Below are 115,343 nucleotides of genomic sequence, written 5' to 3'. Positions count from 1 at the left end.
TTCTTCTCCAATCATGGCTAATGTAACTTATAATGGATCACAGATTTACATCGAATCAGTAAATGAAAATAATGATTCTGCTAGTATTCATTTCCTGAACCAACGAGAAAAAAGTCAAGAAGTACCTTTGAGTAGTTTAACAGAACACGAATATTGGAAAAAATAATTATAGTGAATATAAATATACTAAGCCTCCTTTAATAGGAGGCTATTAGTTTGGAGTTATATAAGATATAATTAATATTGATAATTATTTCTATTTACATAAGAGGGGGAATTTGTGTGCTAAATTCTATAATACTATTCATATTAGCAGGGATTGCAGAAATTGGTGGGGGATACTTGGTTTGGATTTGGCTAAGAGAAGGTAAGCCTTATGTTTATGGTATTGTTGGAGCTATTGTTTTAGTTATATACGGGGTAATACCAACCTTTCAAAAATTCCCAAGTTTCGGAAGAGTATATGCAGCTTACGGTGGAATATTTGTTTTTTTATCAATATTATGGGGATGGGGAATAGATAAAAAGACTCCAGATGTATTTGATTTTATAGGTGGAGTCGTATGCTTAGTGGGAGTAAGTATAATTCTTTGGGCTCCAAGACACTAAAATTCGTCTAGTTGCTACGCACTGACTCATGCCGCCAACTAGTCTTAACAGACTCCGTTGCTTAAAAATAGTTGCAAGTGCAGCTATTTAATCAGAATTATTGATAGGTTAATGATTATATAGTTTACTTAGAGACAAAAAAAGAGTGCGTATGCACTCTTTTTAGATTGATATATTATTTACCAAAGTATCTCTTTAATAAACCATTGAAAGCTGAACCGTGTCTAGCTTCATCTTTACACATTTCATGAACTGTATCATGGATTGCATCTAAGTTTAATTTCTTAGCCTTAGTAGCTAATTCTTTTTTACCCATACAAGCACCGTGCTCAGCATCTACTCTCATTTGTAAGTTCTTTTCAGTACTATCAGTCACAACTTCTCCTAATAACTCTGCAAATTTAGCAGCATGTTCAGCTTCTTCCCAAGCTATTCTCTTGTAAGCTTCAGCTACTTCTGGGAATCCTTCTCTATCAGCTTGACGGCTCATAGCAAGGTACATACCTACTTCTGTACATTCTCCTAAGAAGTTTTGACGAAGACCTTCTATTATTTCTGGATCTACATCTTTAGCTATTCCAACAAAATGCTCATCAGCCCAAGATAACTTTGTTTCGTCATGTTCTATGAATTGATCTTTAGGAGCTTTACATTGTGGACATACATCTGGTGCATTTTCCCCCTCGTGAGTATAACCGCATACTTTACATATAAATTTTTTCATAATTAAATACCTCCCCAATTAAATTAAATGTTTTCTAATTCATATATACCTAAGAAAAAAAATCCTAAACATGAAATTTAAAACATTTTACAAAAAAATTATATTATATATACAAAATTACTTCAATACTTGAGCCGAAATGAAGTATATATAGGAAAGTACTTTACAAAAGAGAAAAAATATCTTAAAATATTAGTTAGCATTAACTAACTAATTTTAAAAATGTAATTTTTTAGGAGGAATTGATGAAGCTACAAGTAAATTTGTTGGAAATGGAAGAATATATTCATAAGGTATATAAAAAGTATATAGAAAAAATTATGAGTAAACAGGAATTTTCAAGATTTAGTATAAATCATATGTATTATTTGGAATATATATATACACTTAATAATCCAACTTTTAGCCAATTAGCTCAGGCTTTAAATGTTACTAAGCCCTCTGTTACAGCTATGATAAAAAGGTTAACAGATCAAGGCTATGTAAAAAAGATGAACTCAGAACATGATAAAAGGGAATTTCATATATACTTAACGGATAGAGGAAAAGAAATTTTAAATGCAGAGCTTGAGGTTTACAAGCACTTCACTGAGAAAATAGCTAAGCATCTATCTGAAGATGAAATAGAATTATTCTCAAAATTAGTATCAAAAATTATATCAGGCATAAAAAAGGAAAACACTATGGAGGTTATAGAATGCAATTAGACAGTACTCATATAGCAAAGGCGTCTATTAAGATAGCTATAACAAGCTCAAGAGAAGATGAGCAGAGGGCAATAAGAGAATTAGAAAAAGAAGGCATAAAGGCAGCAGCAGTTGATATAGGAGGAAATTTAATACAGTCTATACCTAAGATTATAGAAAGAGCGCTTGTAGCATCGAGAAGAAGTGGAGTTATAAAAGAATGTCATGTACATGATGGAGCAGTAGCGGGAGCTGCTAGAGAAGCAATAATGCAGGTAGCTGCAAAGGCCAATGGAATGAATGTAGGAGGAAAAATAGGCATTACAAGGAACAAGGAGCATTTGAGCGTTTGTATATTTATGAGCATAGGACTTTTACATTTGAATGAGGTTGTAATTGGTTTATCACATAGATCAATACCAGATATATATTAGTTTAAAATAATGCCAAGGGATATCACATTCCTTGGTATAAAATTTGCAAAAATAGATATAGAAGGAGATTGTTAAAAATGAGTGATTTTATCAGTTTAGCATTGGCACTTATATTTGGAGTTTTACTTGGTAAGGCTATGAATAAAATGAATATGCCTGCAGTTGGAGGGTATATAATAGCAGGTCTTATAATTGGTGTATCAGGTCTTAATATTGTCAATGAACAGGTAATAGAGGAATTATCTTTTATAAGTGATGTCGCACTTGGAATAATAGCTTTTAATATTGGTAGTGAATTTAAGATAGAAGAGATGAAAAAATTAGGTAAGAATATATTTATAATAGCATTTTGTGAGGCCATGGGAGCATTTGTTCTTGTTACAGGAATAATGTTAGCACTTGGTCAAGATATACCAACTGCACTTATATTAGGATCAATATCATCAGCTACTGCACCAGCAGCTACTGTTATGGTTCTTAAAGAATATAATGCTAGGGGCCCTTTAACTAGTACATTGCTTGGAGTTGTTGCGGTTGATGATGCAATATCTCTTATGATATATGCAATTGCAGCATCTATTGCAAAAGTGTTTTTAAAGCATGAAGCTTTAACTGTATCAAAGGTAATTATACATCCTTTAACAGAAATAGTTTTATCTATAGGTGTAGGGGGATTAATTGGAATATTATTATGTTATTTACTTAAAAATGCTAAGAACGAATCTGAAGTTTTAACTTTTGTTATTGCAAGTATTGTTTTAACTGTAGGAGTAGCTCTTCAATTTGACTTATCTCCACTTCTTTGTGCTATGGCAAGTGGAATAATGGTAACAAATGTATCAAGTAAGGCAAATAGAGCATTTAACATACTTGAAAAATGGTCACCTCCAGTAACAGCAGCATTCTTTACATTAGCAGGTTCTAGACTTGATGTTTCCTTAATTCCTAAGATAGGTCTTTTAGGAGTTATGTATTTACTATTTAGAATAGTTGGAAAAGTAGGAGGAGCATCTGTTGGAGCAACAATTTCAAAGGCTCCAACTGTGGTTAAAAAATATATAGGCCTTGGACTTTTATCACAAGTAGGAGTTGCTATAGGTCTTGCAATAACTGTAGGTAGAGAGTTCCCTGGAACTTCACTTGGAGAAATTGTAATTACTATACTTATGGCTACAACTATAATTACAGAGATAATAGGACCTGTTGCAACTAAGATAGCAATTAAAAAAGCAGATGAAAGTTCCGTTTTAAGAGAAGTTAAAAAAAGTACAATCTAAACAAAAAAATAATCATAAAATTAGATTGACATTGTATACTAAATTTAATATAATAAACTTTAAAATTAGAAGAAAATGTAGACTAGGAAGTTCGTAGAAGATTAGTAGAAAAGTAGTTTGGTAGTATAGTAGATATGTAGAATGGTAGGTATGTAGGGTAGGTTTATTAACTTTGTTTAAAAACTCTCATACGAGAGTTTTTTGTTTTTGTATTAAAACAATATTACAATTTAAAATTTAGGAGGATGGTAGCATGGTAGGAAAAAAGAACTTTAAAATCGTTGTTTTACTTATCTTATTAGTTGTATCTTTAGTAGGATGCAAGTCAGTGGACACTTCAAAGGGTGACAAAATCAAAATTGGAATAACTCAAATAATAGAGCATCCAGCTCTTGATCTAGCGAGAGAAGGATTTATAGAAGCTCTTAAAGATAATGGATTTGAGGATGGGAATAACATAGAAATAGACTTTCAAAGTGCTCAAGGAGATATACCCACATCTCAAACTATAGCACAAAATTTTGTATCTCAAAATAAGGATATGATATTTGCAATAGCAACCCCATCAGCTCAAAGTGCATTCAATTCTACAAATGAAATCCCTATACTAATAACAGCAGTAACAGATCCTGTAGAGGCAGGAATAGTAAAATCTATTGAAAAAACACAGACAAATGTAACAGGAACTAGTGATATGACTCCTGTTGATAAGCAGTTTGAACTTATCAAAACTTTAGTTCCAAATGCTAAAAAAATAGGAGTTATATACAATACAAGTGAAATAAATTCTAAAATTCAAATCGATATGGCTAAGAAAGAGGCTAAAAAGAATGGATTTGATATAGAGGAAGTTGGAATAAGTAGTGTTAATGAAGTAGCTCAAGCCATGGATAAATTGACTCAAAGCGTGGATGTTGTATACACTCCAGCGGATAATTTAGTTGCATCATCAATGAGCTTAATAGCAAATAAATGCAATGAAAAAAATATACCTATAATAGGTGCAGAGGAATCACACGTAAAATTAGGTGCTTTAGCTACACAAGGAATAGACTACAAGCAGTTAGGATACGAAACAGGCCTTATGGCTATTGAAGTTTTAAATGGTAAAAAACCTCAAGATATGAGCATCGAATACATTAAAAATACTACTCTTGTTATAAATGAGAAAGTAGCAAAAGATCTAAATGTACAAATACCAAATGGCTTAAAATCAAAGGCACAGCTTATAGAGGGGGAAAATTAAATGGACTTAATTATAAGTATACTCGAGCAGGGCTTAATATTTTCTTTAATGGCCTTAGGAGTGTATATAACATACAAGATACTAGATTTTCCTGACTTGTCAGTAGATGGAACATTTGCTCTTGGAGCATCTGTTACAGCAGCTCTTTTGGTTAAAGATATAAACCCAGTTGTTGCAACGTCTATATCTATTATAGCTGGGTGCATAGCAGGAATTGCAACTGGAATACTTCATGTTAGATTTAAAATAACTAACTTACTATCAGGTATATTAGTTATGACAGCTTTATACTCTGTAAATCTTCGAATAATGGGAAAGTCAAATATCCCATTATTCAATCAAAACACAGTATTTAATATAAATATAGAAACTATATATATAATAGCTATAATAGCTTTTTTAGTGAAAATTCTGTTAGATCTTTTTCTTAGAACAAAACTTGGTTTTGCTTTAAAAGCGTGTGGAGATAATGAAAGACTTATAACATCTCTTGGCATAGATATAGGGAATATAAAAATAATAGGACTTATGGTATCAAATGGCTTAGTAGCATTTTCAGGATCACTACTTGCTCAATACCAAGGATTTTCAGATGTTACAATGGGAAGTGGCATTATAGTTATGGGTCTTGCATCAGTAATATTTGGAGAGGCAGTTTTAAAAAAATTCTCATTTATCAAAACTACTACAATGGCTGTTATAGGGTCTATTTTATATAAATTAAGCACGGCTCTTGCCTTAAAGATTGGGTTTAATCCAACAGATTTAAAATTGATAACAGCATTAATAGTAGTAGTTGCTATAGCTTCTAACAACGCTAGATTTAAACTAAATCTAAACTTTATAAAAAGAGGTGAGAGAAATGATTCAAATAAAGAACTTATCCAAAACATTCAATAAAAATACTATAAATGAAAAGCAAGTATTTGATAAATTATCACTTGATATAGAAGACGGTGATTTTATAACTATAATAGGAAGTAATGGAGCTGGAAAATCAACTCTTTTAAATATGATATCAGGAAGTTTAGATAAAGATAGTGGGATCATAAATGTAGATGATAAAGATATATCAGAGCTTAAAGAATACAAACGATCAAAATTTATAGCACGAGTATATCAGGATCCAAGCTTTGGAACATCTCCATCAATGACTATACTAGAAAATTTATCTATGGCTATGAATAAAGGAAATAAATTCGGATTATCAATGGGTATTTCAAAAAAGAATATAGATTATATTAGAAAAATATTGTCGGAATTATCATTAGGACTTGAAGATCAACTTAATACTAAGGTATCTCTTTTATCGGGAGGTCAAAGGCAGGCACTATCTCTTATAATGGCAACTATAAAAAATCCGGATATACTATTATTAGATGAACATACAGCAGCCCTTGATCCTAAAACTTCTCAAAGAATAATAGAGCTTACTGAGAGAATAGTAGAAAGAAAAAAAATTACAACTCTTATGATAACTCATAATCTAAATCATGCTATATCTATGGGAAATAGACTTTTGATGATGCATGGGGGAAAAGTAGTTTTAGATATTAAAGAAGATGAGAAGAAAGGTTTGAATATAGATAAGCTTTTATCATATTTTGAAAAAATACAATCTAGGGATGGGCTAAGTGATAGAGTGGTATTTTCTTAAAATATATCTACACAAAACATTATGAATTCTTTTATGTTAAACCATATATTGACATTAATTTGATTTTTAGATATAATCAAATTAGCTGTATCTAACTTATAAAAAGTGAAAAATGAAAAAACTTTATTCATGTAAAATAGAATAAATATAACTGATAAATCAAGATCGTTGTTTATAAAAGTAAACTTAACAACACGAACGTTTTTATTTTAAAAATACTAAAAGGCATCTATCACCAATAGATGTCTTTTTTTAGTAAATAAAGATAAAAAATAATTATAAATTATAAATGTAAGAAAGTGATCAAAAGTTTAAATTTTACAGCTAATAAAATAAAAAAGCATAGAAGGAGAGATAAAAATATGGATAAAAAAATAAAGATATATAACAAATTAAGTAGTTCTATTAATCAAAAAAACAATCCTTTTTTTATTTTAAAAAATCAATGTATTACTAACTGTAATAATTTAGCTTTAGATTTATTTAATAATTATCCTTTAGCTATAGCAATTATAGATAACAACCATAAAATAATAGACATTAATGAAAATTTCACTAAATTATTTCAGTATGATTTTAGTGAGATTAAGAATAAAAGAATTGAAGAAATTATATATAAGGAAGATATTTATGATAGTGATTCAGATAATATAATAAATCAAGGTCCAGTAATAAGAAAAAGAGTTAAAAGAAAGAGAAAGGACAATAAAATTATAGATGTAGATATAATAGCATATCCCATAATAATCTATGGAGATAAAATTGGAATATCTGTAATATACACCGACGTAACAAAGAAAATTAAATATGAAAAGCAATTAAAATTATTTGAAAAAGCATTAGAGAATAATACGGAAGGAATTGTTATTACTGATAAATACGGAAATATAGAATGGGTAAATAATGCATTTACTCAGATAACAGGCTATAAAAGTAGTGAAGTTATAGGTGAAAACCTTACAATATTAAAATCTGATAAATGTGAAAATGAGTGTTATAAAGAAATATTGGAATGTATACTAACTAAAGGTAAATGGACAGGTGAAATATTAAATAAAAATAAAAGTGGAAAAACTTATAATCAGTGGATAACTATATATTCTATTAAAGATGAAGATAATAAGACTACTCATTTTACAGGAATAATTAGGGACATAACTGATAAGAAGGAAAATGAAGAAAAAATTGAATATATGTCATTTAGAGACAGTATTACTGGTCTTTACAATAGAACTTTTTTTATAGATAAGCTAGATAGTGAAATATCAAAAAATACTAATAAAAATTTAGCAGTTCTATATTTAGATTTAGACGACTTTAAAAGGATAAATGATACCTTGGGCCATTCGGTTGGAGATAAGGTTTTAAAGGAATTTTCAATGAGAATTCAAAAATGTGTTAGAGATATAGATACAGTTGCTAGAATAGGTGGAGATGAATTTATTATACTAATGCCACAATTGGAAAATAAGATGATATATATAAATATAGCAAATTCTATTGTTAATTCTTTAAGGGAACCTATTATAGTAAATCAAAAAAAATTAGAAGTTTCAGCTAGTATAGGAATATCAGAGTACCCCAATAATGGAAAAGATGCTGAAACATTAATGAAAAATGCTGACATAGCAATGTATAAGGCAAAAGAAAATAAAAACGTTCATGAAAAACGCATCAGCTTATTTCACTCTAATATGAACAATCAAATAAAAGAAGATTTTGAATTATCTAATCATTTGAGATATGCTATAGAAAAAAATGAGTTATTACTATACTATCAACCGATAATAGATATTAGTACGCAAAAAATAATTGGAGCAGAAGCCTTACTTAGATGGAAACATCCTAAATTTGGATTCATATCTCCTGAAAAATTTATACCTATAGCTGAAAAAAATGGACTTATAGACAAAATTGGTACATGGGTACTTAAAAATGCGTATAGACAAAATAAAGAATGGCATGATAAAGGATATTATTTTCTAAAGATCTCAGTGAATATATCAGTAAATCAATTAAAACAAAAGAAATTTCCTCAATTAGTTTCTGATATTCTAAAGGAAATAAATCTTGATCCAAAGTATTTAGAATTAGAAATAACAGAAAGTATTTCTGCTCAAAATATATATAATATTGAAAAGATATTACATAATTTAGAAGAATTAGGGATAAGTCTTTCTATTGATGACTTTGGGACAGGTTATTCTTCTTTAGGGCAGCTGAAAAAATTACCTATTTCTAAATTGAAAATTGATAAAAGTTTTATTAATGATATTGATAATGAACATAAAAATACGGAAATACCTTTAGCAATTATTACAATGGCAAAAAGTTTAAATATAAAAGTTGTAGCAGAAGGTATTGAAACAAAAGAACAGTTAGAATTCTTAAAAGAGAATGAATGTGAATTTGGGCAAGGGTATTTGTTTAGTTGTCCTGTTGATAGCACTTCATTTGAAAAGATATTATCAATGGAAAATTCAAAACAAATTAGCAAGGTATTAATTTAAGGTTTATAATAAAAAAGATGCTTATTAAAATCTAATATTTTAACGAGCATCTTTTTTATTAAATTATATTACTTCTAGTAATTTTTAAAAGTTTCAGAATCAATTGTATCAGAGTCAGCGGGTATATCTATTTTAATAGAATCGCTATTTATATCACTTACAGTTGAGTTTAATTTAAACCCTAAATTGAACTTCCCTTGTTCATCAGAGTTAATGTCAAGATTCATATCAAGAGTTTCATCTGTAACATAATCATCTTTTACATTAATTGTTAAGTCATAATTAAATTTAAGAGTATCTTTTAACTTTATAAAATCAGCGTCTTTAGTTAAATCTTCATCTGAGTATTTTGAAGACATATCCATTATTAAATTTATATAATCATCTGAATCTATTTTTAAAGTATATGTTTTAGTATTTCCTGATTTAGATAGCTTAAAGTTATCGTCACCTAAAAGTTTTGGAACAATTTCATAAATCATTGAAGTACTTTCATAAGTTTTAGTATTTATATTTGTAGTAGGATTTTTGATTGATTCATAAAGAACGTCAATTGGTTTTGAATTATCAGATTTAATCATTTCTCTCATTTGACTAAAAGCTATCATATCTTCTTCAGACATATCAAATTTTACCCACTTATCGCCTATATTTAAAGCTTTTAAATTTTCAACTTTATTAAATAAATCTGATTGTATGTACATAGATTTTTCACTTAACAATAATTTTAGATTGATATCATCTAGATCTTTAAATCCTAAATCTTCATTTTTTAAGAATTCTTTTATCATTCCTTTAGCTTTTATATTCATGTCTATTAAGATATTATCATTATTTATGGAAGATGTAGAAGTAACATCGAATCCTCCTTGAATTGCGCCAAACATCATCAAAGCTGAATAGTTATCTATAGAGTTCATATTTGGAGTTGATTTAAAATCTATACTAAAGTTACATTTTGAAACTGCTGTATTAGGTTGCTTATATCCTGTGTTTAAAAATTCATAAAAAGCTGGTGTTTCAGATTTTAAAGTCTCATCTAAAGATTTAATTATCTCATTATAATCTATTATAACTACAGTTCTTTTAAATTCATCCCATCCAACCTTTGTATCAAATGCCTCTGATACAAATCTAACAGGTATTAAAGTTCTGCCGTTTATAATTTTTGGTGATTCATTTAATGTTACTTCTTTTACTTCACCGTCTTTTTCAATTTTAGCTGAATTATTATCAACTTGAAGAGTTGCTACAGTACCATCTTTCTTCGCTATAACAGTTCTAGTATCTGCTATATACTCGATAGATCCACCTAGTTTTTCTACTATATTTCTTGCTGGAAGAAGAGTAGTTCCATTGATGATTTGAGGAGCTACATCAAAAGTTAAAATTTCTCCATTTAATTGAACCTTTATGTCATTAGTTTCAGCAAAGCCTGTTAATGTCAAACTAAATATCAGAATAAAAGTTAAAAGTATACTAATTCTTTTTTTCATAATATCCTCCTTTATAATGTAATTAGCAATATATTATCAAAAAAAACAGAAAAAGTAAATAATTCGACGAATTAAAAATAATGGGTCACAAAGCCTAATATAATGTATCAAAAATAAAAGCCATGGCAAATACCACAGCTTCTTTTGTGTTGAGTTTATGTTTTTATATTAAACTTTAAATACTTTAACCGATTCTGACAACATATTTGACATATTACTCAATTCTTGTATTGATGAAGCAACTTCTTCTATACATGCAGTTTGCTCTTGAGAAGATGCACTAATTTGCTCTGTAGCGGCTGAGGATTCTTCTGCTACTGATGATATATTTTCTATTGAATTTAATACATTATCTTTATCTTTTTCAATATAGTTAATATCATCAGTTAATAATTTTATTTGTTTTGTAACATTATCTGCTGATATTTTAATTTCATTAAATACATCTTTAGTTTGTTTAAAATAATTATTTGTACTATTAACTATATTTTTAGAATTATTCATAACATTATTTGTATTGTCTATTACTTGTATTATCTTATCTATAATATTTTGTATTTCTTCAGTTGACTTTGAAGATTCATCTGCTAGTTTTCGTATCTCTTCAGCCACAACTGCAAATCCTTTACCATGTTCTCCGGCTCTGGCAGCTTCAATAGCAGCATTTAAAGCCAATAAGTTAGTTTGTTGCGATATTGATTTAATTGTTTCTATTATCATACCTATAGATTTTGATTTCTCTGCTAATTCTTCTATACTATTTCCAACTATCATTGTAGCTTGAGTAGTTTCCTTAAAACTATTATCAAGTTCTTCAATAGAGGTTATACCTAATTCATTTTTCTCTTTCATATTTGCAGTATAACTAACCGTTGATTTTAATTTTTCACCCATATTTTCTATTTTTTTAGCTAGATTATTAGTTATCTCTACACAGCTATTAGTTTCTACAGCCTGATCATTTGCACCAGAAGCAATTTCTTGAACTGTTTTTGAAATTTCTTCACTTGATACACTTACTTCTTCAGTAGATGATGCTATTGATTCAGATGTATTATCTAACTTTATAGATGTATCTTTAATGTTACTTATTAAAGTTCTAATGTTTTCAGCCATGGTATTGAAACTATTTGTTAATAAACCAATTTCACCTTTATCTTTAATATTAATATTATTAATGCTAAAATCGTAGTTGGCAATTTTGTTAGCTACTTGAGTTAAATTTATTAGTGGCTTTGATATACTTCTTGAAAATATAACTCCGAATATTATTGCTAATATTGATAATACTATAGCTATTATGAAAATAGTGGATTTAAATTCTTGAAACTCTTTATATTCATCAGCTACATTATAGTCTACGCCTACAAAGCCTACTATATTATCATTTATATCTTTCAAAGGATAATATGCAGATAAAAGTGCACCATACTGATCAACTAGTATTTTATTGTCTATATGCATTTTTCCTTGCATAACATCTTCAAAACCTGGATAATAAGTATCTTCTATTTCTCCAATTTCTGTTGCTTCTTCACTATCATAATCTGCACTTTCTATTACATAAACATATTCACCATTTTCATTTTTTCTCATTACATACAAATATTTTGCTCCAGCTATATTTCTAATATTATTAAGACTTTCTCCCATTTTATTAAAATATGGTTTATCCATATCTTCTGCCGTTTTTAAATCTTTAAGTTCTTTTATATCAATAGTTTTAGCAGCAACTTCTACAATTTTAGAAGCTTTTTTACCCACATTATTAACCAACATATCATAGCTTTTAAAATATATTATACTTGATAATGTAGAAACAATTAATAAAATACTTATTAAAAATGCCAAACAAATTTTAGTTTGTAATTTTTCTTTATATGGTATTTTCAGCATTATAGCGTTTCCCCCTTTTTTACAGTTCTCAAATCTCAATACTATATTTCTCCATCTTAATTTTGTTAGTTGCAATATATAAATACATTGAATTATATAGTTTTTTACAAAAAAAAACTAACTATAATTGTATCCAAAAGCTAAAAGTTATAAAACTCCATTTTCTTAAGGCTGGAGATAAGAACTTAACAGGTTATGGATTAGCTCAACTAAAAATTCAGTTGGAGTAAAAACTTCATCTGAATTAAGTTTCGCTTTAATATAGTTAGGTGGTTACGCCACTACATCAGTACGGTATAAGGCGTCCAAATTTAACCATACGTCACTTGTTCTAACAACAAATAAATTCAATTTATTTCATCTTCTGAAAATTAAATCAACTATTCCATAATATAATATCACAAAATTTTACATTATGTCACTAAGAGTTACAAGAAAATAAGAACTAGATTTAAATTCTAGTTCGTACTTTAATTTAAAATATTGAGTTTTTTATTACGAACTTTTTTTCATTTTAGTTGCTACATACTTCAACTATATAATTAAGTTTATCTATCTTAGTATAATTAATATACTTATTATATTTTTCAAATTCAATTTTAAGAAATTCGATATTTGAATAATACTCGTCTTCAATTTCATTTACTTGATCTCTTGATAGAGTTTTAAAAATCTCATTTTTACTCAATTCATTTTCAAACATCAGATCTCCGATAATTATTTTTCCGTCTGATTTAAGAACTCTTAACATTTCTTGAATTGCAATGATTTTTTCTTCATCATTTAAATGATGAAAGGCATAAGTTGATACAATTGAATCGAATATATTGTTTTCAAAAGGTATTTTTAGAAATTCGCCTAGTCTTAGTTTTAGCTCTGGAAATTTTTGTTTTGCTGTATTTAACATTTCTCTTGATTGGTCTATTCCTGTAATATCATAATTTTCATCTAAGAATACTTTAGATAGATTACCTGTTCCAACCCCTATTTCAAGAAATTTAGAACTGATTTTCAAATTCTTTGTACTTTTAACAAAAACTTCATGCAATACTTTATCGTAGTTTTTATATATTTGAAGGATTGTATTATCTTTTTTTACAAATTCATCATATGATTTAGACCAATCATCGAAATTCCATCTATCACTCCAATTGTTTTTTAGATTATTAATGTGATTGAGCTTTTTAACAGATTCTATTATGTAATCTGTATAATTATTTTTATCTGATTCGTATATAGAGTCCATTATATCTTCTAGAGATGTTTTGATTGTTCTTATTTTTTGCATTTCATCATTTATGATTTTCCATTGTTTATAAAAATGATTTATCATATTATCTTTAGAACATTTTTTCATTAAATTTTTAATATCTTCTATAGATATGTTTAAAGTTCTATATGTTAATATCAACTGCAATTTAGCCAAATCTTCTTCAGAGTAGATTCTGTAGTTATTATTAGTTCTAATTGGATGTATCAATCCTTTTTCTTCATAAAATCTTATCTTGTTACTTGATATATTTAAAGTGTTAGATATTTCTTTTATCGTATATTTTTTACACATATTATCACTCCTTATAATTAAAAGTATAAACCTTAGCCCTAGGTTAAGGTCAATAATGAATTAAGAAAATTAAAAATTTAATCGCGATCATTAAAAAGGAATTCGATATATTTTTATTGAAGTTATATATATCGAATTTAGTATATATTTGTGGTAATATTATTGAAACAAATATATTAGGGGGTGACTTCGAATGTTTAATGTAGGTATAATTACTGCGAGCGATAAGGGGTACATAGGAGAAAGAGAAGATGAAAGTGGAAAGCTAATAGAGGATATAGTTACTAAAAATGGATATACAGTTGGGAAGTATGTAATTCTTCCTGATAAAGAAGATGCTCTTTTTAATGAAATGGTACATATGAGTGATGATCTCAATGTAGACTTAATCCTTACGACTGGTGGAACTGGATTTAGCAAAAGAGATGTTACTCCAGAGGCTACACGTAAAGCTGTAGATAGATTAGCTCCTGGGATATCAGAGGCTATGAGATATTATAGTCTTTCAATAACTAAGAGAGCTATGTTATCAAGAGGGGTAAGTGGTATAAGAAATGAAACTCTTATAATAAATTTACCTGGAAGCCCTAAGGCTGTTAATGAATCTCTTGAATACATTATAGATAGTATTCATCATGGACTTGAAATACTTAAAGGAAAAACAGGTGAATGTGCTAGAAAATAGGTGGATAATATGAGCAAATTTAAAACCGCAGTAATACTAGCGGGTGGAAAAAGCTCTAGGATGAAATTTGACAAGCAGTTTTTGAAAATAAATGGTGTAAGGTTAATAGATTATTTAATAGATAAATTGAAGTTAGAGTTTGAAGAAATAATAATAGTAACTAATAAAAAAGAGTTTTACAAAAATTGTAAAGTTAAAATAGTAAGTGATGAAATCAAAGATAAAGGGCCTTTAGGGGGGATACATAGAGGTCTAAAAGAAGCTTCTAGTGAATATGTATATTTTATAGCTTGTGATATGCCTACTATAAATTTAGATTATATAAGATATATGAAAAGTATGATAAAAGATGCTGATGCATGTGTAACAAAATCTCAAAATCATATAGAGCCACTTAATTCTTTTTATAATAAAAGAATAGTCAAAGATATTGAAAAATATATTTATGAAGATAAAAGATCTTTGTTCTTATTTATAAGTAATATAAATACTATATATATTAAGGAAGATAAAGCGAGAGGCTTTAGCCCTAACTGGGACATGTTTAGAAATTTGAATACACAAGAAGATTTAACGACTGATAACAATTGGAGCCTATAAGTTAAAAATATCTTATAGGCTCTTTTTTAAAATAAAAGTTATAAGGGGGATATTGTATGGAGCAAAGAGTATTAACTGTATGTCCTTACTGTGGTGCAGGGTGCCAAATGTATCTTGTAGTTAAAGATGGGGAAATAGTAAGGGCTGAACCTGCAGATGGAAGAACAAATGAAGGAAACTTATGTCTTAAAGGACATTATGGATGGGATTTCTTAAGAGATCCTCAGTATCTTACAGCTAGAATTAAAAAACCTATGATTAGAAGAAATGGAGAATTAGAGGAAGTTGAGTGGGATGAGGCAATTGATTATGTAGCAACAAGACTTAATCAAATTAAAAAAGAATATGGTCCAGATTCTATAATGGGTACAGGCTGTGCAAGAGGACCTGGAAATGAAGCAAATTATATAATGCAAAAGTTTATGAGGGCAGCTATAGGTACTAATAATATAGATCACTGCGCACGAATCTGACATGCGCCATCAGTAGCCGGTCTGGCTTACAGTTTAGGTAGTGGAGCAATGACTAATTCAATAAATGAAATAGAAGATGCAAGCTTATTATTTATATTTGGATATAATGGAGCAGATTCACATCCGATTGTCGCAAGAAGAATAATAAAAGCTAAGGAAAAGGGAGCAAAGATAATAGTTACAGATCCTAGAATTACCGAATCAGCTAGAATTGCTGATATGTGGCTACCTATAAAGGGTGGAACTAATATGGCGCTTGTAAATGCATTTGGAAATGTTTTAATCAATGAGAATCTTTATGATAAAGAATATGTAAAAAATCATGTAGATGGATTTGAGGAGTACAAGGCTTTAGTTGAGAAATATACTCCAGAATACACTGAGAAAATAACAGGAGTTAAGGCAGACGATATAAGAAAGGCTATGAGAGAATACGCTAAGGCAAAGGATAGTATGATACTTTATGGTATGGGAGTATGTCAGTTCTCTCAAGCTGTTGATGTTGTTAAAGGACTTGCATCACTAGCACTTTTAACTGGAAACTTTGGCCGTGAAAATGTTGGTATAGGTCCTGTACGTGGTCAAAACAACGTTCAAGGGGCTTGTGATATGGGAGTTCTTCCGAATGTATATCCTGGATATCAAAAGGTAACTGATGATAAGGTTAGAGAAAAGTTTGAAAAAGCTTGGGGAGTTAAGCTTTCTAATAAGAATGGATATGCTTTAACAGAGGTACCTCATCTAGCTTTAAATGAAGATAAAATTAAAGCGTATTATATATTTGGAGAAGACCCAGTTCAAAGTGATCCTAATTCTTCTGAGGTTAGAGAAGCACTTGATAAGATAGATTTTGTTATAGTTCAAGATATATTTATGAATAAAACAGCTCTTCATGCAGATGTTATACTTCCTGCTACTTCGTGGGGAGAACATGAAGGGGTATATACTTGTGCTGATAGAGGGTTCCAAAAGTTTAATAAAGTTATAGAAGCTAAAGGAGATGTTAAGCCTGACTGGCAGATAATTTCCGAGATTGCAACTAAGATGGGGTATTCTATGAGTTATGAGAACACTAATGAAATTTGGGATGAGATGAGAAGTTTATGTCCAAGTTTTGCTGGTGCAAGTTATGAGAAGATTGAAAAGTTAGGCGGAGTTCAATGGCCTTGTCCAAGTGAAGATCATAATGGAACTAAGTATTTATACAAGGGAGATAAATTCTCAACACCTAGTGGAAAAGGGAATCTATTTGCAAGCCAGTGGAGAGCACCTAAAGAGCTTCCAGATGAAGAATATCCACTTAGTCTTTCAACTGTTAGAGAGGTTGGACATTACTCTGCTAGAACTATGTCTGGTAACTGTAGGGCATTAAAAGAGCTTGCGGATGAGCCAGGATATATTCAGATGAGTTTTGAAGATAGTGAAAAGTTAGGTATAGAGGACGATGAATTAGTAAGAGTAAGTTCAAGAAGAGGAAGCGTTATGACTAGAGCTTGTGTTACTGATAGAGTGAAAAAAGGTTCTACTTTTATGACTTATCAGTGGTGGATAGGTTCTTGTAATGAGCTTACTATAGATAGTTTAGATCCTGTTTCTAAAACTCCAGAATTTAAATACTGTGCAATAAAGGTTGAAAAAATACACGATCAAGAAAAAGCTGAGCAGTTTATAAAAGATGAGTACAATAGAATAAGAAAAAATATGAGGGTTGTAAAAATTTAAGTACGAGAGGGTAGTCAATATGATAAAACCGGATGAAGCAATTGATATAATAATTGAAAATACTTCGTTATCCGATATACAAACGAAGAACATATTAGATTGTATGGACTTTGTATTAGCAGAAGATATTTACTCAAGTGAGGATTTGCCTTCTTTTGATAAGTCTGCCATGGATGGATACGCTATTAAAATTAATGATGAAAAAGAGTTCGAAATAATAGGAACTATAAAGGCTGGAGACTATTACAATGATGAACTGCAAAGTGGTAAGACGTTAAAAATAATGACTGGGGCAGCATTTCCAAACGGTGCTGACTCGGTTATTCAAATAGAGAAGGTAGATGTAAAGGATAATAAATTAATAATACATGATGAAGTTGAGAAAGGTCTTAATGTAATAAAAAAGGGATCACAGATAAAATCAAATGATTTGGTTTTAAAGAAAGGAACTGTTATAAGACCATATGAAATAGGGTTATTGGCATCATTGGGATATGACAAGTTAAAAGTATACGGATCCCCAGATGTATCACTACTTATAACTGGAGATGAGCTTGTAGATATAAATGAGAAATTAGAAAATGGGAAAATAAGAAATAGTAATGGATACTCTCTTTTCGGATTAGTTAAGAGAAGTGGAGCAAATCCACTATCTATGAACATAGTAAAGGATAATAAAGATATATTAAAGCAAAGCATAATTGATGCATTTGAAAAGTCGGATATAGTTATAACATCAGGTGGCGCGTCTGTTGGAGATTACGACTTTGTAGAAGATGTATTAGAGGAGATAGGAGCAGATGTGAAGTTTAGAAAAATAAAGATAAAACCTGGAAAGCCATTAGTATTTGCAAAATACAATGAAAAGTTATTTTTTGGACTCCCAGGAAATCCTCTATCATCTATAAATGTATTTGAACAGTTCGTTCAAGCAGCTATATCTAAAATGATTGGGAAATCAACTGAGTATGATTATATAGATTTAATAGCTGGAGAAGATTTCAAAGACAAAAAAGGAAGAACTACATATTTTTATGTAAATATAAAAAAACATAAAGATAAATATTACGCATATAAATCTGGAGGACAGTCTTCTAATAGTTTAAAAACTATATCGAACTCAAATGGATTAATTGTAATACCTGAAAAAGTAGAAAATGTGAAAATGGGAGAATTTATAAAAGGAAGATTTTTAATTTAAAGACAATTGAAAGGTGGGGGGAGAATGAAAGAGAGTTTTAATACATTTGTTATAGCTGATCCAAGCAAATGTATAGGATGCAAAGCTTGTGAATTAGCTTGCTCTAGTGTGCATAATGAAGAAAATAATATAGGCTACACAGTAGGAACTATGACAACTCCTGTTATACCTAGATTATATCTTGTAAAGAATGAAAAGTTTTGTGCACCTATACAATGCAGACACTGTGAAGATGCACCTTGTGCAAATGCATGTCCTAACAAAGCTATAAAGCAAGAGGACAATACTATCTATGTAGATGAAAATTGCATAGGATGCAAGACTTGTCTTATGGCATGTCCAATAGGTGCCATAGAATTATTACCAGAGTACAAGAATGAAGATAAAGTAATTCAATTAGGACTAGAAGAAGAAAAAATGATAGCTTACAAATGCGATTTATGTAAGGGAAGAGATACAAAGGCTTGTATAGAAGCGTGTCCTCATGATGCATTAAAGCTTGTAAATATTAAAGAAGATAAAAAGAGCAAGAATATAAAGGCTGCACTAGGACTTATGAATCTTTAATTTAGGGGGGAAGAGGAGATGATAGTCAATATAGATAAAGAAATATGTACAGGATGTAGAAGATGTGCAAGTATATGTCCTGTTGATGCTATAGAAGGAAAACAAGGAGAAGCTCAAAGTATAAACGAGGATAAGTGTGTTATATGTGGGCAATGTGTACAAATATGTAGTGCTTATTTAAGCGAGTTTGAATCAGACACTACTCCTGTGGATAAAAAAATAAAGGAAAGAGGTATGCTTGAAACGGTTAAAGAACCTCTATTTGCAGCTTATAGTATGTGTGATGTAGAAAAGGTAAAAGATAGTTTAAGTAATGATAAACTTCATAAGGTTGTTCAGTGTGCGCCTGCAGTAAGAGTTGCTTTAGCAGAAGATTTTGGATTAGATTTAGGATCTTTAACAGATAAAAAACTTGCAGCAGTTCTTAGAAAAATGGGATTTGATAGAGTATATGATACTAATTTTTCAGCAGATCTGACTATAATGGAGGAAGGTACAGAACTTATTAAGAGGGTTACTGAGGGAAATGACCTTCCTATGTTCACATCATGCTGTCCAGCTTGGGTTAAATTTATGGAACAAGAATATCCAGAACTTTCAAACCATCTTTCAAGTTGCAAGTCTCCTCAGCAAATGGCTGGAGCTATATTTAAAACTTACGGAGCTGATATAGATAATGTAGAATCTAAAGACGTATTTAGTGTATCTGTAATGCCTTGTACATGTAAGAAATATGAATGTAATAGAGAAGAGATGAATAGCAGTGGATACAAGGATGTTGATGTAGTAATAACTACAAGAGAGCTAGCTTATTTAATAAAGGATATGGGAATTGATTTTAAGAATATAAAAGAAGAAAAATTCGATAACCCTCTAGGTGATTATACAGGAGCTGGAACAATATTTGGTACTACTGGTGGCGTTATGGAAGCTGCTATTAGAACTGGATATGAGCTTATTACTAAAGAAAGTATACCAAATATAGATATACACTCTGTAAGAGGAGAAAATGGAGTGACTAAATCTAGTATTGATGTAGGAAATATGAAATTAAATGTTGCAGTAGTATCAGGACTTGAAAATGTAATACCTATACTTGAAGATATAAAAAATAATAAATCAGATTTACACTTTATAGAGGTTATGACATGTCCAGAAGGGTGTATAAGTGGAGGTGGACAACCAAAGGTTATTTTAGATAAATATAAGAAAATGGCATATGATAATAGAAAAAAATCTATTTATACTCACGATGGGGAGTGTAAAGTAAGAAAATCTCATGAAAATAGTAGTATAAAAAAATTGTATGAGGAGTTTTTAAGTGAGCCACTTGGAGAAAAATCACATCATCTTCTACATACGGAATATGCATCGAGAAAGGAGAAATATTAATGAATACTTTTGTTATAGTAGATCCTAATAAGTGTATAGGGTGTAGAACATGTCAAATAGCTTGTGTTATTGCTCATTCTGATGAAGATATATTCAATCCAGAATGTAAAAATATATCGTTCAACCCAAGACTTAGTGTTGTAAAAACAGCTACGGTTAGTGCACCAATTCAATGTAGACACTGTGAAGATGCTCCATGTGCAAATGCATGTCCAAATGGTTCGATAGTAAACAAAGATGGAAGCATACAAATAAATGAAGAAACTTGTATAGGTTGTAAAACATGTCTAATGGCATGTCCATTAGGAGCTATTGAATTAGTTGATTATTATAAAGATGGAGAAAAGGTAGTTCAACCTAATTTAATAGACATGGATTCTAAAAAGTTGTGCTTTAAAGAGAGAATAATAGCTAATAAGTGTGACCTTTGTATAAATAGAGACAAAGGGCCAGCGTGTGTTGAAGTATGTCCTACTGACGCATTTAAGATAGTTAAGGATGAGGATATAAAACAATCTGTAAAGGATAAGAGAAAAAAGAGTGCATCTTTATTATAAAGTGAAACTTTAGATCAAAATAGGTAAGTACTTGAGAGAAAAATGATGCTTATTAAAATAACGCTGCTGTATTAAATATTTTAATAAAACTAAATATTGCGCCTTATTAAATATCCTAAAACTTCTGAACTCTCTTACGATCAGACAACGAAGTTTCTTGACGGATATTTAAACAGCGCAATCTAAGTTTTATAGAAAAATATTTAAATCATTCGCTAACATTTTAATAAGCATCATTTTTTAGTAATTTGATTAGAGCAAAATGAAATTCATCAAAACACATATTGTATATTAAACATCTTTATAAGTAAAAAATTTATATTGTTCTGTAATAAAGAATAGTATAAAAAGATGATATAATATTAATTAATAAGAGGGGAAGTCGTAATAGCGGGGGATTTTATATGATAGATTCGTACAATAGAAGAATAAATTATTTGAGAATTTCAGTTACTGATTTGTGTAATTTAAGATGTAGATATTGCATGCCAAATAAAGGTATAGATAAGATGAGTCACAGTGATGTATTAACACTTGAAGAGATTGAGACTATAGCAAAGGTTTTCGTAGAGTTGGGAGTAGATAAGATAAGAATAACTGGAGGAGAGCCCTTGGTTAGAAGAGGGATACTTGGTTTGATTGAGAATATAGGAAATCTTGAAGGAGTAAAAGATTTTGCTATAACTACTAACGCTATAATGCTTAAAAAATACGCAAAACAATTAAAAGATGCAGGGGTGAATAGAGTAAATATAAGCCTTGATACATTGGATGAAAAAAAATATGAGTATATAACTAGAGGTGGACAACTTAAAGACACTTTAGATGGAATTAAAGAGGCACAAGAAGTAGGATTAACTCCAATTAAATTAAATACAGTCTTGATCAGAGGATTTAATGATGATGAAATAGATGATTTAGTCAATCTTACTAATGATGGTATTGATGTAAGATTTATAGAGCTTATGCCAATTGGTGAAGCAAGGAATTGGGCTATTCATAATTTTATTTCTAATGAATATGTATTAGAAAAAGTTGAGAATCTAGAAGAGATAAAAAGAGATGATATAAACTCACCTGCAAACTACTATAAATTATCTGGTGCAAAAGGCAAGGTTGGACTTATAAATCCTATATCATGCAAATTTTGTTCTAACTGTAATAGAGTAAGGCTTACTAGTGATGGAAAGCTAAAACTATGTCTTCATTCTGAAGAGGAAATAGACTTAAAGACACCTATTAGAAATGGTGAAGATATAAAAACTTTAATAATAGATGCAATTTCTAAAAAGCCTAAAGAACATCACCTAGAGAATGGCGAATATATAACTAGAAATATGATAGCAATAGGAGGATAAGTATGGGGTTCACACATTTTAATGAGAGTGGAAGAGCTAAGATGGTAGATGTAGGGGGAAAGAATGATACAGAAAGAGTCGCAATAGCAACGGGAATAATACATATGAAAAAAGAAACTGTAGATAAAATAAAAGAGGGGCTTATTAAAAAAGGAGATGTTTTATCTGTTGCTCAAATAGGTGGTATTATGGGAGCTAAGAAAACATCTGATTTAATACCTATGTGCCACAATATATTTTTAACTGGAGCAAATATAGAGTTTAATGTATTAGATACAAGCATAGAAATACAAGCAATTGTTAAAACATATGGAAAAACAGGTGTTGAAATGGAGGCTTTAACTGCTGTATCTATGACTGCTTTAACTATTTATGATATGTGTAAAGCTATTGATAAGGATATGGTTATAGGGGATATAAAGCTTATCAAGAAAACTGGAGGAAAATCTGATTACACTAGAAAATAAATCATTTAATGGGGGAATTTTATTATGAATAAGTTTGGGAAAGTTATAGATATAAATATAAGTGAAAAAAAAGGTGTTGTAAAGCATCCGATACCAAAAGGGGAGTTTAGAGAAGATCATGGCCTTGTTGGAGATGCTCATGCAGGTAATTGGCATAGACAAGTAAGCTTACTATCTCAGGAGAGTATAGATAAGATGAAAGCATCTGGAGTAGAGGGACTTGAGAGTGGTAAGTTTGCAGAAAATATTACGACTGAAGGAATTGTACTTTATAAATTACCTGTTGGAACTAAGCTAAAGATTGGAGAGACTATTCAAGAGGTAACTCAAATCGGTAAGGAATGCCATGGCGGATGTGAAATAAGAAGATTAGTTGGAGATTGTGTAATGCCAAGAGAGGGAATATTTACGAAAATTATTAAGGGCGGAACTGTTAAATCAGGAGATATTATAGAAGTATTAATAAATGAGATCTAGTATATATACTAGATCTCATTTATTAATTTTTCAATTTCGCTTGAAAGCTTTTGTGATTATAAATTTTTGAATCCTTGCTTTTTAAGTGCATCGCTAACTTTTGGATAGTATACATGGTTATATACCCTTGATACTGTTTGAGACCAATTTCTAGAGTCTTCTCCATTAGTACGCTCTTTCATATAATTAGATACAGTCTCGTCATACTCTTTAACATTATCTATTAAATCATTATTATATTTTTCCTCATGATGTACAGCTTCTTTTGGGAATCTAGGTTTTAAATGAGAATTATCTTCTATATGACCTATAACGAGTCCGCATATAGGAAAAACATATGGGGGTAGTTCTAACAGTTCAATCAATTCATCTGGATTTTTTCTAACTCCTCCAATAGGAACAGTTCCAAGGCCAAGAGATTCTGCTGCTGTTATGGCATTTGACATGGCAATCCCAACATCAACAGCCCCAACTAATGTTGACTCTATATTATCTGTAATTACCATTTCTTGATTATTTAATTCTAAACCTAACTTAGCTCTATAAAAATCAGCGCAGAAAATAAGGAAAACAGGTGCTTGGTCTACCCATGCTTGATCTCCAACAAGATGGGCTATTTTCTTTTTCTTTTCTTCATCTTCTACACTAATAATACTCATTTGTTGTCCGTTAATAGAAGAAGGTGCAGCTTGTGCTGATTTAATAATTATATCTAAATATTCTTTTGATACAGAATCTTTTTTGTAACTTCTAATAGAACGATGATTAATTAAAGTTTCAATTACTTTATTCATTATAAACATCCCCTTAAAAATAGTTTACATATTAACTTATAATTTAATATACCCTGTATTGATTTTTAGAATCATAATTTTCATGTATAATATAAATAAATTTTGAGAAAAATAATATTGACAAATAATTAATGAAGTACTAATATAAAAATATACAAAATAAGTATACTTTAAAAGGTGATTACATGAAAATAACTCAAGAAGCAGATTATGCATTAAGAATAATATTGTTTCTTTGTCAAACATCATCTGAGCAGAGAATAGAGGCCAGAGTAATTTCAGAAACACAGAATATACCTTTGAGATTTTCTTTAAAAATTCTAAGAAAGCTTACAAAAAAGAATTTAGTTAAATCTTTTAGAGGTGTAAATGGTGGATATATGATAAACAAAAACTCTAAAGATATAACATTAAAAGAAGTAGTAGAGGCTATAGACGGTCCTATATATGTTAACAGATGTTTATATGATAAAGAATACTGTAATAGGAGAAAAACTAATAAATGCACAATTCATCAAGCTTTAGCTAATGTTCAAAAGGTTGTACATCAAGAATTACAAAAGGTAACTTTTGAAGATTTGTTAAAAGAGAAAGAGTAATCTTTCTTTAAATTAAAGTATACAAAAAAGGTATAGTTTTAGTTTAAAGTATACTAAATTAGTACACAATAAAGGGAGGAATAATAATGGGTATTTGTAAATCAGCAGATTGTAGATTAGAGGAATTTATTAAAACTAAAGAGGTTGAGACTTCATTTAATAGAGTAGAAAAGCAAAGTACTAAGTGTGGGTTTGGACAACAAGGTGTGTGTTGTAGGCTATGTTCAAATGGACCTTGTAGAATAACACCTAAATCACCAAGGGGGGTATGTGGTGCGACAGCGGATACTATAGTTGGAAGAAACTTTTTAAGAGCAGTTGCGTCAGGAGCTGCATGCTACTTACATATTGTTGAAACTACTGCTAGAAATTTAAAAGATATAGCTTTAAAGAAGGGAAATATAAAGGGCATAGATACTTTAAATGAACTTTCTGAGCTATTTGAGATAGATGGAAATGATGTATATGAAAAAGCAATAAAGGTTGCAGATAAGGTTTTAAATGATTTATATAAACCAAGATATGAAAAGATGGAATTAGTTGAGAAGATGGCATATAAAAATAGATTTGAAAACTGGCAAAAGCTAGACATAGTTCCTGGTGGAGCAAAATCAGAGGTATTTGATGCTATAGTTAAGAGTTCAACTAACTTAAATAGTGACCCAGTGGATATGTTACTTCATTCTTTAAACTTAGGGATATCAACAGGTCTTTATGGACTTACTTTAACAAATTTGTTAAATGATATCATGCTTGGAGAACCAGTTATAAGACAGGCTCCAGTTGGATTTAAGGTTGTAGATGAGGATTATATAAATATAATGATAACAGGTCACCAGCATTCAAATATATCCCATCTTCAAGATATACTTACAAGTGATGATGTAGTAAAAAAAGCAAAAGAAGTAGGGGCTAAAGGGTTTAAATTAGTTGGATGTACTTGTGTAGGTCAAGATTTACAATTAAGAGGAGAGCATTACCAAGATGTATTCTCAGGTCATGCTGGAAATAACTTTACAAGTGAAGCTTTATTATCAACTGGGGGAATAGACATAATAGTTTCTGAGTTTAACTGCACACTTCCTGGAATAGAACCTATAGCAGATGAATATAAGGTAAAAATGATATGTCTTGATGATGTTGCTAAAAAGGCTAATGCTGATTATATTGAATTTTCTATTGAAAAAGCTGAAGAAATATCTGAGCATATAATAAGTGAAGCTTTACTTAGTTATAAAAATAGAAGAGGAGATGTGGTTATAGATATACCAAAGGATCATGGACATGATGATGTTATAACTGGTGTAAGCGAAAAATCACTTAAGAAATTTTTAGGGGATAGCTGGAAGCCTTTAGTTGATTTAATAGCTAGCGGAAAGATAAAAGGAATTGCTGGGGTTGTAGGATGTTCAAACCTTACTGCTAAAGGGCATGATGTATTCACAGTTGAGCTTACTAAAGAACTTATAAAAAGAGATATATTAGTTTTATCAGCTGGATGTTCAAGTGGAGGACTTGAAAATGTTGGACTTATGTCTCCTAAGGCTGCATCTTTAGCAGGAGATAACTTAAGAGAAGTATGTGAAGGATTGGGAATACCTCCTGTTTTAAACTTTGGACCATGTCTTGCAATTGGAAGACTTGAAATTGTTGCAACTGATCTTGCTAATTACTTGGGAATAGATATACCTCAGTTACCATTAGTATTATCAGCTCCACAATGGTTAGAAGAACAAGCTTTAGCTGATGGGGCATTTGGACTTGCTCTTGGACTTCCACTTCACCTTGCTATACCTCCATTTGTAACTGGAAGTAAGGTTGTAACAGATGTTCTTACTAACCAACTTGAAGGGTTAACTGGAGGAAAATTAATACTTGAAGATGATGTTTTAAAAACTGCTGATAAGCTAGAAGATATTATAATAGATAGAAGAAATAAATTAGGTTTGTAATAAATACAAGGGGAGTGGTATGTTATGAACAGGATAATGGTAGATAAATCGTTGTGTGAAGGATGTCTAAACTGCGTACTTGCTTGTATGGTTAAAAAAGGTAATGCAGAAAATATATATGATTTAGATCTTGAAGATAATAAAAATGAAAGCATGAATCACATATCTTTAGATAAGGATAAGAATCCTACTCCTATATTTTGTAGACATTGTGAAGAACCAGAATGTGCTATAACTTGCATGAGTGGCGCTATGACTAAGAATAAAGAAACTGGTGTAGTTGAATATAATGAAGATAAGTGTGCATCGTGCTTTATGTGTATAATGTCATGTCCATACGGTGTATTAAAAGCTGATGACGATAAAAAAAAGGTAGTATTAAAGTGTGATATGTGCGGCGGAACCCCAGCTTGTGTGAATGAATGCCCAACTGGAGCTATATATGTGCAAGGAGGCGAAAAGTAATGAGATATTTAGTGCTTGGAGCCAGTGCAGCAAGTGTAAGCTGTGCTAAAACTCTTAGAGAATTAGATGAGAATGCTAAAATAACAGTTGTATCAAAGGATACTGATATTTATTCAAGATGTATGCTTCACCATATAATAAGTGATCATAAAACACTAGAAGAACTAAACTTTGCTGGAAAAGATTTTTTTAAAGAGTATGATATAAACTGGATAAGTGGTGTATATGTAGAGCAAATAGACACTATAAATAAAAAGGTATTAGTGGAAGATAATATAGAACTAGACTATGACAAATTATTTATAGGAACTGGGGCTTCATCATTTATTCCTCCTATTGAAAATTTGAGACAAGCAAATAATGTATATGGACTTAGAAATATAGGTGATGCATACAAGATAAAAGAAAAAATAAAAAATATAAAAAATGTAGCTGTGCTAGGAGCAGGTCTTGTAGGTATAGATGCAGTATCTGGAATGCTTGATAAAAATATAAATATATCATTAGTTGAAATGAATGATAGAATACTTCCACTTCAATTAGACTCTAAGGCTTCAAGTAGATATGAAGAGTTGTTTAAGCAAAAAGGAGTTAATATATATAAAGGAGTTAAAGCTACAAAAGTTAATTTAAAAGATAATAATGTAGCTGGTCTTTATTTAGATAACGGAGAAATTATAGACTGTGAAATGATAATAGTTGCAGCAGGGGTTAGACCTAATATATCTTTTATAAAGGATAATACTATAAATATTGATATGGGTATATGCATAAATTCAAAATGTGAAACAAATGTAGAGGATATATATTCAGGCGGAGATGTAACTGCAAGTACACCTATATGGCCAATAGCTGTAAAACAGGGAATTGTTGCAGCTTATAATATGGTCAGTAAGGATCGAGAAATAGAGAGTCTATTCAGCTTTAGAAATTCTATGAACTTCTTGGGCCTTGATACTGTATCTATTGGACTTGTTGATGCATTAGATAATACTTATAGTGTAGATATTATAGAGGACAAAGATATTTATAAGAAAATTATACATAAGGATGGAGTAATATATGGAGCACTACTTCAAGGAGATATATCTTATTGCGGAGTATTAAAGCATCTTATAAGTGAAAAAATTGATATATCAGGTATTGATAAGAATATATTTGAGATAGACTACTCTGACTTTTTTTATTTAAAAGAAAATGGGGAGTATGAATATAAAATATAATTAAGATAAAATAAAGGGAATTAAAATACTAATAACCTAAATTAATCTTAGGGGTATATGGTGGTAAAAAATAAATAGAAAAGCATTAAAGGAATATCTCAAAATCCTTTAATGCTTTTTTATTTATAGCAATGTACAACCCAACAAATCAAACCTCTAAAATAATATAACATTTTTTATTTTCATGCATATAAGTATATTGAGATTTGAAAATTATTTAAGGGGGAATTATTATATGAATGAAAATAAAAAAATAATTATTAAAGTTTTAAATGGAATTATGCAAAATCAGAATATTAATACAATTTTAACTGGTGGGAATGTACAACTCTTGGATGAAACAAACGGAGCTAGCATGAGTATTTTTGAAGTTATGGATTCTATCCAAAGGGATTTAATAAATTTAGATTATATGGATGAAGACAAAGAATTAATTATTAAAGCTTTAAATGGAATCATGCAAAATCAAAATATCAATATAACTTTGACTGGAAGCAATATACAATTCGTAGATAAAATAAATGGAATCAACATGGGTGTTTTTGAAATGATGGAATCTATACAGATGAGTTTGAAAGATTTAGTTTAAAATAAGAAAAATAAGGGCATATGTTTACTAGGCAGTAAAATACTTTTATTATGTAACTAATTAATAAATTAAGCATAAAAAGATTTTGTACGAAGATAATATATATGATGAATAATAAAAAGGAGGAAAAGAAATGATTAAAATTGGTTCACCTGCACCTGATTTTACATTACCAAGCACACATGATAAAGATATTTCATTAAAAGACTTAAGAGGAAAATATGTAGTTTTATTTTTCTATCCACTTGACTTTACACCTGTCTGAGGCACTGAAGTACCTGAGTTTAATCGTATGTTAAAGAAATTTGAAGGATTAAACTCTACTGTATTAGGTGTTAATACAGATAGTATACCTACTCATAAAGCTTGGGTTAAGAGTTTAGGAGGAATTGATTATCCACTCCTAGCAGATTATGATAAAAAATTAGCTAAAGAATATGGTGTGTTTTTAGATGAAGCTGGTGGAATTGCGTTAAGAGGTACATTCATAATAGATCCTGATGGTATTTTACAATACTATTCTATAAACAACACTTCAGTTGGAAGAAATGTTATGGAGTTCCTTAGAGTTCTTAAAGCATTACAGACTAAGGCTGCTTGCCCAGTAAACTGGGATGAAGGTCAAGATACGTTATAGTTAAATGTAAAAATCCATAATGATTAAATCATTATGGATTTTTTACTGTATAGGAAATTATATAGTTTCAAATATGTCGATAAAGTTGGTTGAATATCTATACCTGCAACTATTTTTAAGCAACGGATCCCAGAGGAATCGTTGGCGACATGAGTCAGTGCGTAGCGACTAGACGAATTTTTTTATATTTCCCGAGAAATAAACAAAATATAAAATTTTAAAGTCATATAATGTTGTATATCAGTGAATTATCTTAAAATACATAAGTTTTAATATGAAAAAAATCAACGGTATGAATATAGCTGGAAGCATATTTCCTACCTTTATTTTTTTTATATCCATTATATTAAGACCGATTGCTATAATAAGAACTCCTCCTATTGATGATATATCACTTACTACACTATCTACTAAAAACATTTTTACAGAAGATGCTGCAAGGGATATAAATCCTTCATATAAGAATACAGATATTGATGAAAATAAAACTCCTATTCCAAATGTTGATGCAAATATTATAGACAGTATTCCATCAACTATAGATTTAGCAAAAAGTGTTTGGTGGTTTCCATTTAAACCACTTTCTAGAGCACCTATGATTGCCATGGAACCTATACAAAATATAAGGGTAGCAGTTACGAAGCCTTTTGCAACACTTCCTTGGTTTTTAACTAATTTACTTTCTAAGAAATCTCCCAGCTTGTCCAAGTTATCTTCAATTTTCAGAAATTCTCCTAGAACGCTACCTATAGCTAAGCTTATTATAAGAAGAAGTATATTTTGAGCTTTTGTTGCTCCCATAATTCCTATTAAGAATATACATAATCCCATAGCGTCCATAAGGATTTTCTTATAATTCTCACTGATCCCTTTTTTAAATAAAAGTCCTATTAAACTTCCTATTAATACTGCTAACCCATTTGCTAAACTTCCCAACATGGAAAAAACCCTCCTAAGCATAAAAATATAGTTTAATTGTATAATTGTATGGAGTGTTATTCAAGTAAATATTATTTTTGTATAAAATACTTATAGAGTGCAGTGAGGGTGATATAGCTTTAAAATGAAAAATAAAACTATACTACAAAAAATATAATACATTGGGTTTTATTTGAGAACATCAAAAAAACATAGAAAAATAAACGCGAATATTGTATAATAAATATGTTTAAAATAGAAAAATTACATAATTTGTATTTGATTAAATAATATGGAATTAAGAAGGCGGGAGATGGATATTTATGAAATGGTATTTAAATTTAAGACTTAGAGGTTTATTATGAAATCTAAAAAATTAAGATATCTCTTTTTAATATGTACAGTAATTTTTATATTAATATGCTCTATAATTTATTACTTTCACAACAATCATAAAAAAGAGATTTTGTTAAAAACTGAAAAAAGCTTAATGAAAAGCTCTCAAAACTATTCTGTATTTATATTAAATACAATAAATCCAATAAAAACATTAATGGAAAACACAGGTATTTTGCTAGCTTCCTCAGATTTAGAAAATGCTGAAGAAGTTAGAAATATTTTTAGTAGAATGCATAATAATGTGCCGATTATATCAAAGGTGTATTTTGTAAAGGATGAAAATGGAGAAAAGTTTACTAGTTATGGAAAAGTTAAAACATTAACTGATTTAAGAAATCGATCCTGGTACAAAGAAGCAAGTTCTTCAGAAAAACCAATTGTTACACAAGTATATAGTGATCTAAATAATCAAAATCCAGTGATAACTATTGCATATGGAATAAAGAAAGATAATAAATTAAAAGGTGTTTTTTCAGTAGATATATTTTTAGAAGATTTATATAAAACATTTAAAATTACTACAAATACAGAAAACACCATAAACTATATTACAGATTGTTGTGGACATATTATTCTACACCCATCCGAAAAATTATTAGGTTTTTCTATGTGGGATCCTCAAAAGAATTATATAGATCAATTTTCAAGTCAACAAAATAAAACTCTAAAAAGCTATACGGAAATATGGAATGAAAATGAAATAAATATTTTGAAAAATATTTCAGGGCATCTCTACTATGATCTAAAAAAGCAAAAAATATATGGATATTTTTGCAAGATACCTGACTTGAATTGGATTGCTGTCAGCCGAATAAATTATCAAAAGATAGAAGAAGATGCGAACCTATATTTATTAGAAACTGCATTTGGGGGATTAATTATTTTTATATTCTTAATCATTTTTATTTATATTATCTTTACTAATATTTATAATAAGGATGATTTAACAAACAGTTATAACAAAAATAAACTTTTAGAAGTTTTACAAAAACAATCTGATGATGAAAAAATCCTTCTATTTATGGATATATATAATTTCTCATCAATCAATGCAATTCATGGAAGTGCTTTTGGAAATAAAGTTATAAAAAAATTAACGGATACATTAAATAATAGTTTAGGTCGTGATGGAATCTTAATTCACTCTAAGGCGGATGACTTTTTATTTTTATTTAGTTCACAAGACTGGGAAAATGCACTTTGTAAATCAAAACAATTAAATGATATATTAACTAATTTAGAAATAAAAATAAATAATTCAACTATAAATATTAATGTTTTTTTAGGTTTAACTAAAATAAATCCATCAGAGATAAAAGATTGGAACACAGCTATATTATTAATTGAAGATATTTTTAACAACTTAAAGAAAACAACAGAAAGTGGATTATTAACATTTTCAGACTTTAATGAACTGCTTAAAATAAAAGAACAAAAGGATACAAAAAAGGAAGAAATAATAAAAGCTATTGAAGAAGATAGAATCGTTCCATTTTTTCAGCCTATCTATAACATAAAAGAAAATAAAGTTGAAAAATATGAAGTTCTTATGAGAATTAAAAGTGGAGAAAATTATTTATCACCTTTTCCATATATTAAGATAGCAGAGGAAAATAATTTAATATCAAAATTAGATTTAATTGTAATAGAAAAAGCCATGAAATGCAAAAATAATATGGATAAAGAAGATAAAATAAAGCTTTCAGTTAATGCTTCAGGTAAAGATTTAAATGACTCAGAATTTCTACCTAAAGTTGTTCGTTTAGCAGATCAATATAAAATAAAGTACCAAAATATAATATTTGAAATAACAGAGACCCAAAACATAGATAATATAGATTCTCTAGTAAAAACTATATATTCATTTAAGCAATTAGGATTTACATTTTCTATAGATGACTTTGGAACGGGATTTTCTTCTATGCAGTACTTAAAACGTATACCAGCAAATTATTTAAAGATAGATGGATCTTTTATAAAAGACATAAACGAGAAAGAAGAAAGTTTATATATTGTAAAATCTATAGTACATATGGCAAAGGCATTTAAAATGGAAACTATTGCCGAGTTTGTAGAAAGTGAAGAAATACTAGATATAATAAGAGAACTAAATATAGATTATGCACAAGGCTATCATATAGGAAAGCCGAGTGATAAGTTTTAAATAAAAAGAGAGTTTCAATAATTTTATTGAAACTCTCTTTTTTGATGTTTATTATAAGTTTTGAAGGTTGATTTCTACTTTATTCTGCTTTTTTAACTCTTTTTGAGATTGTTTTTCAGCTTTTTTAGCCTTTTTAGTAGCTTGTCTTTCTTCTTTTAGTTGAGCTTTGTATGTATTCCAGTCTATTCCTTTAGATTCAGCATCAGCTTTAAGAGCTTCTATACGAGCCTTAAGTTCATCAACTGTTATACCTTGTTTTTCAGCTCTTTCAGCTCTTTTTTGAGCCTTAAGTTCATCAACTGTTATACCTTTAGCTTGGGCTTCTGCTTTGAGAGCCTCCATTTTTTCTACTAACTCATCTACAGAAATACCTCTTTTTTCAGCTCTCTCGGCTCTTTTTTGAGCTTTAAGTTCATTAACTGTTATACCTTTAGCTTGGGCTTCTGCCTTAAGAAATTCCATTTTTTCTATTAACTCGTCTACTGAAATACCTCTTTTTTCAGCCCTTTGAGCAAGTCTTTCTTGTCGAGTAGCTTCTTTATCAGCTGCATTAGGAATTTCATTTGCAAATGCCCCTAGAGAAGAACCCATTACCATACTCGCAACCAGACCACACATAACAAATTTTTTAATATTCATAATAAATACCTCCTTTTTGATTTAAATAAAGTATAAATCAAGAAGGAGGTATAAAAATGTAAAAAGTGTGGGAAAAGTGTGTAAAATATTTAAGATAAAGGTATTTTTATTGTAAATTCAGCTCCACCAATGTTTCTATTGTTAGCAGATATAGTTCCATTATGATTTTTTATTACTTCTTGAACTATAGACATACCGATTCCGCTACCTTCTTTTTCACCTTTATAGAATCTATTGAAGATTTTATTTAGATCATCTTTATTAAAGCCATTTCCGTTATCCCATATCTTAATTTCAAAATAATCATTCGTTTTTAAAGTATCTACCCCAATTGTATCTTTTGTGTATTTAAGACAATTAGATAAAAGATTTATTAGAGCTTGTATTAATTTATCCTTATCTATATTTAAATAAACATCTTCTTTTGGACTATACATTATATCTATATCTCCTAAGATAGCGATGCTCTCTACTTTTTCAATAGAACTTATTATAACATCATTAATATTATAAAAACTGTACTCAAAAGATATATCCATCATTTCGAGTTTAGATAAGAATATAATATCTTCAACATATTTTTTTACTCTATTACTTTCATCTATTATTATATTTAGAGCTTTTTTATTATCATCAAACATATTGTCTCTAACACCTTCAGCATATCCTTGTATAGACATTAAAGGTGTTTTTAACTCGTGAGATATATTCTGGAATAAATGTTTTTGATTAGTATCATAATCTTTTATACTACAGGCCATTTTATTTATAGAATTACTTAAGCTTTCTATTTCGTCTCCAGTATTTATAGAAATAGTGGAATCAAAATTTCTATTTGAAATTTCCTTTGCTAAATTGGTTAATTTAACTATAGGATTTGTGATCTTCTTTGAAGCAAAAAATATAACAGCTATACATATGCAGGTTGATAATAGCATAGAAAGGAATAGTATTTTTGATATACCTTTTATTATCGTAGTAGCAGTATTATTTGAAATATAAGTTAATACAAAGCCACGTGAAGCTTTATTATTGGATATATTCTTTGCATTTCTTGCTACAGCTAAATATTCAACTCCGTTTGATGTGAACTTAAAATTGTATTTGCCACTTTCAACATTATTTATTATAGTCTGAATAGATTCATTGTCTAAGAGGTTGCGTCTAGATGAATAAAATATAGGTTGGTAATAACCATTTTTATTAGAAAATATAATACTTTGACTTTCAAATTCTCTTCTGTAAAACTTATAATTATCATCTAAGTTTGATCTTAATAATTCTCTATTTATTTTTTTTTGGTCCATTGCTCCGTCTTGAGCCATTTTTTGAAAAAGTTTACTTTCTGATATAAGATCTTTTATCAACTGCTTTTCCAAATAACCTTTTATAAAGAACATAGACATAAAAGACATAAGAAAAAGTGCGAATACAACTAAAAACACATTTAATCGTATAAGTTTATTTGAAATTGATTTCTTCATAATATAATCACCTACTTAGTTATTTTATAGCCATATCCCCATATGGTATCTATCTTAACTTCGGAGTTATTTAAAAGAAGTTTTTTTCTAATTCTTTTAATTAAATCATCTACCTGTCTAGTATCACCTATATAATCATATCCCCAGATCTTTTCTATTATCTTTTCTCTAGAAAAAGCTATATTCAAATTATTTAAAAGAAGTGTAATAAGCTCAAATTCTTTATAAGTTAATTTGATCTCATCATCATTTACAAATAAAGATCTATTTTTTTGAAAAATACGTACATTTTTATATGAAAGGGTATCAGAATTATTAGTAGAAGTATCTGTAGGCTTTAATCTTCTGAACATATTTCTTACTCTTACAACTAACTCTCTAGGACTAAATGGCTTAGCTATATAATCATCACTTCCAAATTCAAGACCTAATATTCTATCTACTTCATCATTTTTAGCAGAAATTATTATTATAGGAATATCGCTAATTGATCTTATTGTTTTACATAAACTAAGTCCATCCATATTAGGCATCATAACATCTACAATAAGCATATCACACTGTTTCATATTGAATGCATCCAAAGCTTGTTGACCATCATTGTATGTACATACATTGTAACCTTCTTTTTCTAGGTAATTTTTTAATAATTCTCTAATATGCTTTTCATCGTCTACAACATAAATTAAATTACTATTACTCACTCAAAACCCTCTCCTTATGAATAAAATACTGTTGTATTACTATTATAGCAATAATATTTATTTATTGATTTAACAAATGAGATTATAGTAATTATTACCTATATTTTAATTTCCACAGGGCATGGTAAGCCCTATTTTTTTGTTTTTTTATTGAAAAAATAGTAAGGTAAGATGTGATTTGATAATAGAATAGTTTTGAATGTGAGTATAACATTAATAAAAGAACTACGTTACTCAAGTTATATAAGCCAGATTTGAAGTTAGCAATACTTATAAAGAAAAGTATAATTAGAGTATCTACATTTATAATATCGAATAGACCAAGAATTGAAAATAAGAAAAGTCCTGTAAAAAAAGTACCTTCGATAATTGAAATGAACTTATTTTTTGTAATAATAATGTGCCTCCACCTATAAAGTATTAAATAGTAAGTAAACGTATAATCTAAATGTAAGTATATCATAATCAAAGTTTACTTGGTAATATATGTATTATTATATTTCTATATTTGGGATAAAAACATAAATTCAGATTAAATAATCGTATACTAATTAATATCTACATGATTTTAGATGAAAAATATTGGATATATAAATATTTAAGATCGATTTAAGAGATGATTAAAAAATACATTATATGATATAATAAAAGAATTGGTGCTAAGGTAAGAGGTGTTAAAATGTTAAAATCGGACAATACCAGCATAAAAAATTTTTTGCTTAAAAGTATGGTGATTCTTATTATTATAATAACGACTGTAATAGAAGGAAATAACATCATTAGGCAGTATAGAAATTTTTTAAGAGAAACTGAAGTTTTGAAATTAGAGGATATAGAGCATCAAAAAAAATCATTAGAAAATCAGATGAATGAAGTATTTGAATACATAGAATTTGAAAAAAACAATACATATAAATTACTAAAAGAAAACCCTAAATACACAGATGAACAAATAGAGCAAATAATAAAACAAAGAGTTAAGGAATTTGTATCGAGAATTCACTTTGGTTATAACGATGAACAATATATATTTATAATGACTTATGATGGAATTGAGCTTGCAAATGGTAAATATCTAGAGCTAGTAGGCAAGGATATGCTAGAAATTAAGGATGCTGATGGAGTAAAAGTAAGTCAAAGGCTTATAAAAAGCGCTAAAGAAAATGAATATGGAGTATATCTAACTCAAAAATGGATAAAAGATACCGATAATTTAGATCATGATAAACTATATTTTGCAAAGCCTGTTCCTGAGTGGGAGTGGGTTATAGGTTCCGGTGTATATATAGATGATATAGAGGAAAATATAAAAAAGAATGAATCTGTATTAAAAAAGCAGTTTGAAAAAGAAATTAAAATAGTAGCAATACTTATGATTATAATAATGCTAATAGCTACTATATGTATTAAAAGCATAAATGATAAGATAAATAAAAAAATAGAATTTGTGGTGTCTTTCTTCGAAAGAGCTTCAAAAGAAAGAATATACATAGATATAGAAGAATTAAGATATACAGAACTAAAAAGAATGGCTGCATCGGTAAATAATATGATAAAAGACAGATATGATATAGAAAATAAAATAAATAAGATGAATATACAACTTAAAGAATTGAGCATAACAGATGGACTGACAGGACTTTATAATCATAAACATATATGCCAGATATTAAAGAAAGAGATACAAAAATCATGTATATTAAAAAGTGATTTATCTATAATAATGATTGACATAGATCATTTCAAAAAAATAAATGATAATTATGGACACCAATTTGGTGATGATGTTCTAGTTGAAATATCTAAATATATTAAAAAATATATTGATAAAAATGGGTTTGTTGGAAGATATGGAGGAGAAGAATTCTTGATAGTCTTGCCAAATTCTAATATAGAAAATACTTATAAAAAGGCAGAAAAAATAAGAAATGGAATAAAAAATATCAGATTCAATAATAAAGATGCTGTGGTTACAATAAGTGGAGGAGCGGTTCAATTTAAAGAAGAATCCTCTAAGGATATAGTCAATAAAGCAGATAATCTGCTGTATAAAGCAAAAGAAAATGGAAGAGATAGGATAGAAAGAGGGACATAATATGAGAAGAAGAAAAGTAAAAGGTGCAGACGAAAAATTATTATCATACGATAATTATTTGATAAAAAATCCAACTGACTTAAAAGGAGAATGGTTACAAAAATTTAATAACGATAACCCTATATATGTAGAAGTTGGAACTGGAAGAGGAAAATTTGTAACTACTCTAGCTAAGCAAAACCCTGATATAAACTTCATCGCAATGGAAATAAAAGAAGAAGTATTGTTAAAGGCTGTTCAAAAGGCTGATGAAGGTGAGCTAGAAAATATACTTTTTATATGGGGGAATGTACAGAACATATTAGAATACTTTGAGGAGAAAGAGATACACAGAATATTTATAAATTTTTGTGATCCTTGGCCTAAAAAAAGATGGGCAAAAAGAAGGCTTACACACAGTGGATTTTTGGATATGTACAATAAGGTATTATCTGATGATGGTGAGATTCACTTTAAAACTGATAACGAGAAGTTATTTGAATTCTCGCTTAATGAAATATCAGAATATGGCCTTAAGTTACAAAATGTTTCACTTGACTTAGCAAATAGTGAATTTGAGGGAAATGTTACAACTGAATATGAAGATAAATTTATGAATTTGGGTATGAAGATATATAGATGTGAAGGGAAAAAGAGGTAGATAAATTATCTACCTCTTTTTTCCTATGTAAATTATAATGTAATAAAGGGGAATATTTGAATCAAAATTAAGCTAATTTAAAAATACTGAAGAAAAGGTGAGTCAAATGAAAAAAATCAGCATAATAAGCTATACCTTATCAGAAATCAATACCTACTATGAACAGATAAAGAGCTTGTTCTCACAAAATATAGAGATTGAAAAATTTTGTGTTGATGAAATAAATGATGAGATAGATTCAGATGTGATTTTGGTACCATCTTATAATGTATTTGAAACTATAAAAAAATATATAAATAATAAAGTAGAATTAGTTATAGCAAACAGAACTATATCAAAGGTAGCATTTGAAAAAATTATGAATATAAAAGATGGAAATAAGGTGTACTTATTAGATCATAACTATCAAATGGCACTTCAAATGACATGTGTAATGTATCAACTGGGCATTAGACATATAGATCTTATACCTATATGCGAAAGTGTCAAAAAAGATATAGAAGATAATGAGATTATAGTGTTTAAAGATTATGAAAATAAAAGCTACAATACTATAAATATAGGAAATGCACTATTAGATATTAGTACAATTATAGATCTAGGTGTAAAGTTAAACTTAGTAGATATATTACAAAGACAGGATATTAAAAAAAGCTATAAAGAAATAGTTACTAAGGATGTTGGTCTTTCTGATGTTATGGGAAGAACAAACCAATTTGAAAGTCAGCTTGATATATTACTTCAAGTTGCAGATGATGGAATAATAGGAGTTGATTCAAATGGTGAAATATATTCTTGCAATCAAAATGCACAAAGCATTATAGGCTATAAAAAGGAAGAAATAGTAGGAAAATATATAAGTGAAACATTGTCTACTATCCCATTTGAGAATTCGATAAAAAGGTTAAAGCCCATAAAAGAAAAACTTATAAAAGTAAATGGATATGATGTAGTAGTATCCATTCATCCTATAATACATTCCAACAAGCGATATGGAGCTATAGCTATACTGAAAAGATTTAGTGATACAGAAATAAAACAACACAAATTAAGAGCACAATTAATAGGTAAGGGGCATAAAGCTAAGTACAGGTTTGAAGATATAATTGGAAATAGCGATATTATAACTAAGACAAAGGATATAGCAATTAGAATGTCTACGTCAGATTCGTCAATACTCATAAGTGGAGAAAGTGGGACTGGTAAAGAACTATTTGCACAAGCTATACACAATAATTCTTCAAGAAAGAACTATCAGTTTGTAGCTATTAACTGTGGAGCATTTCCAGAAAGTTTGTTAGAAAGTGAATTATTCGGATATGAAGAAGGTGCTTTTACAGGAGCTAGAAAAGGGGGAAAGCCAGGGCTTTTTGAACTTGCACATAATGGAACATTATTTCTAGATGAAATAGGTGAGATGCCTATCAATCTACAGAAAAGACTACTTAGGGTATTACAAGAAAGAGAAGTTATGAGAATAGGTGGAGATAGACTTATAAAAGTAAATATAAGACTTATAGCTGCAACTAATAGAAATTTGAAGCAAATGGTTAAAAAAGGAGATTTCAGAGAGGACTTATATTATAGACTTAATGTACTTCCTCTAAAAATACCGCCTCTTAGAAATAGAAAAGAAGATATATTAATTATAATAAATGAAATGAAAAGAAAATCAGGATATAATTTTAATTTAACTCAAAGAGCTAAAGAAAAGCTTATAGACCATACTTGGAGAGGTAATATAAGAGAGCTAAAAAATTATATAGAATACTTCTCTAATATAGGTATTGATTATATAGACATAAATGATCTGCCATTTAAAGAAGAAGCAAATTTAAATTCTATAGTATTTAATCCTCATGAAAAAGAATTGTTAGATAAATTTAGAGAAGATGTTGGAAAAGATGAATACAAGTATATATTCATATTAAAAGAACTTAAAGAAGCCTATAAAAATGAAAAAAGACTTGGAAGAAGAAGTTTACATGAAAAAGCAAAAAACAAGGGTATATTTATAAGCGAACAAGAAATAAGACTTATACTTATAAATCTTGAGAAATTCATGATGGTAGATATAAACAAAGGAAGACGTGGAACTAATATAACTAAATATGGAATTAAAGTTGTTGAACACTTAGAAATGGGTTAAATGGTATTTAAAATAATACCATTTAACCCATTTTCATTGTTTTTGGGATTATTTATTTATGAAAATAGACACTTTCACAGTGAAATTAAGTTGGCATAGAATTTGCTTAATATAAAGACAATTCTTAATATTCTACAAAATATTTTTTTAAGACATCTCGGCAGGCAGTTATTGATTAAAGTTAATTGATATAATTTTAAAATAGAGGGGTTGAAATGATGAGTGAAAATCTATTTAGAAAAGAAGTAGCTTCTATAAAACCGTACATACCTGGAAAGTCTGTAGATGAATTAAAGAAGGAATTAGGTCTTGAGGATATTGAAAAACTTGCATCTAATGAAAATCCATTAGGTCCATCTCCAAAGGCTATTGAAGAAATAAAAAAAGAATTAGATAGTATACATATATATCCAGATCCTAACTGCACTAAGTTAAAGGATGGACTATGTAAAAAATACAATCTAAAGCATGAAAATATAGTTGTAGGTAATGGTGGAGAAGAGCTTTTAAAAATAATAGCTCAAACTTTTATAAATGAAGGTGACGAAGCTATAATGGCTAACCCTACATTTGGAAAATATGCTAGTGAAGTTCTTTTTATGGGTGGAGTTGCTCATCAAATAGATCTTAAAGACTATAAGCATGATTTTGAGAAATTTGTGCAAAAGATCAACGATAAGACAAAATTAATTTATGTATGTAATCCAAATAATCCAACTGGAAATATAATGACAAAAGAGGATATTGACTACTTAGTAAATAATACTCCAAAAGATGTAGTTTTAGTATTTGATGAAGCTTATTATGAGTATGCAATAAAAAATGATAAGTATCCAGATTCTTTAGAAATATTAAGAAAAAGACCAAATACTATTATACTTAGAACATTCTCAAAGGTTGCAGGAATTGCATCAGTGAGAGTTGGATATTTACTTACATCAAGTGAAATAACTAAAGCTATGAATAAAATGAAAATGGTATTTCATGTTAATAGATTAGCTCAAGCAGCAGGAATTGGAGCTTTAAATGATGCTGAGCATATAGATAAAACTGTAAAGCTTAATTATGAGTGCATGAGCATGATGGAAAAATACTTTGAAGAAAATGACATGGAGTATATAAAGTCTAATTCAAACTTTGTATTCGTAAATGTTGGATTTGATTCAAAGGTAGTATTTGAAGAATTACTTAAAAAAGGAATCATAGTAAGACCTGGGTATCTTTGGGACTGGAAAAACTGGTTAAGAGTTAGTACAGGAACTAAAGATCAAACTCAAAAATTTATAGATGCATTACAAGAAGTATTAGAAGAAAATAAAATACATGCTTAAATAAGGGGGAAATTATAATGAAAAAACTTATGACAGGTAATGAAGCTATTGCCAGAGGATTTTATGAAGCAGGCGGAAGTATAGCTAGTGCTTATCCTGGAACTCCATCTACTGAGGTACTTGAAAATATAGCTTTATATAAAGATGTTTATTCAGAGTGGGCTCCAAATGAAAAAGTAGCTCTTGAAGTAGCTATAGGAGCATCTATAGCAGGAGCTAGATCACTTGCTGCTATGAAGCATGTTGGGGTTAACGTTGCAGCAGATCCTCTTATGACTTATGGATATACTGGTGTTAATGGGGGACTAGTACTAGTATCTGCAGACGATCCAGGACTGCATTCATCTCAAAATGAGCAAGATAATAGATATTATGCTAAGTTTGCTAAAATTGCAATGATAGAGCCTAGTGATTCACAAGAGGCAAAGGATTTCATGAAGGATGCTATGGAAATATCAGAAAGATTTGATACACCTGTTTTATATAGAGTAACAACTAGAATATGCCATTCTAAAACTTTAGTTGAATTTAATGAAAGAGAAGAAGCAGGAATTAAGCCATATACTAAGAATATAGCTAAGTTCGTTGCAGCTCCAGCTAATGCTAGAAAATTACATGTTGTTGTTGAAGATAAATTAAAGAGAATGGAAGAGTTCAGTAATGAAACTCATTTAAATAAAATAGAATGGAACGATAAAAAGATAGGGGTTATAACTTCAGGTATATCTTATCAATATACTAAAGAAGTATTTGGAGATAATGCTTCTTATCTTAAATTAGGATTTACTCATCCACTTCCATTTAAGAAAATAGAAGATTTTGCTAAAGAAGTAGAAACATTATACGTAATAGAAGAATTAGAGCCTTATATAGAAGAGCAATTAAAGGCTAGAGGAATTAATTGTATAGGAAAAGAAAAGATATCTAACATAGGAGAGTTAAACCCTGATATAATAGCAAATTCTCTTTTAAATTCAGGTGTAGAAAGTGAAGTTGCAGCTGCTGTTGCTGAGCTTAAAGAAGATGTAATAAATAGACCTCCAACACTATGTGCAGGATGTCCACATAGAGGATTATTCTACACTTTATCTAAGAAGAAGAATGTAATGATTACAGGAGATATAGGATGTTATACTCTAGGATCAGCAGAGCCACTTAATGCTATGGATACATGTATTTGTATGGGAGCATCTATAAGTACAGGCCATGGTGCTCAAAAGGCATTTAACTTCCATAATGTAGACAAGAAAGTAGTAAGTGTTATAGGAGATTCAACATTCTTCCATACAGGAATATTAAGCTTAATAGATGTTGTTTACAATAAAGGTAATTCAGTAACTATAATACTAGATAATAGAATAACTGGTATGACAGGACACCAACAAAACCCAGGAACAGGATACACTTTAATGGGAGAGGAAACTAATCAAATAGATATACCTAATTTATGTAAATCTATAGGAATTAAAGATGTTACAGTTGTTAATCCTCTTAACTTAAAAGAAAATGAGGAAGCTTTAAGTAATGCTCTTGCATCTGATGAGCCATCAGTAATAATAACTCAATGGCCTTGTGTACTTAAGAAATTCTCTAAAGAAGATAAAGAGAGATTTGATTGTACACCTAAATCTTATGAAGTTAAAGAAGATAAGTGTAAAAAATGTAAGATGTGTATTAAGTCAGGATGCCCTGCAATCTCATTTGATGAATATTCTAAGATAGATAAAACTATGTGTGTTGGATGCAGTGTATGTGCTCAAGTTTGTCCATTCGATGCTATAGAAAAGGTTGGTGAATAATATGTGTATAAATAGTAGATCTAGTGTAAAAAATGTTTTATTAGTAGGAGTTGGGGGACAAGGAATAATACTAGCTTCAAAGGTATTATCTAGTGGATTAATAGATTCAGGATATGATGTTAAGATGTCTGAGGTTCATGGTATGGCACAAAGAGGTGGAAGTGTTACAACTCAGGTAAGATATGGAAAGAAAGTATATTCACCTATAATAGGAAAAGGTCAAGCTGATATAATAGTAGCATTTGAAAGAGTAGAGGCTTTAAGATGGTTAGAGTATTTAAAGCCAGGTGGAAAGATTGTAATAAATGATTACGCTATTCCATCAGCAACTGTTTTATCAGGAAAAGAGAAGTATCCAGAAAACATAATTGAAAAAATAGAAGCAAAATATGATGATGTAATAGCTATAGATGCAGCTGATGAAGCTATAGCACTTGGAAATATAAAGGCTCAAAATATAATAATGCTTGGTGGACTTATTAAGTCACTGGGAATTGAAGAGATAGATTGGGATAAGGCATTAAAAGATAATGTTAAAGAAAAATTCGTAGATTTAAATATGAAGGCTATAAAGAAAGGTCTTGAGAGTGAAATAACAGAAAAAGCATTATAAGTAAAGTATAAATTGTGTGGCTTTATAAAGGTCACACAATTTATTTCTATACAAATATTTCAACAGAGAGGAGCTTTTATATGGCAAGCTTTAATGAGGCAAAAACTTGTGATATTTTGGATAAAAGCAAGGTAGACAAAATGATGAAATACAGGTGGATTGTATGGGGAGTACTAGCATTTGCATATATTATAGTATTTTTTCATAGATTAGCACCTGGGGTTGTTAAAGATGATCTTATAAACGAGTTTAATATTTCGGGAACTACATTTGCAAATTTAGGGGCTATGTATTTTTACGCTTATATGATAATGCAAATCCCTGCTGGAATGTTAGCTGATTCATTAGGCGCTAGAAAGACCGTTTCTATAGGGGTTTTATTATCGGGATTAGGATCTATAATATTTGGTATGGCTCCCACTATATTTTGGGCGTTTGCAGGAAGATTACTTGTAGGAATTGGGGTATCTGTTGTGTTCATACCAATACTTAAGATACAGTCTGTTTGGTTTAAGGAAAGTGAATTTGGAATAATGTCTGGTATTACTTCTTTTGCAGGAAATTTGGGAGGAATAATTGCTCAAACACCTCTTGCATTACTTGTTGCAGCTATAACTTGGAGAAACTCATTCGTTGTTATGGGGATATTCTCTATAATAATAAGTTTACTTTGCTATATTATAGTTAGAAACGATCCAAGAGATAAGGGATATCCATCTATTAGTGAAATTGAAGGTATAAATAAAAAAAATGCGAGTAAAAGTAAGATTAATATGGGACAAGCAGTTATACAAGTTATGACTAATCCTAAAACATGGCCAGGATTTTTTATATTTGCAGGATTCTTTGGTGCGTTCGTAGCATTGACTGGAGCATGGGGAAATGGATATATAACGGATGTATATAATGTGACTAAGATACAAGCTTCTAATTATATGATACTTCCTGTTTTAGGACTAGCTATAGGAAGTATATTCATTGGAGGTATTTCTGATAAGATGAGAAAGAGAAAGACTCCTATGATGATATTTGGAAGTGTGTATTTACTTTGTTGGGCTGCTATAGCTTTTGGAGGAAGACTAGATACTAATATTTTAAAGGTTGTATTATTTACATTAGGATTTACTTGTTCTACATTTGTACTTGGATGGGCATGTTCAAAGGAGGTAAATCCACCTGAAATAGCTGGTATATCGACTTCTGTTGTTAATATAGGAGGATTTTTCGGAGCTGCTATTATGCCATCTGTACTTGGAGGAGTATTTGATAAATATTCATCTACTTTAGGTAGTGTAGAGCTTTATAATAAGGCATTTATGTACTGCTTTTTGAGTACTCTTGTAGGGTATGGGTTTGTGTTTTTGATTAAGGAGACTAATTGTAGGAATATATATTCTAAGTAGATTTTGTGCTTAAGTGGTAAATAAGGCTTATTAAAATACCGTGAATGTGTTAAATATTTTATACAAAAACATTTAAACCATTCACTAACATTTTAATAAGCCTTATTTTTTATATTTAGTACTTAATGCAAAGATGATGATTATATTTACATATCTATTTACTCAAATTAAGAAAAGTATTTATAGAGTACAAATTTGAATAACATTCCAAAATAATTTAAGATATAGTTATTATTAAACATAAATTGTTTGGGGGGAATTACAGTGAAAATAGAGCGTCCTTATTGTAAAAGTGAATTAATACAAGGTTTTTTTCATAGTGGTAAATACGGATTTATGTGGCATGATGAAGATGAGAAATGGTGGCAAAAACTAAGTATATTTGGTGGAGAGACATTAAAGGAATATGGCAGAGTTAAGTGTCATAGATGTAAAAGTTGTAATAGGATTATTATTGACCTTGAAGATATGTAATAACAATGTTCATTAAGAAAAAATATTATATTTAGTAGAGTTATATTAAATAACTTTGAAAAGAGGTGAAAATATGAAGAAATTATTCATAATTGGAGTTTTTATTTTTTTATTTATTACAAATATAATATTTATTAGGACAACTGTCTCATATAAAAATAAACTTGATAACCAAGTATTTAAAGTATATTCATTTGAGGGAGAAAGCAATGGAATAAAAATAAGTGATGGACTTATACTTATATCTACTAACAAGCATTCACTTATTGGTGGAAAAATACAGTATAAAACAAATAAAGAAGAAAATATAAAATCGTATTTTAAAACTATTTATATAGATAAACAAGGTAATAAAGAGATAGTTTTATTGAATTCTTCATCACATTCGGGTGACAATTCTAAAACTATATCTCCTGATGGATTTTTATTAAATGAAGGGATAGGGGAAATAAGTTCAAAAAAATTATTTAGTGAAGAAGAAATAAATATTATTAAAGATAACCTTTATTTTTCTCTAGATTGTTCAACAGATGATGGAAAAAGACACAATTATATAGTTAAACTAAAAGTAAAAGAATTTAATATGAACTAAAATAAATTCTTTACGTTGTTTAGAAATAAGGGCATAGCATAACCATAAAACTACAAAGTATATTTATATGTTTAATTAAGTTGTATTATTATAGTCTAAGCATTATCAATTATTGTTGAGGGGGATTTTTTATGGAAAATATAAAGAACTTATTAAAGGAACATGGATTTGCATTTGAACTAATTAATAATGACAAACCTATTTATACAGCAAAAGAAGGTGCTGATTATTTTAAAATTAATATTGGGCAAACGGCAGCAACATTAATAATATATACTGATATAGGTTTTTATGCATTGGTTGTTTCAGGAGAGCGAGGCGGTGTTAATTTTAAAGAAGTAAAACATATTTTAAATTGTAAAGACGTGAGGTTAGCAACAAAAGATGAAGTCAAGGAAGTTACAGGATTTTCGATTGGAAGAATTCCTTTATTTGGGATTTCGTTGCCATATATAATAGACACAAAGTTTTTTCGATTTTCTTATATATATGGAGGAACAGGAGAGTTGAATGTAACGTTAAAAGTTACTCCTGATGCTTTAACAAAATTAAATCAAGTTGTTGGAATGTTAGAGTAGTTAATAATCCATATTATTATATCCCATATATACAAATTGTATATGTTACATATTATAGTCGAAAAGAATTAGATAAGTGGATAGAGCACAGAATGTTTTTAAATTAAAATATTGCCGATTTAAATATTAATAAGGAGAGGATTTGATGAGTGAAGAAAAACAGGTTAGGGTAATAGAAGTAGTTCCTCATAATCTTAAATGGAATGAAGACTACCAAAAAGAAGCAAAAAAAATATGTAGCATAATGTATAGTGAAATAGTTGATATTCATCATATTGGTAGCACATCTATACCAAAAATCTATGCAAAGCCAATAATAGATATTTTAATTGAAGTAAAAGATATTAATAGTGTTGATAAATATAATGAGGAAATAGAGAAGTTAGGGTATATAGCAAAAGGCGAGTATGGAATAAAAGATCGCAGATTTTTCATGAAAGGGTTGTACAATAGAACACATCATATTCATATATTTCAAACGGGAAATCCTGAAATAAAAAGACATTTGAATTTTAGAGATTATATGATTGCTCATCCAGAGGAAGCAAAATGCTATGAAGAATTAAAAAAAGGATTGGCTAAAAAATTTAGGTATGATAATGAAGGTTATTGTGAAGGAAAAGATTCTTATATAAAAGGTATAGATAAAAAAGCAGAAGAATGGTTCAATAAAAAATAATTTAAAGGGTAGCTTAATGCCACCCTCTCAATAGTATAATTAATTATTATTTTTCAACAACATAATCAACTACCAAGTTTGTTCCGTTAGAAACGGTATCTCCTACAGGACAGAACTTCTCTACCTGTGTAATCAATTCCTTTATCTGTTCTTCTGATGTGTTTGATTTAATAATAAACGTAGATCTAATAGCTTCATATCCTGGTCTTACACTTGTATCTCCTTGGTAGCCTGTAGGATCTAGCTCTCCTTGAAGATTAATCTTTAAATCTTCGATTTTTATTCCCATATTGGAAGCTATCATTTTTGTAATTAGGCATTGGCATGAACCTAGAGCACAAAGTATTGCTTCTACAGGATTCATTCCAGTGTTTGATCCTCCTGCTTCTATGGGTTCATCTAAAATCATTTTAAATCCTCTAGATGTTGATTCCACTTTCATCCCTTCTAATAAATGAGATGATGCTTTAGAAATTTCAATAGACATAGGTGCCCTCCTTATTGATATTTAATTACTTATGCAAGTTCATTCTATTTAAATGTTAGTATTTCTTTTTTTGCGTATTCTATCAAAGAAATATTTTCTATGGCCTTTTCTAAAAATACCAGCCACCCTTATCAAATAGAAACTATTTTAATAAAAAGAATTTGAATCTTGGAATATAAATGATTGATCTAAATATTGTTTTAGAAAGCAAAGTTTATATATCAAGATTAACAGTATCAAGGGGTTTCGATTAAATGCAATAAGTTTTTACTTAAAGATATAAAAAGAACTTTAAAACGAAAATAAATGAGCATATATAATAAATTATTTTGTATAAGTTATATAAATAATGTTAATTTCTCGGGAAATATATAAATTAATGTTAGAAATGTTTATTTAAGCATAAAAAAGCTAGTTCTTAAAAATAAATTTAGTGACTAGCTTTTTATGCTGATTAAGGGATTTTGAGAATGTATATAGTGCATTGCCATATGTTATTAATTTGAATAATATTCCAATATGTTTTAAGATATAGTTATTAGGTTTAAAACTAGATAAAATTGTGTGGTTAGTTAGAAAATAGGAGGTAATATGGAGATAATAGGAAATATAATAGGTTTATTAATAGGTTTAAGTATAATTATTTTTATATTATGGAAAGTTTATAAAATTATAGCATCAATAGTTGAGCAGATGAAAAAACCTATTCAAACAGTTAGAGCAACTTTAGTTTCAAAGAGAATGGACACTAGATCAAGTGTAAGTTCGAAGGAGAGGGTATCTAACTTTTATGTAACTTATTATTTGGTTTTTAAATTAGAAAATTGAGAGGAAATAGAATTTCAAGTAAAACCTGAAGACTATGCAATTATATTAGAGGGTAATATAGGAAGACTAACTTTTAAAGGCAACCGATATATTAAATTTTATATTGAAAAAATAAAAGAAGATGCAACAGAGTAGATTGTAATTATGAATTAAAAATGGGGGGTTAAAGGATGTGGTTCAGATTATAAATAAAATTTTAATTTCCTTATTTGCTGCATTGAATATATACACAAGTATTAGAACTCTTTATTTAGCAAAAAAAGATAATTATGAGAATAGCGATTTTTTAGAAAAAAATAAAAATAAGTTCACTAAGATATTAGATATTACTAATATTATTTGCTTAATATATTTTATTTTTATAGCAAATGAAGAATATGAAAATTTAGCTCTTAAAATATATTTTGTAACCTTTTGCTTTAGAGATTTTTATATACAATACAAGTATTCTAAAGATGATAAGAAAAGAGGTCAGTTAATTCCATATGGAATAGTTATTATATTTTTTACTATACTTTTAATTGTAGAGTGATTAAGCAAAAAATAAAATGTTTAATTTATATTCACTATTGGAACAATAAAATGTACTATATATTTAAGTGTGGTGATATAAATTGAGAACACAGAAGTTTACAGTTGTTATAGGTATTAATAAAGGCCATTTTCATAAAAACAATAACCATAAAAATAAAGAGGATATATATTTAAAGTGGCAGTCATTAGCTAAGGAGCATTATGAGTTAAAAGGGGTTTATGTTTCGGCTAATGTATCTAAAATAAAGACTATATATCATGAAAAGTGGGGGTGTCCATTAGGTGGAGAAGATACTTATGAAATAACGGGAGTATGTAATCCTACATTTTCTGATTTAAATAAGTAGAAGGATATTGTCTTAGATATTGTTAAAGAGTTAAAGTCATATTATGAACAGTCAAGTTGTAGTTTGGAATTTTGTGATTGTGAGTATTATTACTTAACCTAATAATATATACTTTTAAATATATTATTAGTAAAATAAGATATATTAAAGCTATGGGGGTCGATAAAGTGATTAATAGTTTTGTATTTGCGTTAATTGGAGTTATAAGTATTGCTTATGCTTTTTCTGTTAAAAAATCTGAAAGAAGACAAAAGAAGCTTTTGGAAGTTTTAAAGAAAAATGATAAGGGGGAAATTATATTTGGAAGTAAGAAATTCAAAAGCGAAGAAGGATACTTTACTTATCAATTCTACAGTTATTTAAACTCTGGAATATTTGCATTAATATATGGGTTTGCAGTAAATGCGTTTAATTTATATAGTAAAGGTGTTTGGGTATTCGCATCTTTTTTAATTCTTATATACATAAATCAATTAATTTATAAAAAGCATAAATATATGTAATTTAAATCTTTCTTGGATTATCCAAGGAAGATTTTTTTATGCTAAGAAAATAGATAACTTCGAATATTTGTATAACGTTGGTTAAAGAACTAAATTTGCAACTATTTTTGAGCAACGGAGCCCGTAGGGATCGTTGGCGACATGAGTCAGTGCGTAGCAACTAGACGAATTTTTTATTGTATTCAAAATAGTTAAAGCATTAATCAAAAAGTAAAATCATATACATATATAGAGCAAGTCAGTTTACAAGGGGGTAAGTTAGATGGATGATAGTAAAAAAGTGAAACTTGCTGATATTTTGGCATCTAAAGGATTGTCAATTAATTATCAGTATGGAGGAAGAGCTCCTGAGGAGATGGTTGATAGAGAGGTAAAGAAAGAACCAACTCCAAGGGCTAAGAGGTTAAGAGATATATTTTATAATACATTATCAACTGCTAATATGGAGTTTCCTTATTGGTATAATCGTAAATTTAACGAGCTTGAAGGTGAGATTGCAGTAGTTAGAAGAGCTCTTGCTTTAAAAGAGGCATTTTCAAGACTTACACCAAACATAATTCCTGGAGAGAAACTTGTTATGCAAAAAACTTATAACTACAGAGGATCTTTCCCTATGCCATGGCTTTCAGAAAGCTTCTTCGTAGCCAAAGAAAGTGAACTATACAAGGCGGCTCTTGAAACAGGAAGTGCAAGTGCTGGAGAACTAAGCGAATTCGGACACGGTGGAGGAAATGTTACAAAGAGCTTTGGAAATGTAGTTTCTATTGCTGGTAAGTTTGGAATGAGAAAAGAAGAAATTCCTGTTCTTTTAAAGGTTGCAAATGAGTGGGTAGGAAGATCGGTTGAAGATTTAGGGCATAAATACGAGAAAATGGTTCCAGATTACAAAGTAAAAGAAAATATAATGAGAAGCTTGGTTTGTATGTTTGACTCAGGATTTACTCTACCTCAAGGAAGAGAAGTAATAAACTATTATTATCCTCTTCAGTATGGATTTGATAAACTTATAGAAATGGCTAAAGAATGTAAGGATGAGGTTGCTGGAAATGCAGATGGAGATGGAGTAACAGGAATGGACAGACTTTATTTCTATGAATCTGTAATTCATGTTATAGAAGGTCTTCAAACTTGGATATTAAATTATTCAAAGCATGCTAGAAGACTTGAAAACATTGCTAAGAATGAAGAAGATAAAAAAGAGTATATGGATATAGCTAACTGCTTAGAAAACATAGCTCATAAAAAGCCATCTACATTCAGAGAAGCACTTCAATTATCATACATCCTACACATTGCAGTTTTAAATGAAGATGCAATATCAGGACTATCAATAGGAAGATTAGGTCAAGTACTATATCCTTGGTACGAGCAAGATATTGAAGCAGGAAAGATAACTAAGGAAGAAGTATTAGAACTTCTAGAATTATATAGAATAAAGATTACATGTATAGATTGTTTTGCATCAACAGGGGTTGTTGGAGGAGTTTTATCAGGAAACACATTTAACAACTTAAGCCTTGGTGGACTTACTCCTGATGGGCAGTCTGCTACTAATGATTTAGAAATGTTAATAGTTGAAGCCGGTATAACATGTTCAACACCTCAGCCTACTTTATCAGTGCTTTACGATGAGAAACTTCCAGAGAAGTTCTTATTAAAATGTGTAGAATGCGATAAAACTGGTGCAGGATATCCAGCTTGGATGAACAATAGAGTTGGAATAGAATTTATGATGAATCAATATTCACCTGAAGGAATGAATATTGAAGAAGCCAGATCTTTTGCAATAGGAGGATGCCTTGAAACATCACCAGGATGCTGGAAAGAACTTGATTTAAATGGCAAGAAATATAAAATACCTGGAGGAGCAGGTCAACCTACGAGTGTTGGAGTTCACTTTATAGCAAATCCTAAGGTATTAGAGTTAGTACTTACTAATGGAGTAGATCATAGAACTGGAATTAAAGTATTTGAACCTCATAATAGAAAGCTTGAAACTTATGAAGAGTTAGTTGATACATTCAAGATGTACTATGAAAAGGCAGTTGACGTTTTAGCTAAAACTAATAATGTACAGCATGATATATGGCGTAAACATAATATGTCTGTTGTAAACTCTTTCTTAAAACCAGATTGTCTATCTAAAGGACAGCATATAGGTAATATGGGATATAGATATAATGCTACATTTAACGTTGAAAGCTGTGGAACAGTAACTATGGTAAACTCATTAGCTGGAATTAAAAAAGTTGTATACGATGATAAGAAGTTTACTATTGAACAGTTAAAGGATGCTATGATAAATAACTTTGGATTCAGGAATGCTCTTGAAACAAGAAATTTCTCAATGGTAGATCAAGAAAAAGTAGATAACAGTGGATCATATGATGACATATATGGAGAATGCTTAATGGCTCCTAAGTATGGTAATGATAATCCTTATGCAGATAGTATTCTTAAGGGGTATGAAGACTGGTTCTGTAAAATGTCAAAGACTGCAATGTCACTTTATGCAAAACCTATGTACGCTTGTCAAATATCAGTTTCAACTCATGGAGCACAAGGAGCTGCAACACTTGCTACAGCTGATGGAAGACTTGCAGGAACAACATATTCAGATGGTTCAATGTCTGCTTACCCTGGAACTGATAAAAATGGGCCTTATGCTTTATTTGAATCAGCTACAGTTTGGGATCATTCAAATTCTCAAAACTCTCAAATGAATATGAAGATACATCCAAGTGCATTAAAAGGAGAGCAGGGAACTAAGCATTTATTAGACCTAACACGCTCATACATGAGAAAAGGTGGATTCCATATACAGTACAATATAGTTGACTCTAAGGTATTAAGAGATGCACAAGAAAATCCTTATAACTATAGAGATCTTATGGTAAGAGTTGCAGGATTTACACAATACTGGTGTGAAATAGGTAAACCTATTCAAGATGAAGTTATTTCAAGAACAGAATATGAAGGAGTGTAGTGATTATGTTAAAACACAATGATTGTTTAAATTTTTCACCTATGGATGCTGCTAAGGGGATTTGTAGAGTAACAGGAAATATGATTAATATAGATTCTGATGTATGTGAAGTATTTGAACTATGTCCTAAGTGTAGAAATTGTTCTAACTTTAAAAACTCTGATAAAGATGAATTAGGAATGTGCACAGGTCTTGATAAAGATAACTGGACATATGGAGATCTAAATGCTGTAACTTGTAATTCACACGAGTTTAAAAAATAATATAGCGAATAAATTGGAAGGATTGATATTAAATGCTAGAGAGCAGAGTAAGTGAAAAGGAAGCAAAACACCTAGGTTATAAGGTAGTTCTTGCATCGTGGCTTGCAGTATTTTGTTTGTTTGGTTATAGAGCTACTTTTTCTGTACTTCAAGGTCCTATGGCAAATGATCTTGGTTGGAGTGCATCTAAACTAACTCTAGGTTATTCACTTATGATGAGCGTTTATGCAGTAACTGCATTCTTTAGTGGAATGATAATAGATAAATGGGGAACTAAGCCCGCGTATTTTTTAGGAGCTATAAGTGGTTCTTTAGGATTTCTGGTAACAAGCTTTGCTAAAACATATATGTCATATTTGATTCCATATGCTGTATTTGCAGGAATAGGAACTGGTATGCTTTGGGTGTCGTCAACAGTATCGGTTAGAAAATGGTATGTAGGTAAGGCGTATGCAACTATGTGGGGAATAGCTTTTATGGGAGCTCCTGTTGCACAGGTTGTACTAAGTCTTGGAGCAAAGCAGGTTCTTGCAACTATGGACTGGAGATTTGCTATGAGAATATTATCTTGTGTAGTATTAATAGCTTTAATAATCGCTACTTTGGTTGCTAAGAAGAACCCTCAATACTACGGACTTAAGCCTTTTGGTATGGACACATTAAAAGCTAAGGATAATAATGTGAATGATAGAGAGTGGAGTATAAAACAGGCCTTCTCTACATTCCCTATATGGGGTTCTATAATAGCATTTTTAACTAGTATGGTTGCAGAATTTTTAGTTTGGACTCAGATTGTAAAGTACTGGATGGCAGATTGTGATTTAACTTTATCTACTGCTACTAATCTTTATGTAGCAATAGGAATAGCTGGAATACTTACAATGCCTTTAATGGGAGTTGTAGCAGATAAGATGGTGACAAAGCTAAACCATGAAACTAAGGGTAGAAAATATATGTTAATATTCGCGCCTCTAATGGGAGTTATAGCTTGTCTTGCTTTAATGACTGGAAAAGGTGCAGTAACTCTTAGTATAGTATCTTGTATAATATTTGCTGTATACTGGGCTATAGAACCTGGTGGAGTTGCAGGATATGCAGCGTCTGTTTATGGAAACAAAACATTTGGAAAGATATGGGGACTATCAACTCTTATAGTTATGGGGATAGGACCTGCACTTGGAAGCTTTATGGGAGCTTATTTATATGACGTATCTGGAAGCTATTATAATTCATTAAAGTTTGCCATGGCATCATTCGCAATATCTGCTATAGTGGCAATGCTTCTTCCATTATCTATAGATAAGGATTAAAGTTAAACTAATCCAGAAGCTATTAAGTTCTTATCTTTATCCTTAAGAGGGTTGAGTTTTAGAACTTTTAGCTTTCGGATAAGTAAAAGTGAGGGATTTGAAATGGAAGAAACGGATAAGGGAATAGTATTTGATATACAGAGTTTCTCAGTACATGACGGACCTGGATGTAGGACTACAGTTTTTATGAGTGGATGTCCTTTAAGATGTGAGTGGTGTGCAAATCCTGAAAGCTGGACTTTAAAGCCTCATATAATGTTTAGCGAAACTAGCTGTAAATATCAAAAAGGATGTAGTATTTGTAAAGATGCATGTCCTCATGGAGGTCTAACATTTGATGATATGCCTAAATTAAACTGGGATATATGCAAAAACTGTGATACATTTGAATGCAGCTCAAAATGCTACTATGATGGATTTAAGGTTTGTGGTAAAGAATACAGTGTTGATGAAATAATGAAAGTACTTACTAGAGACTCTAATTCATGGAGTATTGAAGGGGGAGTTACATTTAGCGGTGGAGAGCCTCTTTTACAAAGTGAATTCTTGATAAAAGTATTAAAAGAATGCAAAAAAAATTATTTCCACACTGCTATTGAAACCACTGCATACAAAGATAATGAAAACTTTTTAAAGGTTATGGAGTATATAGACTTTGCATTTATAGACGTGAAGCATATAAATAGAGATATTCATAGACAAAAAACTGGAGTATATAATGATATTATTTTAAACAATATCAGATATTTAAAACAGAGCGGTTGGAAGGGAAGATTAATCCTTAGAATGCCTGTTATAAGAGATTTTAATGACACATATCAAAATATAACTGATACTATCCAATTCATGAAAGAAAATGATTTGTTTGAAATAAATATACTTCCATTTCATAGACTTGGAGAATCCAAATGGAGACAACTCGGTAAGGAGTATAAATACAAGGATGAAGAGGGAACAGATCCTAAAAAGCTTGAAGAAATACAGGATTTGTTCTTAGAAAATGAGATTGCATGTTATATAGGTTATGACACTGCGTTTTAATAAAAAATGGATAGACTTAAAGTCTATCCATTTTGTTTTGCCATAAGATTCATTTCTTTTTTTAGCATAATACCTGTTATTATAGTTGAAATACCATCTGACATAGGGAAAGTAAGCCATACTCCAAGTAGTGAAGGGGTAATTATTCTAGGTAGAATAATTAGTAATGGAGCGAATAATATTACCTGTCTTAAAGCAGACAATATTAAAGCTGGAATAACCTTCCCTATTGATTGATAAACAGATCCCCCAACTGATTGAATTCCTATAACTGGCATGAATAAAAGTATTATCCTAAGAACCGTAGCAGATTCATCAACTAATTTGGGATCAGTTAAAAATAGTCCCATAAGCTGCTTTGGAAATAACATACCAAATAATACAGAGGTAGTTGCAAATACAGTAGTTCCGATTATAGCATACTTTATAGATTTATTTACTCTATCCATTTGACGGGCTCCATAATTGTAGCCAACGAGTGGTTGAAGTCCTTGAACTATACCGAATAAAGGCATCATTAGAAACATTAATATTTTAAAAGCTGCACCGTAAATTGCAAATGCATCATTTCCACCGTATATTTTAAGAGAGTTATTTAAAAGTATAGCTACAAAGCTACTAGCGATTTGTCTTGCAAAAGATGAAAATCCTATTGAAAATATTTGATTTAATATATTCTTGTTAGGCTTAAAATGATGAGCCTTAGGCTTCATATTTGTTTTGTCGCCTTTTAAATAAAATACTACAAATAAGAATGAGCAGAATTGAGATAAAGCTGTAGCAATAGCAGCCCCCTTAATTCCCATACCAAATCCGAATATAAATATAGGATCTAGTATAGTATTAAGTACAGCACCTATAAGCATTGTAAACATTGCAGCCTTTGCGTTTCCTTCAGCTCTTATAAGTGAGTTAGTAGACATAGAGAATTGGTTAAATAAACTTCCTATTAATATAACGCTTACGTAGTCTTTAGCATAAGGCATTATCTCAGTTGTTGCACCGAACAATAAAAGTATAGGGTCTATGAATATAAGTCCTATAGATACCATTAAAGTACCTAAAACTATATTAGATAAGAATGCATTACCTACTACAGTTTCAGCTTTTTCATAGTTTTTTTCGCCAAGGGCTCTTGAATATACAGACGATGCCCCCATACCTACCATTTGAGCTACTGCTGTTAAAACCATTTGTATTGGAAAGGCTATTGTAAGAGCTCCAAAAGCTAAAGGTCCTGCACCTTTACCTATAAATATACCGTCTATTATATTGTATAGAGCACTTACTAAAAGTCCTATTATAGCTGGTAATGACAATTTAAATAAGGTCTTTTTAATATCACCTGTTTCTAGCATTTGATTACGTTCGTTCACACTTATCACACTCCTTATTCTTTAAATGATTTGCAAGCTTTATGTCTCCAGAGTATTCACATGCATTTATAGTTAATTTTGTCAAAGTTTTGATGAACTGTTCTATTTCATCATCCGATACTCCATCAGTTATTATATCCATCCATTTTACTGATGAATCATATATTTGAGGTTGAACTTTTATAGCTTTTTCTGTTGGATATAATCTATATGCTCTTTTATCATCTGGGTCTACTTCTCTTGTTACATATCCGTTTTCTTCTAGCTTTTTAACACCTCGTGCAATATTTGCTTTATCTATTCTAAGTTTTTTTGCAACATCATCTTGAGTTATCCCTTGATGATGATAAAGACATATCAAAATCATGTATTGACCTTTACCTATTGATAATTCCTTAAATTGGTCATTAAAAAATATTTTACCGTATCTATATAATATAGATATAGATTTGCCTATTACATGTCTATCTTTATGTTTCATTTTGATCTCTCCTTTTAGTTGTTATCGCAACTATTAAATATTAACATAGAATTGTTGCGAATGCAACTAAAGATGTTTAGAAAATTTATTTTATTCAATAAAAAATAATGATAGAAGTAATTATTTTTTGCTAATTGTTTCTACCATTATTTTTATTGTAGAATTTTCTGCTATGATAAAAATTTTATTATTATTTTTTTGAGAATCTTTCTACTTTCTTCCTATTACCACATATTTTCATGGAACACCATTTTCTTCTTCCAGTTTTGTCAACGAATAAAAGAACACATTGTGGATTATAGCACCTTTTTAATTTACAAAATTCATTTTCTGAAATCATATCAATCAAATCTAAAAGGATTATATTTTTAATAGGTTCTCTTTCAATATATTTAGGAAGAATTAGAAATGTAGATCCAATCTTCTTGTATATAAATGGATTATATTGGGAAATTCCCTCTATAAAAGCTGTAAGTGATGTAGACATACTTCCACTATCTATTGAATATATGAGCTCCTTATATAAATAATCTCTAAACTCTATTAATCTAGCAAATTCCTCTTGATTGGTATAAATTTCTTTAATAAATTCCAATTGTTGAGAGTATTTCGGCCCTGTAAGGATTATTTGTTCTATCCAGTTTTGAAAGTCCTCAACACTATTTAGCAATTCTATTATTTTTCCATTTCTTGATATTTTGGTATTAACAAAGTTTAGCGTTAATCTATCTGATACATTCGGAAATTTTTCATTTGCCAAAATAAAACCCCTCCCTATATTCAGCTAAGTTTACTGAAACATTATATCGCAATAAACTAATAATTTACAAGCATAACCCAATCACTTACAAATATAACTAACCTGTTATATGTATGTTGACAGGTTAGTTGTATTTGGTATATAATACCTATCAAAGAAAGGAGATTTGAAAATGAATTTATTTAAGAAAATGATAACTAACAACAGAACTTCGCTTAAGAGTAATGTTAAGTCTGCATTTATTGGTTTTATTGGAGGATTATTGACTATTTTTACTCTCATTATTTTAACAAAATATTCTGTACATACATGGGTAATGGCTCCGTTTGGCGCAAGCTGTGTACTAGCTTTTGGAGTATGGAACGCTCCTCTTTCTCAACCAAGAAATATAATAGGGGGACACTTTGTTTCAACATTTGTTGGTCTTGTTTGTCAGTCCTTATTTGGAGATTCTCCAATAGCAATTGCTTTTGCGGTTGGATTAGCAATAGGACTAATGATTTTGACAAAAACAACTCATCCGCCAGCGGGAGCAGACCCACTGGTAGTTATTATGGGAAATGTAGGATGGAGTTTTCTGTTTACTCCAGTTTTATTGGGCTCTCTTATAGTTGTTATAATTGCATTATTTATCAATAATTTGGATAAAGAAAGAAAATATCCAACCTTTTGGATATAGAAAGAAATAGAATGAAAAATTTATTTGAGTTACTTATTTATTAATATTTCATATTTAAGAGATAGATTAAAAAAATAAACGGCATAAAAATACTTAATATATGAGCGGTATTTTTATGCCATTTATTTTGGGCTTAAATGTATAAAGTTTTTAAAGTAAAGTTTTATATAAACCGTAGAAGAGATTAATTAAAAGTATTAAGACGCTCTTTTGTTACTTCTAAAATACCTCTTTCAGCACTATTTACATTTTGAACTGGAATATCTAAAACATTCATATTTTCATCCATCCAAAGAACCATTTTTTCATTTTCAAAAACGTGGTTTGAAAAAGGAGCTTTATAGAATATTAACTTTCCATCCTTAAAGTAAGAAGAAGATAAGCCATCCATTTTACCCATGTCATCTGCTTCTGTAGCTGTTAATTTCATTGGATTTCCATCTTTACTCCAAAGAGAAAGTGTTTGTTCTTCCCATCCTTCTTTTGTTGCAGGTAACTTTACTTCTTTTTTCTCGTATGTATCTAATTCTTTATCAATCATTTCTACTTGTTCAGCAGCTATTTTATATGGATCTTTAGATTCTTTTTTATTAACTGATTCTTCAACAACTTCATTTGTTGCAGGCTTAGATTCTTGAGTATCTTTTAATTCTTCTTGTTTTGAACATCCCACACTTAATATTAGCCCTAGACTTAGAACTGAACATAATAATAGTTTTTTCATAATACAACCTCCAGTATTGTTTACAATGTTTTGCATATATCAATTATAGTTGTTTTTTTGCTTTATATAGTTACGAAGAGGTTACAAAAAAATTTGAAATTTAATTTGTAAAGAATAAGAATTTGTTAGAAAATAAATGTTTAGTATATAATAACAATAGTACATTTAATTTAAAGGAGTAAATATATGATTGATATACAAAAGGATATATTAAAGAAATATTTCGGATACGATAGATTTAGAAAAGGACAAGAAGAAGTTATAAATAGTATACTTAAAGGGAATGATACGATAGCTATAATGCCTACCGGTGCTGGTAAATCTCTTTGTTATCAGGTTCCTGCAATGGCACTTGAAGGGATAACAGTAGTTATATCTCCACTAATATCCTTGATGAAGGATCAAGTAGATTCACTTAATGAGATGGGAATAAAATCAGCTTATATAAATAGTACTTTATCAAGTATGGAGATAACAGAAATACTATTTGATGCTAAGGACGAAGAGTACAAGCTTATTTATGTTGCGCCAGAGAGACTTAATTCAAGTGAGTTTTTGAACTTTTTAGATGAAGCAGATATATCATTAATAGCGGTGGATGAGGCACACTGTGTATCTCAATGGGGACATGATTTTAGACCGAGCTATACTAGAATTAGTCAAACTATACAGAAGTTAGATAAAAGACCTATAGTCTGTGCTTTTACAGCAACTGCTACAAATGAAGTTAAAAATGATATAAAAAACCTATTAAAGCTGAAAAATCCAAACGAGTACATAAGTGGGTTTGATAGAGAAAACTTGACGTTTTCTGTGATAAGAGGAGAAAATACTAAAAAATTTATATCTGACTTTGTTGAAAATAATAAAGAACAAACTGGGATCATATACACATCTACAAGAAAAGAAGCAGAATCTATATATGAATTATTAATTGACAAAGATTATAAAGCAGGAATATATCATGCAGGTCTTGCAGATGAACAAAGAACTAAGATGCAGGAGGATTTTTCATACGACAATATAGATGTAATTGTTGCAACTAATGCATTTGGTATGGGAATAGATAAGTCTAATGTTAGATATGTAATACACAACAACATGCCAAAAAATATGGAAAGTTATTATCAAGAGGCTGGGCGTGCAGGTCGTGATGGAGAAAAAAGTGAATGTATACTTTTATTCAATCCAAAAGATATTCAGACACAAAAATTCTTTATAGAAGAAACTATATACAATATTGATAGAAAAGAATATGAATATAAAAGACTTCAAGATATGATAGATTACTGCCATACGTCAAATTGCTTGAGAAAATATATATTAGAGTACTTCGGTGAGGAAAATATAGAAGATAAGTGTGGGAACTGTAGTGTATGTAATGACAATGAAGAAAAAGAAGATATAACGGTACTTGCTCAAAAGATAATTTCTTGTGTCTATAGAATGAAGGAAAGATACGGGTCTATACTTATTGCACAAGTTTTAAGAGGTTCTAAAAATCAAAAATTATTGAACTTTGGGCTAGATAAATTAAGCACTTATGCGATAGTAAAGGAATATACAGTAAAGGAAATACAAGAAATAATAAACAAGTTAATAGCAGATGATTATCTTGTATTGTCTCAAGGACAGTATCCAGTTGTTAAAATGAACAACAAATCCATAGAGGTTTTAAAGGGAAATGAAAACGTATTTATGAAGATAAACAAGAAAGTTAAGAAAATATCTAAGACTGACAACGATCTATTTGATATATTAAAAGAATTTAGAAAAGAAATATCAACAAGAGAAAATATACCTCCATATATAGTTTTTTCAGATGCATCTCTAAAGGAAATGAGTGTTTACATGCCTGAAAATGAAGAAGAATTTTTAACTATAAAAGGGGTCGGGCAATCAAAGCTTGAAAAGTATGGAGAAATATTTATAGATAAAATAAATGAGTACAGAAAAAATAATAATATAGGAACTAGAGAAACAAAGCAAGAAAAAGAAAATAAAAAAGAAAAAATAAAAAGCCATGTAATAACGCTTAATATGTACAATGAAAACAAGACTGTAGAGGAAATTGCAAATGAAAGAGATATAGCAGAGACAACTGTAAAGGAGCATCTGTTTAGATGTGCAATAGAGGGAATGGAAGTAGATTTAGATGAATTACTTCCTGATGAATACGAAAGACAAATAGAAGAAGCAGTAAACAGAGTAGGGTATAATGCTTTAAAACCTATAAAAGAAAATCTGCCAGATGAAATAAGTTATTTTCATATAAAAGTGTTTTTGCATAAAGTTAAAGGATAATATTGGAAAAATATATTTAATATGGTATTATTATAATGCTTTAAATCAAAGGGGGAATAGATATGAACAATGATAAAAGCCTTATAGATACCAATATTAATATACAAGATGAAGTAGACTCTAAGATTAGCTTAGCTCACAAAATAAAAATTGTAATCTTATCAGTTTTATTAGGAATTTTATTTAGATATTTTTATAGTTGGGATAGTATAGGGATATCTGAAATGATATTTGCATCTTTATTCACTTTAGCTTGTGTGTATTCAGCTAAAGATAAGATTAATTTGAAGAATAAATTTAGTAACTTAATCCTTTTTTTTATATTTATAATGTGCTTGAACTTTTGTATTTACAATAATAGATTAATAAGATTTTTTAATTTCTTTTTAGTACCTATAGCTATAAGTGATTATGTCATAACTATAAGATATCAAAATATAGATTGTATGAGATTAAGAGTTATAAGAGACATTAGGAAAAGACTCTTAAATTTTCCATTTAATAATATGAAAAAGATATTTTCTTTTTCGAAGCAAGCTGTAAATATTGATAAAGTAAAAACTAAAAATGATAATATAAAAAATATATTAGTAGGAGTTGCAGTATCAGTACCTCTTTTAATAATCATAATATCACTTTTGGCATCTGCTGATATGATGTTTGACTATTATATAAGAAATATAAAAGATTTATATGAATTTATATATGAAAAGATTAATTTGGTAGATATAGTCTGGGATATTATAATGATAATATTCTTTTCGATGTATTGTTTTGGATACATATGGAGCCTTAAATATGAGTATAAAGAAGATGAAATTAAAGAGGATTATAAATGGATTAATCCCATAACTATTTTGACAATACTGTTTTTACTATGCTTCATATATTTATTATTTTCAATAATTCAATCATCATATCTATATGGAGGGAATAAACATGTTCTTCCTAGTGGATTTTCTTATTCAAAGTATGCAAGAAAAGGCTTCTTTGAGCTTTTAACAGTTGCTTTAATAAACTTTTCAATACTCACACTTAGTATTAAAAACGTAAAAGTAACGTCTGATAAAATAAATAAAATTTTAAATATATTCTATACTATACTTTTAGTGTTCACAGGAAATATGCTTTTTTCATCAAACTACAAATTAAGAATATATGAACACGCACTTGGATTCACAAGACTTAGAATTTATGTTCATATATTTTTGTTCACATTATCTATAATTTTAGTATTCGGACTAATAAAGATTTGGAATAAGAATTTTAATGTATTTAAGTTTTCTTTAATATCTATAATGGTTATTTATATGGCAGTTAATTGTGTCAACATAGATAAAATGATAGTAAATAAAAATATACAAAGATACACTGAAACAGGAAAATTAGATAAAGAATATATACAAAGTCTTTCATATGATTCTATAGATGCTATAGAGAAAAATAAAGATAAGCTGGGTCAAGAAATTGTGAAAGATTATATGGAAAGAAAAAAAGAGTATTTGAAAGAATCCTATGATCATTGGTATGAGTATAATTATTATAAATCCAAGTTCTTAAACACTAATATATAACAAGAGAGTAATTGTCTTAACAAAAGAAGGATACCTAAGAACGAAATTGTTCTTTAGTATCCTTTACTAGTTTAATTATGTCTTTATACGCTTTTTGGCTACCTTTTAGAACAATAGGTCTTCCAAATGAAACTAAATGAAGTCTTCTAGATGAGAAGCCTCCTATTTTCATAGGTATATTTACTGTAGGCATAGTATCTATGAGTAATAGGTCATTTGAATTTTTATTATTTATAGAATATGTGCTTTTTACTGTGTTTAAAACTAAATTTTTATTAAATTGTCTACCTAAGGTATATACTTCATTTCCAAATTCATCTATACCTCTTAAAAACAAAGTTCCCATATCTTTTTTTTGCAGAGTATCAAAACATCCAATATTCATTATTTCATCTGCGTTAGGTACTCTATCACTAGGAAGTATGTTTAAGTGAATAGTGGAAGCAATTGCAGAAGAATGTGTACCTCCAACACAATGATATATTATCTTCATTATTTAACTCCTTTAATTGTATTTATTAAGCTTTTAATAGTATATCCGAGTATTTGTTTTAATATTTAAATACATAAAAAATTTATTTTCTATAGAGAAATTTTTGCAAAAAAATAGGGCTTATTATGCCCGTGTGGAAATTAAAATGCTTTTAGAAATTAATCAAGTGGTGTTTACCCTTATAGTTTAGAACATTAATTTTAAGTTTATGTTGACTCTATGTAAAATTTATATTAATTAAAAAGTATTGACTTAAGCTTAATAAGCATTTATAATGAATCTTAATTCATATTAAATGAATTCAAGTTCATAAAATTAGTTTCATGCTAACGCATGAATCATATCGCCAACAAGCTCTACGGGCTTCGTTGCTTAAAAATAGTTGAAAGAGTAGATATATAATCAATTTTATACAGATATTCAAAATTATATACTCATTAGTAAGTAAAGAGAGGGGTGCAGTATATGCCTAAAATTATAAAAAATTTAGACATGAAAATATTTGATAGTGCGATAAAGTTATTTAGTGAACACGGATATAAAAAAGTAGATATGAAGATGATAGCTAAAGAAACTAAAATAGCTGTTGGGACTTTATACAACTATTATCCAAATAAGAAGAAGTTATACACTGAGGTAATCACAAAGAGTTGGGAGTCTACTTTAAAAAAGGTAGATTCTATAATGGATAAAGATATAGAAAGTAAAGAAAAGATAAAACAAATTATAACTACACTGTATGAAGAAATTATGAAAAGACAGGGGATAGGTCGAGAGCTTATAAAGGAGAATGTAGTTGAAGATAATATATTTTTAGAAATCAAAGAAAAACTATTAAATGATATTCAAAGTATTATAAGAGATATAAATAATGAGCAGGGTATAAAGTTTGATGATAGTATGCAAAAAAAATTAGCTCAAACTATATTAGTTCTTATAATAACTTTTATAAATGAAGAGAGTAATGAAAAAGATGAAAATATAAAGTTTATAATAGAACTTTTAGAGTGTACTTATAAATAATACATCAATGAAGGGAGATGTTAAGATGGAAAGCAGAGAGCAAAGAGCAAAAATGATGGGAGAAGCTGATGTTAGAAAAGTTCTAACTAAATTAGCTATTCCAGGAATAATAGCTATGCTTATAAATGCAGTTTATAATATAGTAGACACAATGTTTGTTGGGATGCTAAATAATACTAGTGCAATAGCAGCTGTATCAGTGGTATTCCCTATGTTTATGTTAATAGCAGCTATAGGTCAGATGTTTGGAGTAGGAGCAGGTTCTTATATATCTAGATTACTAGGAGAAAAGAATAAAGAACAAGCTGATAAGACTACTACAACTACATTTGTAACGAGTATTATATTCAGTTTTGTATTTACTGTATTTAGTTTAATGTTTTTAGTTCCACTTCTTAGAGCTTTTGGAGCAACCGATACTATAATGCTATTTGCTGAGGATTATGCGAAAATACTTATAATAGGTTCGGCATTTACTATTGTAAATATGGTTCTTAACAATATGATAAGAGCTGAGGGAAATGCAAAGTTTAGTATGATAGCTATAAGTATAGGAGCACTTGCAAATATAGCACTTGATCCTATTTTAATGTTCACATTTGATATGGGAATAAAAGGAGCTGCTCTTGCGACTGTATTAGGTCAAGGTCTATCTTTTATATATCTTATAAAGTATTTCGTATCTGGTAAAAGCTTTATAAAGATAAATATGAGGCATTTTGCACCATCAAAATTCATGTATTCTGAGATACTTAAAATAGGGGCTGCAACATTTGCGAGACAAGCACTTGCAAGTGTATCACTAGGACTTATAAATGTTGCTGCTAAACCATATGGAGATGCTGCAGTTGCATCTATGGGAGTAAGTCTTAGAGTATTCTCATTAGGAATTTATGTAGTATTTGGATATAATCAAGGATTTCAGCCAATAGCAGGTTATAACTACGGAGCTAAAAAATATTCTAGACTGTTTGAGGCTATTAAGATATCTCTTAGAACTACTACTATATTTACTACTATTATGACAGTAGTATTTATGGTATTTGCAAAACCTATAATATCAGTGTTTACTAATGATCCAGAAGTTATAATGATAGGAGCTAGAACTTTAAGAGTTATAAGTTTATTATTCCCGTTATTTGGATTCCAACAAGTTTATGCATCTCTTTTTCAATCACTTGGAAAAGGTAAAGAAGCTTTCTTATTATCTGCTTCAAGACAGGGGATATTCTTAATACCTGCTATATTAATATTGCCTAAGTTTATTGAACTTGATGGGGTAATATTTAGTCAAGTTGTAGCAGATTTTTTCACTATAATAGTGACGTATATACTTTCAAGAAAACTTCTTAATAAATTAAAAAATGAAGATGTAAATTTAAAAACAAGCTAAAAAAGTCATGAGATTAATCTCATGGCTTTTTTTACTCTATAGGAAACTATATGATTTTCAAATTGTGGATAACATTGATGAAGAACTACACTTGCAACTATTTTTGAGCAACGGAGCCCGTAGGGGTCGTTGGCGACATGAGTCAGTGCGTAGCGACTAGACGAATTTTTTATTAAAAGAAAATAATGGGAATTATATATATATTAATGGGAATTATATATATTAATGGAATTTATAAAAATAAAAGAAGGAGATAAACATATGAACGAATCTCTTACAAATAGACAAATTGCTTTTATTATCTTTGGAATAGTAGTAGGGTATGGTGTTTTGGGTCTTCCTAAAAATGTTGTAGAAAATACAGGTACAGGAGGATGGTTTACATTATTAATGGCTACAGCAATAACCGCTGTTTTCACATATATAATTACATACCTTGGATATGTCCATAAAAATAAAACAATATATGAGTATAGCAATATATTAATTGGAAAATTTATCACATCTATATTCATGATTATATATATTATATATTATTTTATGCTTTTTACTACGGTTATAAGAATGGCTAGTGAAGCTATTAAGCTTACTATATTAATAAAGACTCCTGTATGGGCATTATGCTTGTTATTTCTTTTGGTGGTATATTATGCAGTGATAAAAAGACTAGAAGTAATTGCAAGAATTTGTGAAATCTATGGTTTGATTATTATCATAGGATATATAATCATACATTCAGCGATATTAACCCAAGGGAAATTAATTAATTTAAGACCTTTTTTCGTTGTTGCAGATATATCGGCATATTTAAAAGCAACTCTAGTTACTATATTCCCTTTTTTAGGAATAGAAATACTTACGATTATATCTTTTAATAAAAAAAAGAACAATAGACGAGTATTTAAATATACAGCACTTATGGTAGGGTTTATAGGAATTCTATATATACTTATTGTAGAATCATGCCTTTCTATTATGGGAGTTGATGGTATTATTAATTACAAAGATGCCTTATTTGCTACAATAAGAAGAGTTGATATCAAAAACCTTCAATTTTTAGAAAGAATAGATGGTATTTTTCTAATTGTATGGATTATGGGAATGTTTTGTACAGCTTCTATAGAGGCTTACGGTGCGACCTTTCTTATTAACAAATACTTCAAAAATATTCATTTTAATATTCTTGCATTTATTGTAATTTTCTCATCTTTTATTGTAGGTCAGGTTCCTAAGACGATTGGTGAGGTGGAAAAAATAATGGATTATCTTAGTTATGGTACGTTAATAACAGCAGGATTAATACCAATTATATTATTTTTAATTACGAAGGTGAAAAAATATGATAAGAAGATTAAGTAAATTATTGATTATAAGTATGTCTGTTTTGTTATTAACAAGTTGTTGGGATTCCGAAGATATTAATAAAAAAAGTATTGCCATTAGTATTGGAGTCGATTATGTTAATGATAATATTGAGTTTTCTGGTGAAATAGCTAAGCTGACATCATCATCTAAAGATACAGAAAAGGCTAAAACATCAGATGTATATAAAATGCTATCTTATGGTAAAACCTTTGAAGAAGCTAGAGTAAACTATGATTCTGTAAATCCTTTTTCTGTATTTTTAGGTGCTACAAGGGTTGTTGTCCTTGGACAAAACTATGCAAAAAAAGGCATAGAACCTTATTTAAATAGGATTGACCATTTATATGATTATAGAAAAACCCTTCTAGCGGTAGTAAGTCGAGAACCTCCAAAAGATTTATTTAACACAAAAATAGAAAAAGATATATCAGTAGGTTTTTTAATAGAGGATATTATTGAACATGTTTCCAGTAAGGGAGAAGGATTATATCCAGTAACAGGAGAACTTCTTTCTGATATTGAGTTAGGGAAAATAGGCTACTTACTTCCATATGTAGGAATAGAAAAAGGATCTGTAAAATACTTAGGTCTTGCAGTTATGAAAAATTCAAAATTAGTAGGAGTTATTAATATAGAAGATACACGTGGAGTAATATATTTATTAGCAGAAAAACCGAAAATTGTTCAAATTACAAATAACACTAATAGTGATAAAAATAAAGTTTCTATTCAAACATTTGTTAAGAATAGAAAGATTAAATCAGATTATGTAAATGGACAAGTTAATATCAATATTGATTTAGATTTAAAAGCACAGTTGCGATATCAATATTATACAGAGCCAATAAGTGATAAAGATAACAAGCAATTAGAAAATATTATATCAGAAAAAGCTAAAAATGACATCAAATATATTATAAAAAGAGCACAGAAGGAATTTAAGTGTGATATTTTTGAATTTGCAAAATATTTTAGAGCTGACAATCTTGAAATTTATGAAAAAATAGATTGGGAAGATGCCTTTACAAATGCAAATATAAACGTGAATGTTAATACTAAAATTGTAAATAAAAGTTTAAGAGACCCCAATGCAAAAAAGAAATATTAAAGGATTGATAATATGATTAAGAAAAATAAGTTTGTAGATAAAATGAAAGAATTTAATGATTCGGACATAGGAATCTCAACAAGAAAACTATCAATTATGGATATAGAAGTATTTATACTATATATCCAACAGATTACAGACAAAGACAGGCTATCAAATGATATTATAAAACCTATATTGCAAAATGGAAGAAATGAAATTCTCAGTATAGATAAAATAGCAAATTCGGTTATTTATATAGATGATATTTCTACTGATGATGATGAAAATAAGATGCTCGATTACCTTTTAGGAGGAAAATCTGTTATATTCATATCTAATGAAGAAAAATATATAATAGCAAACACTATTAAGATTGAAAAAAGAGGAATCGAACCACCCGTTATAGATACTACATTAAGGGGATCTAAGGATTCTTTTACTGAAAATTTTAATGATAATATGTCATTGATACGATATAGAATAAAGGATAAGACTCTGAGAATAGATCATTTTACTATTGGAAAAAGAACAAAAACCAATGTTGCTTTAATTTATATGAAAGATATTGCAAACAAAAAACATGTTAGTGAAGCAAAAAAGAAATTAGAAGCTATAGATATAGACGGCGTTTTAGAATCAGGATATATTCAAAAATTTATTTTAAATGATGCTTTTAACCTGTTTCCACAGGTGGGCATTGTAGAAAGATCAGACACAGCATGTGCAAATATACTTGAAGGCAAGCTTATTATTATTGTAGAGGGTAGTAATCTAGCCTTAGTTATGCCAAAAACCCTTATTGAATTTCTAGATGTTGGTGAAGATCATTACGATAATATATATTTAGGAATGTTTTCTAAATCATTGAGAATAATAGCTCTTTTAATATCTTTAACATTATCTTCCTTGTATGTTGCCGTAGTTAGCTTTCACCCTGATATACTTCCACCACAATATATTTTAGCAATAGCAAGTTCTAGAGTAACAGTTCCATTTAATGCATTTATAGAAGCAACATTAATGGAATTTGTAGCTGAAATATTACGGGAAGCGAGTATAAGACTTCCAAAACAAATAGGTCCAGCTATTGGTATTGTGGGTGCCATTGTTATTGGCCAAGCAGCAGTTGCTGCAGGCCTTGTTAGTCCTCTTATGGTTATTATGGTAGCACTATCTATTATGTGTTCTTTTGTGGCACCTGATTATACCATTATGAATCCAATTCGAATATTGAAGTTTTTTATGATTTTAATAACAGGTATATTTGGATTGTTTGGATTTGTTATGGGATTTACACTTATTGCGATTAATTTATGCTCTATTACAACCTTTGGAGTACCATATGTTGCTCCTATGTCTCCTTTTAATTTTACAGATTTAAAAAATTATATTTTAAGCGATATAACTTTAGCTAAAAAGAGACCTAAATATTTAAATACACATGATAAGACAAGACAAGGATAGAGATATGTTTTTATAAAAACATATCTCTATTATTATCTGAATTAAGTTTCACTTTATATCATCAAATAAGTTTCTAAATACTTCAATAGGTTGAGCACCTGAAACGATATGTTCGTCATTTATAATAAAGGTTGGAGTGCTATGGATATTCATTTGATTAGCCTTAATTGCATATTTTTTTAGTTTAGATTTAAATTTTTTTTCTTTGATAGCATTGTATAAATCCTTATCATCTATACCTGATTTTCTACCTAATTCAATCAAAGTATCAATATTTCCAATGTTTTTAGAGTCTTTAAAATAAGCATCCATTAAAAGTTTATGATATTCTTCATGTTTACCAATACTTCTTGCATACTCTGCTGTCTGTAAGGCATTATTAGAATTAGGCATAAAATCTAATTTTCCAAATTCAACACCATACTTTGCAGCTGATTGTTTTAGATTTTCTTTCATACCTTTAAAGTTATCAGCACCAAATCTTTTGATTAGGTCAACTCCCTCTATTGGTGTCTCAGGGTGAATCTCTAAGCCTAACCACTCTTCCTTAATTGTATATTCTTTCTTTAGTCGATCGACAATACCCATGCCGACATAGCAAAATGGTCAAATATAATCTGAAAAAATTTTAATTTCAATTGTCATATTAATACCTCCTATTTCTCAAATGCTATACTAGTAATATATTCGTGTTTTTTTAACTCACCAGTATTTTCTTTTTTCATACTGACATTGTAACCTAATTCTTCAGCAGCAAATACTATATGACTTATTCCAATACCTATATCAATTTTATTCATTGTATAAAGTATCTTTTTATTGAGAGCATTTTTCCAATTAAGGTAAATATGCCAAGTATTACCTTCGCTTACAACTCGCCATGGCTGAGAATTAACAGCAGAAGGTGCGATATTCAAAGCTTCAATAATTGGAACATGTATATCATAGATATCCCCTGACACAAACTCTTCAATTTTTAATCTTTTTCTATTTGTAATAAAACTAAACTCAGTTTCTGGATATCCAAAAGCAATTAAAATAATATAAGATTGATTATTTTTTACATTAGCAATACGACTAAAAATTTTTTGATCGATAGGGCTGCCTAGCCAGCAAGTAGCAATTCCTAATTCAGTCATTCTTAAAACGATCTGCTCTCCTATAAATCCAATATTTTCAAGATATCCTTCTTTTGTTTCAGAGGTAAAAGCTAAATAGTGTGGAGCTTTTACTTTTGCATACAATTTAGCGATTCCTGTGAAAGTTTGTTTAATCTTTTCACCATCTTCAAATACAATAACATCCATATCCGTTTCTTTATGAAGAGGTTTAGCTTGTGTAATAAATTGTGCAATCTTTTCAAAATCTTTCTTAGATACTGGTTTTTCTTGATATTTTCTTATAGATTTTCTAGATTTCATAGCGTTTATAATAATTATTATAATCCCCCTTTTACATGATAGTTTATACCCGCATATAAAAAAATATAACTTTTATAGCATTTGAAATTATAAAAAAGTTCTTATAAGAAGAACGTTAAATGTAAACTTGTCTGAAACTCATAACGGAAGTTATATTTATCTACAGTTTGAATAGGAATATAATTTCCTGCTCGTTATAAAAAATTTATTATATAAAGAGGTAAAAAGAGGAGAGATTAGAAACTATATAGTATAAAGGATAAATATATTCTATAAAAACTAGGGGGTATAAATGAAAAAATCATATTTGAATGAAAAAAAATCATCTATTGTTATTTCAATAGTATCAACCAAGTCTAATACAGGAAAGACCACACTTATAGAAAAATTGATAAGTATGTTAAAAGATAGAGGATATAGTGTAGGTGCTCTAAAGCATGATGCTCATAAGTTTGATATAGATAAAAAAGGCAAGGATTCATATCGTTTTTCTCATGCGGGAGCTGATAATGTAGTTATAGCATCATCTGAAAAAATGGCTATGATTAAAATTTTAAATGAAGAACCAAGTATAGAAGATATGCTTAAACTATTTGAACAAGATATTGTAATAATGGAGGGATTTAAAAATAACAAATATCCTAAGATAGAAGTTCATAGAAAAGGTGTAGATGATAATTTGCTTTGTAACAATCCTATATATCATATAGATACATTTGTGGCTGTTGCAAGTGATGAAGATTTAGATATAGATATTGATGTTTTAGATTTGAATAATATACCTAGTATATGTGATTATATAGAAAAAAATATAATAAAAAGGGGATAGGCTTATGGATAAAACTATAAAATATGATGCTGTAAAAATTGAAGAAAATAAAAATATATTCTGTGAAGAAGAATTAGTTTGTGAATATCCACTCAATATTTATGTGAATCAAAAAAAGATGGCTACACTTTTGTGTACTCCTGATAAGCTTAAAGAATTGGCATTCGGTTTTTTAAGAACAGAACAGATAATACATGAAAAAGAAGATATACAATCTATTGAACTAGATAAAGTCAAAGGATATATAAAAATACAACTTAAAAATGATATATCCATTAAAAGCTTTCAATCTAAGAAATTAAACATGCAAAATAATGATAATAATTGTATTAATGACTTTTTAGATTCAATAAACTGCGAGTCAGTAACTAGTGATATTAAGTTAAAACAAAATAAAGTGTACGAATTTATGAAAAAAAATTTAACATACTCAGATATATTTAAAAAAACAGGAGGAGTTCATTGTGTAGCGCTTTGTGATAAAGAGGGTGTACTTATTATAAATGAGGATGTGGCCCGACATAATGCTGTCGATAAGGTAATAGGAGATGCTTTTTTAAATGATATATATTTAAAAGACAAAATAATAGTATTAAGTGGGAGAGTATCTCTTGAGATGATTTTAAAATCTGCTAAGATGCAAATACCAATTATAATATCAAAGTCAGCACCAACTAATTTATCTGTAAAACTTGCTAAGAAATTAGGGATTACATTAGTTGGATTCGTAAGAGGAGAAAAAATGAATATATATGCAAATGAAAGTAGAATTATCTAAACTCATAAAAAAACTAGATTTCGTACAAACGCAATCTAGTTTTTTATGTTTCTTATCCTCTTAAAGTTGCAATTATTCTAGTTGGTTTTAATATCAAATCAAGCGCATCTTCAATTTTCTTACATAAAATATCTGCTTTCATTAAGGATTTAGCTGAACAACCCTCTTCTCCCATTACTATCATTGATATGCTACTTGCTTCAAACATTTGTCCATCATTAAATCCATTTCCAATACATATAGAATTTTCTGATCCAAGTTTTTCTACAATTTCTCTTTTGTTTTTTGCAGCATTTGAGTTATCAAATATTTGTATTTCAATAGGCATATCAGCACATTGAGTTCTTACAGTACCATGGGTATCAGCAGTTACTAAATGTACTCTTATTCCTGCTTTATTAATAGCCTCTATTCTCTTCTTTACTGATGGTATAACTTTACCATCACAAGCTATAGTTCCATTATAGTCTAATAAAAGATTTTTAATCTTTATGATTCCTCTTCCTGGTATATTAATTTCCATTATAAAAATCTCCTTATGTTTAGTTTATATATGTATTTCATTATACCATGTGTTTTTAAAATATATCTTTTATACACTAAGAGTTATAAAATAAATATTGCATTTTTTATTATAATACCATAATATAGAATAAAATAACTATAAAAGGAGGATATTAAAATGATGTATTGTTGCTGTTGTTGTTTTAAAAATATAACAAAATTTAAGATAACAGCAGACCTGTGTCAATTTTAATATTTTATAGTTTAATATACTTATATTCAAGTTCATTAAAAACAAACTACAGGTTAGTTTTTAGTTTTTCTTTATTTTAAGAGAAGCTATAACTTTTCTGTAGTTTTTTTATATTAAAAAATAAAAGGAGGCAATGAAATGAACTTAAGAATTTATAATACCTTAACAAAAATAAAGGAAAAATTTATATCTATAGAAGATGGAAAAGTGAAAATGTATACTTGCGGGCCAACTGTATATAATTTTGCTCATATTGGAAATTTAAGAACTTATATATTTGAAGATATATTAAAAAGAGTTCTTGAATATGGAGGATATGAAGTCAAACATGTAATGAATATAACTGATGTAGGACACTTACAATCAGATGCAGATACTGGCGAGGATAAAATGAAAATGGGGGCTGAGAGAGAACATAAAAGTGTATTAGAAGTAGCTAGATTTTATGAAGATGCATTTATTAAAGACTTAAAAAAATTAAATATAAAGCCTGCAACAGTAGTACCTAGAGCTACAGAACATATTGAAGATATTATAAATTTAATAAAGACTCTAGAAGAAAAGGGATATACTTATATAGCTAATAAAAATGTATATTTTTCAATAGATATGTTTGAAGGTTACTATAAACTAACAAATTTAACGTCGAAAGAACTTCAAGCAGGTAGTAGAGTAGATGTAGATCCATTTAAAAGAAATCCACTAGATTTTGTATTATGGTTTGGAAACTCTAAGTATGAAAACCATATATTACAATGGGACTCTCCTTGGGGAGTTGGATTTCCAGGATGGCACATAGAATGCTCATCTATGGCTATAAAGTATTTAGGAGAGTATATGGATATTCATTGTGGAGGTGTAGATCACATACCAGTACATCATACTAATGAAATAGCTCAATCAGAAGGTGCTCTTGGTCATAAATGGGTAAATTACTGGATGCATGGCGAGTTTCTAATATTAGATAATGGAAAAATGTCTAAATCAAAGGGCGAATTTTTAACTTTAGATAAGTTAATAAAAAGAGGATTTGATCCATTAGTGTATAGATATTATGTACTTCAATCTAAATATAGAAAACCTTTAACCTTTAGTTATGAAAGATTAGAAGAATCAAAAAAATCTTTAACAGCTTTAAAATACAAAATAAATTCTATAATCAACAACATAGATGAATACACATCAAAAGATGAATATAAGATCAAAAAATATAAAGATGAATTTAATAAATATATAAATGATGATTTAAATTTAGCTAATGGATTTACTGTATTATTCAATGTTGTAAAAGATGATGATTTAAATAGCTTAGAAAAGAAGGTTTTAATAGAAGATTTTGATAAAGTATTTGGATTGGATTTTACAAAAATTAATAAAGAAAATAAAAATATAAGCGAAAGTAAAGTAAATTTGGTAGAAAAACTCTTGAAAGAAAGAGAAGAATCTAGAAAAAACAAAGATTGGGAGAAATCAGATAAAATAAGAAAGCTCCTATTAGAAATGGATATAGAAATTCTAGACACTAGACAAGGTACTAGATGGAATATTAAGGAATAAAGAACTTTAGATGTAAAAAGTAGAGAGTAGAATTTCAAACTAACAAAGTATTACTCTCTACTTGTTTTAATTTATATATAGCTTACTTGTTTATATAGACGACTTTTGTGTTTTGCTGTCTTTTCTTACGTATATAAACCAATATGCAACTCCTACAAAGACAGCTCCTCCAATTATATTTCCTAAAGTTACTGGAACTAAGTTGTTTATTATGAAACTTTTCCAGTTAAGTGCATTTAATGCTTCTTCTGACAGGTGAGAGGCGTGTGCATAGTGAGGATTTGATTTTGCAAGTATTCCAGCTGCTATATAATACATATTAGCTACGCTATGTTCAAATCCTGAGGTTATGAATAACCATATAGGGAAGAATACTCCTAATATTTTACCTGTTATATCTTTAGCAGAATAAGCAAGCCATACTGCAATGCATACAAGCCAGTTACACATAATTCCTAAGAAAAATGCATTTGTAAAAGATAAAGATACTTTATAAGATGCTATTTTTATAGTCGCACCAGCTAACATATTACCTCCCATATGAAGTTGTCCAGACTTAACAATCATATATGCAACTAAAAGTGATCCTACAAAATTTCCTAAATAAACTAAAGTCCAATTTGTAAGCATATCTTTTAATTTAACTTTCTTTTCAAGAACGGCCATTATTATAAGTGTATTACCTGTGAAAAGATCAGCTCCTGCTATAAGAACCATCATAAGACCAGTTCCGAATAAAGCACCTGCCATGGCCTTTCCAAGTCCATAAGTTTCAGGCTTTGCCCAAAGTCCATAAGCTGAGACGTTAGATCCTTCAGCAGCGAATGCTATGAATACTCCTGCTAATATACCTAATAAAAATTGAATGCAATATTTTTTACTTACTTTTTTAATTCCCGTATCAATAGTATAAGAGGCTATCTCATACGGTGTTAGATAATTTTTATTATTCATAAAAAACTCCTTTCAAATCATATTTAAAATAAGAATTACTCTATAAATTATATCATTTTGCATACAAAAAACAATACCTTAAAAAAGTGTGAGAAAAAAGATACGAATCTGAAAATTGACAAAAATTAAACAAAAACTATTGTAAGAAAATGGAAAAAAGTATACAATATATATAAATATATATTATATACTTTTGGGGGGATATTTTATGGAAAAGAGATATTTGACACCTAAAGAAGTAGCTCAGGCCACTATCAAAAGTGGAGTAGCTAAAGCTAATCTTAAATCAAGTCATATGCTAATACTTGGAGTCTTTGCGGGTATGTTTATTGGTTTTGGAGCTTATGGCGACATTATAATAATGCAGACATTAAAAAATATAGACGTAGGTCTAATGAAATTCTTTGGAGCATTAGTATTTCCTGTTGGACTCATGTTAGTAGTTATGGCTGGAGCAGAGCTTTTTACAGGGAATAATCTCATGACTTTAGCTGTGATGGATAAAAAAATAACATTAAAACAAATGTTGAAAAATTGGGTTCTTGTTTATACTGGAAATTTTATAGGGTCGGTATTATTAGTATTTGTTTTATTAAAGGCAAATTTATTTTCTGAATCAGCTGCAAATCTAAGTATTAGCATAGCAAAAGCGAAGATGTCCTTACCAATGGGAGTATTATTTTTAAGAGCAATACTGTGTAATGTAATAGTAGTTTTATCTGTATGGATGGCTACAGCTGCACAAGATGTTGTATCAAAAATATTTGCATGTTGGTTTCCTATAATGCTATTCGTATTATCTGGTTATGAACATAGTATAGCAAATATGTTTTTCATACCAATGGGAAAGGCATTTGGATTATCAATGAGTTGGATTGATATATTTACCGTCAATTTATTGCCTGTAACCTTAGGGAATATAGTTGGAGGTGGGTTAATAGTACCTATCGCTTATTATATTTGTTATGTTAAAAAATCTAAAGAAGAGGCTAAAAATATATAAAAAGTTTTTAACTTATATTTTAAAGAATATAACTTCCTAGTTTGAGGGAGTTATATTTTTTGTTCACCAACTTAAATAAAAAATAATATAAATTTATAAAAAAGGATTTAGAAATGTAATGAGCGTTCCGATATAGACTATAATGTGACGGTTGTCAAAGAATATAATACAATCTATATATATAACTAAAATTAAATATAATATGAAATTTTATGAACTGAAAACGTTTTTTATATTGAAAATGTATTGATATTTGATATTATATTAAATATGATTATTAGCATAAAATGGAATTATTTAATTTATACTAAGAACTATATTTTAAAGGAGGACAACTTATGAAGAATAAAAGACGAAGTATTAGTATTTTACCAAAAAGCTTTAAAAATAAGATGATAATGATATTACTATTATCAATAACGATACCGTTATGTATATTAGGGTATATGAGCTATTCTAAAGCGTATGATGTTTTGGATGAAAATCTTATAAGCTCGAGTCACCACACCATAGGATTAGCAGAAAAAATAATAGATGGATATTTTAGCACTATAGAGATACAACTAGATATGCTTACTGATAATACTAATCTAAAAAGAGTAAATGAACTTAAAAAAGAAGGTATAGATAAAGAGGCAGCACAACATAAGATAGATGAATATTTAAGACTTAATAAAGAAAAAAATATAAATATAGAGCATAGTTATATAGTGGATAACAGCAAGAATTTATATATTTATCCGTATGTAGAATTACCTGATGACTTTGATCCAACTACTAGACCTTGGTATACAGGAGCTGTTAAAAATAATGGAAGTATAGCCTGGACAGATCCATATATAGATACTGATACTGGACAGATTACTATAACTGCATCAAAAGCTATAATATCTAATAATCAAGTTATAGGAATTGTTGCGCTTGATGTATCATTAAACAAGCTATCAGATGAAATAAGTAAGATTAAAATTGGAAAAGAAGGTTATATTTCTTTAAATACTATTGAGGGTATAACTATTGCACATAAAGATAAAAGCGAAATAGGAACAAATAATATAAGTAAGCTAGATGTTTGGAATGATATTAAAAGCAAGGATTCTGGTTTTGTAGAGTATACATATAATGGAGTAGATAAATTTGCATCATTTTCAACAGAGCATAGACTAAATCTTAAAATACTGGGAGCTATGAATGAATCTGAGTTAATCAATGATACTAATGCAATAAAGCACTTTATAATATATTCTATAATAGGAGCTGTAATAATAGGAATAATAGTATCTCTGTTAATTGCAAATAGTGTTACAAGACCTATAAATGCTTTAAAAGAAGTATTTTTAAAGGCTTCGAATGGAGATTTAACTGTAAAATCAAATATAAAAACAAAGGATGAATTTGAAGACCTAGGAGAAAGCTTTAATTCAATGATAGACAATATAAGGCATTTGGTTAAAGACGTAAAAGACTCTACTGATACTATATTAACATCATCATCTTCTCTTGCCCAAACTACTGAGCAAACTAGTGTTGCAACGAATGAGATTGGACAAGCAATAGAGCAAATCGCTATGGTATCTAGTGATCAGGCTAGAGGTACACAAGATGGTTTAAATAAAGTAGAAGAACTTGCAGAAAGTATAGCAGAGGTTGTTGAACTGGAGAGTAATATAAATGAGATAACCTTAAAAACAAATGAACTTAGTAGTAAAGGGATAAATATAGTTAATATATTAGATGAAAAATCAGAAATGACAAAACAATCATCAAAGGTTGTAAGTGAAATAGTTTTTGAGGTTGATAAAAAATCTCAAGACATAGGAGCTATAACGCAGGCTATAACTAATATATCAGAGCAAACTAATCTACTGGCATTAAATGCAGCTATTGAGGCCGCTCGTGCAGGTGAAAACGGAAGAGGATTCGCAGTTGTTGCAGAAGAAGTAAGAAAGCTTGCTGAACAGTCAAATGAAGCATCAAAGGAAATAGAGGAACTTATAAAGGGAATACAAGAAAAATCAAGAGAAGCAGTAAATAGAATGGAAGCTGGAAATGATATAATAATAGATCAAAATAAAGCTGTTTTAGACACTAAAAACATATTTGCACAAATTTCAGATTCTATTGAGCTACTTATCAAAAATAATGAATACGTAGTTGATTATACTAGTTCTATGAACAATAAAAAAGAAGGTATAGTAGTCTCTATACAAAACCTTGCAGCATCATCAGAAGAAACCTCAGCGTCAACTGAAGAAGTATCAGCATCAACTGAAGAACAACTGGCATCTATAGAAAGTGTAGCAAGTTTAACTCAAGATTTAAATGATCTAGCAAGTAACTTAGAGAAATCTGTAAATAACTTTAAAATAGATTAAAAAATAATATATTTTAAAAGCATTTTAAAGAGATACTTTATATAATAAAGTATCTCTTTTAATATTTAAGAAGATTATATAGTTCTAAATTTACACATAACATTGATTAAAGAACGACGTTTGCAACTATTTTAAGCAACAGAGTCGAGAGACCTGTTGTCGACATAAGCAATGTGTTAGTATGAAGTGAATTTCTTTTTTGACCTTGAGTTAATTTAGTTATATACTTAAAGTTGATACGATTTTTTTAGCAACAGATTTTGGACTCGTTGGAAACATGAGCCATGCGATAGCATGAAGCGAATTTTTTATGGTATAGGAAATTATATAGTTTTGAATTAGTCGATAACATTGATTGAATATATGTACTTGCAACTATTTTGAGCAACGGAGCCCATAGGGATCGTTGGCGATATGAGTCAGTGCGTAGCGACTAGACGAATTTTTTATGGAGGTATATTATGAATAAAAAAAATATATATGATAGATTATGTGAAATTATTGGAGAAGAAAATATACTAGTAGATGAACCTATGAAGAATCATACTTCATTTAAAATAGGAGGACCTGCAGACTTTTTAGTTACTCCAACTGATGAAAATCAATTAAAAGAAATTATAAAATATATAAAAAAAGAAAATATACCATACTTTTTAATGGGAAATGGTTCAAATCTTTTGGTTAGAGACGGAGGAATAAGAGGTATAGTTGTTAAAATAGCTCAAAATTATAACAAATTTGAGATAAATGAAAACATTATAAAAGCTCAATCGGGAATACTATTATCAACTCTTGCAAAACATATAGCTAAAAATTGTTATAAGGGATTTGAATTCGCAAGTGGTATACCTGGAACATTAGGTGGAGCTATTGCAATGAACGCGGGCGCCTACGGCGGAGAAATGAAGGATGTAGTAAGCTCTGTGAAAGTATTAAATCAACAAGGAGAAATAGTAGAGATTTCTAATGAAGCGATGGAATTTGGATATAGAACTAGTTTGGTTACTAAGGAAAATTTAATAGTATTAGAGGTTACATTATCTCTTGAAAAGGGTAATTATGAAGATATAAAGAACATACTTGACGATTTAACAGTTAAAAGAACTACTAAACAGCCTCTTAATGTTCCGAGTGCAGGAAGTACATTTAAAAGACCAGAAGGCTATTATGCAGGTAAGCTTATAGAAGATAGTGGTCTAAAGGGAGTTAGATTAAAAGGAGCTCAAGTATCTGATAAGCACAGTGGTTTTGTTATTAATGCAGGAGGTGCGACAGCGCAAGATATAATAGAGCTTATAGAGTTCATTAAGAAGACTGTATATGATAAGTTTAAAGTTGAACTGAATGAGGAGGTTAAAATCGTCGGAGAAGATTAAAAAGGAGACGATATTATGAATATTATAGCTGATTATCACACTCATACGGTGTATAGCCATGGAAAAGGAACGGTAGAAGACAATGTAAAGGAAGCTATAAATAAAGGTCTTAAGACAATTGGAATATCAGATCATGGATATAAACATATGGGATTTGGCATAAAATATAAAGATATAAAGAAAATGAGAGATGAAATAGACGAACTAAACGAAAAATACAAGAATGTAAATATACTAATGGGTATAGAAGCTAATATACTAGACAATGAAGGTAATATAGATGTAGACGATAATATAAGACAATATTTAGATTATATTATGGCAGGATATCATTTTGGATCAACTCCAACAAAATTGATAAAGGGGAGTATAAATCATATTATTAATTATACAGGACTATTTAAAAAATCAGCAATTGAGTATAATACAAGAGCTGTTATTAATGCTATGAATAAAAATGATATATTTATAATAACTCATCCAGGAGCAAAAGCGAGCGTCGATCTTTTAGAAATAGCTAAAGAAGCAAAAAAGACCAATACAATACTGGAGGTAAACTCAAAGCATGGACATTTAACGGTCGAAGAGTTAAAGCTTTTAAAAAACAGCGGAATCAAATTTGCACTAGGATCTGATGCTCATCATCCTAAAGATGTTGGAAATTTTACAAATGGTATAGATAGGATAAAACAAGCTGGTATAGATATAAGTCGTGTTATAAATATAGACGGGAGATGAAATAATTGAAATTTATAATAGTAACGGGTCTATCAGGGGCAGGAAAAAGTGAAGCTATGAAGGCTTTAGAAGATATAGGTTTTTACTGTGTAGATAATCTACCACCTACTCTTATATCAAAGTTTGCAGAGATATGCTATCAGTCAAAGGGAGCTATTGAAAAAATAGCTCTCGGTATAGACATAAGAGGAAGAAGCTTTTTTAATGATTTAAATGAAAGTCTGGAAATGCTTAAGAAATTTGGATATGAATATGAAATACTGTTTTTAGATTGTAGCGATAACACTCTTGTCAAAAGATATAAGACGACAAGAAGAAACCATCCTCTATCATCTAATACAGATATAGTAGAGGGTATAAAAAAAGAAAGAGAAATTTTGAAAGAACTAAAAGAGAGATCAAATAATATAATAAATACTAGCAACATGAAGCCAAGGGATTTAAAAGAGGAGATAAACAAAACTTATACAAATGGAGATATAAGCTCTAACTTAATAATATCTGTAACTTCATTTGGGTTTAAACACGGAATTCCAATGGATGCAGATTTAGTATTTGATGTTAGATTTTTGCCAAATCCATACTATATAGAAGAACTAAGAGAAAAAACTGGTGATGAAATAGTAGTTAGAGAATATGTTATGAAATCTGATATAAGTATACAGTTTTTTGAAAAATTAGTAGATATGATAGATTTTTTAATACCTCAATATATAAAAGAAGGTAAAAATCATTTGGTTATAGCTATAGGCTGTACAGGTGGTAGACATAGATCTGTCACAATATCTAATTTATTGTATGATTTTCTTAAAGAAAAAAACTACAGTGTGCTTAAAAAACATAGAGATCATACACTGAGATAATTGGGGGAAATTATGTACGATTTAGGAGTATGGCTGGCAGTTATAGGTATAATTTTCTTATTGTTAGCAACTTATTTAAACTATGAAACAATAAAAAAAAGAAAACTTCTAGATAAAGCTAAGAGAGGTCCAAAAGTAGTTGTTATAGGAGGCGGAACGGGTCAATCTATATTCCTTAGAGGACTTAAAAAGTTTACGAATAATATAACGGCTGTAGTAACTGTTGCAGATGATGGAGGTGGATCTGGAGTATTAAGAGAAGACCTTGGAATGCTACCTCCTGGAGATATAAGAAACTGTATATTGGCTCTTGCAAATATGGAGCCAACAATGGAAAAAGTAATGCAGTACAGGTTTGAAGAAGGAAAACTTGAAGGTCAAAGCTTTGGAAACTTATTTTTAGCTGCTATGAATGGAATATATGGAAATTTAGAAGTTGCAGTATCTAAAGTATCAGATATATTCGCGTTAACAGGAAAAGTATATCCTGTAACAATAGAAGATATAAGTCTAGTAGCTGAACTTAAAAATGGAAATATAGCAAGAGGTGAATCAAGAATACCTGATGAAGTGAGAAACCAAGACACCAAGATTGATAGAATATATTTAGAACCTAATAAACCTAAGCCATTACAAGGGGTTTTAGATGCTATAGAAGATGCGGATATAATTGTAATAGGTCCTGGCAGCTTATATACTAGTATAATACCAAATTTAATAGTGGATGGTGTTGCAAATAAAATAGTAAAAAGTGATGCTCTTAAGGTTTATATATCTAATATAATGACTCAACCAGGAGAGACTGACGGTTACGATGTATGTGATCATGTAAATTCCATACTCAAGCACACTAAGAATGGAATAATAGATTTGGTCATAGCTAATAATGAAAAAATAAATAGAGATGATCTAATAAAGTATGAAAATGATGGATCGAATCAAGTATTAATAGATAAAAAACAAATAAAGCAATTAAATTCTATAAACATTTCGGTTATACAAACTAATCTTGTTGAGGTTAGAAAAAAGTATATAAGACATAACTCTGAAAAAATGGGTAGCATTATAGTAGGTTTGACTAAAAAGAGCAGCTGTTGTTGTTTGATCAAAAATTTTATTAATAAATTTAACTCCTAATATAGAGGATTTGAAGTTTTTATGTAGAATTTTTTATTATTATGCTTTTTTTAAGGAGTGAGAAATATGAGAGAAGAGATTAGTGCTGGTGGCGTAGTATTATTTGGAAATGCAATACTTCTCTTAAGAAAATATAACGGAGATTGGGTACTTCCAAAGGGAAAAGTAGAAAAAAATGAGGAAAAAGATGAAGCGGCGTTGAGAGAAGTACTTGAAGAGTCAGGTGTAAAAGGAGAAATTGTCAAATATTTAGGAGAGATTCATTATACTTTTAAAGAAAACTGGGATGAAAATAAAACTGTCCATAAAACTGTTTTTTGGTATCTTATGAAAGCAAAAACTATGAATACTATTCCTCAAAGAGAAGAAGGATTTGTAGATGCTAAATTTATACACATTAATAGAGTTGTAGACCTTGCGAAGTATGATGATGAAAAAGAGATAATTAAGGTTGCACTTGATGAAATAAAGAAATTACATTTGATTTAAACAATATTTAAAATAGTATAGGTGAGAAAAAATGTCATTTTCGAGTAAAACTAAGAATGAACTAGTAAGAGTTAGTTCTTCGAAGAAAGTATGCAATGTAGCAGAACTTTCGGGAATAATAAGGATGAGTGGAACTATTAAATTAAAGGGATTTCAAAAGTTAAATCTTGAAATAGCTACCGAAAATGCGGCAATAGCTAGGAAGGTATTTAAACTTTTGAAATCAAACTTTAATATTCACACTCAAATAATGGTAAAGAAAAATAGAAATTTGAAAAAAAATAATAGCTATATACTTAGCATAACTAGTGAGATGGGAGCCAGTGCTTTATTAAAGGACTTAGGTATATTAAACGAGGGTAACAACCTTATTATAAATAATAGTATACCGAACAATATAATGGAGGATAATGCGCTCAAAAAATCTTACATAAGAGGTGCATTTTTAGGAGGAGGATCAGTTAGCGATCCTGAAAAAGCATATCATTTAGAATTTGTGACGAACAAAGAACAGTACAGCATAGCCCTTAGCAAACTGATAAACTCACTTGGATTTAATAGTAAGATAGTTATGAGAAAGAGCAATTATGTTATTTATTTAAAAGAAAGTGAGCAGATATCAGATTTATTAAATATAATGGGAGCCCATAGTGCGCTTCTTGATTTAGAAAATGTTAGGATAGTAAAGCAAATGAGGAACAATGTAAATAGGATTGTTAATTGTGAAACAGCAAATCTAAGCAAAACTGTAAATGCAGCTATAAGGCAAATACACAATATTGAATATATAAAAAATACAATCGGACTTGAATCATTGCCTAAGAACTTAAAAGAAATAGCTCATATGAGAATAGAGTATCAAGACTTGAGCTTAAAAGAATTAGGTGAAATGTTAAATCCACCTATTGGAAAATCTGGAGTTAACCATAGACTTAGAAAATTAGAAAAAATAGCAGAGGATTTAAAAGGGAAGGGTAGGAGAATATGATAAAAAAAGAGTTTGAAATTTTTAATAAAGTAGGACTTCATGCAAGACCAGCAGCTTTATTCGTTCAAACAGCTAGTAAATTCAAATCTCAAATATCTATTGAGAAGGACAACAAAACAGTAAATGGAAAATCTATAATGGGAGTTCTTACACTAGGAGCATCATCTGGAGATAAGGTGATGATTATTATAGATGGGTCTGATGAGGATGAGGCTATTAAAGCTATTGAAGAGTTTTTTAATGAAAAATTGAAGAATTTATAGAAAAATCCCCTTGATTTTAAGGGGATTTTTATTTTGCGATTAATACCAAAATAAATATTATCAAAATACCTCTCGTGTATTAAATATTTTAATAATATATATTTTTAAGTGTAGTTTTTAAACTTTGGAATTAACTTTTGAAAAAGAGAAGCAAAGTTTTTTATTATTTTTAAAAAATATATATTCATGATAAAATAAAATAATAATTTGATTTTAAATGGAGGTGATTGTGTGATAAGAGATTTTGCTCATCTTCATGTGCATACACAATATAGTTTACTTGATGGATTTGCGCGAATAGATAAGGTGATTAAAAGAGCTAAGGAACTTGATATGAAGTCGGTTGCTATTACGGACCATGGCTGTATGTTTGGTGTGATAGATTTTTATAAAAAGGCTAAAAAAGAGGGAATAAAACCAGTAATAGGGTGTGAGGTATATACAGCTCCTAGATCTTTAAAAGATAAAGATCCTAATTTTGATAAATACCAAGGACATTTAGTTCTTCTTGCAAAGAACATGACAGGATATAAAAATCTTATAAAGCTCGTTTCAAAGGCTTATGTTGAAGGTTTTTATTATAAACCAAGGGTTGATTATGAAGAACTAAAAAAGAATAGTGATGGAATAATAGCTTTATCTGCTTGTCTTGGAGGAGATATACAGCAGTATCTTATGAAGAGAAATTACGAGAAGGCAAAGGAGATAGCCCTTAACTTAAATGAAATGTTTGGAGCAGATAATTTTTATCTTGAAATTCAAGATCATGGGATAAGGGAACAAAAAGAAGTAAATTTAAGCCTTTTGAAGTTGTCAAAAGAAACTGGTATACCACTTGTTGCGACTAATGATGTACACTATGTAAACAAAGAAGATTCAAAAACTCATGATATACTGCTTTGTATTCAAACTGGAAAGACTTTTCAAGATGAGAAAAGGATGAAGTTTGAAACGGAGGAGTTTTATTTAAAGTCAAAGGAAGAGATGTATGAATTATTTTCGTATGCACCTACTGCTCTTGAGAATACAGTCAAAATAGCTGATATGTGTAATGTTGAATTTGATTTCAGTCAAATTCACTTACCTGAGTACGATGTGCCCAGTGGATTTACAAAAAATGATTATTTGAGAAAGTTATGTACGGATGGATTGTATGAAAGGTTTGAGAGTCCATCTCAGGAAATGATAGATAGATTAAATTATGAGCTAGATGTAATAAATAATATGGGATATGTAGAATACTTCTTGATAGTTTGGGATTTTATAAATTTTTCAAAAGAGAATAATATAATGGTAGGTCCAGGAAGGGGAAGTGCGGCTGGATCAATAGTTGCTTATACTCTTAAGATAACGGATATAGACCCTATGAAGTATGATCTTATATTCGAAAGATTTTTAAATCCTGAAAGGGTTTCAATGCCCGATATTGATATAGATTTTTGCTATGAAAGAAGAGAAGAAGTAATAGATTACGTTAAAAGAAAGTATGGAGATGACCATGTAGCTCAGATAATAACATTTGGAACAATGGGGGCTAAGGCTGCAATAAGAGATGTCGGAAGAGTTTTAGATGTTAGTTATGCTCAGGTTGATAAAATAGCAAAAGAAATTCCATTTGCACTTGGAATGACTATAAATAAAGCGCTTGAAGTAAATAAAAACCTTAAAAATATGTATGAAGAAGATAAGGTAGTTAAGGAAATAATAGATACATCAAGAGATCTTGAAGGAATGCCAAGACATGCATCAACTCATGCAGCCGGGGTTGTTATATCAAAGGAATCAGTAGATAGTTATGTTCCATTATATATGCATGAAAATGGAGTTACAACTCAATTTACTATGACTACACTTGAAGAGTTAGGTCTTTTGAAAATGGACTTTTTAGGTCTTAGAACTTTAACAGTAATAAGAGATGCTCTTGAGCTTATACAAAACAAACATAATGTAAAAATAGATTTTTCTAAAATGGAATACGATGATAAAAAAGTGTACGAACTTTTAAGTTCAGGAAATACGCTTGGAATATTCCAGCTAGAAAGTGCTGGAATGAGACAGTTTATGAAGGATCTAAAACCTGATAATTTTGAGGATATAGTAGCCGGAATATCTCTTTATAGACCGGGACCTATGGATTCTATACCTACTTATATAAAAAATAAGAATAATCCAGATGAAGTAAAATATCTTCATAAAAAATTAGAACCTATACTTGATGTAACTTATGGATGTCTTGTTTATCAAGAGCAGGTAATGAGGGTAGTTAGAGATTTAGCTGGATATTCTTATGGACGAAGTGATTTGGTTAGACGTGCTATGGGGAAAAAGAAAATGGATGTAATGGAGCAGGAAAGACAATACTTCATACATGGTAAACTTGATGAAAATGGAGATATTGAAATAGCAGGATGTGTTAGAAATGGAGTAAGTGAAGAAATAGCAAACCAAATATATGATGATATGATAGATTTTGCGAAGTACGCATTTAACAAGTCGCATGCAGCTGCCTATGGAGTTTTAGGATACCAAACTGCATATTTAAAAGCACATTACCCTGTAGAATTTATGGCAGCTCTTATAACTAGCGTAATGGGAAATACAGATAAAGTTGTAGAGTATATAAGAGAATGTAATAGTCTTGGAATACAGGTTTTAAAGCCAGATATAAAAAAGAGCTTTGGAAAATTTTCAGTTGAAGAAAAAAATATAAGATTTGGACTGGAAGCTGTAAAAAATGTAGGATCAAATGCTATAAGAGATATAGTAGCACAAAGAGAAATAAGTGGTGAGTTTGAGGATTTTATTGAATTTTGCAAAACCATTAATTCGAAGGATTTAAATAAACGAGTTATAGAATCTCTTATAAAATGTGGAGCTTTTGACAGTATAAGTCCTAATAGGGCACAACTAATGGCAGGTTATGAAAAAATAATAGAGAGCATAATAAATGATAAGAAAAAAAATATTCAAGGACAGATATCTTTATTTGAAATGAGTGATAAAAAAGAAGAAAATAATATATATACACTTCCTGATGTATCTGAATTTAAGGAAAAAGAGAAGCTTTTATTAGAAAAGGAAGTTTTAGGTATGTATATAAGTGGACATCCATTATCACAATATGAAAGAGAGCTTAAATTGAATACAAATATAAATAATTTTACTCTTTCAAAAACTCAAGAAGAAGATTATCAGAAATTTTTAAAACTAGACAATAAAGATGTTATTATAGGCGGTATAATAATAAACAAAACTATAAAAACTACTAAGAGAAACGATATAATGGCTTTTATAGAAGTAGAAGATTTAGATGGAAGCATAGAAGTAATAGTATTTCCAAGAATCCTTCAAAAATACTCTGATATAATATTGGAAGATAAAATTATATATATAAAGGGAAAAATGAGTATAAAAGAAGGTGAAAATGCAAAAATTATAGCTAATGAATTTGAAGAAATAATAGAAATTAATGATAAAGAATTATGGGTTAAATTAAATGATATAAATGATAATGAAGAATTATATAGCCTGAAGAAAATATTAAATAAACACAAAGGGAATTCATTGGTTTGTTTATATTGTCAAAAATCGAAAAAAGCATTTAAAGCAGAAAAAAATTGTATGGTTGATTTGAATGAAGAGTTAATAAAGGAATTAGAAGAATCTTTTGGTGTTCAGAATATTAAAATCAAAAATATAAGTTTAAAAAATATTTAAAATTATGTTATAATATATGATATTAGAGGTAAAATATATTTTTTATATTTTATCTCTAAATAAATCATAATATCTTCAATTTAGGGATAACATTTAAAGTGAGTTGAAATATCAATTGTTTTAAGCAACGAATTTCATTTCAATTCGTTGACGATATAAATCATGCGATAGCATGAAGCGAATTTTTACACATAGAATAGAAATAATATTTTTTTAAATGTAGTGGGATGAAAAAGAATATATAGGGACTCGAAGTGTCCCTTGATAATAGGAGGTACAAAAATGAAAAAAATAGCTGTATTAACAAGTGGAGGAGATGCTCCAGGAATGAATGCTGCTGTGAGAGCGGTTACACGTTCTGCTATATATAATGGATGTAAGGTTTATGGAGTTAACAGAGGATACAGAGGATTAATAGATGGAGACTTATTTGAAATGGATTTATCTTCTGTTGGAGATATAATACATAGAGGAGGAACTATACTGAAATCTGCTAGATGTCTAGAATTTATAGAAGAAGAAGGAAGACAAAAGGCACTTAATGTACTTAGAGTATTTGGTATAGATGGACTTGTTGTAATTGGAGGAGATGGATCTTTCCAGGGAGCTCAAAAACTAAGTGAGATGGGATTCCCTGCAATAGGTATTCCTGGAACAATAGACAATGACTTGGCTTATACAGACTATACTATAGGATTTGATACAGCACTTAACACGGTTATAGATGCTATAACTAAAATAAGAGATACATCATATTCTCATGAAAGATTGAGCATAATAGAAGTTATGGGAAGACATTGTGGAGATATAGCCCTTTATGCAGGACTTGCAGGTGGAGCTGAGATTATACTAATTCCAGAAGCTGATTATAATGAAGATGATATATGTAAAAAATTAATTCAAAGTAAGAACAGAGGAAAAGCTCACAGTATAATTATGCTTGCAGAAGGTATAGGAGGATCTCAAGATTTAGCTGAGAGAATAAAGGATAAAACTGGTATAGAATCGAGAGCTACAATACTTGGACATATTCAAAGAGGTGGAAGCCCTAGTGCGTTTGATAGAATAATAGCTAGCCAAATGGGAGCAAAAGCCGTTGAATTATTAATAAATGGAAAATCTTCGAGAGTTGTAGGTATAAAGAATAATTCTATAATAGATATGGATATACACGAAGCTTTAGCTATGGAAAGAAAGCTAAATAAAGATATCTACAAGTTAGTAGATATATTATCTATATAAAGTGCAATTTTATTTTAAATATATAAAGCGACACTTAATTTAGATGAAGTTTTTACTTTAATTGAATTTTTGTTGAGCTAATCTAGGAGTTTGTTAAGTTCTTAGCTTTAACCTAAACAGGATAAAGATTTAGAACTTCTAGCTTTCGGATAAAGTTAAAATTATTTGAGGAGGATTAATAATGTTAGAAAAAAAGACTAAAATTGTTTGTACAATAGGGCCTGCGAGTGAAAAAAAAGAGGTTTTAAAAGAACTTGTAAGTAATGGTTTGAATGTATGTAGACTTAACTTCTCTCACGGAGATCATGAAGAGCACGGAAAAAGAATAAATACGATCAAAGAATTAAGAGAAGAATTAAATAAGCCAATAGCAATACTTCTTGATACAAAAGGACCTGAAATAAGAACTGGTAAGTTTGCAGATCCTGAAGTTTCACTTGAAGAAGGTCAAACTTTCACTATCACTATGAAGGATATACTAGGAACAAAAGAAATGTGTACAGTAAGCTACAAAGAACTTGTAAATGATGTAGTAGTTGGAGACACTATATTAATAGATGACGGTCTTGTAGGACTTAAGGTACAAGAAATAAAAGGTGAAGAGATAGTTTGTATAGTTGAAAATGCAGGTATTGTAAAAAACAATAAAGGTGTAAATGTACCAGGAGTAAAGATTAATCTTCCAGCTATAACTGAAAAAGATAGAAGTGATATAGAATTTGGTATAAAGCACGGAATAGATTTTATAGCAGCATCTTTCGTTAGAAAAGCATCTGATGTTATTGCTATAAGAGAAATACTTGAAGCTAATAATGCAGGAGACATTCAAATAATATCAAAAATTGAAAATCAAGAAGGAGTAGACAATATAGACGAAATTCTTGAAATTTCTGATGGAATAATGGTAGCTAGAGGGGACTTAGGAGTTGAAATACCAACTCAAGAAATACCTATAGCTCAAAAGATGATGATTAGAAAGTGTAATGAACTTGGAAAGCCTGTTATAACTGCAACTCAAATGCTTGATTCTATGATTAGAAATCCAAGACCTACAAGAGCAGAGGTTACAGATGTTGCAAATGCTATCTATGATGGAACAGATGCAATAATGCTCTCAGGAGAAACTGCTGCGGGCAGATATCCTACTGAAGCTGTTAGAACAATGGCATTAATAGCTAAAAGAACAGAAGAATCTCTTGATTATAATAACATATTAAAGTCAAAGAAATTGAATCAAGTGAATGTTACAAATGCAATAAGTCATGCAACTTGTACAACAGCTATTGATTTAAAAGCTTCTGCTATAGTAACAGCAACATCTTCTGGACACACAGCTAGAATGGTATCTAAATTTAGACCACAAGCTCCTATTGTTGCAGCTACTAACTGTAAGAAAGCTATGAGAAGATTGGCTCTTAGCTGGGGAGTATATCCAGTACTAACTGGATCAGCAACTTCAACTGATGAAGTTATAGACAATTCTATTGAAACTGCGCTTGAAGCAGGATATATTAAAAATGGTGAATTAGTAGTTATAACTGCAGGTGTTCCTGTTGGAGTAACTGGAACTACTAACTTAATAAAAGTTCACGTCGTTAGTGAAATAATAACTAAGGGTATAGGTATTGGAAGAAAAGTTATAAGCGGAAAAGTTCGTTTAGTAAAGAATGCTTCTGATATAAAAGGTAACTTTGATCAAGGAGATATAATAGTTACTACTTTAACTGATGCAGATATGAATGAATATATAGAAAAATCTTCTGCAATAATAACACAAGAAGGTGGAATTACAAGTCACGCAGCTATAGTAGGTCTTAATCTAGAAAAAGCTGTAGTAGTTTCAGCAAAAGACATAATGAGTCTTGTAAAAGATGGAGAAACAATCACTGTAGATACTGCTAGTGGAATAATATACAGAGGAAATACAAGAGTTTTATAAAAAAAAGCAAGCGTACGCTTGCTTTTTTTTATAGAAAGAATTTACAATAATATAAAAATTACATTAATTTTCCATAAGAAATATATAAAAAATATAATAATTATGACGATAAATATATTAGTTAATTTATTAATATTGAATTATTAATGGAGGATTATCTAATGACAGCAAAAAAAATAAAAGAAGCATCTCTTGAGCTTATAGCAGAAAGAGGGTATTGCGAGACAACTCTATCTTTAATAGCAGAAAAAGTAGGAATAAAAAAACCCTCTATATATAGTCATTTTCAAAGTAAAGAAGAGATATTTTTTTCTATATTAGAAGATGAAACTAAAAACTTAAATATATACATAGAAAATATATATTATGATATAAAGGAATACGAATTAGAAGAAATATTATACCAAATAATATATAAATTTGCTGATTACTTTAATAATAATATGACTTTGGCAAAATTTTGGAATATGGTTATGTATTTTCCACCATATAGCTTAGAGAAAGAATTCAAATTTGATATAACTAAATATAAAATTTATCAATGTATTTATATTAATATAAAAAAAGCATCAAATAATCAAAATTATGATGAAGAAAAAATGAAAAATATAATGTATGCATATGAATTAATATTAAGAGGGATTCTTACTATGATTGTATATGATAATGATTTTACTATAGAAAAAATAGATAAAATAATAAAACTTTATTTCAACGGAATAAAAAATGAGTTAAATTAAAAATCTTCCTCATAATTAAAAGAGGAAGATTTTCCTGTATGATATATTATAAAATGGTATAAAAAGTATATTGGAATAGAGGAACTACTATTTATGGCAGTCAATGTAAAAAACAAAACAATGATGAAATCTCTAAAATAGGGGAAGGATTGAATGATATGTTGGATGATGTTTCAGAATTGATAAAAAATACACAAAGTATGTCGGAAAAAGTCAACATGTCATCTCAAGATTTATCACAAATATCAAATGAAACAAATTTATCAGCAGAAGCTATATCTATTACTGTTAATGAAATAGCCAGTGAGTCTATACAACAAGCTAATGAAGCTGAAAAAGGGGCGAATTTAGCCAATGATTTATCCAATAAGCTCAAAGAACTTTTAAGCAATACACACGATATGCTAAAAAATGTAGAGAATGTAGACAAGGCTAATTTAAATAGCTCAAAGGTTATAGATGAGTTAAGTAGTAGCACAAAACTAAGCAATAAAAACACAGTACAGGCTCAGATGGCAGTGTTTGAACTGAATAAAAAGGCTAAAAATATATCTATAATATTAGATACTATAACAGACATAGCTGATCAAATTAGTTTGTTAGCGCTTCATGCATCTATTGAAGCAGCGCGTGCAGGTGAGGCAGGCAGAGGATTTGGAGTAGTTGCAGACGAAATAAGAAAACTTGCAGAAAGCTCCAATAATGCAGCTGATGATATAAAGAATATATTAGATCATATGCAGATATATATATATAATATTGTTAATATAATAAATACGCTTAAACAAAGTAATCTGAAACAATCGAGCACTGTTGAATGTGTAGATAATTCGTTTAATTTAATAAAAGAATCTACAAGTGAAATAATAGAAAAAATAAGATTTATAGGTCAGTATGTTGAGCGTTTAAATGAGGATAGATTAAATATAGTTGATACTATACAAAGAATATCTAATATAAAAGAAGAGGCATCGGCAGGAGCACAAGAGGTAAGTGCATCTATTTATCAACAAGCAGGTGATATACAAAAGGTTGCAAGTTCATCAGATTACTTACAAGAATTATCAGTAGAATTAAATAAAGAAATAAGTAAATCTAGAATACAAAATACATAATAATAGAGGATATGCCCTGGATTGTATACAATCTAGGGTTTTCTTTGTTAAAAAATAAATTTCAGAAAAATTTGAAAAATAAATTGATTTATACAATTCTAAATAGTATAATAACTATTAAATAACTTAGGATATGTATAAAATATCTATAATATGCATATCATATAAAAAATAACTAAAATGATTAAAGGAGGGAACAGCTAAATGTCAAATTCAAGAGAAAACTGGGGGTCCAAGATAGGTCTTATACTAGCGATGGCAGGTAATGCTATTGGACTAGGAAACTTCTGGAGATTCCCGTATCAAGCTGCTAGCAACGGCGGTGGAGCATTCATGATTCCTTATTTTATTGCAATTATTGTACTTGGTATACCTGTAATGCTTCTTGAGTGGAACTTAGGTCGTTATGGTGGTAAGTATGGTCATGGTACACTTGGACCAATGGTTTATTTACAAGCTAGAGAAGGAACAAAACCTAGAAATGCAGCTATAATAGGAGCAGTAGCAGGATCGTTTGCTTTTGCAGTAACACTCCTTGTTAACTCATATTATAACCACATTATAGGTTGGTCACTTGGTTATGGATTCTTATCACTAACTGGTGGATACTCAGATATGAGTATTTCAACTGGAGAAGTATTTGTAAATTATATTCAAAACCCATCTATGGTATTTACATTCTGGGTAATAGCTTTAGCAGGACTTGGATTCGCAGTTATGCGTGGAGTTCAAAAGGGTATAGAAACTTGGGCTAAGCTTATGATGCCAGTTCTTTATACTTTTGGTATTGTTCTTGCAATAAGATCTTTAACTATGGGAAGTCCAGTTAATCCTGATTGGTCATCTATGAAAGGTCTTAACTTTATTTGGAACCCTGACTTTTCAACATTTACATGGAAGTCAATAGTTGCAGCAGCAGGTCAGGTATTCTTTACATTATCAGTTGGTATGGGTATTATAGCAAACTATGCTTCTTACTTAAAGCCTGATGATGATATCATAGTTTCATCACTTGCAACAGTTTCACTTAATGAGTTCGCAGAAGTTATACTTGGAGGAACTGCGGTTATTCCTATAGCTTATGCATTCATGGGACCTGATGGAATGGGTCAAGGTGTTGGTCTTGCATTTATAGCACTTCCTAACGTATTTAGAACTATGGGTGGAGGACAATTCGTAGGAGCTTTATGGTTCTTCTTATTATTCTTCGCAGGATTTACTTCAGCAATAGCAATGTACAACTACTTAGTTGCTTTACTTGAAGAAGATATGGGAGTAGCTAGAAGTAAGGGTGCATGGATTATATTCGTAGCATATATTATATTAGGTCTACCTGTTGGACTTGAAAGTATAATGACAAAGACTGCAGATCTTGCTTACTTAACAGAAATAGATAACTGGATAGGTTCGTATTTATTAATTGTTCTTGCAGCAGTTGAGGTTATAGCTTGTGCATGGTTAATGGGAGAAAAAGCTTTAATTGAAATGAACAAGGGTGGAATTTGGAAGATTCCTAAGTGGTTCTTTAAATTATTCCATCAAGCACTAACTCCTTTAACTACATTTGTAATATTATTCTTCTCTACACTTGATTATATTAAAGCTGGATACTTTAGAGCAGTTCCATCATTTGTTGAAAATACTCCAGCATTAGTACCTTGGGTTAATGGAGCCAGAGTAGTTATAATTGTAGTGTTGATTGTAGGATTTATGCAATCTTATAAATCTATTAAAAGAAAATACGGCAAAGAACTTTCTGAGAATAAAGTTTCTATACGTATATAATTAGGAGGGATTAATTATGACTGGTACAGCGCTTGGTTTCATGCTAATAATATGGACTGTTATACTTTGTTGTATAGCAATTACACTAAGACCTCTATTAAAGAAAAAGTAGATATATAACCCCACCGATAAGGTGGGGTTTTAAAATATAAGATGAACATAGTTGTTTAAATTATTAGAAAAATATGATACAATGAATTAAAATATTATTCTGAATCTTCTAAAATACATTTGGAGGTGAATCTAATGAAAGCTCTGACATTAATGAACACATTAAACCAATTAACGGATTTAACTAAAGGTCTAAAGACAATTAAAGAGTCTAGAAAGGAAAAATATATTAGTCAATTAAATAAACTATATAGCCAATACGAGAAATTAGAAATACCTACAAATTTAAGTGACGTATATGATTCTTTATGTAGTAAAGGAAAAGACCTTGTAAAGGAAATAAAAAATAATAAAAACAATAAGAAAAACGGGGACAACATAGAGGTATATATAAGATATTTAAAGGCTGCTAAGGCAGATTTTGAAGGACGTACAGAATATGTAAATAAATACTACAGATCATTCATATTTACAGCAATACTATTTTTAGGATTATCTCCGCAATATTTTGGATTCGTACTTCCTGCAGTATTTTTCGTTCCTATGTATTTAGGTATTAAGGGAGTTAAGAGTAGATCTATAAATGGTCTTTATATGAGTATGTCTTTAGTACCTGTTGGACTTATGACTTCATTTATATGGATAAGATATGGTGTATATGCAATGGCTAATTATCAAGAAGCAGTTAGTAAGGTTATAACTGATACGGGAAGAAGTTTAGCTACTGCAAAGGCATTAGTTACTGTACCACCTATTCTTGCCTGCGTACTACTTTTAGTAGCTATGACTCAGCTTTATAGAGGATACAAAAGTAAGGATTTATTTATATAGCAATTATAACATTTATACCAAAAGTCTTCTTTTAAGAGAAGGCTTTTTTATATTTAGCTTTTTTATTCGATTCTGTGGGATATCTAAACTACCTCTAAAAAAGACAAAAAACAATAATTAAGAAAGTTTGTTGTCTTAACACATTGAGTTTAGAACTTTTATGATATTCTGAGTTGATAGATATATTGTTTTTTGGTAATATTAATAGATGATATTTTAAATAAGAAGGAGATAAATCATGTTAAATAAAGGTGAAAAGTATACGGTTGATATAGTTGATATAGGGCATACTGGAGTTGGAATAGGAAAGTTTGAAGGATTTACTGTATTTGTTGAAGGCGGGCTTATACAGGATAAAATAGAGGTTAAGATAATAAAGAGTAAGAAGAATTATGCAGAAGGTAAAATTGTTAAGATTATAGAAGAGTCTCCTTTTAGAGTTGATAGAGAATGTTCGGATGAGTTAATAGATTGTGGAGGATGTCAAGTTATGCATCTTGATTATCAGAAACAGCTTGATATAAAAACTAATTCAGTTAAAGAGACTATTAAGAGAATAGGTAAAATTGAAGGTGTTAAGGTGCATGATACTATAGGAATGGATAAGCCTTTTAGATACAGAAATAAGGCTCAATTTCCAATAGGAAAAAGAGGTAGTGAAACTGTACTAGGTTTTTATAAAAAGAAAAGCCACGATATAATACCTATGAATAAGTGTGTAATACAGCATGATATGAATGATAAGATAGTTGATGTAGTTAAGAACTATATAGATAGAAATAATGTTAGTGTATACGATGAGATAAAACATGAAGGAATTTTAAGACACTTAGTTACTAAGGTTGGATTTAAAACGAAAGAGGTTATGGTTGTTCTTGTAGCCAATGCTAAAAAGATTCCTAATGTAGATGCACTTATAAAAGATTTAAAAGAGAATATAGATGGATTTAAGACTTTGGTCTTAAATGTTAATACTAAAAAAGGGAATGCGGTACTTGGAAGACAAAACAAAATTTTATATGGAGAAGGAATTATACAAGATTACATAGAGGATCTTAAGTTTAATATATCGCCTCTATCCTTTTTCCAAGTAAATCCTATACAAACTGAGGTTTTATACAACAAGGCTTTAGAGTATGCAAATCTTTCAGGTGATGAAAATGTATTTGATATATACTGCGGTATAGGAACTATATCTTTATTCTTAGCTAAAAAGGCTAAGAAGGTATATGGAATAGAGATAGTTGAAGAGGCTATAGAAGATGCTAAGGTAAATGCCAATATGAATAATTTAGATAATACTGAGTTTTATGCAGGAAAGGCAGAAGAGGTTGTTCCTGAGTTGTATAAAGATGGAAAGGTTGCTGATATAGTTGTAGTTGATCCACCTCGTAAAGGCTGTGATGAGAGGGTGCTAGACACTATAGTTAGTATGAATCCGAGTAGGATTGTGTATGTATCTTGTAATCCATCAACTCTTGCAAGAGACTTAGCTTATCTAGATGAGAGAGGCTATAAGTGTGAAGAAATACATCCTGTAGACATGTTCCCTCATACTATGCATGTTGAAACTGTAGCTAAGATAGTGAGGAAATAACTGGCGTTGAGCCATTTTGATATTGAAAATTTAATGATTTGCCACCCATTTGCCACCGTCGGTTTTCGCTCGGTGGCAAATTACTTTACTTTAGACTTTAAAGATTGCTCAAATTTAATTACACTATCTTCATTCATTTTGCTTGTAACATGTGAATAAGTGTCCATAGTTGTTGATAACTTACTGTGACCTAATCTAGTTTGAATATCTTTTATATTTGCTCCAGCTTCTAAAAGTATAGTAGCATGAGTATGTCTTAAAGAATGGAAATTAAAATTAATACCAAGCTCATAATTTACAACTCTGCTTAAATATTTTAAGCTATCAGTAGATATTAACTCTCCATTTTCCTTAGTACAAACTAAATCAGTACTATTATACTGTTTTTTAGCTTCTTCAAAATTATATAAATTACTACTATAGTATTGGCCATATTTAAGCCTATTTTCTAATTGATGCTTTTTATATTTTTTAAGAATATCAATTAATGTCTTTTCAATTATTATTTCTCTTTGAGAACTAACTGTTTAACACCATTCCATACCTTTTTTAAGGATGATTTTTTCAACTTTGATTTTACCTTCTTCAAGATCTATACAATCCCAAGTAAGACCACATACCTCTGAAGCTCTCATCCCAGTATTAAAAGAAATTTGTAAAGGAATATAGAAGTTACTTTTAAAAGGAAATCTATCTATGATCTTATCAAAGTCATTTAAAGTTATAACCTTTAAATTATCTTTATCAGTTTTTCTAGTATCATATTTAGGCATAGAAGTGTATTGCATCGGATTTTGTTTGATAAATTGATATGGATATACAGCCATTTTCAAAGCTCCAGAGAAGACACCATAGAAACCTTTAAGTGTATTTTTTGTGAATCCATTTCTATATTTTTTATTTAGAAATTCTTGCAGCATAGCAGGGGTTAAAGTTTTTAGTTTATAAAATCCTAATGTAGGTTTAATATGTCTTTCTATAATAGTTTTATATCCTTGTTGAGTATTATACTTACAGTTTATTAGAACATATTCATTGAACCAATAGTCAAAATAATCAGCTACACTTATATTACTTTCATCAACTGTAGAACCGCATTTATCAAATTCATCTAAAGCTTTTCTTAGAGCTTCAAGAGCTTCTTTCTTGGTTTTACCTCCTTTTCTTTCAATCTTTTTTCTTTTACCATCAACTTTGCCAGCTTCGAAATAATAGTACCAGGTATTGCCCCTTTTTCTTACACCGCCTTGCATGTTTTAATCCTCCTCCCGAATGTATGTTCTGTGAAACCTTCTAAAAAAAGAGCAGTTTTTTCTGCTCTTTAATTATTATATTTTAGTTTCTATATCTATAATATACTAAATCATAAAATATTACTCAATAGAAATAGATATAAAAAATTTATTAAAGTTTAGGGGGGGACACCGAGATACGTGTAAAAACCGGTAACTTTATGGTGAAAAATTACATAGTTATCGGTTTTATTATTTTTAAATGCAAATTCTATTTAGAATAAACCCTTTAATGATACACAGTCGAAAAAAAACGCTAATTATAACGACTTTACATACTTCTCTACTATTGTATAACAAGTTGGTTATATAAATAATGTTCTCTTCTGGGGAGATTATCATGCTTTATTATATGCTGCTTTACCTAGTGAATTTTTGTTAACTTGCATTTTATTAAATATACTTCATCATTCTTTTTTATGTCATCTTGAATTAATTTCTTTTGCTGATTAATTGGAATACCGAATGAAGCATTTTTACCATTTGCAGATGCTAAAAGCAATATCTCATTATTTTGTGAAATTTTCATTTCTTTTAAGGCAGTTATTACTCCTTTAAACTTAAAACTTTCATTTTTATATCCGCTTATTATGATAAAATTGTTATGATTATCTCCACTTAAAATACAGTTTAATGCATTTGAATGTTCCTGTATATTTAACAAAATATATCCATCGGAGCTTTTCTGACCTATTACAAAAGTTTGAGGTTGTTCTAAAATTTCCAGTTTATTATCAAGTTGTCCATTTTTATAATACTCTGACCAACATTCAAATTGATACGTTGAACTAGGTTCTAAATTATTAATCTTAAAAATATAACTATGGTCTACTCCTTCTGATTTTAGTAAAAGATTTTCTCTATCTGTATATGTAAGTTGCTCAATTGAAGTTACATTTTCTTTATTTTTCTCATATCCATATGTAAAAATAATTAATATAAATACGATAAAAATTATTGGCTTTTTTTTCATTTCATCACTCCCTTTAATATCCTAACCAATACACTATATATTACTATTTGTTTTAATTTTACCTTACGACGTAATAAAAAGAAATGTTATCATGCTCATATATAGTCAATAAATTAGGTCATGAAAAAAATTTACATATCATATTTTTAGCAATAGAAATGTATAAAAACAATTACCAAGATGTACTATTTTACTTAGTCACCGGTTCTAATTATTTCCTCAATATCAAATCTATTTATAGGCTCAGGAATTTCATCTAAATCTATAATATATTCACCAAACCTTTTAATATGGCTTGTCATATAAGGGGTAGTACCAGCAACCGTGTCACCAGACGCAAAGTAGATATTAAAAAAACAACTTAATTACAGATCTATAACTCATTTATCATTTTATATTTATGCGTTTTGATTTTAGGACTATTTTTAAAGAGCAATTTAGCTTTAAGACACTAATATTTACTATAGTAGCATTAAGATAAAACCGTGCTCTTTTTACAGTATTTATTAAGTGACCCTATTCAGCATATATAGTCGCCGTACCCCTAGTCTATAACATGTCAAAAAATAAAATATAAGTAGGAAAATTTTCCTACTTATATTTTATTTTTTGTTTTTCATTACAGATATTATCCTTCTAATAAACCTATTAATTAAAGGAAAAAACAATATCATTCCAAAACAGAAAATACCTATATTTAATATGTCTTTATTCATAAAATTTAAATCCAATCATATGCTTGAAGTATAGAAATAAACATTACCACTTACATCTTGAGATCCTACTTTTTTCTTTATCACCTTATCAACACCTGGAATAGGTATAATTAAATATTGGTCTAATTGACATTTGTAACTAAACTTTATTTTACTTGAACTGCTTATATTAGCTGATACTCTTTTTACTTTAGATAGTACTAACCATTGTTTATTTGAGTGCTCCTTTAAAGAATAACTATCAACAGAAACCCATTTTTTTTGGTTACCTGATGTAGAATATTTTGCTCTTACTGAAGCTTTTAAAACAAGTTCATCTGCTTGATTTATATATTCATTCAATGTTATTGATTTTGTTGAAGAAGAACTTCTTTTATTTCTTATTTTCATATCTTCAAGATAAACATTTCTATCTTCATTTTGAATTTCCTCATATTTAAAATCATCTTGAGATAAAACATCATTTAACTCTTCTAAGTTTTTTACGTTCACTACATGTTCGTTACTTTTCAAGCTATCTAAGTCTAAATCCTTAGAATCCAGTACTTCGACATTAAACTTATCTGCTATAGCATTTACTTCAGAATCAGTAAATACAGTTTCATCTGCTGCAAAACACAATTGATTAGAGGTCATAATAATCATTACTGCAAAAGCTAATAATACTCTCGATATTTTTTTCATTAGAATGTTCCCCCTTAATCACAGCCATAGGCGTAATTTTTATTTAGTTTAATTCTAGGGTAGTTTTAGCCACGTACAAACCTGAATTTATCAAAACAAAAACATAGTAATTACAATATATTTAGATAATTGTTGTTAAAAAATGTGATTGAGTTGCCGTGTATTATAGCTACCACAGAATAATCCCAGAAATTACAATAACATACTTTTTTTATCAATGTAAAGTATGGTTTTAGATTTTGTAGTTTATATACCTGTGTTCTACCTTTTCATATATATAATCGCTGTTCTATTCTAAAAAGTAACCTTGTCTTTTTTAGTTTTGTTTTATAAAGTATAGCTTAAATAAACAGCGTAGACATCTATGAATGTTGTTTATTTGGAATTGTTTTTATTGTTTTAAAACACGTATTTTATAAAATTTAGATTCTAGGTAAACAGAATCCAGATATTCTCCATTGAATGAAAGAAAATTTAAGAATACTATAGGAAAAGCTATGATGCTTATAGACAAAGAATTATGTTTAATTCAAAAATCAGGAGATGTAGTTCCGGGTGATATAGGTCGAGACTTTCCGTATAATAAACCAACTGGGGAACTAGATTTTAATCCATTTATTAATTCAATAAAGAATAGTCTAAAGTCTAGAATTAATGGTATATATCTAGAAGGAAATGAAAGTATAAACTATGGAGTAGATGAACATACCCTACAAGAAATATTAAAGGAATTTGAAGACTTTGTTTTAAAAATAGGTATTAATAGTGAAGAGTAATATAATGTGTTTTACTAGATTAGTTGATTATACTGATGAACACTAAATAAAAGATAAATAATTCAATAATTAATCTTAAAAATTAAGATAGTAGTTAAAAGGAGCGTTCCACATGAAAAATAGGGAACGTTCCTTTTGATTTATGGAACGTTCCAAAACAAACAACTCAAAGATATAGTTGGCTTAATAGGTTTGAATGTAGAATTTTCAATAGCTCTATTATCTAATCTTATTTTGCAACGCTCTTTTAACTCAATGGAGTACTCCGAAAAAAACCAACTCTAATATGTAACGTTTGAGATTGATTAAAGTACAGTGTTTTCAATAGGTTTATAGAATAGTTATTATTTGCAACGCTCCCTTAAATCTTTATATACCGTTACAAAACAAACTCAAATATAAAATAGTCCAAATTGGTTTAAATATAGTGTTTGCAATAGATTTGAATGGAGTAAATTTAAAGTGCTAATGGAGTACTTCAAAACAACTCAAATAAAAAATATAGATAAAACATTGAAATCTCAATGATATAGATGAATTTTAAAAGGAGTACTCCAAAATAAAGTTATACTAAATACAAAACAAACGAACTTAATTAAAAAACAACTCAAACTCAAATACGTAGGGAATTAAATAAAGCATTTGCAATATGTTTGAATAAGATAGCTTTGATAAAAAGGGTGCACACAAAGTATGCATACAAAATAAAAAGGTTGCATTAAAGCATGAAAAAATATATGTATGGTTTATATAATATTGCTTTAAAAAGGATAATATTAAATATTTCAGTGAATGAAAAAAGTTAATAATAGACTTTTTAAAAATATAGTATAAATAATAAGAGTTTTCATAGGGAATATACCACATATTGTATATATAATGAATACCTACATTATATGGTGTCTTTACCAAAAATGTAGAATGTTGTAAAATTTAACTAATGGAAATGTGAGTATAGTTTAATATAAGCATGGTTTGATGGCGTTAAATTGAGATCATACTTATACTAAATTAGGATTAATCTATAAAGGGAGGACAATAGGATGAAGAATTTAAAACAAAACCTAGCTTTTATGCTATTACTAGCAATATTAGTATCATTTGTACCAGTGATTGATGCTAACGCTGAATCAGTAAAGCTATCATCAGGTGCAGAGGAAAAACTGAAGAATGCGATAGTATTATTTGTGGGAAGTTCTAAATCAATAGTAAACGGACAATATTCAAGTGTTGATTCTACGAATTTAGAAGTAAAACCGATTATAATTAATAGTAGAACTTTGGTGCCAGTAAGATTTATTTCTGAAGCTTTGGGTGCAAAAGTAGATTGGGATGGAAATACTTCTACTATCACAGTTACTTCTAATGATAAAGTAATTAAACTAAAACTTGGAAATAAATCCATAAACATCAACGGAAATAATCACGAACTAGAAGTGGCAGCGCAATCTATTAATGGTAGAACTTTTATTCCATTAAGAGCATTGTCAGATGCTTTAGGAAAACAATTATTTTATGATAGAGGATTAATTATAATCAGTGATGTAGATAAGATTTTAGATAATACCAAAGATAAAGTGCTTATTGATGAAATTATTGATTTGTTTACTGGACAAGGTAGTGAAATCGAAAATCCAAGTGATTTAAATATTAGCAAGCCTAATAATAGAACAAATCAAATAAAGGTAGGTAGACATGTAGTTCAGAATGGAGATTGGATTTATTATGTAACACTAGATAAGTTCACATTTCATTTGTATAAAATGAAAGAAGATGGTTCAAATAAAAAAGTATTGAATCAACAATGGAGCTACGACATTGTTTTAGAGGGTGACTATATCTATTTAAAAGATGGAATAGAAGGACATTTAACACGAATAAAAACTGATGGAACAGATAAGACAAAGATAGTTACAGATAAATCATATGATATTAACTTAGCAGGAGATTGGATTTACTATAAGAATTCGAGTGATGATAATAAAGTATATAAAGTCAAAAAAGACGGAACACAGAGAACTAAGATTAATAACAGAAGTAGTAAAGATGTTACTGTAGTAGGTGAATGGATTTATTATATAGATGATATTTATAATAATTCGAAGATATATAGAATGAAGACTGATGGAACTGATGTAAATGCACTTACAGAGGTTAATGCCAGGGAATTTAGGATAGATGGAGAATGGATATATTTTATTGAGATTTCTCCTAATCACGACTATGGGGACATATGCAAAATAAAGTTAGATGGAACAGAAAAGACTGTACTTGCCAAATCTGCTGCATTTGATATAAGAGTATCAGGAGATTGGGTTTACTATACACAGCACCCTGATGTCAACAAGTGGGTTGATGGAGGCGATATTTATAAAATAAAGAAGGATGGAACAGAAAAGACTTTATTAGTAGAAGGAATAAATAGACTCGAAGATGTAGCAGAGAATTGGATATACTATGAAGTAATGCATAGAATAGATGGTTCAAATATTTACTCTGTATTTCATCGTGTAAAGCTTGATGGTTCAAACGTACAAGAAATTGGTTTTTAAGCAAATAGCTCCTAGATGTCCTAGGAGCTATTTCAATTATCCTAATAACTTGTAAGAATGAGCTCTTTTATTTACCCCTTCTATTCTGATCCTTATTGGTGGCAAAATTAAAATTGCTACCCATGTGTAAAATATAATATATTAAGTTAAGCTATATAAAAGCATACATAGTTATTCAATATCTGACATATCAACGGATACGCTAGATTATAAAATACTAAGTTTTCTTTTAGTCCTTTTTATCATTTGGATTACATATTTAAATAAAAATCAAAAAATACAAGAGTGAGAATCCTTTACTCTTGTATTTTTTATAAATAAATATTGAGTAGTTAAAAAGAGCTGTTTATATTTTATTTAAGCCATGGAGCATAGAATTTATGGTAAAATAAGGATATATTTTTTCGATAAATAATGAATAATACTAATATGTTTCAAACCTAAGGTTAATATCTAAAGATATGTTTATTGTGATTTATGGAAAAAGGAAGAGCATATAGAGTCTAAGGGTTAGAAATATTAATAAGGAATATATATTAAGATATAAAGTAATGTCAAAGGAGAGTAGTTTATAATGGGCAGCTGTAAAAATAGAGGTGCAAATGTTGATTTATTTAAGTATGCAATAAATGTAGAACTTTTAGAATACATTTATTGTGGTGATATGCTTTTTTATAAAGAGAAGCCATTTACTGGACTGAGGTATGAGTTATATCCAGAAGGACAATTACGAAGTTTGACACCATATGAAAATGGATTTAATAATGGCATATGTAGAGAATGGTATACTACAGGAGAACTTATGTGTGAATATGAATCAAAAAGAGGAGTAAATAATGGAAGTAAAACTTATTGGCATCAAAATGGTTTAATAAAATCAATTGCTAATTATGAGTTAGGAATTGAGCTTGACTATAAAGAATGGAATGGAAAGGGTAATCTTGTTAAAAGTAGAAAATTTGATCCTGATAATCAAAAATGAGATTATAAAACACTATTGAAGTTTAGAGCGTGGTGCAAAGGTGAAAATAAGGAACAAATAAATTAGAATAATAATTTAGTTAGCTTTTAAATAAATAGTACTTGAAGGAGATAAAAATATGAAAATAGAGTATATACATAGATTTAATTATAATGATGAACATGATTTTGTTAAAATACAAAATGACTTAAAGGGCAAAATTGAACTAAAAAATAGAATTGAAGAAAATGGAATAAATATTTGCGCAGGGGTAGACTTAGCTTACTGGGAAAAAGATGGAGAAACATATGGAGCTTGTAGCATTATAGTTTTAAATTATAAGACTAAAGAGGTTATAGAGAAAGTTTATAGCCATGGAAAGATAACAGTTCCCTATATTGCAGGATTTTTGGCTTTTAGAGAAATTCCTTTAATAATAGAAGCTGCTGAAAAATTAAATTTGGAACCAGATGTATTTTTATTTGATGGTAATGGATATCTTCACTATAATCATATGGGTATAGCAACACATGCATCATTATTTTTAAATAAGCCTACTATAGGAGTAGCTAAATCTTATTTAAAAATAGATGGAGTAGATTATATAATGCCTGAAAATGAAAAAGGATCTTATAAGGATATTTTAATAAATGAGGAAGTATACGGTAGAGTAGTAAGAACAAGAAAAGATGTAAAACCTATATTTATTTCTTGTGGAAATTACATTGACTTAGAAACAAGTAATAAAATTGTAATGGAGTTGGTAAATAAAGATAGTAGACTGCCAATACCAGTTAGGCTAGCAGACTTAGAAACACATGTATTGAGAGAAACTTTAAATTAACCTATGATTAACACAAAATATAATAAAGAAGAAAGATGAGACTACACAGTATGAAATAGAAATGATTGATAAACTTGAGGAGTAAAGAAGAGACAGAGAAAATAGTTTTTATTAAAGAACATAATGTTGATAAGATGATCAATCTCAATTTAGGTATTAGTATTTATAGATTATATAATATAGGGGGATATTCTATGGGACATTCGAATTTTTCTAAAATACATATAGTTAGAACATCTCAATATACAAATGGGTTGAGGAAATTTAAAATAATAGTTGATGGTAAAATAGTTGACACCATATCTAATGGAGAAGAAAAAGTTTTAGAAGTAACACCAGGAAATTATTGCATACAATTGAAAATAGATTGGAGCAAGAGTAAGAAAATAGATGTTCAATTAAGAGAAGGAGAAGAAATTAAGCTAGATTGTGGAAGCAGACTATATTGGGTTATTAATTCATTATTCTTGATGTTTTCAGTATTCGCTCCTTTTGTCATATTAATAATCATCCTTTTGATAACATTATTTAGTACCTGCATTCAAGATAGGCTTGTATATTTAAAACAGAGTAGATATAAGGAAACTATAGATTTAGAAAATTAGAATTTTATAGTGTTAAAAATAAATTTCCTATATATTTCTTTTAAAATAATATGGGTGGCAAGATTAAAAATGCCACCCACTTGCCACCCATGTGTAAAATATAATATATTGAGTTGAGATATCTAAAATCATAAACAGGTGTTTAATACTTTATATTCCAACGATTGTACTATATTATAAAATATTTTAAGATATATTCAAGCATTATAAAATATTAAGTTTAAACAAACTATGCACGTGGAGAGCTGTTCACTACTTGTAAGGAAAGATAAATAAAGAATGTAGCAGTGAGTATAAGCCCCCTTTAAATCAAGGGGCTTTATTTATTATTTATTCCACAATCGCGCCCGATTATGGGACCCACTTTCCAGCAGCCTGTTTTGGGTAATTGTCATCAACCTTGTCGTCAAGAATGTCGTATTGAAAATATGAGGTTGTAGTAAAGAAATAGGCCTTTTGTCTTCCATTTACTAACTTAGGCCAAACAAAACCAGCTGTTATATCCTGTCCTGTTGTCCACAGGCCTGGCCAATAATCTTGTATAAAAAGCGGATAACCGCTTACGACCTTATTTTGATTAATATCATATTTATAATAGCGATCATGTTGGAAAAAGTATACAAATCCGTTTGGCCATAACACCCCGGCATCGATACGGTAATCAGAATATGGTCCTGATAATATTCCTCTAAAATTTAAATTTGTTGGTTTTGAATACCCGTCAACACCAGATCCAATTTTATAAGTATAAAATCGATCGCGTTCAAAAAAATATGCTTTCTGGTTTGGAGGTTTTGGCCAGACAATGGCACCCGAGAACAATAATCCTCCTAACCCGGGCCAATCTGTTTGAACAGATTTCGCTTTGGGATTAAATGTCTCGCTTTGAATGTCATATTCATAATACTGACCTGAGCCATCAAAAAAGTAAATCTTCCCATCAGGCCATAAAATTGCAGATTTTATAATAGCCATGTCACACAGTGCTCCTTTCACTTAAATTTATTTAGTCGGGATATAGTGAGAAGTATATCTGTAGATCGATAATATTATGTCCATATAAAAAATTTTCATGCTAATATAACCAATCAGGAACGTTATGACCTTTGTGATGGAAAAAGCAAGCATACTACCTATTATGAAGTTATAGACAAAGTTGAATATGATGATGCGGTCAATGAAAATAGAAACGAAATTAAAAAACTTCAATCAGAAACACTTCAAAAGAAAGATATATTGAAGCGTTACACGGAAAATACAAAGATGCTTCAAAAAGTCCAAAACGAACTAAAAAAGATTATAGATATAAAAGATATTACACCAGAGTTACTTCATAAGCTTATTCATAAGATCGAGGTGAAGGAAAACAAGGATATTATTATCCATTATCGTTTTTCTAACCCTTTTTTGTCGAATAAAGTAGTCATCAGTAGTCGACACATGTGGAGAGTGTCACTTTATTAACCTTGATGTTATGCTTTAAAACGCCTTAATTCTAATATTAAATGATCATCTATGGAAATTTGCCGTTTTGATGAAACGGTTTTTAAGTCTCCAAAACGGAATCCCTCATCATCGTAAATTAAAAACTGGACAACATTAATTTTTTTATTTTCAAAATCAGTTTCCCTTTGCTTTCATAATCTCTTCCTCACTGACGCTTCTTTTAGCAGACATGAGGAAACACCGCCCTTCTTATAAATTTAACTTTCATCCGAAAGAAGTCTCCCACTTCGTAAGTGTTAAATATTCCCTACCTACAATTTGTAAATAGCCCATGGGACAATCTCCTTACATACTACATGTGAGGTTTTTTTTATAAAAAAACAGCTATTAAAAGAAAGAATGGAAAGCTTATATTAAAGACTCTAAAAACATATATCCGGGTATATTTCTTTTTAATAGCGACCATAATAACATTAATTTGTTGTCTGTAAATCAGACCTACCAATTAAAAAAACAACCAGATTTATAATTTAGCACCGCTTATTTATTAACTCGATTTTATGTTCATACAAAAAAAGGAGTGACTAGAGAGGTTACCAAAGAAACGTATAAAGATGCCACCTGAACTGTAATTCGAAGATAATAGTCAGAGGTATGAAGGTATATCTTGAAAATTTATTTAAATTAAACGGAGGTGAAAGTCATGACGAAATTATTGATTGTTCGACGAGAAGACATGGTCCACATTGGTGTGAACTGGGGGGATGGTTTTGAGCTATATATGCAGGACGACATGTATTATGGAGATATACCAATGCTGTATGCTAATGAAGATGCTGAGTTCACTCTTAGTTTCCCTCCGCAGGTCATTGAGGAACAGGTTTGGCCTCGAGGTAGGTGGCCTCTGAATCCTTGGACCTATATTCCGAAACAACGATCAGGTATAAGCAGAGTCAAGTTTGCAGTACCTGCCCGTACCTACATTGAGCTCACCGTACAAGGGATTTTAGGGGCGCTGACAGACCTGGAGGTCATTTATCCACCAATGGTACTGCAAGAAACAGCTATAGAGCTACCATGGAAGCTTATTGTGAGGCCAGTGACAAAGTCTGGCAATGGTATTGTTGTGTCTGAACACCCCGTACTCCCAGTGAAGTCAAGCAAGGGGGTGACAGGGCTATGGCATACACGGCTTAGGGCAAGTGATGGAGATAAAGAGGATGCGGCTCTCTCGCTTTTACCACTTAAATCCATACCAGGTGACATGGTGGATCACTACAACCATGGTTACACACCTCTTCCCCAAGTGGACAGGGAGAAGATTGTAACAAACAGCTTACGTTATCCACATAAACTTCCATATTCGAAACGACTTGAACTTAGTACACTAGGTGGGACGCTTTCAGCCACTGTGAAATGGCCTGATTTTGAGTGGGATCACGAGGTTGTACTAGGCAGGGATCAAAAGGTACGTACATTGGCGACGGGAGTGCTATTTCCCTTCGGGCACAAAGCGCGAGTGGAAACTTTTATTGAACGTGACTTTATCAATGAGAATCCATCCCAAGGAACTGATACTGGTCTTGTTTATAATGGAAGGCTTGTGATTACCGAGCCCGTCCGAGGAGCAGTTGACGATCCTATATTAACACGTGAATTTCCGTTCGATAAAATTGAAATTCTCTCAAATAGCTTCCAGATTGATCCGTGTGCTGGAGGAGATTTATTCATTCCACATGCTGTTGGATGTAAGCCATTGTATTTTCCGATACGCTTGACGGGCTCCAATGGTGACGTTTTTTTCAATGTCCCATTAGTTTTCGTAAGAGGGGATTTGTCAGCAAAATTACAACAGGCCAAAGATCTGTGGGATAGATACAGAACCATTGATCTTCCCGGTGTTCCAATTGATATGATTCGAGATAATCGACGATCTGGGAACGTTCAAGACATTTACGAAGTGCAAGAACTTTGTATGGATATAGATCTACATGCCGGCAAGCTAATACCTAAGGTGGAACGGTTTACAGTTGAACTTCCTGCTTTACGAGAATTACAGCCACACAAATTTATTAGTCCAATATCACTAAAGTTCACCCAAACGTTTTTAGATGGAGTTAATGAGGATTTGGCTTTTGAGCCATTCAATAAAATTGATAAAATTCATATTGATTTCACTGATCGTCCGAATTGTTCGGGAGGATTATTGGCTCCTAGATTTAGTGCAAATAAGATCTCACGGACCAGCGGGCCCATTCCAGTGTATGACAATCTTCCGCTATCAGAGATATACTCCGGAGCGACACTGCTTGGTTTGCCACTTGAATCATTAATCAAACAGGTAGATCCTCCAAAGATTATCCAAGAGCCAGGAAATCCCCTTGGAGCGACGATGGAATGGTCGAACCTAATTCTCAAGGACTTTGGTCCTTTTAAAACAGATGAAACAACAAGTGCAACGCTCAAAGTTGAACGCTCGGAAGTTTTTTGTGAGGTGAAAAACTTTACATTCGTTCTCCCACTTAACCTAGTTTCTCTAAAGTTTGGCTCATTAGCATTCACACAGAAACCTAATTGTGCTCCTGATTTGGAAATAACTGATCCAGGGATAAAATTCGACCGTGAGTTGAATTTGTTAAAGGGCCTTTTAGATTGCATGTTAGAGCTATTGCCCAGCAATAAACCCACAGTTATCCCTACTGCGGAAGGAATCAACGCAAGTTACTCGTTTGGCCTTCCAAGTGTTAATGCCGGTATGTTCTTGTTACGAAATGCAGCTGTTTACTTCGGAATCAACGTACCATTCAGCTCAAATCCAGTCACCATGACACTCGCTTTTGGTAGACGAGACAACCCGTTTAATCTAAGTGTAATGATGTTCGGGGGTGGTGGACACATAGAAGTAGAATTTGGAGGGGACAAGCTTCGTCGGTTGGAAGCTTCAATGGAGTTTGGAGCAATGGTCGCTATCGACTTCATCGTTGCAAGCGCAGAAGTACATGCCCTTGGGGGAGTACGATTTCTAACCACCGGCAATAACATTGAACTAGACGCCTCCATTCGACTTGGTGGCAGCATCGAAGTACTTGGCCTTGTGTCAGTTTCAATAGAACTTACTGTAAAGCTTAATTATGATGAAAAGCGGAACAGCTTATATGGGAGTGCGAAGTTAGTCATTGAAGTAGATCTTACACTATTTTCTGAATCCGTGACAATCGACAGTGGGAAATGGGAGTTGATTGGGTCTGATAAAAGAAATAGACGGAGAATGTTACCACTGTCTACTGAAGAAATCGACAACAGACTGAAGGACTTCATGAATTACTATAAAGCATTTGAGCCGGTATAAGAAGAGCCAATGAAAAAAGTGTTTAATATTGAAGGAGTGTATTGAAAATGAGTGAATTGGTATGGATCTCAGTTCCGGGAGGAAAGAAAAACGAAGTTGTTTTACGTGTACTTATTGCACCGAGGCTTGAGGGAAGCTCTTTAGTAAATGACGGAATGAAGCACTGGCCACCGCCAAATCTTGCGAGGGCCACTTTGAATGTGGAGTTTGCTGAAGTTATTAATGGAGAAATTCACAAAATACAGGTTCCTCCTCTTATTCAAGCTGAATCCGATGTTTGGGAAGCTTTTTTCGGTCCCAACACAATCGTGTCACCCTCAGGCAGGCGCCAGAGATCTGACAATGAAGTTGTGGTTGAAAGTACATCTACAAAGGCCGAAGAGGTCTATAATACCTTTGATAGAGTGTCCAAGACTCCTTTAAGGTTGAACTATGGTGACGACCGACTTAATTTAGATAAGGTTGTTTGCAATGAGTTAAAAACACGATGGAGTGGGGAGGAGTTGATTATTCCAACGCCACCACCTAATATAGATGAAGAGGAACAATGTACAAAGTTACCAGATTTTCATCAAACGATAGCCATGCTTAGAGAGCATCCGAACGTTCTTAAAGCACTTGGTCTTATTATTGAATTAAGGATTCCATTTTCGAAACTTCCGACCGATTATACCTCGGGCATCGTACGCGTTTGTTGGCCAGACGCGCCTGAATCTTTACCGAAAATCGTGTCGCCATGGACTAGGTACGACAAAGATTTCATGCCTGGATCAAATCCTAACATTGATGCAGGATTACCTCCAAACATTGATGCTGGATTGGTCTCTGTAGACAATTCACGTTGGAAGGTCGTAACCATTGACGTCGACAACGCAGCTAAAAAGCTTCGAGATGCTGCTAAGTCCTTGGCTGATTCCACAGACAGTGAAGGAGGACAAACAGATACTAAATCCTTCATGATGCCAGCTTTAAGGACGGCTGGGCTTATGTTGATAAG

104 protein-coding genes and 2 pseudogenes (2 of these 106 cut by a window edge) are annotated in these 115,343 nt (G+C 29.8%); 82 read left to right on the top strand and 24 right to left on the bottom strand.

The features are described from left to right. Positions 1 to 166, top strand: the 3' portion of a protein-coding gene (locus M2214_RS14875; RefSeq protein ID WP_248480501.1) for an H-type small acid-soluble spore protein. 29 nt of this gene lie to the left of the window's left edge; only the last 166 of its 195 coding nucleotides appear in the window; the start codon falls outside the window, past its left edge; it ends in the stop codon at positions 164 to 166. A 116-nt stretch (positions 167 to 282) separates the two neighbouring features. Then, positions 283 to 609 (top strand): YnfA family protein, encoded by a 327-nt coding sequence (locus M2214_RS14870; protein ID WP_248480499.1) that lies wholly within the window; start codon positions 283 to 285, stop codon positions 607 to 609. A gap of 175 nt (positions 610 to 784) precedes the next feature. On the opposite strand, the gene M2214_RS14865 is transcribed toward M2214_RS14870, so the two are convergent. Then, positions 785 to 1,333, bottom strand: coding sequence for an NADH peroxidase (locus M2214_RS14865; protein ID WP_248480497.1), 549 nt, complete (start codon positions 1,331 to 1,333; stop codon positions 785 to 787). 245 nt (positions 1,334 to 1,578) lie between these two features. Here M2214_RS14865 and M2214_RS14860 point away from each other — a divergent pair, with 245 nt between their 5' ends. The 6 genes from M2214_RS14860 (at position 1,579) to M2214_RS14835 (ending at position 6,633) form a co-directional block, all read left to right on the top strand. Next, on the top strand, positions 1,579 to 2,040 hold the full coding sequence (locus tag M2214_RS14860) for a MarR family winged helix-turn-helix transcriptional regulator (protein WP_248480489.1): 462 nt from the start codon (positions 1,579 to 1,581) through the stop codon (positions 2,038 to 2,040). Then, entirely contained in the window at positions 2,031 to 2,453 is a 423-nt protein-coding gene (locus M2214_RS14855) for a HutP family protein (protein ID WP_248480481.1), read from the top strand. The genes M2214_RS14860 and M2214_RS14855 overlap by 10 nt, the downstream gene beginning before the upstream one ends. 77 nt (positions 2,454 to 2,530) lie before the next feature. Further along, positions 2,531 to 3,730, top strand: coding sequence for a cation:proton antiporter (locus M2214_RS14850; protein WP_248480480.1), 1,200 nt, complete (start codon positions 2,531 to 2,533; stop codon positions 3,728 to 3,730). 253 nt (positions 3,731 to 3,983) lie between these two features. Further along, entirely contained in the window at positions 3,984 to 4,976 is a 993-nt protein-coding gene (locus tag M2214_RS14845; RefSeq protein WP_248480478.1) for an ABC transporter substrate-binding protein, read from the top strand. After that, the gene (locus tag M2214_RS14840; RefSeq protein ID WP_248480476.1) at positions 4,977 to 5,876 is read left to right on the top strand and encodes an ABC transporter permease; all 900 of its coding nucleotides are present in this window, start codon (positions 4,977 to 4,979) and stop codon (positions 5,874 to 5,876) included. Beyond that, entirely contained in the window at positions 5,839 to 6,633 is a 795-nt protein-coding gene (locus M2214_RS14835) for an ABC transporter ATP-binding protein (RefSeq protein ID WP_248480474.1), read from the top strand. The genes M2214_RS14840 and M2214_RS14835 overlap by 38 nt, the downstream gene beginning before the upstream one ends. On the opposite strand, the gene M2214_RS18205 is transcribed toward M2214_RS14835, so the two are convergent. Continuing rightward, positions 6,630 to 6,764, bottom strand: coding sequence for a hypothetical protein (locus tag M2214_RS18205; protein ID WP_256466686.1), 135 nt, complete (start codon positions 6,762 to 6,764; stop codon positions 6,630 to 6,632). The two genes, M2214_RS14835 and M2214_RS18205, sit on opposite strands and share 4 nt — an antisense overlap. Before the next feature lie 231 nt (positions 6,765 to 6,995). On the opposite strand from M2214_RS18205, the gene M2214_RS14830 reads away from it, so the two are divergent. Continuing rightward, positions 6,996 to 9,143 carry a bifunctional diguanylate cyclase/phosphodiesterase gene (locus M2214_RS14830; RefSeq protein ID WP_248480472.1) on the top strand — a complete coding sequence of 716 codons (2,148 nt, stop codon included), beginning with the start codon at positions 6,996 to 6,998 and terminating at the stop codon, positions 9,141 to 9,143. A 74-nt stretch (positions 9,144 to 9,217) separates the two neighbouring features. Here M2214_RS14830 and M2214_RS14825 read toward each other — a convergent pair whose 3' ends face one another. From M2214_RS14825 to M2214_RS14815, 3 genes are all read right to left on the bottom strand, one after another. Beyond that, positions 9,218 to 10,639, bottom strand: coding sequence for a copper amine oxidase N-terminal domain-containing protein (locus tag M2214_RS14825; RefSeq protein ID WP_248480470.1), 1,422 nt, complete (start codon positions 10,637 to 10,639; stop codon positions 9,218 to 9,220). A gap of 168 nt (positions 10,640 to 10,807) precedes the next feature. After that, positions 10,808 to 12,535, bottom strand: coding sequence for a methyl-accepting chemotaxis protein (locus tag M2214_RS14820; protein ID WP_248480467.1), 1,728 nt, complete (start codon positions 12,533 to 12,535; stop codon positions 10,808 to 10,810). Positions 12,536 to 13,049: 514 nt separating this feature from the next. Further along, positions 13,050 to 14,099: a MerR family transcriptional regulator gene (locus M2214_RS14815; protein WP_248480465.1), complete on the bottom strand. Its 1,050-nt coding sequence runs from the start codon at positions 14,097 to 14,099 to the stop codon at positions 13,050 to 13,052. Between the two features lie 193 nt (positions 14,100 to 14,292). Here M2214_RS14815 and M2214_RS14810 point away from each other — a divergent pair, with 193 nt between their 5' ends. The 10 genes from M2214_RS14810 to M2214_RS14765 all read left to right on the top strand — a co-directional run bounded on the left by M2214_RS14810 (position 14,293) and on the right by M2214_RS14765 (position 23,598). Continuing rightward, complete coding sequence (locus tag M2214_RS14810) at positions 14,293 to 14,784, top strand: MogA/MoaB family molybdenum cofactor biosynthesis protein (RefSeq protein WP_248480463.1); 492 nt, start codon at positions 14,293 to 14,295, stop codon at positions 14,782 to 14,784. Positions 14,785 to 14,793: 9 nt separating this feature from the next. Beyond that, positions 14,794 to 15,384 carry a molybdenum cofactor guanylyltransferase gene (gene mobA, locus M2214_RS14805; protein ID WP_248480461.1) on the top strand — a complete coding sequence of 197 codons (591 nt, stop codon included), beginning with the start codon at positions 14,794 to 14,796 and terminating at the stop codon, positions 15,382 to 15,384. Positions 15,385 to 15,440: 56 nt separating this feature from the next. Continuing rightward, positions 15,441 to 17,579 (top strand): formate dehydrogenase subunit alpha, encoded by a 2,139-nt coding sequence (fdhF, locus tag M2214_RS14800; RefSeq protein ID WP_248480459.1) that lies wholly within the window; start codon positions 15,441 to 15,443, stop codon positions 17,577 to 17,579. 19 nt (positions 17,580 to 17,598) lie between these two features. Continuing rightward, positions 17,599 to 18,780, top strand: a complete 1,182-nt coding sequence (locus tag M2214_RS14795) for a molybdopterin molybdotransferase MoeA (RefSeq protein WP_248480457.1) — start codon at positions 17,599 to 17,601, stop codon at positions 18,778 to 18,780. Between the two features lie 24 nt (positions 18,781 to 18,804). Beyond that, complete coding sequence (locus M2214_RS14790) at positions 18,805 to 19,347, top strand: 4Fe-4S dicluster domain-containing protein (RefSeq protein WP_248480455.1); 543 nt, start codon at positions 18,805 to 18,807, stop codon at positions 19,345 to 19,347. Positions 19,348 to 19,365: 18 nt separating this feature from the next. After that, positions 19,366 to 20,739, top strand: coding sequence for a [FeFe] hydrogenase, group A (locus M2214_RS14785; protein ID WP_248480453.1), 1,374 nt, complete (start codon positions 19,366 to 19,368; stop codon positions 20,737 to 20,739). Then, the gene (locus tag M2214_RS14780; RefSeq protein WP_248480443.1) at positions 20,739 to 21,296 is read left to right on the top strand and encodes a 4Fe-4S dicluster domain-containing protein; all 558 of its coding nucleotides are present in this window, start codon (positions 20,739 to 20,741) and stop codon (positions 21,294 to 21,296) included. Before M2214_RS14785 ends, M2214_RS14780 begins: the two co-directional genes overlap by 1 nt. A 404-nt stretch (positions 21,297 to 21,700) precedes the next feature. Further along, a complete protein-coding gene (gene moaA / locus M2214_RS14775) occupies positions 21,701 to 22,654 on the top strand; it encodes a GTP 3',8-cyclase MoaA (protein ID WP_248480434.1) in 954 nt (317 codons plus the stop codon). 2 nt (positions 22,655 to 22,656) lie between these two features. Further along, complete coding sequence (gene moaC / locus M2214_RS14770; protein WP_248480421.1) at positions 22,657 to 23,121, top strand: cyclic pyranopterin monophosphate synthase MoaC; 465 nt, start codon at positions 22,657 to 22,659, stop codon at positions 23,119 to 23,121. A gap of 24 nt (positions 23,122 to 23,145) precedes the next feature. Then, the gene (locus M2214_RS14765; protein WP_248480419.1) at positions 23,146 to 23,598 is read left to right on the top strand and encodes an MOSC domain-containing protein; all 453 of its coding nucleotides are present in this window, start codon (positions 23,146 to 23,148) and stop codon (positions 23,596 to 23,598) included. Between the two features lie 56 nt (positions 23,599 to 23,654). On the opposite strand, the gene M2214_RS14760 is transcribed toward M2214_RS14765, so the two are convergent. After that, on the bottom strand, positions 23,655 to 24,392 hold the full coding sequence (locus M2214_RS14760) for an NADPH-dependent oxidoreductase (RefSeq protein ID WP_248480417.1): 738 nt from the start codon (positions 24,390 to 24,392) through the stop codon (positions 23,655 to 23,657). Positions 24,393 to 24,577: 185 nt separating this feature from the next. On the opposite strand from M2214_RS14760, the gene M2214_RS14755 reads away from it, so the two are divergent. From M2214_RS14755 to M2214_RS14730, 6 genes are all read left to right on the top strand, one after another. Beyond that, positions 24,578 to 24,991: an RrF2 family transcriptional regulator gene (locus M2214_RS14755; protein WP_248480415.1), complete on the top strand. Its 414-nt coding sequence runs from the start codon at positions 24,578 to 24,580 to the stop codon at positions 24,989 to 24,991. An 86-nt stretch (positions 24,992 to 25,077) separates the two neighbouring features. Then, positions 25,078 to 26,943, top strand: coding sequence for an anaerobic carbon-monoxide dehydrogenase catalytic subunit (gene cooS / locus M2214_RS14750; protein WP_248480413.1), 1,866 nt, complete (start codon positions 25,078 to 25,080; stop codon positions 26,941 to 26,943). Positions 26,944 to 26,967: 24 nt separating this feature from the next. After that, positions 26,968 to 27,408, top strand: a complete 441-nt coding sequence (locus tag M2214_RS14745; protein ID WP_248480406.1) for a 4Fe-4S dicluster domain-containing protein — start codon at positions 26,968 to 26,970, stop codon at positions 27,406 to 27,408. Beyond that, complete coding sequence (locus M2214_RS14740; RefSeq protein WP_248480404.1) at positions 27,408 to 28,631, top strand: NAD(P)/FAD-dependent oxidoreductase; 1,224 nt, start codon at positions 27,408 to 27,410, stop codon at positions 28,629 to 28,631. The genes M2214_RS14745 and M2214_RS14740 overlap by 1 nt, the downstream gene beginning before the upstream one ends. Before the next feature lie 235 nt (positions 28,632 to 28,866). Further along, a complete protein-coding gene (locus tag M2214_RS14735) occupies positions 28,867 to 29,220 on the top strand; it encodes a hypothetical protein (protein WP_248480396.1) in 354 nt (117 codons plus the stop codon). 133 nt (positions 29,221 to 29,353) lie between these two features. Continuing rightward, positions 29,354 to 29,857, top strand: a complete 504-nt coding sequence (locus M2214_RS14730) for a peroxiredoxin (RefSeq protein WP_248480394.1) — start codon at positions 29,354 to 29,356, stop codon at positions 29,855 to 29,857. Between the two features lie 240 nt (positions 29,858 to 30,097). Here the strand turns inward: M2214_RS14730 and M2214_RS14725 are convergent, their stop codons facing one another. Continuing rightward, complete coding sequence (locus M2214_RS14725) at positions 30,098 to 30,796, bottom strand: DUF554 domain-containing protein (protein ID WP_248480392.1); 699 nt, start codon at positions 30,794 to 30,796, stop codon at positions 30,098 to 30,100. Between the two features lie 469 nt (positions 30,797 to 31,265). On the opposite strand from M2214_RS14725, the gene M2214_RS14720 reads away from it, so the two are divergent. Then, positions 31,266 to 33,338, top strand: coding sequence for a GGDEF domain-containing protein (locus M2214_RS14720; protein WP_248480390.1), 2,073 nt, complete (start codon positions 31,266 to 31,268; stop codon positions 33,336 to 33,338). A 51-nt stretch (positions 33,339 to 33,389) separates the two neighbouring features. On the opposite strand, the gene M2214_RS14715 is transcribed toward M2214_RS14720, so the two are convergent. The 3 genes from M2214_RS14715 to M2214_RS14705 all read right to left on the bottom strand — a co-directional run bounded on the left by M2214_RS14715 (position 33,390) and on the right by M2214_RS14705 (position 36,165). Continuing rightward, positions 33,390 to 33,977, bottom strand: a complete 588-nt coding sequence (locus M2214_RS14715; protein WP_248480388.1) for a hypothetical protein — start codon at positions 33,975 to 33,977, stop codon at positions 33,390 to 33,392. Between the two features lie 89 nt (positions 33,978 to 34,066). Beyond that, on the bottom strand, positions 34,067 to 35,461 hold the full coding sequence (locus M2214_RS14710; protein WP_248480386.1) for a HAMP domain-containing sensor histidine kinase: 1,395 nt from the start codon (positions 35,459 to 35,461) through the stop codon (positions 34,067 to 34,069). A gap of 11 nt (positions 35,462 to 35,472) precedes the next feature. Continuing rightward, positions 35,473 to 36,165, bottom strand: a complete 693-nt coding sequence (locus tag M2214_RS14705) for a response regulator transcription factor (protein WP_248480384.1) — start codon at positions 36,163 to 36,165, stop codon at positions 35,473 to 35,475. Between the two features lie 679 nt (positions 36,166 to 36,844). On the opposite strand from M2214_RS14705, the gene M2214_RS14700 reads away from it, so the two are divergent. The 11 genes from M2214_RS14700 (at position 36,845) to M2214_RS14650 (ending at position 48,518) form a co-directional block, all read left to right on the top strand. Beyond that, complete coding sequence (locus M2214_RS14700; RefSeq protein WP_248480382.1) at positions 36,845 to 38,260, top strand: sensor domain-containing diguanylate cyclase; 1,416 nt, start codon at positions 36,845 to 36,847, stop codon at positions 38,258 to 38,260. Between the two features lies 1 nt (position 38,261). Then, positions 38,262 to 38,900, top strand: coding sequence for a tRNA (guanosine(46)-N7)-methyltransferase TrmB (gene trmB, locus M2214_RS14695; RefSeq protein ID WP_248480380.1), 639 nt, complete (start codon positions 38,262 to 38,264; stop codon positions 38,898 to 38,900). 106 nt (positions 38,901 to 39,006) lie between these two features. After that, the gene (locus M2214_RS14690) at positions 39,007 to 41,049 is read left to right on the top strand and encodes a sigma-54 interaction domain-containing protein (protein ID WP_248480374.1); all 2,043 of its coding nucleotides are present in this window, start codon (positions 39,007 to 39,009) and stop codon (positions 41,047 to 41,049) included. 218 nt (positions 41,050 to 41,267) lie between these two features. Next, positions 41,268 to 42,380 (top strand): histidinol-phosphate transaminase, encoded by a 1,113-nt coding sequence (gene hisC / locus M2214_RS14685; RefSeq protein ID WP_248480372.1) that lies wholly within the window; start codon positions 41,268 to 41,270, stop codon positions 42,378 to 42,380. A 17-nt stretch (positions 42,381 to 42,397) separates the two neighbouring features. After that, the gene (gene iorA, locus M2214_RS14680; protein ID WP_248480370.1) at positions 42,398 to 44,179 is read left to right on the top strand and encodes an indolepyruvate ferredoxin oxidoreductase subunit alpha; all 1,782 of its coding nucleotides are present in this window, start codon (positions 42,398 to 42,400) and stop codon (positions 44,177 to 44,179) included. A gap of 1 nt (position 44,180) precedes the next feature. Then, positions 44,181 to 44,792 carry an indolepyruvate oxidoreductase subunit beta gene (locus M2214_RS14675; RefSeq protein WP_248480368.1) on the top strand — a complete coding sequence of 204 codons (612 nt, stop codon included), beginning with the start codon at positions 44,181 to 44,183 and terminating at the stop codon, positions 44,790 to 44,792. Between the two features lie 80 nt (positions 44,793 to 44,872). Beyond that, complete coding sequence (locus tag M2214_RS14670) at positions 44,873 to 46,195, top strand: MFS transporter (protein ID WP_248480366.1); 1,323 nt, start codon at positions 44,873 to 44,875, stop codon at positions 46,193 to 46,195. A gap of 264 nt (positions 46,196 to 46,459) precedes the next feature. Next, a complete protein-coding gene (locus tag M2214_RS14665; RefSeq protein WP_248480352.1) occupies positions 46,460 to 46,669 on the top strand; it encodes a PF20097 family protein in 210 nt (69 codons plus the stop codon). A 73-nt stretch (positions 46,670 to 46,742) separates the two neighbouring features. Continuing rightward, positions 46,743 to 47,261: a hypothetical protein gene (locus tag M2214_RS14660; RefSeq protein WP_248480350.1), complete on the top strand. Its 519-nt coding sequence runs from the start codon at positions 46,743 to 46,745 to the stop codon at positions 47,259 to 47,261. 131 nt (positions 47,262 to 47,392) lie between these two features. Beyond that, positions 47,393 to 47,839 (top strand): aminoacyl-tRNA deacylase, encoded by a 447-nt coding sequence (locus tag M2214_RS14655; RefSeq protein ID WP_248480348.1) that lies wholly within the window; start codon positions 47,393 to 47,395, stop codon positions 47,837 to 47,839. Between the two features lie 145 nt (positions 47,840 to 47,984). Continuing rightward, entirely contained in the window at positions 47,985 to 48,518 is a 534-nt protein-coding gene (locus tag M2214_RS14650; RefSeq protein WP_248480346.1) for a GrpB family protein, read from the top strand. Positions 48,519 to 48,564: 46 nt separating this feature from the next. Here M2214_RS14650 and M2214_RS14645 read toward each other — a convergent pair whose 3' ends face one another. Further along, on the bottom strand, positions 48,565 to 49,005 hold the full coding sequence (locus M2214_RS14645) for an OsmC family protein (protein ID WP_248480344.1): 441 nt from the start codon (positions 49,003 to 49,005) through the stop codon (positions 48,565 to 48,567). 591 nt (positions 49,006 to 49,596) lie between these two features. Here M2214_RS14645 and M2214_RS14640 point away from each other — a divergent pair. The 9 genes from M2214_RS14640 to hpdA all read left to right on the top strand — a co-directional run bounded on the left by M2214_RS14640 (position 49,597) and on the right by hpdA (position 56,817). Beyond that, positions 49,597 to 49,833, top strand: a complete 237-nt coding sequence (locus tag M2214_RS14640) for a hypothetical protein (RefSeq protein ID WP_248480342.1) — start codon at positions 49,597 to 49,599, stop codon at positions 49,831 to 49,833. 6 nt (positions 49,834 to 49,839) lie between these two features. Further along, complete coding sequence (locus M2214_RS18465; protein ID WP_408648333.1) at positions 49,840 to 49,968, top strand: hypothetical protein; 129 nt, start codon at positions 49,840 to 49,842, stop codon at positions 49,966 to 49,968. 37 nt (positions 49,969 to 50,005) lie between these two features. Continuing rightward, on the top strand, positions 50,006 to 50,365 hold the full coding sequence (locus tag M2214_RS14635; protein ID WP_248480340.1) for a hypothetical protein: 360 nt from the start codon (positions 50,006 to 50,008) through the stop codon (positions 50,363 to 50,365). An 82-nt stretch (positions 50,366 to 50,447) separates the two neighbouring features. Then, positions 50,448 to 50,714 (top strand): hypothetical protein, encoded by a 267-nt coding sequence (locus M2214_RS14630; protein ID WP_248480338.1) that lies wholly within the window; start codon positions 50,448 to 50,450, stop codon positions 50,712 to 50,714. A gap of 167 nt (positions 50,715 to 50,881) precedes the next feature. Next, complete coding sequence (locus tag M2214_RS14625) at positions 50,882 to 51,217, top strand: hypothetical protein (RefSeq protein ID WP_248480336.1); 336 nt, start codon at positions 50,882 to 50,884, stop codon at positions 51,215 to 51,217. 262 nt (positions 51,218 to 51,479) lie between these two features. Beyond that, positions 51,480 to 54,203 carry a 4-hydroxyphenylacetate decarboxylase large subunit gene (gene hpdB / locus M2214_RS14620; RefSeq protein ID WP_248480334.1) on the top strand — a complete coding sequence of 908 codons (2,724 nt, stop codon included), beginning with the start codon at positions 51,480 to 51,482 and terminating at the stop codon, positions 54,201 to 54,203. A gap of 5 nt (positions 54,204 to 54,208) precedes the next feature. Continuing rightward, complete coding sequence (gene hpdC, locus M2214_RS14615; protein ID WP_248480332.1) at positions 54,209 to 54,466, top strand: 4-hydroxyphenylacetate decarboxylase small subunit; 258 nt, start codon at positions 54,209 to 54,211, stop codon at positions 54,464 to 54,466. Positions 54,467 to 54,498: 32 nt separating this feature from the next. Further along, positions 54,499 to 55,776 carry an MFS transporter gene (locus M2214_RS14610; RefSeq protein WP_248480331.1) on the top strand — a complete coding sequence of 426 codons (1,278 nt, stop codon included), beginning with the start codon at positions 54,499 to 54,501 and terminating at the stop codon, positions 55,774 to 55,776. A 102-nt stretch (positions 55,777 to 55,878) separates the two neighbouring features. Next, entirely contained in the window at positions 55,879 to 56,817 is a 939-nt protein-coding gene (gene hpdA / locus M2214_RS14605; RefSeq protein ID WP_248480329.1) for a 4-hydroxyphenylacetate decarboxylase activase, read from the top strand. A gap of 23 nt (positions 56,818 to 56,840) precedes the next feature. On the opposite strand, the gene M2214_RS14600 is transcribed toward hpdA, so the two are convergent. From M2214_RS14600 to M2214_RS14590, 3 genes are all read right to left on the bottom strand, one after another. Then, positions 56,841 to 58,193 carry an MATE family efflux transporter gene (locus M2214_RS14600; RefSeq protein ID WP_248480327.1) on the bottom strand — a complete coding sequence of 451 codons (1,353 nt, stop codon included), beginning with the start codon at positions 58,191 to 58,193 and terminating at the stop codon, positions 56,841 to 56,843. Further along, on the bottom strand, positions 58,180 to 58,674 hold the full coding sequence (locus M2214_RS14595) for a MarR family winged helix-turn-helix transcriptional regulator (RefSeq protein WP_248480325.1): 495 nt from the start codon (positions 58,672 to 58,674) through the stop codon (positions 58,180 to 58,182). The genes M2214_RS14600 and M2214_RS14595 overlap by 14 nt, the downstream gene beginning before the upstream one ends. A 190-nt stretch (positions 58,675 to 58,864) precedes the next feature. Beyond that, positions 58,865 to 59,434: a CGNR zinc finger domain-containing protein gene (locus tag M2214_RS14590; protein WP_248480323.1), complete on the bottom strand. Its 570-nt coding sequence runs from the start codon at positions 59,432 to 59,434 to the stop codon at positions 58,865 to 58,867. 172 nt (positions 59,435 to 59,606) lie between these two features. On the opposite strand from M2214_RS14590, the gene M2214_RS14585 reads away from it, so the two are divergent. Beyond that, the gene (locus M2214_RS14585; RefSeq protein WP_248480316.1) at positions 59,607 to 60,113 is read left to right on the top strand and encodes an HPP family protein; all 507 of its coding nucleotides are present in this window, start codon (positions 59,607 to 59,609) and stop codon (positions 60,111 to 60,113) included. 184 nt (positions 60,114 to 60,297) lie between these two features. On the opposite strand, the gene M2214_RS14580 is transcribed toward M2214_RS14585, so the two are convergent. Continuing rightward, positions 60,298 to 60,837: a hypothetical protein gene (locus M2214_RS14580; RefSeq protein ID WP_248480314.1), complete on the bottom strand. Its 540-nt coding sequence runs from the start codon at positions 60,835 to 60,837 to the stop codon at positions 60,298 to 60,300. Between the two features lie 186 nt (positions 60,838 to 61,023). Here M2214_RS14580 and recQ point away from each other — a divergent pair, with 186 nt between their 5' ends. Next, a complete protein-coding gene (gene recQ / locus M2214_RS14575; RefSeq protein WP_248480312.1) occupies positions 61,024 to 63,141 on the top strand; it encodes a DNA helicase RecQ in 2,118 nt (705 codons plus the stop codon). A 62-nt stretch (positions 63,142 to 63,203) separates the two neighbouring features. Continuing rightward, the gene (locus M2214_RS14570) at positions 63,204 to 64,715 is read left to right on the top strand and encodes a DUF4153 domain-containing protein (RefSeq protein WP_248480310.1); all 1,512 of its coding nucleotides are present in this window, start codon (positions 63,204 to 63,206) and stop codon (positions 64,713 to 64,715) included. A 34-nt stretch (positions 64,716 to 64,749) separates the two neighbouring features. On the opposite strand, the gene M2214_RS14565 is transcribed toward M2214_RS14570, so the two are convergent. After that, on the bottom strand, positions 64,750 to 65,208 hold the full coding sequence (locus M2214_RS14565) for a DUF3189 family protein (RefSeq protein WP_248480308.1): 459 nt from the start codon (positions 65,206 to 65,208) through the stop codon (positions 64,750 to 64,752). A 465-nt stretch (positions 65,209 to 65,673) separates the two neighbouring features. Here M2214_RS14565 and M2214_RS14560 point away from each other — a divergent pair, with 465 nt between their 5' ends. The 5 genes from M2214_RS14560 (at position 65,674) to M2214_RS14540 (ending at position 71,543) form a co-directional block, all read left to right on the top strand. Continuing rightward, positions 65,674 to 66,231 carry a TetR/AcrR family transcriptional regulator gene (locus M2214_RS14560; protein WP_248480306.1) on the top strand — a complete coding sequence of 186 codons (558 nt, stop codon included), beginning with the start codon at positions 65,674 to 65,676 and terminating at the stop codon, positions 66,229 to 66,231. A 25-nt stretch (positions 66,232 to 66,256) separates the two neighbouring features. After that, entirely contained in the window at positions 66,257 to 67,624 is a 1,368-nt protein-coding gene (locus tag M2214_RS14555; protein ID WP_248480304.1) for an MATE family efflux transporter, read from the top strand. Between the two features lie 225 nt (positions 67,625 to 67,849). Beyond that, entirely contained in the window at positions 67,850 to 68,983 is a 1,134-nt protein-coding gene (locus M2214_RS14550; RefSeq protein WP_248480302.1) for a GerAB/ArcD/ProY family transporter, read from the top strand. Next, positions 68,964 to 70,097, top strand: coding sequence for a Ger(x)C family spore germination protein (locus M2214_RS14545; RefSeq protein WP_248480300.1), 1,134 nt, complete (start codon positions 68,964 to 68,966; stop codon positions 70,095 to 70,097). Before M2214_RS14550 ends, M2214_RS14545 begins: the two co-directional genes overlap by 20 nt. Positions 70,098 to 70,109: 12 nt before the next feature. Then, the gene (locus M2214_RS14540; protein ID WP_248480298.1) at positions 70,110 to 71,543 is read left to right on the top strand and encodes a spore germination protein; all 1,434 of its coding nucleotides are present in this window, start codon (positions 70,110 to 70,112) and stop codon (positions 71,541 to 71,543) included. A gap of 48 nt (positions 71,544 to 71,591) precedes the next feature. On the opposite strand, the pseudogene M2214_RS14535 reads toward M2214_RS14540, so the two are convergent. Both M2214_RS14535 and M2214_RS14530 read right to left on the bottom strand, forming a co-directional pair. Beyond that, a pseudogene (locus tag M2214_RS14535) lies at positions 71,592 to 72,137 on the bottom strand (DsbA family oxidoreductase); the annotation flags it as partial. Between the two features lie 62 nt (positions 72,138 to 72,199). Then, complete coding sequence (locus M2214_RS14530) at positions 72,200 to 72,964, bottom strand: nitroreductase family protein (RefSeq protein ID WP_248480294.1); 765 nt, start codon at positions 72,962 to 72,964, stop codon at positions 72,200 to 72,202. A 292-nt stretch (positions 72,965 to 73,256) separates the two neighbouring features. Between M2214_RS14530 and mobB the strand changes: the two genes are divergently transcribed. Both mobB and fdhD read left to right on the top strand, forming a co-directional pair. After that, a complete protein-coding gene (gene mobB / locus M2214_RS14525; protein WP_248480293.1) occupies positions 73,257 to 73,793 on the top strand; it encodes a molybdopterin-guanine dinucleotide biosynthesis protein B in 537 nt (178 codons plus the stop codon). Between the two features lie 4 nt (positions 73,794 to 73,797). Continuing rightward, a complete protein-coding gene (gene fdhD, locus M2214_RS14520) occupies positions 73,798 to 74,571 on the top strand; it encodes a formate dehydrogenase accessory sulfurtransferase FdhD (protein ID WP_248480292.1) in 774 nt (257 codons plus the stop codon). Positions 74,572 to 74,623: 52 nt separating this feature from the next. Here the strand turns inward: fdhD and M2214_RS14515 are convergent, their stop codons facing one another. Next, positions 74,624 to 75,094: an HAD family hydrolase gene (locus M2214_RS14515; RefSeq protein ID WP_248480283.1), complete on the bottom strand. Its 471-nt coding sequence runs from the start codon at positions 75,092 to 75,094 to the stop codon at positions 74,624 to 74,626. Between the two features lie 372 nt (positions 75,095 to 75,466). Here M2214_RS14515 and cysS point away from each other — a divergent pair, with 372 nt between their 5' ends. Next, positions 75,467 to 76,885: a cysteine--tRNA ligase gene (cysS, locus tag M2214_RS14510; RefSeq protein ID WP_248480280.1), complete on the top strand. Its 1,419-nt coding sequence runs from the start codon at positions 75,467 to 75,469 to the stop codon at positions 76,883 to 76,885. 90 nt (positions 76,886 to 76,975) lie between these two features. Here cysS and M2214_RS14505 read toward each other — a convergent pair whose 3' ends face one another. Further along, a complete protein-coding gene (locus tag M2214_RS14505; protein WP_248480278.1) occupies positions 76,976 to 77,839 on the bottom strand; it encodes a formate/nitrite transporter family protein in 864 nt (287 codons plus the stop codon). A 208-nt stretch (positions 77,840 to 78,047) separates the two neighbouring features. Here M2214_RS14505 and M2214_RS14500 point away from each other — a divergent pair, with 208 nt between their 5' ends. From M2214_RS14500 to rlmD, 17 genes are all read left to right on the top strand, one after another. Then, positions 78,048 to 78,842 carry a formate/nitrite transporter family protein gene (locus tag M2214_RS14500; protein ID WP_248480270.1) on the top strand — a complete coding sequence of 265 codons (795 nt, stop codon included), beginning with the start codon at positions 78,048 to 78,050 and terminating at the stop codon, positions 78,840 to 78,842. Positions 78,843 to 79,180: 338 nt separating this feature from the next. Beyond that, a complete protein-coding gene (locus M2214_RS14495; RefSeq protein ID WP_248480268.1) occupies positions 79,181 to 81,217 on the top strand; it encodes a methyl-accepting chemotaxis protein in 2,037 nt (678 codons plus the stop codon). A gap of 461 nt (positions 81,218 to 81,678) precedes the next feature. After that, positions 81,679 to 82,593, top strand: coding sequence for a UDP-N-acetylmuramate dehydrogenase (gene murB / locus M2214_RS14490; protein WP_248480259.1), 915 nt, complete (start codon positions 81,679 to 81,681; stop codon positions 82,591 to 82,593). A 15-nt stretch (positions 82,594 to 82,608) separates the two neighbouring features. Further along, the gene (locus M2214_RS14485) at positions 82,609 to 83,331 is read left to right on the top strand and encodes a PHP domain-containing protein (RefSeq protein WP_248480257.1); all 723 of its coding nucleotides are present in this window, start codon (positions 82,609 to 82,611) and stop codon (positions 83,329 to 83,331) included. 5 nt (positions 83,332 to 83,336) lie between these two features. Continuing rightward, positions 83,337 to 84,194: an RNase adapter RapZ gene (gene rapZ, locus M2214_RS14480; protein WP_248480255.1), complete on the top strand. Its 858-nt coding sequence runs from the start codon at positions 83,337 to 83,339 to the stop codon at positions 84,192 to 84,194. 12 nt (positions 84,195 to 84,206) lie between these two features. Beyond that, on the top strand, positions 84,207 to 85,331 hold the full coding sequence (locus M2214_RS14475) for a gluconeogenesis factor YvcK family protein (RefSeq protein ID WP_248480252.1): 1,125 nt from the start codon (positions 84,207 to 84,209) through the stop codon (positions 85,329 to 85,331). A gap of 66 nt (positions 85,332 to 85,397) precedes the next feature. Then, a complete protein-coding gene (locus tag M2214_RS14470; protein ID WP_248480250.1) occupies positions 85,398 to 85,820 on the top strand; it encodes an NUDIX hydrolase in 423 nt (140 codons plus the stop codon). 31 nt (positions 85,821 to 85,851) lie between these two features. Then, positions 85,852 to 86,808 carry a DNA-binding protein WhiA gene (whiA, locus tag M2214_RS14465; RefSeq protein WP_248480248.1) on the top strand — a complete coding sequence of 319 codons (957 nt, stop codon included), beginning with the start codon at positions 85,852 to 85,854 and terminating at the stop codon, positions 86,806 to 86,808. Beyond that, positions 86,805 to 87,071 carry an HPr family phosphocarrier protein gene (locus M2214_RS14460; RefSeq protein WP_248480239.1) on the top strand — a complete coding sequence of 89 codons (267 nt, stop codon included), beginning with the start codon at positions 86,805 to 86,807 and terminating at the stop codon, positions 87,069 to 87,071. The genes whiA and M2214_RS14460 overlap by 4 nt, the downstream gene beginning before the upstream one ends. A 231-nt stretch (positions 87,072 to 87,302) precedes the next feature. Beyond that, positions 87,303 to 90,788, top strand: a complete 3,486-nt coding sequence (locus M2214_RS14455; RefSeq protein WP_248480237.1) for a DNA polymerase III subunit alpha — start codon at positions 87,303 to 87,305, stop codon at positions 90,786 to 90,788. Between the two features lie 282 nt (positions 90,789 to 91,070). Further along, the gene (pfkA, locus tag M2214_RS14450; RefSeq protein WP_248480235.1) at positions 91,071 to 92,030 is read left to right on the top strand and encodes a 6-phosphofructokinase; all 960 of its coding nucleotides are present in this window, start codon (positions 91,071 to 91,073) and stop codon (positions 92,028 to 92,030) included. 181 nt (positions 92,031 to 92,211) lie between these two features. Beyond that, positions 92,212 to 93,969: a pyruvate kinase gene (gene pyk, locus M2214_RS14445; RefSeq protein ID WP_248480226.1), complete on the top strand. Its 1,758-nt coding sequence runs from the start codon at positions 92,212 to 92,214 to the stop codon at positions 93,967 to 93,969. Positions 93,970 to 94,130: 161 nt separating this feature from the next. Further along, positions 94,131 to 94,709 (top strand): TetR/AcrR family transcriptional regulator, encoded by a 579-nt coding sequence (locus M2214_RS14440; protein ID WP_248480223.1) that lies wholly within the window; start codon positions 94,131 to 94,133, stop codon positions 94,707 to 94,709. 158 nt (positions 94,710 to 94,867) lie between these two features. Beyond that, on the top strand, positions 94,868 to 95,824 hold the full coding sequence (locus M2214_RS14435) for a methyl-accepting chemotaxis protein (protein ID WP_248484884.1): 957 nt from the start codon (positions 94,868 to 94,870) through the stop codon (positions 95,822 to 95,824). 204 nt (positions 95,825 to 96,028) lie between these two features. Continuing rightward, positions 96,029 to 97,609, top strand: a complete 1,581-nt coding sequence (locus tag M2214_RS14430) for a sodium-dependent transporter (protein WP_248480221.1) — start codon at positions 96,029 to 96,031, stop codon at positions 97,607 to 97,609. 246 nt (positions 97,610 to 97,855) lie between these two features. Further along, positions 97,856 to 98,551: a hypothetical protein gene (locus M2214_RS14425; protein WP_248480219.1), complete on the top strand. Its 696-nt coding sequence runs from the start codon at positions 97,856 to 97,858 to the stop codon at positions 98,549 to 98,551. A gap of 238 nt (positions 98,552 to 98,789) precedes the next feature. Then, complete coding sequence (gene rlmD / locus M2214_RS14420) at positions 98,790 to 100,148, top strand: 23S rRNA (uracil(1939)-C(5))-methyltransferase RlmD (protein WP_248480217.1); 1,359 nt, start codon at positions 98,790 to 98,792, stop codon at positions 100,146 to 100,148. Between the two features lie 80 nt (positions 100,149 to 100,228). Here rlmD and M2214_RS14415 read toward each other — a convergent pair. The 3 genes and pseudogenes from M2214_RS14415 to M2214_RS14405 form a co-directional block, all read right to left on the bottom strand. Next, positions 100,229 to 101,401 (bottom strand): annotated as a pseudogene (locus M2214_RS14415) (tyrosine-type recombinase/integrase). Positions 101,402 to 101,804: 403 nt separating this feature from the next. After that, positions 101,805 to 102,413, bottom strand: coding sequence for a hypothetical protein (locus tag M2214_RS14410; RefSeq protein ID WP_248480215.1), 609 nt, complete (start codon positions 102,411 to 102,413; stop codon positions 101,805 to 101,807). A 731-nt stretch (positions 102,414 to 103,144) separates the two neighbouring features. After that, entirely contained in the window at positions 103,145 to 103,813 is a 669-nt protein-coding gene (locus tag M2214_RS14405; RefSeq protein ID WP_248480213.1) for a hypothetical protein, read from the bottom strand. A gap of 458 nt (positions 103,814 to 104,271) precedes the next feature. Between M2214_RS14405 and M2214_RS14400 the strand changes: the two genes are divergently transcribed. From M2214_RS14400 to M2214_RS14380, 5 genes are all read left to right on the top strand, one after another. Then, on the top strand, positions 104,272 to 104,589 hold the full coding sequence (locus M2214_RS14400) for a hypothetical protein (protein WP_248480211.1): 318 nt from the start codon (positions 104,272 to 104,274) through the stop codon (positions 104,587 to 104,589). A gap of 1,043 nt (positions 104,590 to 105,632) precedes the next feature. Beyond that, positions 105,633 to 107,141 (top strand): DUF5050 domain-containing protein, encoded by a 1,509-nt coding sequence (locus tag M2214_RS14395; protein ID WP_248480209.1) that lies wholly within the window; start codon positions 105,633 to 105,635, stop codon positions 107,139 to 107,141. A gap of 574 nt (positions 107,142 to 107,715) precedes the next feature. Further along, on the top strand, positions 107,716 to 108,123 hold the full coding sequence (locus M2214_RS14390) for a toxin-antitoxin system YwqK family antitoxin (protein WP_248480207.1): 408 nt from the start codon (positions 107,716 to 107,718) through the stop codon (positions 108,121 to 108,123). A 118-nt stretch (positions 108,124 to 108,241) separates the two neighbouring features. Further along, complete coding sequence (locus tag M2214_RS14385) at positions 108,242 to 108,946, top strand: endonuclease V (protein ID WP_248480204.1); 705 nt, start codon at positions 108,242 to 108,244, stop codon at positions 108,944 to 108,946. Between the two features lie 194 nt (positions 108,947 to 109,140). Then, positions 109,141 to 109,551 carry a hypothetical protein gene (locus M2214_RS14380; protein WP_248480194.1) on the top strand — a complete coding sequence of 137 codons (411 nt, stop codon included), beginning with the start codon at positions 109,141 to 109,143 and terminating at the stop codon, positions 109,549 to 109,551. A 351-nt stretch (positions 109,552 to 109,902) separates the two neighbouring features. Here the strand turns inward: M2214_RS14380 and M2214_RS14375 are convergent, their stop codons facing one another. Continuing rightward, positions 109,903 to 110,526 (bottom strand): hemopexin repeat-containing protein, encoded by a 624-nt coding sequence (locus tag M2214_RS14375; RefSeq protein ID WP_248480192.1) that lies wholly within the window; start codon positions 110,524 to 110,526, stop codon positions 109,903 to 109,905. Positions 110,527 to 110,787: 261 nt separating this feature from the next. On the opposite strand from M2214_RS14375, the gene M2214_RS18460 reads away from it, so the two are divergent. The 3 genes from M2214_RS18460 to M2214_RS14365 all read left to right on the top strand — a co-directional run. Further along, positions 110,788 to 111,015: a DUF4368 domain-containing protein gene (locus M2214_RS18460; protein ID WP_408648294.1), complete on the top strand. Its 228-nt coding sequence runs from the start codon at positions 110,788 to 110,790 to the stop codon at positions 111,013 to 111,015. Between the two features lie 685 nt (positions 111,016 to 111,700). Beyond that, positions 111,701 to 114,346 (top strand): hypothetical protein, encoded by a 2,646-nt coding sequence (locus tag M2214_RS14370; RefSeq protein WP_248480184.1) that lies wholly within the window; start codon positions 111,701 to 111,703, stop codon positions 114,344 to 114,346. A gap of 47 nt (positions 114,347 to 114,393) precedes the next feature. Next, positions 114,394 to 115,343, top strand: the start of a protein-coding gene (locus M2214_RS14365; protein ID WP_248480182.1) for a hypothetical protein. 2,599 nt of this gene lie beyond the right edge of the window; the window shows 950 of its 3,549 coding nt (coding positions 1-950); the start codon lies at positions 114,394 to 114,396; the stop codon falls past the right edge of the window.

Source organism: Tepidibacter aestuarii (assembly GCF_934924865.1).
GTDB lineage: Bacteria > Bacillota > Clostridia > Peptostreptococcales > Peptostreptococcaceae > Tepidibacter_A > Tepidibacter_A aestuarii.
The sequence above is the reverse complement of the archived record's forward strand: the minus strand, read 5'-3'. Positions and strand labels throughout refer to the sequence as shown.

Excerpts from the sequence above, each read along its gene's own strand:
- M2214_RS14555 (WP_248480304.1), top strand. The coding sequence starts at position 66,257 with ATGGAAAGCAGAGAGCAAAGAGCAAAAATGATGGGAGAAGCTGATGTT.
- moaA (WP_248480434.1), top strand. The coding sequence starts at position 21,701 with ATGATAGATTCGTACAATAGAAGAATAAATTATTTGAGAATTTCAGTT.
- M2214_RS14710 (WP_248480386.1), bottom strand. The coding sequence starts at position 35,461 with ATGAAGAAATCAATTTCAAATAAACTTATACGATTAAATGTGTTTTTA.
- M2214_RS14650 (WP_248480346.1), top strand. The coding sequence starts at position 47,985 with ATGAGTGAAGAAAAACAGGTTAGGGTAATAGAAGTAGTTCCTCATAAT.
- M2214_RS14670 (WP_248480366.1), top strand. The coding sequence starts at position 44,873 with ATGGCAAGCTTTAATGAGGCAAAAACTTGTGATATTTTGGATAAAAGC.
- M2214_RS14550 (WP_248480302.1), top strand. The coding sequence starts at position 67,850 with ATGGAATTTATAAAAATAAAAGAAGGAGATAAACATATGAACGAATCT.
- M2214_RS14505 (WP_248480278.1), bottom strand. The coding sequence starts at position 77,839 with ATGAATAATAAAAATTATCTAACACCGTATGAGATAGCCTCTTATACT.
- M2214_RS14645 (WP_248480344.1), bottom strand. The coding sequence starts at position 49,005 with ATGTCTATTGAAATTTCTAAAGCATCATCTCATTTATTAGAAGGGATG.
- M2214_RS14655 (WP_248480348.1), top strand. The coding sequence starts at position 47,393 with ATGGAAAATATAAAGAACTTATTAAAGGAACATGGATTTGCATTTGAA.
- M2214_RS14570 (WP_248480310.1), top strand. The coding sequence starts at position 63,204 with ATGAACAATGATAAAAGCCTTATAGATACCAATATTAATATACAAGAT.
- M2214_RS14395 (WP_248480209.1), top strand. The coding sequence starts at position 105,633 with ATGAAGAATTTAAAACAAAACCTAGCTTTTATGCTATTACTAGCAATA.
- M2214_RS14385 (WP_248480204.1), top strand. The coding sequence starts at position 108,242 with ATGAAAATAGAGTATATACATAGATTTAATTATAATGATGAACATGAT.
- M2214_RS14785 (WP_248480453.1), top strand. The coding sequence starts at position 19,366 with ATGATAGTCAATATAGATAAAGAAATATGTACAGGATGTAGAAGATGT.
- M2214_RS14860 (WP_248480489.1), top strand. The coding sequence starts at position 1,579 with ATGAAGCTACAAGTAAATTTGTTGGAAATGGAAGAATATATTCATAAG.
- M2214_RS14475 (WP_248480252.1), top strand. The coding sequence starts at position 84,207 with ATGTACGATTTAGGAGTATGGCTGGCAGTTATAGGTATAATTTTCTTA.
- M2214_RS14375 (WP_248480192.1), bottom strand. The coding sequence starts at position 110,526 with ATGGCTATTATAAAATCTGCAATTTTATGGCCTGATGGGAAGATTTAC.
- M2214_RS14765 (WP_248480419.1), top strand. The coding sequence starts at position 23,146 with ATGAATAAGTTTGGGAAAGTTATAGATATAAATATAAGTGAAAAAAAA.
- M2214_RS14380 (WP_248480194.1), top strand. The coding sequence starts at position 109,141 with ATGGGACATTCGAATTTTTCTAAAATACATATAGTTAGAACATCTCAA.
- pfkA (WP_248480235.1), top strand. The coding sequence starts at position 91,071 with ATGAAAAAAATAGCTGTATTAACAAGTGGAGGAGATGCTCCAGGAATG.
- M2214_RS14840 (WP_248480476.1), top strand. The coding sequence starts at position 4,977 with ATGGACTTAATTATAAGTATACTCGAGCAGGGCTTAATATTTTCTTTA.
- M2214_RS14715 (WP_248480388.1), bottom strand. The coding sequence starts at position 33,977 with ATGAATATTAAAAAATTTGTTATGTGTGGTCTGGTTGCGAGTATGGTA.
- M2214_RS14410 (WP_248480215.1), bottom strand. The coding sequence starts at position 102,413 with ATGAAAAAAAAGCCAATAATTTTTATCGTATTTATATTAATTATTTTT.
- whiA (WP_248480248.1), top strand. The coding sequence starts at position 85,852 with ATGTCATTTTCGAGTAAAACTAAGAATGAACTAGTAAGAGTTAGTTCT.
- M2214_RS14545 (WP_248480300.1), top strand. The coding sequence starts at position 68,964 with ATGATAAGAAGATTAAGTAAATTATTGATTATAAGTATGTCTGTTTTG.
- M2214_RS14515 (WP_248480283.1), bottom strand. The coding sequence starts at position 75,094 with ATGGAAATTAATATACCAGGAAGAGGAATCATAAAGATTAAAAATCTT.
- hisC (WP_248480372.1), top strand. The coding sequence starts at position 41,268 with ATGAGTGAAAATCTATTTAGAAAAGAAGTAGCTTCTATAAAACCGTAC.
- M2214_RS14435 (WP_248484884.1), top strand. The coding sequence starts at position 94,868 with ATGTTGGATGATGTTTCAGAATTGATAAAAAATACACAAAGTATGTCG.
- M2214_RS14815 (WP_248480465.1), bottom strand. The coding sequence starts at position 14,099 with ATGTGTAAAAAATATACGATAAAAGAAATATCTAACACTTTAAATATA.
- M2214_RS14425 (WP_248480219.1), top strand. The coding sequence starts at position 97,856 with ATGAAAGCTCTGACATTAATGAACACATTAAACCAATTAACGGATTTA.
- M2214_RS14675 (WP_248480368.1), top strand. The coding sequence starts at position 44,181 with ATGTGTATAAATAGTAGATCTAGTGTAAAAAATGTTTTATTAGTAGGA.
- M2214_RS14560 (WP_248480306.1), top strand. The coding sequence starts at position 65,674 with ATGCCTAAAATTATAAAAAATTTAGACATGAAAATATTTGATAGTGCG.
- M2214_RS14780 (WP_248480443.1), top strand. The coding sequence starts at position 20,739 with ATGAATACTTTTGTTATAGTAGATCCTAATAAGTGTATAGGGTGTAGA.
- M2214_RS14855 (WP_248480481.1), top strand. The coding sequence starts at position 2,031 with ATGCAATTAGACAGTACTCATATAGCAAAGGCGTCTATTAAGATAGCT.
- M2214_RS14700 (WP_248480382.1), top strand. The coding sequence starts at position 36,845 with ATGTTAAAATCGGACAATACCAGCATAAAAAATTTTTTGCTTAAAAGT.
- mobA (WP_248480461.1), top strand. The coding sequence starts at position 14,794 with ATGAGCAAATTTAAAACCGCAGTAATACTAGCGGGTGGAAAAAGCTCT.
- M2214_RS14495 (WP_248480268.1), top strand. The coding sequence starts at position 79,181 with ATGAAGAATAAAAGACGAAGTATTAGTATTTTACCAAAAAGCTTTAAA.
- M2214_RS14460 (WP_248480239.1), top strand. The coding sequence starts at position 86,805 with ATGATAAAAAAAGAGTTTGAAATTTTTAATAAAGTAGGACTTCATGCA.
- M2214_RS14530 (WP_248480294.1), bottom strand. The coding sequence starts at position 72,964 with ATGAAATCTAGAAAATCTATAAGAAAATATCAAGAAAAACCAGTATCT.
- trmB (WP_248480380.1), top strand. The coding sequence starts at position 38,262 with ATGAGAAGAAGAAAAGTAAAAGGTGCAGACGAAAAATTATTATCATAC.
- fdhD (WP_248480292.1), top strand. The coding sequence starts at position 73,798 with ATGGATAAAACTATAAAATATGATGCTGTAAAAATTGAAGAAAATAAA.
- M2214_RS14745 (WP_248480406.1), top strand. The coding sequence starts at position 26,968 with ATGAACAGGATAATGGTAGATAAATCGTTGTGTGAAGGATGTCTAAAC.
- pyk (WP_248480226.1), top strand. The coding sequence starts at position 92,212 with ATGTTAGAAAAAAAGACTAAAATTGTTTGTACAATAGGGCCTGCGAGT.
- hpdB (WP_248480334.1), top strand. The coding sequence starts at position 51,480 with ATGGATGATAGTAAAAAAGTGAAACTTGCTGATATTTTGGCATCTAAA.
- M2214_RS14440 (WP_248480223.1), top strand. The coding sequence starts at position 94,131 with ATGACAGCAAAAAAAATAAAAGAAGCATCTCTTGAGCTTATAGCAGAA.
- M2214_RS14720 (WP_248480390.1), top strand. The coding sequence starts at position 31,266 with ATGAAAAGCTCTCAAAACTATTCTGTATTTATATTAAATACAATAAAT.
- M2214_RS14500 (WP_248480270.1), top strand. The coding sequence starts at position 78,048 with ATGGAAAAGAGATATTTGACACCTAAAGAAGTAGCTCAGGCCACTATC.
- M2214_RS14585 (WP_248480316.1), top strand. The coding sequence starts at position 59,607 with ATGAATTTATTTAAGAAAATGATAACTAACAACAGAACTTCGCTTAAG.
- hpdC (WP_248480332.1), top strand. The coding sequence starts at position 54,209 with ATGTTAAAACACAATGATTGTTTAAATTTTTCACCTATGGATGCTGCT.
- M2214_RS14580 (WP_248480314.1), bottom strand. The coding sequence starts at position 60,837 with ATGAAAAAACTATTATTATGTTCAGTTCTAAGTCTAGGGCTAATATTA.
- M2214_RS14485 (WP_248480257.1), top strand. The coding sequence starts at position 82,609 with ATGAATATTATAGCTGATTATCACACTCATACGGTGTATAGCCATGGA.
- M2214_RS14725 (WP_248480392.1), bottom strand. The coding sequence starts at position 30,796 with ATGTTGGGAAGTTTAGCAAATGGGTTAGCAGTATTAATAGGAAGTTTA.
- M2214_RS14830 (WP_248480472.1), top strand. The coding sequence starts at position 6,996 with ATGGATAAAAAAATAAAGATATATAACAAATTAAGTAGTTCTATTAAT.
- M2214_RS14795 (WP_248480457.1), top strand. The coding sequence starts at position 17,599 with ATGATAAAACCGGATGAAGCAATTGATATAATAATTGAAAATACTTCG.
- M2214_RS14740 (WP_248480404.1), top strand. The coding sequence starts at position 27,408 with ATGAGATATTTAGTGCTTGGAGCCAGTGCAGCAAGTGTAAGCTGTGCT.
- M2214_RS14405 (WP_248480213.1), bottom strand. The coding sequence starts at position 103,813 with ATGAAAAAAATATCGAGAGTATTATTAGCTTTTGCAGTAATGATTATT.
- M2214_RS14565 (WP_248480308.1), bottom strand. The coding sequence starts at position 65,208 with ATGAAGATAATATATCATTGTGTTGGAGGTACACATTCTTCTGCAATT.
- M2214_RS18205 (WP_256466686.1), bottom strand. The coding sequence starts at position 6,764 with ATGAATAAAGTTTTTTCATTTTTCACTTTTTATAAGTTAGATACAGCT.
- M2214_RS14690 (WP_248480374.1), top strand. The coding sequence starts at position 39,007 with ATGAAAAAAATCAGCATAATAAGCTATACCTTATCAGAAATCAATACC.
- M2214_RS14370 (WP_248480184.1), top strand. The coding sequence starts at position 111,701 with ATGACGAAATTATTGATTGTTCGACGAGAAGACATGGTCCACATTGGT.
- recQ (WP_248480312.1), top strand. The coding sequence starts at position 61,024 with ATGATTGATATACAAAAGGATATATTAAAGAAATATTTCGGATACGAT.
- moaC (WP_248480421.1), top strand. The coding sequence starts at position 22,657 with ATGGGGTTCACACATTTTAATGAGAGTGGAAGAGCTAAGATGGTAGAT.
- murB (WP_248480259.1), top strand. The coding sequence starts at position 81,679 with ATGAATAAAAAAAATATATATGATAGATTATGTGAAATTATTGGAGAA.
- rlmD (WP_248480217.1), top strand. The coding sequence starts at position 98,790 with ATGTTAAATAAAGGTGAAAAGTATACGGTTGATATAGTTGATATAGGG.
- M2214_RS14845 (WP_248480478.1), top strand. The coding sequence starts at position 3,984 with ATGGTAGGAAAAAAGAACTTTAAAATCGTTGTTTTACTTATCTTATTA.
- M2214_RS14660 (WP_248480350.1), top strand. The coding sequence starts at position 46,743 with ATGAAGAAATTATTCATAATTGGAGTTTTTATTTTTTTATTTATTACA.
- M2214_RS14735 (WP_248480396.1), top strand. The coding sequence starts at position 28,867 with ATGAATGAAAATAAAAAAATAATTATTAAAGTTTTAAATGGAATTATG.
- M2214_RS14835 (WP_248480474.1), top strand. The coding sequence starts at position 5,839 with ATGATTCAAATAAAGAACTTATCCAAAACATTCAATAAAAATACTATA.
- M2214_RS14610 (WP_248480331.1), top strand. The coding sequence starts at position 54,499 with ATGCTAGAGAGCAGAGTAAGTGAAAAGGAAGCAAAACACCTAGGTTAT.
- M2214_RS14430 (WP_248480221.1), top strand. The coding sequence starts at position 96,029 with ATGTCAAATTCAAGAGAAAACTGGGGGTCCAAGATAGGTCTTATACTA.
- M2214_RS14540 (WP_248480298.1), top strand. The coding sequence starts at position 70,110 with ATGATTAAGAAAAATAAGTTTGTAGATAAAATGAAAGAATTTAATGAT.
- M2214_RS14810 (WP_248480463.1), top strand. The coding sequence starts at position 14,293 with ATGTTTAATGTAGGTATAATTACTGCGAGCGATAAGGGGTACATAGGA.
- hpdA (WP_248480329.1), top strand. The coding sequence starts at position 55,879 with ATGGAAGAAACGGATAAGGGAATAGTATTTGATATACAGAGTTTCTCA.
- M2214_RS14760 (WP_248480417.1), bottom strand. The coding sequence starts at position 24,392 with ATGAATAAAGTAATTGAAACTTTAATTAATCATCGTTCTATTAGAAGT.
- M2214_RS14595 (WP_248480325.1), bottom strand. The coding sequence starts at position 58,674 with ATGAAACATAAAGATAGACATGTAATAGGCAAATCTATATCTATATTA.
- cysS (WP_248480280.1), top strand. The coding sequence starts at position 75,467 with ATGAACTTAAGAATTTATAATACCTTAACAAAAATAAAGGAAAAATTT.
- M2214_RS14820 (WP_248480467.1), bottom strand. The coding sequence starts at position 12,535 with ATGCTGAAAATACCATATAAAGAAAAATTACAAACTAAAATTTGTTTG.
- M2214_RS14755 (WP_248480415.1), top strand. The coding sequence starts at position 24,578 with ATGAAAATAACTCAAGAAGCAGATTATGCATTAAGAATAATATTGTTT.
- M2214_RS14390 (WP_248480207.1), top strand. The coding sequence starts at position 107,716 with ATGGGCAGCTGTAAAAATAGAGGTGCAAATGTTGATTTATTTAAGTAT.
- mobB (WP_248480293.1), top strand. The coding sequence starts at position 73,257 with ATGAAAAAATCATATTTGAATGAAAAAAAATCATCTATTGTTATTTCA.
- M2214_RS14825 (WP_248480470.1), bottom strand. The coding sequence starts at position 10,639 with ATGAAAAAAAGAATTAGTATACTTTTAACTTTTATTCTGATATTTAGT.
- M2214_RS14865 (WP_248480497.1), bottom strand. The coding sequence starts at position 1,333 with ATGAAAAAATTTATATGTAAAGTATGCGGTTATACTCACGAGGGGGAA.
- iorA (WP_248480370.1), top strand. The coding sequence starts at position 42,398 with ATGAAAAAACTTATGACAGGTAATGAAGCTATTGCCAGAGGATTTTAT.
- cooS (WP_248480413.1), top strand. The coding sequence starts at position 25,078 with ATGGGTATTTGTAAATCAGCAGATTGTAGATTAGAGGAATTTATTAAA.
- M2214_RS14470 (WP_248480250.1), top strand. The coding sequence starts at position 85,398 with ATGAGAGAAGAGATTAGTGCTGGTGGCGTAGTATTATTTGGAAATGCA.
- M2214_RS14790 (WP_248480455.1), top strand. The coding sequence starts at position 18,805 with ATGAAAGAGAGTTTTAATACATTTGTTATAGCTGATCCAAGCAAATGT.
- M2214_RS14640 (WP_248480342.1), top strand. The coding sequence starts at position 49,597 with ATGGAGATAATAGGAAATATAATAGGTTTATTAATAGGTTTAAGTATA.
- M2214_RS14850 (WP_248480480.1), top strand. The coding sequence starts at position 2,531 with ATGAGTGATTTTATCAGTTTAGCATTGGCACTTATATTTGGAGTTTTA.